The organism is Streptosporangium sp. NPDC020145, assembly GCF_040631275.1.
GTDB lineage: Bacteria > Actinomycetota > Actinomycetes > Streptosporangiales > Streptosporangiaceae > Streptosporangium.
In genome coordinates, this window is sequence record NZ_JBEXZT010000022.1 from 57,054 (window position 1) to 147,207 (window position 90,154).

The 90,154-nt window shown below is 71.3% G+C and carries 87 protein-coding genes and 1 riboswitch; of the genes, 44 read left to right on the forward strand and 43 right to left on the reverse strand.

What is annotated here, in order from left to right:
- Positions 1-48: 48 nt before the first annotated feature.
- Entirely contained in the window at positions 49-942 is an 894-nt protein-coding gene (locus ABZ463_RS30710) for a hypothetical protein (RefSeq protein ID WP_362781359.1), read from the forward strand.
- Positions 943-979: 37 nt separating this feature from the next.
- Here ABZ463_RS30710 and ABZ463_RS30715 read toward each other — a convergent pair whose 3' ends face one another.
- Positions 980-1,966, reverse strand: coding sequence for a sulfotransferase (locus ABZ463_RS30715; protein WP_362781361.1), 987 nt, complete (start codon positions 1,964-1,966; stop codon positions 980-982).
- Positions 1,967-2,074: 108 nt separating this feature from the next.
- Here ABZ463_RS30715 and ABZ463_RS30720 point away from each other — a divergent pair, with 108 nt between their 5' ends.
- From ABZ463_RS30720 to ABZ463_RS30730, 3 genes are all read left to right on the forward strand, one after another.
- On the forward strand, positions 2,075-2,758 hold the full coding sequence (locus ABZ463_RS30720) for a response regulator transcription factor (protein WP_352012531.1): 684 nt from the start codon (positions 2,075-2,077) through the stop codon (positions 2,756-2,758).
- Between the two features lie 62 nt (positions 2,759-2,820).
- Positions 2,821-3,273 (forward strand): MarR family transcriptional regulator, encoded by a 453-nt coding sequence (locus ABZ463_RS30725; RefSeq protein ID WP_352012530.1) that lies wholly within the window; start codon positions 2,821-2,823, stop codon positions 3,271-3,273.
- A 48-nt stretch (positions 3,274-3,321) separates the two neighbouring features.
- On the forward strand, positions 3,322-3,690 hold the full coding sequence (locus ABZ463_RS30730) for a DUF4440 domain-containing protein (protein ID WP_352012529.1): 369 nt from the start codon (positions 3,322-3,324) through the stop codon (positions 3,688-3,690).
- An 11-nt stretch (positions 3,691-3,701) separates the two neighbouring features.
- Here ABZ463_RS30730 and ABZ463_RS30735 read toward each other — a convergent pair whose 3' ends face one another.
- Both ABZ463_RS30735 and ABZ463_RS30740 read right to left on the reverse strand, forming a co-directional pair.
- On the reverse strand, positions 3,702-5,663 hold the full coding sequence (locus ABZ463_RS30735) for a DUF6596 domain-containing protein (RefSeq protein WP_362781364.1): 1,962 nt from the start codon (positions 5,661-5,663) through the stop codon (positions 3,702-3,704).
- Between the two features lie 56 nt (positions 5,664-5,719).
- Positions 5,720-7,396, reverse strand: coding sequence for a penicillin-binding transpeptidase domain-containing protein (locus ABZ463_RS30740; RefSeq protein WP_362781366.1), 1,677 nt, complete (start codon positions 7,394-7,396; stop codon positions 5,720-5,722).
- A 418-nt stretch (positions 7,397-7,814) separates the two neighbouring features.
- Here ABZ463_RS30740 and ABZ463_RS30745 point away from each other — a divergent pair, with 418 nt between their 5' ends.
- Entirely contained in the window at positions 7,815-8,441 is a 627-nt protein-coding gene (locus ABZ463_RS30745) for a YigZ family protein (protein WP_352012526.1), read from the forward strand.
- Positions 8,442-8,456: 15 nt separating this feature from the next.
- Here ABZ463_RS30745 and ABZ463_RS30750 read toward each other — a convergent pair whose 3' ends face one another.
- Positions 8,457-9,686 carry an isochorismate synthase gene (locus tag ABZ463_RS30750; protein ID WP_352012525.1) on the reverse strand — a complete coding sequence of 410 codons (1,230 nt, stop codon included), beginning with the start codon at positions 9,684-9,686 and terminating at the stop codon, positions 8,457-8,459.
- Positions 9,687-9,853: 167 nt separating this feature from the next.
- Between ABZ463_RS30750 and ABZ463_RS30755 the strand changes: the two genes are divergently transcribed.
- The gene (locus ABZ463_RS30755) at positions 9,854-10,741 is read left to right on the forward strand and encodes a GDSL-type esterase/lipase family protein (protein ID WP_362781369.1); all 888 of its coding nucleotides are present in this window, start codon (positions 9,854-9,856) and stop codon (positions 10,739-10,741) included.
- A 106-nt stretch (positions 10,742-10,847) separates the two neighbouring features.
- Here ABZ463_RS30755 and ABZ463_RS30760 read toward each other — a convergent pair whose 3' ends face one another.
- From ABZ463_RS30760 to ABZ463_RS30775, 4 genes are read right to left on the reverse strand one after another with little or no spacing between them, the layout of a single operon-like run.
- A complete protein-coding gene (locus ABZ463_RS30760) occupies positions 10,848-12,056 on the reverse strand; it encodes an MFS transporter (protein ID WP_362781371.1) in 1,209 nt (402 codons plus the stop codon).
- Between the two features lie 29 nt (positions 12,057-12,085).
- Positions 12,086-13,690: a DHA2 family efflux MFS transporter permease subunit gene (locus ABZ463_RS30765; protein ID WP_362781373.1), complete on the reverse strand. Its 1,605-nt coding sequence runs from the start codon at positions 13,688-13,690 to the stop codon at positions 12,086-12,088.
- Positions 13,691-13,707: 17 nt separating this feature from the next.
- Positions 13,708-14,052 (reverse strand): VOC family protein, encoded by a 345-nt coding sequence (locus ABZ463_RS30770; RefSeq protein WP_362781374.1) that lies wholly within the window; start codon positions 14,050-14,052, stop codon positions 13,708-13,710.
- Between the two features lie 2 nt (positions 14,053-14,054).
- The gene (locus tag ABZ463_RS30775; RefSeq protein ID WP_362781376.1) at positions 14,055-14,234 is read right to left on the reverse strand and encodes a CopG family transcriptional regulator; all 180 of its coding nucleotides are present in this window, start codon (positions 14,232-14,234) and stop codon (positions 14,055-14,057) included.
- Between the two features lie 388 nt (positions 14,235-14,622).
- On the opposite strand from ABZ463_RS30775, the gene ABZ463_RS30780 reads away from it, so the two are divergent.
- Positions 14,623-14,904 (forward strand): DUF3040 domain-containing protein, encoded by a 282-nt coding sequence (locus ABZ463_RS30780; RefSeq protein WP_362781378.1) that lies wholly within the window; start codon positions 14,623-14,625, stop codon positions 14,902-14,904.
- A 34-nt stretch (positions 14,905-14,938) separates the two neighbouring features.
- Here the strand turns inward: ABZ463_RS30780 and ABZ463_RS30785 are convergent, their stop codons facing one another.
- Positions 14,939-16,567, reverse strand: coding sequence for a penicillin-binding transpeptidase domain-containing protein (locus ABZ463_RS30785; RefSeq protein WP_352012518.1), 1,629 nt, complete (start codon positions 16,565-16,567; stop codon positions 14,939-14,941).
- A gap of 74 nt (positions 16,568-16,641) precedes the next feature.
- Positions 16,642-17,292: a lysophospholipid acyltransferase family protein gene (locus ABZ463_RS30790; protein ID WP_352012517.1), complete on the reverse strand. Its 651-nt coding sequence runs from the start codon at positions 17,290-17,292 to the stop codon at positions 16,642-16,644.
- Positions 17,293-17,766: 474 nt separating this feature from the next.
- On the opposite strand from ABZ463_RS30790, the gene ABZ463_RS30795 reads away from it, so the two are divergent.
- From ABZ463_RS30795 to ABZ463_RS30805, 3 genes are read left to right on the forward strand one after another with little or no spacing between them, the layout of a single operon-like run.
- Positions 17,767-18,168 carry a GntR family transcriptional regulator gene (locus tag ABZ463_RS30795; RefSeq protein ID WP_352012516.1) on the forward strand — a complete coding sequence of 134 codons (402 nt, stop codon included), beginning with the start codon at positions 17,767-17,769 and terminating at the stop codon, positions 18,166-18,168.
- Positions 18,165-19,010 carry an ABC transporter ATP-binding protein gene (locus ABZ463_RS30800; RefSeq protein ID WP_362781381.1) on the forward strand — a complete coding sequence of 282 codons (846 nt, stop codon included), beginning with the start codon at positions 18,165-18,167 and terminating at the stop codon, positions 19,008-19,010. Before ABZ463_RS30795 ends, ABZ463_RS30800 begins: the two co-directional genes overlap by 4 nt.
- Positions 19,007-19,969: a hypothetical protein gene (locus ABZ463_RS30805; protein WP_362781383.1), complete on the forward strand. Its 963-nt coding sequence runs from the start codon at positions 19,007-19,009 to the stop codon at positions 19,967-19,969. Before ABZ463_RS30800 ends, ABZ463_RS30805 begins: the two co-directional genes overlap by 4 nt.
- Before the next feature lie 18 nt (positions 19,970-19,987).
- Here the strand turns inward: ABZ463_RS30805 and ABZ463_RS30810 are convergent, their stop codons facing one another.
- On the reverse strand, positions 19,988-20,962 hold the full coding sequence (locus ABZ463_RS30810; RefSeq protein ID WP_362781385.1) for a tyrosine-type recombinase/integrase: 975 nt from the start codon (positions 20,960-20,962) through the stop codon (positions 19,988-19,990).
- 165 nt (positions 20,963-21,127) lie between these two features.
- On the opposite strand from ABZ463_RS30810, the gene ABZ463_RS30815 reads away from it, so the two are divergent.
- Positions 21,128-22,105, forward strand: coding sequence for a DUF4037 domain-containing protein (locus tag ABZ463_RS30815; protein WP_362781387.1), 978 nt, complete (start codon positions 21,128-21,130; stop codon positions 22,103-22,105).
- 110 nt (positions 22,106-22,215) lie between these two features.
- Complete coding sequence (locus ABZ463_RS30820) at positions 22,216-23,820, forward strand: ABC-F family ATP-binding cassette domain-containing protein (protein ID WP_362781389.1); 1,605 nt, start codon at positions 22,216-22,218, stop codon at positions 23,818-23,820.
- Between the two features lie 6 nt (positions 23,821-23,826).
- Here ABZ463_RS30820 and ABZ463_RS30825 read toward each other — a convergent pair whose 3' ends face one another.
- Positions 23,827-24,126 carry a DUF3817 domain-containing protein gene (locus ABZ463_RS30825; RefSeq protein WP_352012510.1) on the reverse strand — a complete coding sequence of 100 codons (300 nt, stop codon included), beginning with the start codon at positions 24,124-24,126 and terminating at the stop codon, positions 23,827-23,829.
- Between the two features lie 132 nt (positions 24,127-24,258).
- On the opposite strand from ABZ463_RS30825, the gene ABZ463_RS30830 reads away from it, so the two are divergent.
- Positions 24,259-25,110 carry a MerR family transcriptional regulator gene (locus tag ABZ463_RS30830; RefSeq protein ID WP_362781392.1) on the forward strand — a complete coding sequence of 284 codons (852 nt, stop codon included), beginning with the start codon at positions 24,259-24,261 and terminating at the stop codon, positions 25,108-25,110.
- Here the strand turns inward: ABZ463_RS30830 and map are convergent.
- Complete coding sequence (map, locus tag ABZ463_RS30835) at positions 25,073-25,840, reverse strand: type I methionyl aminopeptidase (protein ID WP_362781394.1); 768 nt, start codon at positions 25,838-25,840, stop codon at positions 25,073-25,075. The two genes, ABZ463_RS30830 and map, sit on opposite strands and share 38 nt — an antisense overlap.
- A 62-nt stretch (positions 25,841-25,902) precedes the next feature.
- Here map and ABZ463_RS30840 point away from each other — a divergent pair, with 62 nt between their 5' ends.
- Positions 25,903-26,157 carry a helix-turn-helix transcriptional regulator gene (locus ABZ463_RS30840; protein WP_352012507.1) on the forward strand — a complete coding sequence of 85 codons (255 nt, stop codon included), beginning with the start codon at positions 25,903-25,905 and terminating at the stop codon, positions 26,155-26,157.
- On the opposite strand, the gene ABZ463_RS30845 is transcribed toward ABZ463_RS30840, so the two are convergent.
- The 3 genes from ABZ463_RS30845 to ABZ463_RS30855 all read right to left on the reverse strand — a co-directional run bounded on the left by ABZ463_RS30845 (position 26,154) and on the right by ABZ463_RS30855 (position 29,701).
- Positions 26,154-27,155 carry a tyrosine-type recombinase/integrase gene (locus ABZ463_RS30845; RefSeq protein WP_352012506.1) on the reverse strand — a complete coding sequence of 334 codons (1,002 nt, stop codon included), beginning with the start codon at positions 27,153-27,155 and terminating at the stop codon, positions 26,154-26,156. The two genes, ABZ463_RS30840 and ABZ463_RS30845, sit on opposite strands and share 4 nt — an antisense overlap.
- A 263-nt stretch (positions 27,156-27,418) precedes the next feature.
- Complete coding sequence (locus ABZ463_RS30850; RefSeq protein WP_362781397.1) at positions 27,419-27,886, reverse strand: hypothetical protein; 468 nt, start codon at positions 27,884-27,886, stop codon at positions 27,419-27,421.
- A 1,167-nt stretch (positions 27,887-29,053) separates the two neighbouring features.
- A complete protein-coding gene (locus ABZ463_RS30855) occupies positions 29,054-29,701 on the reverse strand; it encodes a TetR family transcriptional regulator C-terminal domain-containing protein (protein ID WP_362781399.1) in 648 nt (215 codons plus the stop codon).
- An 82-nt stretch (positions 29,702-29,783) separates the two neighbouring features.
- Here ABZ463_RS30855 and ABZ463_RS30860 point away from each other — a divergent pair, with 82 nt between their 5' ends.
- On the forward strand, positions 29,784-30,704 hold the full coding sequence (locus ABZ463_RS30860) for an alpha/beta fold hydrolase (protein ID WP_352012503.1): 921 nt from the start codon (positions 29,784-29,786) through the stop codon (positions 30,702-30,704).
- An 11-nt stretch (positions 30,705-30,715) separates the two neighbouring features.
- Positions 30,716-31,726 (forward strand): tyrosine-type recombinase/integrase, encoded by a 1,011-nt coding sequence (locus ABZ463_RS30865; protein ID WP_352012709.1) that lies wholly within the window; start codon positions 30,716-30,718, stop codon positions 31,724-31,726.
- Here ABZ463_RS30865 and ABZ463_RS30870 read toward each other — a convergent pair.
- The gene (locus ABZ463_RS30870; protein ID WP_362781402.1) at positions 31,694-31,954 is read right to left on the reverse strand and encodes a hypothetical protein; all 261 of its coding nucleotides are present in this window, start codon (positions 31,952-31,954) and stop codon (positions 31,694-31,696) included. The two genes, ABZ463_RS30865 and ABZ463_RS30870, sit on opposite strands and share 33 nt — an antisense overlap.
- A gap of 231 nt (positions 31,955-32,185) precedes the next feature.
- Here ABZ463_RS30870 and ABZ463_RS30875 point away from each other — a divergent pair, with 231 nt between their 5' ends.
- The 3 genes from ABZ463_RS30875 to ABZ463_RS30885 are packed head-to-tail and all read left to right on the forward strand — an operon-like array spanning position 32,186 to position 34,677.
- Entirely contained in the window at positions 32,186-33,106 is a 921-nt protein-coding gene (locus tag ABZ463_RS30875; protein WP_352012501.1) for an ABC transporter ATP-binding protein, read from the forward strand.
- Positions 33,107-33,122: 16 nt separating this feature from the next.
- Complete coding sequence (locus tag ABZ463_RS30880; RefSeq protein ID WP_362781404.1) at positions 33,123-33,866, forward strand: ABC transporter permease; 744 nt, start codon at positions 33,123-33,125, stop codon at positions 33,864-33,866.
- Positions 33,867-33,873: 7 nt separating this feature from the next.
- On the forward strand, positions 33,874-34,677 hold the full coding sequence (locus ABZ463_RS30885; RefSeq protein WP_352012499.1) for an ABC transporter permease: 804 nt from the start codon (positions 33,874-33,876) through the stop codon (positions 34,675-34,677).
- Between the two features lie 21 nt (positions 34,678-34,698).
- On the opposite strand, the gene ABZ463_RS30890 is transcribed toward ABZ463_RS30885, so the two are convergent.
- Both ABZ463_RS30890 and ABZ463_RS30895 read right to left on the reverse strand, forming a co-directional pair.
- Positions 34,699-35,016, reverse strand: a complete 318-nt coding sequence (locus ABZ463_RS30890) for a DUF952 domain-containing protein (RefSeq protein ID WP_362781406.1) — start codon at positions 35,014-35,016, stop codon at positions 34,699-34,701.
- A gap of 31 nt (positions 35,017-35,047) precedes the next feature.
- A complete protein-coding gene (locus ABZ463_RS30895) occupies positions 35,048-35,374 on the reverse strand; it encodes a multidrug efflux SMR transporter (protein WP_352012497.1) in 327 nt (108 codons plus the stop codon).
- A 117-nt stretch (positions 35,375-35,491) separates the two neighbouring features.
- Here ABZ463_RS30895 and ABZ463_RS30900 point away from each other — a divergent pair, with 117 nt between their 5' ends.
- Complete coding sequence (locus tag ABZ463_RS30900; protein WP_352012496.1) at positions 35,492-36,475, forward strand: radical SAM protein; 984 nt, start codon at positions 35,492-35,494, stop codon at positions 36,473-36,475.
- A gap of 45 nt (positions 36,476-36,520) precedes the next feature.
- Here the strand turns inward: ABZ463_RS30900 and ABZ463_RS30905 are convergent, their stop codons facing one another.
- The 5 genes from ABZ463_RS30905 to ABZ463_RS30925 all read right to left on the reverse strand — a co-directional run bounded on the left by ABZ463_RS30905 (position 36,521) and on the right by ABZ463_RS30925 (position 43,001).
- Entirely contained in the window at positions 36,521-37,711 is a 1,191-nt protein-coding gene (locus ABZ463_RS30905; protein WP_352012708.1) for an Ig-like domain-containing protein, read from the reverse strand.
- 195 nt (positions 37,712-37,906) lie between these two features.
- Positions 37,907-38,884 carry an alpha/beta hydrolase gene (locus ABZ463_RS30910; RefSeq protein ID WP_362781409.1) on the reverse strand — a complete coding sequence of 326 codons (978 nt, stop codon included), beginning with the start codon at positions 38,882-38,884 and terminating at the stop codon, positions 37,907-37,909.
- 154 nt (positions 38,885-39,038) lie between these two features.
- Complete coding sequence (locus ABZ463_RS30915) at positions 39,039-41,258, reverse strand: ATP-dependent RecD-like DNA helicase (protein WP_362781411.1); 2,220 nt, start codon at positions 41,256-41,258, stop codon at positions 39,039-39,041.
- Positions 41,259-41,337: 79 nt separating this feature from the next.
- Entirely contained in the window at positions 41,338-42,060 is a 723-nt protein-coding gene (locus ABZ463_RS30920) for a hypothetical protein (protein WP_362781413.1), read from the reverse strand.
- On the reverse strand, positions 42,057-43,001 hold the full coding sequence (locus tag ABZ463_RS30925; protein ID WP_362781415.1) for a DUF5996 family protein: 945 nt from the start codon (positions 42,999-43,001) through the stop codon (positions 42,057-42,059). Before ABZ463_RS30925 ends, ABZ463_RS30920 begins: the two co-directional genes overlap by 4 nt.
- A gap of 256 nt (positions 43,002-43,257) precedes the next feature.
- Here ABZ463_RS30925 and ABZ463_RS30930 point away from each other — a divergent pair, with 256 nt between their 5' ends.
- The 3 genes from ABZ463_RS30930 (at position 43,258) to ABZ463_RS30940 (ending at position 46,051) form a co-directional block, all read left to right on the forward strand.
- Positions 43,258-44,613, forward strand: a complete 1,356-nt coding sequence (locus ABZ463_RS30930) for a serine hydrolase domain-containing protein (protein ID WP_362781417.1) — start codon at positions 43,258-43,260, stop codon at positions 44,611-44,613.
- 62 nt (positions 44,614-44,675) lie between these two features.
- Complete coding sequence (locus ABZ463_RS30935; protein ID WP_352012490.1) at positions 44,676-45,290, forward strand: helix-turn-helix domain-containing protein; 615 nt, start codon at positions 44,676-44,678, stop codon at positions 45,288-45,290.
- Positions 45,290-46,051 carry an SRPBCC domain-containing protein gene (locus tag ABZ463_RS30940; protein ID WP_352012489.1) on the forward strand — a complete coding sequence of 254 codons (762 nt, stop codon included), beginning with the start codon at positions 45,290-45,292 and terminating at the stop codon, positions 46,049-46,051. The genes ABZ463_RS30935 and ABZ463_RS30940 overlap by 1 nt, the downstream gene beginning before the upstream one ends.
- A 12-nt stretch (positions 46,052-46,063) precedes the next feature.
- Here ABZ463_RS30940 and ABZ463_RS30945 read toward each other — a convergent pair whose 3' ends face one another.
- Positions 46,064-47,239 (reverse strand): erythromycin esterase family protein, encoded by a 1,176-nt coding sequence (locus ABZ463_RS30945; RefSeq protein WP_362781420.1) that lies wholly within the window; start codon positions 47,237-47,239, stop codon positions 46,064-46,066.
- Between the two features lie 90 nt (positions 47,240-47,329).
- On the opposite strand from ABZ463_RS30945, the gene ABZ463_RS30950 reads away from it, so the two are divergent.
- Positions 47,330-48,013 (forward strand): MerR family transcriptional regulator, encoded by a 684-nt coding sequence (locus ABZ463_RS30950; protein ID WP_362781422.1) that lies wholly within the window; start codon positions 47,330-47,332, stop codon positions 48,011-48,013.
- A 19-nt stretch (positions 48,014-48,032) separates the two neighbouring features.
- On the opposite strand, the gene ABZ463_RS30955 is transcribed toward ABZ463_RS30950, so the two are convergent.
- A complete protein-coding gene (locus ABZ463_RS30955; protein WP_352012486.1) occupies positions 48,033-48,422 on the reverse strand; it encodes a MerR family transcriptional regulator in 390 nt (129 codons plus the stop codon).
- A gap of 65 nt (positions 48,423-48,487) precedes the next feature.
- On the opposite strand from ABZ463_RS30955, the gene ABZ463_RS30960 reads away from it, so the two are divergent.
- Positions 48,488-49,705, forward strand: a complete 1,218-nt coding sequence (locus tag ABZ463_RS30960) for an MFS transporter (protein WP_352012485.1) — start codon at positions 48,488-48,490, stop codon at positions 49,703-49,705.
- An 11-nt stretch (positions 49,706-49,716) separates the two neighbouring features.
- On the opposite strand, the gene ABZ463_RS30965 is transcribed toward ABZ463_RS30960, so the two are convergent.
- On the reverse strand, positions 49,717-51,675 hold the full coding sequence (locus ABZ463_RS30965) for a translation factor GTPase family protein (RefSeq protein ID WP_362781425.1): 1,959 nt from the start codon (positions 51,673-51,675) through the stop codon (positions 49,717-49,719).
- A 362-nt stretch (positions 51,676-52,037) separates the two neighbouring features.
- Here ABZ463_RS30965 and abc-f point away from each other — a divergent pair, with 362 nt between their 5' ends.
- The 3 genes from abc-f to ABZ463_RS30980 all read left to right on the forward strand — a co-directional run bounded on the left by abc-f (position 52,038) and on the right by ABZ463_RS30980 (position 55,374).
- Positions 52,038-53,681 carry a ribosomal protection-like ABC-F family protein gene (gene abc-f / locus ABZ463_RS30970; RefSeq protein WP_352012483.1) on the forward strand — a complete coding sequence of 548 codons (1,644 nt, stop codon included), beginning with the start codon at positions 52,038-52,040 and terminating at the stop codon, positions 53,679-53,681.
- Between the two features lie 64 nt (positions 53,682-53,745).
- Positions 53,746-54,699, forward strand: coding sequence for an aminoglycoside phosphotransferase family protein (locus ABZ463_RS30975; RefSeq protein ID WP_362781428.1), 954 nt, complete (start codon positions 53,746-53,748; stop codon positions 54,697-54,699).
- Positions 54,700-54,756: 57 nt separating this feature from the next.
- Positions 54,757-55,374, forward strand: a complete 618-nt coding sequence (locus ABZ463_RS30980; protein ID WP_362781430.1) for a hypothetical protein — start codon at positions 54,757-54,759, stop codon at positions 55,372-55,374.
- A gap of 339 nt (positions 55,375-55,713) precedes the next feature.
- On the opposite strand, the gene ABZ463_RS30985 is transcribed toward ABZ463_RS30980, so the two are convergent.
- The 4 genes from ABZ463_RS30985 to ABZ463_RS31000 all read right to left on the reverse strand — a co-directional run bounded on the left by ABZ463_RS30985 (position 55,714) and on the right by ABZ463_RS31000 (position 57,931).
- Complete coding sequence (locus ABZ463_RS30985) at positions 55,714-56,502, reverse strand: amino acid ABC transporter ATP-binding protein (protein ID WP_362781432.1); 789 nt, start codon at positions 56,500-56,502, stop codon at positions 55,714-55,716.
- Positions 56,499-57,146 (reverse strand): amino acid ABC transporter permease, encoded by a 648-nt coding sequence (locus ABZ463_RS30990; protein WP_362781434.1) that lies wholly within the window; start codon positions 57,144-57,146, stop codon positions 56,499-56,501. Before ABZ463_RS30990 ends, ABZ463_RS30985 begins: the two co-directional genes overlap by 4 nt.
- A gap of 105 nt (positions 57,147-57,251) precedes the next feature.
- Positions 57,252-57,671 carry a metalloregulator ArsR/SmtB family transcription factor gene (locus tag ABZ463_RS30995; protein ID WP_362781436.1) on the reverse strand — a complete coding sequence of 140 codons (420 nt, stop codon included), beginning with the start codon at positions 57,669-57,671 and terminating at the stop codon, positions 57,252-57,254.
- The gene (locus ABZ463_RS31000) at positions 57,668-57,931 is read right to left on the reverse strand and encodes a hypothetical protein (RefSeq protein ID WP_362781438.1); all 264 of its coding nucleotides are present in this window, start codon (positions 57,929-57,931) and stop codon (positions 57,668-57,670) included. The genes ABZ463_RS30995 and ABZ463_RS31000 overlap by 4 nt, the downstream gene beginning before the upstream one ends.
- A 209-nt stretch (positions 57,932-58,140) precedes the next feature.
- Here ABZ463_RS31000 and ABZ463_RS31005 point away from each other — a divergent pair, with 209 nt between their 5' ends.
- Positions 58,141-58,839 carry a hypothetical protein gene (locus tag ABZ463_RS31005; protein WP_362781440.1) on the forward strand — a complete coding sequence of 233 codons (699 nt, stop codon included), beginning with the start codon at positions 58,141-58,143 and terminating at the stop codon, positions 58,837-58,839.
- Positions 58,840-58,845: 6 nt separating this feature from the next.
- Here the strand turns inward: ABZ463_RS31005 and ABZ463_RS31010 are convergent, their stop codons facing one another.
- Positions 58,846-59,550, reverse strand: a complete 705-nt coding sequence (locus ABZ463_RS31010; RefSeq protein ID WP_362781442.1) for a sigma factor — start codon at positions 59,548-59,550, stop codon at positions 58,846-58,848.
- Positions 59,551-59,791: 241 nt separating this feature from the next.
- Positions 59,792-59,868, forward strand: a riboswitch (S-adenosyl-L-homocysteine riboswitch).
- A gap of 16 nt (positions 59,869-59,884) precedes the next feature.
- Here ABZ463_RS31010 and metH point away from each other — a divergent pair.
- Complete coding sequence (gene metH, locus ABZ463_RS31015; RefSeq protein ID WP_352012475.1) at positions 59,885-63,523, forward strand: methionine synthase; 3,639 nt, start codon at positions 59,885-59,887, stop codon at positions 63,521-63,523.
- Positions 63,524-63,569: 46 nt separating this feature from the next.
- Here the strand turns inward: metH and ABZ463_RS31020 are convergent, their stop codons facing one another.
- Positions 63,570-64,901 carry a serine hydrolase domain-containing protein gene (locus ABZ463_RS31020; RefSeq protein ID WP_362781445.1) on the reverse strand — a complete coding sequence of 444 codons (1,332 nt, stop codon included), beginning with the start codon at positions 64,899-64,901 and terminating at the stop codon, positions 63,570-63,572.
- Between the two features lie 160 nt (positions 64,902-65,061).
- On the opposite strand from ABZ463_RS31020, the gene ABZ463_RS31025 reads away from it, so the two are divergent.
- Complete coding sequence (locus ABZ463_RS31025; protein ID WP_362781447.1) at positions 65,062-65,319, forward strand: hypothetical protein; 258 nt, start codon at positions 65,062-65,064, stop codon at positions 65,317-65,319.
- Between the two features lie 71 nt (positions 65,320-65,390).
- On the opposite strand, the gene ABZ463_RS31030 is transcribed toward ABZ463_RS31025, so the two are convergent.
- Both ABZ463_RS31030 and ABZ463_RS31035 read right to left on the reverse strand, forming a co-directional pair.
- On the reverse strand, positions 65,391-66,221 hold the full coding sequence (locus ABZ463_RS31030; RefSeq protein WP_362781449.1) for a peptidylprolyl isomerase: 831 nt from the start codon (positions 66,219-66,221) through the stop codon (positions 65,391-65,393).
- Between the two features lie 68 nt (positions 66,222-66,289).
- Entirely contained in the window at positions 66,290-66,844 is a 555-nt protein-coding gene (locus tag ABZ463_RS31035; protein ID WP_352012471.1) for an RICIN domain-containing protein, read from the reverse strand.
- Between the two features lie 378 nt (positions 66,845-67,222).
- Between ABZ463_RS31035 and ABZ463_RS31040 the strand changes: the two genes are divergently transcribed.
- On the forward strand, positions 67,223-67,705 hold the full coding sequence (locus ABZ463_RS31040) for an ATP-binding protein (protein ID WP_362781452.1): 483 nt from the start codon (positions 67,223-67,225) through the stop codon (positions 67,703-67,705).
- 10 nt (positions 67,706-67,715) lie between these two features.
- On the opposite strand, the gene ABZ463_RS31045 is transcribed toward ABZ463_RS31040, so the two are convergent.
- The gene (locus tag ABZ463_RS31045; RefSeq protein ID WP_352012469.1) at positions 67,716-68,165 is read right to left on the reverse strand and encodes a MerR family transcriptional regulator; all 450 of its coding nucleotides are present in this window, start codon (positions 68,163-68,165) and stop codon (positions 67,716-67,718) included.
- A gap of 24 nt (positions 68,166-68,189) precedes the next feature.
- Here ABZ463_RS31045 and ABZ463_RS31050 point away from each other — a divergent pair, with 24 nt between their 5' ends.
- The gene (locus ABZ463_RS31050; protein WP_362781454.1) at positions 68,190-69,641 is read left to right on the forward strand and encodes an MFS transporter; all 1,452 of its coding nucleotides are present in this window, start codon (positions 68,190-68,192) and stop codon (positions 69,639-69,641) included.
- A 10-nt stretch (positions 69,642-69,651) separates the two neighbouring features.
- Here ABZ463_RS31050 and ABZ463_RS31055 read toward each other — a convergent pair whose 3' ends face one another.
- Genes ABZ463_RS31055 through ABZ463_RS31065 form a run of 3 tightly spaced genes read right to left on the reverse strand, consistent with a single transcriptional unit; the run spans position 69,652 to position 72,562 of the window.
- A complete protein-coding gene (locus ABZ463_RS31055) occupies positions 69,652-70,230 on the reverse strand; it encodes a TetR/AcrR family transcriptional regulator (protein WP_352012466.1) in 579 nt (192 codons plus the stop codon).
- A 51-nt stretch (positions 70,231-70,281) separates the two neighbouring features.
- Positions 70,282-70,776 carry a nuclear transport factor 2 family protein gene (locus ABZ463_RS31060; RefSeq protein ID WP_362781457.1) on the reverse strand — a complete coding sequence of 165 codons (495 nt, stop codon included), beginning with the start codon at positions 70,774-70,776 and terminating at the stop codon, positions 70,282-70,284.
- Between the two features lie 43 nt (positions 70,777-70,819).
- Positions 70,820-72,562 (reverse strand): right-handed parallel beta-helix repeat-containing protein, encoded by a 1,743-nt coding sequence (locus ABZ463_RS31065; RefSeq protein WP_362781459.1) that lies wholly within the window; start codon positions 72,560-72,562, stop codon positions 70,820-70,822.
- Between the two features lie 54 nt (positions 72,563-72,616).
- Between ABZ463_RS31065 and ABZ463_RS31070 the strand changes: the two genes are divergently transcribed.
- Positions 72,617-73,504 (forward strand): TetR/AcrR family transcriptional regulator, encoded by an 888-nt coding sequence (locus tag ABZ463_RS31070; RefSeq protein ID WP_352012463.1) that lies wholly within the window; start codon positions 72,617-72,619, stop codon positions 73,502-73,504.
- Positions 73,505-73,774: 270 nt separating this feature from the next.
- Here the strand turns inward: ABZ463_RS31070 and ABZ463_RS31075 are convergent, their stop codons facing one another.
- Positions 73,775-76,033 carry a PxKF domain-containing protein gene (locus ABZ463_RS31075; protein ID WP_362781462.1) on the reverse strand — a complete coding sequence of 753 codons (2,259 nt, stop codon included), beginning with the start codon at positions 76,031-76,033 and terminating at the stop codon, positions 73,775-73,777.
- A gap of 382 nt (positions 76,034-76,415) precedes the next feature.
- On the opposite strand from ABZ463_RS31075, the gene ABZ463_RS31080 reads away from it, so the two are divergent.
- The 3 genes from ABZ463_RS31080 (at position 76,416) to ABZ463_RS31090 (ending at position 80,181) form a co-directional block, all read left to right on the forward strand.
- Positions 76,416-78,452, forward strand: a complete 2,037-nt coding sequence (locus ABZ463_RS31080) for a catalase (protein WP_362781464.1) — start codon at positions 76,416-76,418, stop codon at positions 78,450-78,452.
- A gap of 154 nt (positions 78,453-78,606) precedes the next feature.
- Positions 78,607-79,149 carry a hypothetical protein gene (locus ABZ463_RS31085; protein WP_352012460.1) on the forward strand — a complete coding sequence of 181 codons (543 nt, stop codon included), beginning with the start codon at positions 78,607-78,609 and terminating at the stop codon, positions 79,147-79,149.
- A gap of 204 nt (positions 79,150-79,353) precedes the next feature.
- Positions 79,354-80,181, forward strand: coding sequence for an alpha/beta hydrolase (locus ABZ463_RS31090; protein ID WP_352012459.1), 828 nt, complete (start codon positions 79,354-79,356; stop codon positions 80,179-80,181).
- 53 nt (positions 80,182-80,234) lie between these two features.
- Here ABZ463_RS31090 and ABZ463_RS31095 read toward each other — a convergent pair whose 3' ends face one another.
- Positions 80,235-80,495: a hypothetical protein gene (locus tag ABZ463_RS31095; RefSeq protein ID WP_362781467.1), complete on the reverse strand. Its 261-nt coding sequence runs from the start codon at positions 80,493-80,495 to the stop codon at positions 80,235-80,237.
- A gap of 233 nt (positions 80,496-80,728) precedes the next feature.
- Between ABZ463_RS31095 and ABZ463_RS31100 the strand changes: the two genes are divergently transcribed.
- The 3 genes from ABZ463_RS31100 (at position 80,729) to ABZ463_RS31110 (ending at position 85,877) form a co-directional block, all read left to right on the forward strand.
- The gene (locus ABZ463_RS31100) at positions 80,729-83,617 is read left to right on the forward strand and encodes a BTAD domain-containing putative transcriptional regulator (protein WP_362781469.1); all 2,889 of its coding nucleotides are present in this window, start codon (positions 80,729-80,731) and stop codon (positions 83,615-83,617) included.
- 309 nt (positions 83,618-83,926) lie between these two features.
- Positions 83,927-84,778: an alpha/beta fold hydrolase gene (locus ABZ463_RS31105; RefSeq protein ID WP_362781471.1), complete on the forward strand. Its 852-nt coding sequence runs from the start codon at positions 83,927-83,929 to the stop codon at positions 84,776-84,778.
- Positions 84,779-84,887: 109 nt separating this feature from the next.
- Positions 84,888-85,877 (forward strand): NADPH:quinone reductase, encoded by a 990-nt coding sequence (locus ABZ463_RS31110; protein ID WP_362781473.1) that lies wholly within the window; start codon positions 84,888-84,890, stop codon positions 85,875-85,877.
- 9 nt (positions 85,878-85,886) lie between these two features.
- On the opposite strand, the gene ABZ463_RS31115 is transcribed toward ABZ463_RS31110, so the two are convergent.
- Positions 85,887-86,912 (reverse strand): hypothetical protein, encoded by a 1,026-nt coding sequence (locus ABZ463_RS31115; RefSeq protein ID WP_362781475.1) that lies wholly within the window; start codon positions 86,910-86,912, stop codon positions 85,887-85,889.
- Between the two features lie 115 nt (positions 86,913-87,027).
- On the opposite strand from ABZ463_RS31115, the gene ABZ463_RS31120 reads away from it, so the two are divergent.
- Positions 87,028-87,645, forward strand: a complete 618-nt coding sequence (locus ABZ463_RS31120; protein WP_362781502.1) for a TetR/AcrR family transcriptional regulator — start codon at positions 87,028-87,030, stop codon at positions 87,643-87,645.
- A 19-nt stretch (positions 87,646-87,664) separates the two neighbouring features.
- Here the strand turns inward: ABZ463_RS31120 and ABZ463_RS31125 are convergent, their stop codons facing one another.
- On the reverse strand, positions 87,665-88,408 hold the full coding sequence (locus ABZ463_RS31125; RefSeq protein ID WP_352012452.1) for a helix-turn-helix domain-containing protein: 744 nt from the start codon (positions 88,406-88,408) through the stop codon (positions 87,665-87,667).
- Positions 88,409-88,525: 117 nt separating this feature from the next.
- Between ABZ463_RS31125 and ABZ463_RS31130 the strand changes: the two genes are divergently transcribed.
- The 3 genes from ABZ463_RS31130 to ABZ463_RS31140 all read left to right on the forward strand — a co-directional run bounded on the left by ABZ463_RS31130 (position 88,526) and on the right by ABZ463_RS31140 (position 90,007).
- A complete protein-coding gene (locus tag ABZ463_RS31130) occupies positions 88,526-89,050 on the forward strand; it encodes a DUF2231 domain-containing protein (protein ID WP_352012451.1) in 525 nt (174 codons plus the stop codon).
- A 57-nt stretch (positions 89,051-89,107) separates the two neighbouring features.
- The gene (locus ABZ463_RS31135) at positions 89,108-89,533 is read left to right on the forward strand and encodes a hypothetical protein (RefSeq protein ID WP_352012450.1); all 426 of its coding nucleotides are present in this window, start codon (positions 89,108-89,110) and stop codon (positions 89,531-89,533) included.
- Positions 89,534-89,650: 117 nt separating this feature from the next.
- Positions 89,651-90,007: an arsenate reductase family protein gene (locus ABZ463_RS31140; RefSeq protein WP_352012449.1), complete on the forward strand. Its 357-nt coding sequence runs from the start codon at positions 89,651-89,653 to the stop codon at positions 90,005-90,007.
- Positions 90,008-90,154: the final 147 nt, after the last annotated feature.

A 90,154-nucleotide genomic window follows, 5' to 3' on the forward strand; every position in this document is an offset into this window, starting at 1 on the left:
TGGTGATTCCCCGTGAGCGCTGCCGAAGCCCTGCCTAGCGTCGATGACGTGCTGACATTCGACGATCTCCTGCCCGACCCCGCCCGCTCCGCCGTGGCCGTCGAACCACCACGGGCGGCACCGGGCCACTGGGCGGGCGCGCCCAGCGCGGTCGCGGCCGACGGGCTGATCTATCTGGCCTACCGGTTGCGCAGACCGGTCGGCGAGGGACGCGGTTACGCGGTCGTCGTCGCCAGGTCCCGCGACGGCGAACGTTTCGAGACCCTGGGCACGGTCACCCAGCAGGAGATGGACACCGAGTCGCTGGAGCGCCCCACACTGGTGCGCACCCCGCAGGGCCGCTGGCGGCTCTACCTCAGCTGCGCCACCCACGGCACCAAGCACTGGCGGGTCGAGGTGCTCGAAGCGGACGACCCCGCCGGGTTCGACCCCGCGGTGCGCCAGGTCGTGCTGCCCGGCGACCCCAAGACCGGCGTCAAGGACCCCGTCATCGTACGGCGCGGCGGCCTGTGGCACCTGTGGGCCTCCTGCCACCCCCTGGCCGACCCCGACGAGGCCGACCGCATGGTGAGCGACTACGCGACCAGCGCGGACGGGATCGAGTGGACCTGGCAGGGCACGGCGCTCAGCGGAAGGCCGGGGATGTGGGACGCCCGCGGAGCCCGGATCTCGGCCGTCCGCTTCGTGGGCGAACAGGTCGTGGCCCTGTACGACGGCCGGTCCTCGGCACTGGAGAACTACGAGGAGCGCACGGGGGTGGCGACCGGCACCGACCCGGCGGAGCTGACCCCCCGGGGGACCGGCCCGGCCGCATTCTCCCCGCACGCCGGCGGCGGCCTGCGCTATGTGAACGTCGTGGACCTGCCGGACGGCGGGCGGCGGCTCTACTACGAGTACACCCGTGCGGACGGTGCCCACGAACTGCGCACCGAACTGCGCTGAGCGCCGGGTTCCCGGGGCTCTCCCGGGAACCCGGCGCTCACACCTGCGGGCGCCCGTTCCTGGCCTGGCGCTGACCGTCGGGACGGGTGCCGACCAGGCCGCCGGAACGCTCCCGGGGCAGCAGCCAGTCGCTGAAGTCCTCCCCGGTCACCCGCTGCAGCAGCGCCACGTCCTCGGCGAAGTGGCCGATCAGCCGCTCGCGCTGCTCCCAGGTCAGCGGACGCCGGGCGCGGGCGCGCTGCTGCAGGCGCCGTTCGAGGGGGTCGGTGAGGGCGCCGCTGATCCGGGGCGGCAGGAACCGGCCGACCGCGGCCCCGGTGCGGAGCACCCTCGACAGCGCCCGGTGGGTGCGGGTCGGCTCGGGGTGGGCGGTCACGTTCTCCCTGGGCACCTCGGTGATCAGCCCGGGTTCGGCCCCCAGGAAACGGCAGATCCGGTCGAGGGTGGCGACGGGCCTGTCGACCAGGTCCCGGTACCGGAAGATCAGCACCTGCTCGCGGGGGAACAGCGTGAACAGGTGCTCGAGCTGCTCGCCGTACCGGCCGAGCGCGAGATAGTGCCAGAACGGCGCCCAGCCCGCCGCGATCCTGCGCTCCTCCTCGGCGCAGGCCTCGACCACGTCGCCGACCGGCTCAAGCCCGGCCGACCACAGGTGCGTCCAGTTGGAGTGTGCCCGCTCGACCGGGTCGCGCAGCGCCGCGATCAGCCGGACGCCGGGGATGGTCTTCCTGATGCGCCGCTGGGCGGCCCGGTCGTAGAGGTAGAACGGGGTCGACTCCCCTCTGGGCACCCCGGCCGGCGCCCGCGCGAACAGTGCCTCGTAGTCCTCACGCCGCCAGAGGTGCTCACGGTAGGTCTGGGCGTCGCCCGGCCCGCCCCTGGTGGGCGGCGGGCCGTCGCTGAGGAAGAACTTCGGTTCCTTCACGGGGGACAGGAAGAGCCCGGGATGACGGGACAGCGCGGCGTGCAGGGCCGTCGTCCCGGACTTGGGGGCGCCGATCGTGAGGAAGTCTGGCAGCGGCATCGTATTACCCCTAATTCCTACTTATTTTATCGCAAATATAGCTCTTCCTGGGGCGAAGACAAGCGCCCGGGTGGCCCGGGGGAGGCCCGGTTGGCTAGCCTGACCGCCATGACCGCCTCGCAGCCCTGGACGGTCGGCGTGCTCATCGCCGACGACGACCCGCTGGTGCGCGCGGGCCTGTCGATGATGCTGCGCGGCGCCCCCGACATCCGGGTGGTCGCCGAGGCCGGTGACGGCGCCGAGGTGCTGCCCCTGGTCTCCCGGCACGCCCCCGACGTCGTCCTGATGGACATCCGGATGCCCGTCATGGACGGCCTGAGCGCGACCGAGGCCCTGCGGGCCAGGGCGGGAGCGCCCGAGGTCGTCGTCCTGACCACCTTCGACGCCGACGAGCACGTGCTGCGCGCGCTGCGTGCCGGAGCCGCGGGCTTCCTGCTGAAGGACACCCCGCCGGAGGAGATCGTGGCCGCGGTGCGTCAGGTGGCCAGGGGCCTGCCCGTACTGTCCCCGGCGGTGACCAGGCGCCTCATCGCCCGGGTCGCCGACACCGGCCGCGACCGGCACCGCGCCCGAGCCCTGGAACGCCTCGCGGCGCTGAACGACCGCGAGCGCGAGGTCGCCCTCGCCCTCGCCGGAGGCAGGTCGAACGCCGAGATCGGGGCGCTGCTGCACCTCAGCGTCCCCACGGTCAAGACCCACGTCTCCGGCGTCCTGGCCAAGCTCGGCCTCAACAACCGGGTCCAGATCGCGTTGCTCGTGCACGACGCGGGACTGCTCGACGACCGGGAGTGAGAGGCGCCGCCGTACGCCCGGCCGTCATGACGGTGAAACGGCCGGGCGGCTAGCATGACCGCATGGAACCCCGGCACATGCGGCTCGTGCTCGGCGGGGGCTCCCTGGTCAGCCAGGTCGGCCGTGATCTGCGCGCGGCGACCGAGGCCCAGCTGACGCCCTTCGACGTCACCACCCAGCAGGCCGCCGTCCTGCTGCACGCCGCGCGGCACGAGAGCAGCCCGAACCAGCTCGCCGCGCAGCTCGGCACCGACACCGCGGGCATGACCAGGCTGCTCGACCGTCTGGAGGCCAAGGGCCTCATCCTGCGGAGCCCCCGTCTGGGCGACCGCAGGTCCGTCGTCATCGAGCTCACCGGGGAGGGGCGGGAGCTGGTTCCCCGCCTGATGCCGGTCTTCCGGCACATCGCCCACAGGCTCCTGGAGGGCTTCTCCGACGATGAGGTCGAGCAACTGCTGGCGCTGCTGCAGCGGATGCTCGGCAACCTCGGCGGCCCGGCCACGGCCAGTCAGTGAATCTACTTTGTAAAGGGCCAAGGCCTGTGCAACGAAAGAGGGGAAGCAGTGGCACACGAGGCCGTCTGGGCGGTCATCACCGCGATGTACGAGGCCTACCTGCGCGGTGACCGGCCGGGGATCGACCGGCTGCTGCATCCCGAGGCGACCATCTGGGACTCGGCGGAGCAGGTGCTGATCACCAGCAGGGAGCAACTGGACAAGGTCCGTGACGCCCGCCCGCAGGACGGTCCCGCCGAGACGGGGCTACGGGCCCACGACGAGGTCGTCGACGTGTGGGGCGACACGGCGCTGGCCAGATACCTGCTGCGCGTGGACTTCGCTCAGGGGGCCCCGGAGATCGTGCGGACCACCGCCGTGCTGCGGCGCTCCGGAGACGAGTGGCGCATCGTGCACCTGCACGAGAACACGCTCTGACTCCGCCCAGGTCACCGGGGCCTGAGCCGGCGCAGCGTGTAGCCCTCGCCCGAGGGGTCGAGTGACCGGGTCGCCCGCTTGAAGAGATACTCGGCCCGTTCGTAGGAAAGCCGCCCGCGCCCCGTCTCCGGGCACAGATCCGCCGGGACGGGCCGCCGGGACGGCCCGGGTCTGCGGTCGGCGAGGAACAGCGGGCCGCGGGCCCGGCCGGCCACCAGGCGGGGCAGCAGCCGAGCCGTCCCCGAGCGCCAGCCGATCCAGACGCCGCCCGAGAGCGCCCGGCGATCCTCCAGGTCCAGGTCCTCGACGTTCAGCGACAGCACGGCCCGCACTCCGGCGGCCGACTCGTGCAGCAGCCGCCACAGGGCCAGCTCCCGCACGGGCAGGTCGTCGCGCTCCCAGAGCGCCGCCAGCAGCGCCGGGTCGATCATCTCGGCGGGCGGGCCGGTCTCGGCGCGCCGGTCGAGGCGGGCGGACAGGTCCTCCAGCGAGGCCCAGGCGCAGAAGGAGCGGACGGCGGAGCGGTGCCGGTTCCACGTCCTGGCGGCGGAACCGCCCCAGGCCGTCTCGAACACCCGCGCCACGTGTTCCGGGGTCATCGAGGTGAGCGGGGCGCGCTCGCCCAGGGCCAGGCACAGCCGCCGCAGTGTCTGCCCGTAGGAGCGCGAGGTTCCCGCGTCCAGGTCCTCACGCGCCAGGAAGCCCCGTACGGCCTGGCCGAGCGTGGGCCCGGCCACGTGGGGGAGCGCGAACCCCTCCGCCCGGCGGAGCAGGAAGTCCCGTTCGGCGGCGTTGCCGGTGAGAAGGGCGGCCCGCTCGAACTCCAGCCGCGCCTCCTCGTACCGTCCCAGCCTGGCCAGCAGATCGCCCCTCACCCCGGGCAGGAGGTGGTAGTCGCGCAGCGCGGGATCCCCGGTGAGCGACTCGACCAGGTCGAGCCCGGCCTGCGGGCCGTGGGCCATCCCCACCGCCACGGCCTGGTTGAGCCGCACGACCGGGGTGGGCAGCAGCAGGGCCAGTGCCTCGTACAGGCTCGCGATCCGCGCCCAGTCGGTCTCCTCGGCGCTCGCCGCCTGCGCGTGGCACACGGCGATCGCGGCCTGCAGCACGTACGGCCCCGGCGTGCCGCCCGCCTGCCTGGCCCGTAGCATCGCGGCGAAGCCACGGTGGATGAGCAACCGGTCCCAGCGCCCCCGGTTCTGCTCGTGCAGCTGGACGGGCTCACCGGAGGGACCGGTACGCGCCGCCTCGCGGGAGGCCTGGATCTCCATCAGCGCGACCAGCCCGTGCACCTCCGCCTCGTACGGCGCCAGCCCGGCCAGCAGCCTGCCCAGGCGCAGCGCCTCAAGGCAGAGCGCGGGACGCGTCAGGTCGTCCCCCGAGGTCGCCGAGTATCCCTCGTTGAAGATCAGGTAGATGACCTCCAGCACCGAGGCCAGCCGCCCGGCCAGCTCGGGGCCCCGCGGCAGCTCGAACGGCACCCGCGCCTCGGCGAGGACACCTTTGGCCTCGGCGACACGGCGGGCGATCGACCGCTCGTCGGTCAGGAAGGCCCGGGCGATCTCCGCGGTCGTCAGGCCGCCGACGAGCCGCAGGGTCAGCGCCACCCGCGCCTCGGTCGCCAGGATCGGGTGGCAGGAGACGAACATCAGCCGCAGCACGTCGTCCTGTCCGGGGTCCCGCTCGGGGTCCGGCGGCTGGTCCGCCTCCCGGGTGAGGCGTTCGTCACCGAGTTCGAGGCGCCGCGCGCGCCGGATGTGGTCGACGGCCCGGCGTTTGGCGACGGCCGTCAGCCAGGCGCCCGGGTTGTCGGGGACACCGGAGTCCGGCCACTGTTCGAGCGCGGAGACGAGCGCGTCCTGGGCCAGTTCCTCGGCCAGGCCGACGTCGTGCACCAGCCTGGTGAGACCGGCGACGATCTTCGCCGATTCGAGTTTCCAGACCGCGCCGACCGTGCGATGGACGTCCGTCACGGCATCGATGACAGCATCCGTCACCTCGGCTCGCAAACCGGCGAAGCGCTGGAGGGCTACCGCAGGGCGTTCAGGAAGCGGGCCGCGACCGGGGCGGCCGTCGCTCCGCCGCTGCCGCCGTTCTGGACGAAGGCCGCGAAGGCCAGGGAGCCGCGGTAGCCGATGAACCAGGCGTGGGAGTGGCCTCCGGCGACCTCGGCGGTGCCGGTCTTGCCCGCGGTGCCGGGGGGCAGGCCCGCCGCCGCGGCGGTGCCCTGGGTGACGACGGCGCCCATCATGTCCCGCAGTTGCGCGGCCACCTCGTCTCCGATCGGCACCTCGGGCGGTGAGTCGGCCGGGGGTCGTTCGGTCATGACCGCCGGTTTCCACACGCCGGTCGCGGCGGCCGCGGCGACCTCGGCCATGCACAGCGGGCTGGCCTGCACCGAGTTCTGCCCGATGGCGTCGGAGCCGAGCTCGTTCAGGTCGGTGTGCGGCCTGATCCGGCAGGAGCTGAGGCCTGGCTTCTCCCTGAAGCCGAACCGGTCGGCGGCCTCGGCCCGCAGGCCGCCGTCCCGCAGCCGTTCGTAGGACTGCTGGACGAAGGTGGTGTTGCAGGACAGCGCGAAGGCCGTGGTGAGGGGGAGGACGCCGCGGTCGGCCGGTTCGGCGTTCGTGAAGCGCCTGGCGTTGGGGATGGTGTAGGCGGCGGGGCAGGGGACCGGGGACCGGGAGGTCAGCCCGGTGCGCAGCAGCGCGGCGGCGGTCACCACCTTGAACGTCGAGCCGGGCGGGTAGAGGCCGTTGAAGGCGCCCTTGCCGCCCAGGGTGTCGGCCACCGCCCGCACCTGGCGGGTGCGCAGGTCGATCGCCACGAGGGCGGCGGGCGCCTGCAGGCCGTCCAGGGCGTGGGCCGCGGCGCTCTGCACGTCCTGGGAGATCGTGGTGCGGGCGGCCTCACCCCCTTTGGAAGGGGAGGCCAGCAGGACCCGTCCCGAGGGGAGCTCCCGCAGCTTCAGCTCGGTCGTGGTGCCCTCCAGCCCGGTGAAGTAGTCACCCGCCCTGCTGCCGGAGGGGAACGGCAGGCCCTCGCGGGTGAGCGTGGCCGGTCGCCTGACCTTGGTCTCGGTGAGCCGCAGGCTCCTTCCCTCGCCGAGCGAGGGGTGCATCGTCTGCGGGGTCCAGCGGACGCGCCACTGGCCGGCGTGCCGTACCAGGTGCAGCACGGAGGAGAACGGCCACGGCCCGAGGCCGGTGATCTGCCGTACCCCCTGGAAGGGCACCTCGGCTTCGAGCGCGCTGCGCCGCCGCGGTGTCTGCGGGGTCAGGGACGGCGGCGCGGTGATCCGCAGTTCGGCGTCGAAGCGGCGGTGCCGTTCGGCGAAGTCGGCGGGGGGAGCCGAGACGAGGCCGGCCATCGCGGCCAGGTCCCCGGCCTGCCAGGCGGCGAGGTACCTCACCGCGACCTCCTGCGGATCCCCTGCCTGAACAGTGGCCTGAACGGTGGCCTGGGTGGTGGCCTGGACGGCGGCAGGGGGCGCGACGGGCGGAGGCGACGACGGAGCGGGGGACACCGGGGGCGACGTTTCGGGCGCGGGGGTCTCGGCCGGCTCGAAGACGAAGGTTCCGGCGGCCCTCGGAGTCGGCGTGGGCGAGGTGGAACCGCCGTCCGTGACGATCAAAGCCCCGTACACGCCGAACCCGGCGATCGCGAGCGCCAGGGCGATCAGGGCGAGAACCAACCGGCCGCGCATGTCCTCCTCCGGAGGTCTCGACGGGGGCACGCGAACGTCCGGAAACGGTCTCGTCCATCGTCCGTACGGCTGCGCGTCCCTGATTGTGCACCATATAGTGTGAAATCCATAATCCTGGGACGTGCTGAATATCGCCGTGGATGAAACAGATGGGATACGCGACCGAATTCCCTTACATCAAGCTTTCTCCAGAAATTCAGACATCTGCTAGTAAGAGATGGGTTTTCCCGGTTCGCGGAAAGACGCGCGAAAATCGGGAACCCGACAAGCAGGGCTCCCGCACCGGGCCCGGGTGGCGCGACCGTCCGTGACGGGGCCGGCACGCTCTCGGGCTTCGAGCCGGCCGTCGGGCCCGTAGCGAGCCGGTCAAGCCCGGGGCGCCGTGAATCTACTTTGTAAAGGCGAGTAGCCTGGAGAAATGGCCCAGCCGTACCTGACCCCGGAGGGCGTCACCGAGCACGAGATCGAGATCAAGCGGTCACGGTTCATCTGCGCTCTCGCCCCCGTCCGCTCGGAGGAGGAGGCGCGCGCCTTCGTCGCGGCCCGTAAGGGGCTGTACGCCGACGCGACCCACAACTGCTCGGCCTACGCGGTCGGGGGAGAGCTGGGCGCCCGCAGGGCCGACGACGACGGCGAGCCCGGCGGCACCGCGGGCACCCCGATGCTGGAGACCCTGCTGCGCAGGGGGATGGGCGACGTGGTCGCGGTGGTCACCCGTTACTTCGGCGGGGTGAAACTGGGGGCGGGCGGCCTGGTCAGGGCGTACGGCTCCGCGGTCGGCAAGACCCTGGACCTGGCGCCGCTGGCCGAGATGGTCCCGGCGAGGGTGATGACGGTGACCGTCGACCACGTCCGCGCCGGGCGCCTGGAGAACGACCTGCGCGCCTCGCCGTACGAGGTCAGGCAGGTCGGTTACGGCGCGGAGGTCTCCTTCCAGGTCGCGGTGCGCGAGCGCGACCTGGCGGCCTTCCCCGACTGGGTCGCCACCCTGACCTCGGGCGGCGCCGAGGTCGAGCGGGGTGAGGCGATCCACCTGCGGGCCTGACCCCGGCCCGGGTGGTCAGCCCTCCAGGGCGTACTGCATCACCCGGAACTTGGCCTGGGCCTCGGCCAGTTCGGCGGCCGGGACGGAGTCGCCCATGATGCCGCAGCCGGCGAACAGGCGGGCGCGGGAGCCGTCGACGCGCGCGCACCGCAGCGCGATGCCCCACTCTCCGTCGCCCCGGGCGTCGATCCAGCCGACCGGGCCCGCGTAACCGCCCCGGTCCATGCCCTCAAGCTCGCGGATGACCTCCAGGGCCGTGCGTGTCGGCGTGCCGCCGACGGCGGCCGTCGGATGCATGGCGGCGACCACGTCCAGCACCGAGGCGCCCGCCGAAAGGCGGCCGGTCACCGGGCTCGCCAGATGCTGGACGTTCGGCAGCACCAGCAGTTCGGGTTCGGCGGGCACGTTCAGCTCCGAGCAGAGCGGGGCCAGGGCGGCCCGGACGGAGTCGACGGCGCAGGCGTGCTCGTGACGGTCCTTGCCCGAGGCGCGCAGCGCGGCGCCGCGCCGTCTGTCGTCGGTCTCGTCGGCACCCCGCGGGGTCGTGCCCGCGAGCACCAGTGACTCGACGGTCTCGCCGGTGCGCCTGACCAGCAGTTCGGGGGTCGCGCCGACCAGCCCGTCGCAGGAGAAGGCGTAGCAGTCCGGGTAGCGGCCGGTCAGGCGGGCCAGCAGCACACGCACGTCGATCGCCCGTTCCGCGACGGCGGTCAGGTCGCGGGCGAGCACGGCTTTCTCCAGACGGCCGGACCTGATCCGCGCCACGGCCCTGGCCACGGCGTGCTCCCACTCGGGGGCGGTCAGGCTGCCGTCGCCGTAGCGGATCCTGCCGGGGTCGCGCGGTGCCGTGACCAGGTCGAGCGGTTGCCCGCCGACGGTGGTCAGCCAGGCGCGGCCCGCACGGCGGGCCAGGACGATCCTGGGGACGACGAGGACGGAGCCGGGGGAGTCCTCGTCGAAGGTGAAGGAGCCGAAGGCGACCGGTCCCGAGCCGGGGACGCCGACGCCGTCGTCCACATGGGCCTCGCCGAGGGTCGCCGCCAGCCAGTCGCGGGCCCAGCCGAACCGTCCGGGACCGGGGGGAATCTCGGCCCGCGCGGCCTCTCCCCAGGCGACCAGGCCTTCGCCGCGCCTGATCCAGGCGTACGGCGCGGCCTCGGGGAGCCGGGAGAGCAGATCGACGGGGTCGTCGACGGGGGTGGTTCTCACCACGAGGGGGCGGGTCAGTCCGAGCGCGACACTCACCCGGAACACTCTATTCCGCGCTCCGGCCGCGTCCGGAGCCCGGTCCCTCGCCCGGCCGGGGCGCCGTGCTCCGTCAAGAAATCCGAAAGCGGCCGGTCGGCGGCGGGCGGCCCGGTGTCCTGCGGTGATACATCCGAAGCACTGGTGATCTCTCAGGCGGAGGTGTCATGCCCGGCAGGACTGTGATGGTGCTCACGGCGGCGGCGGCGTTCACGGCCCCGTGGGCCGTCTGCCCGGCTGAGGCCTCACCCGCGGTCTCGTCTTCGGCCCCTGACGTGCGGGGGCCGTGGCGTCCCGCGGTGATCGCGGCGCTCGGTGACTCGATCAGTGCGGGCTTCAACGCCTGCGGCTGGTACGTCTCCTGCCGTTCCCGGTCCTGGTCGACCGGCGACGACGTGGGTGTCCAGAGTCACTACATGCGCCTGCTCGACCTGAACGCGGGGCCCGCGCTCGGGAGCGAGGTGAACCTCGCCGTGCCGGGAACGACCAGCGCGGGCCTGGCCGCCCAGGTCGGCCAGGCGGTCGCGCGGCGGGCCGACTATGTGACGGTGCTGGTCGGCGCGCAGGACGCCTGCGCCGAGCAGGAGCGGCTGATGACCCCGGTCTCCGTCTACGAGCGGCGGGTGGCCGGGGCGCTGGCCGCTTTCAAGCGGTCCAGGCCCGGCGGCAGGGTGTTCCTGGCGAGCGTGCCCGATCTGAAGCGGTTGTGGCGGGTCGGCAGGGACAACCTGGTGGCGCGTGGTTTCTGGGCGGTCGGCAGGATCTGTCCCACGATGCTGGCCAAGGCGTCCTCCGACGCCCCGGCCGACCGGGCCCGCCGTGACCGGGTGCGTGCCCGGGTGGCCGCCTACAACGCCGCCCTGGCCAGGGTCTGCGCGGCGTACGGCCCGGCCTGCAGGTTCGACGGCAACGCCCTGTTCGACTGCCCGTTCACCCTGAACCAGGTCAGCAGGTGGGACTTCTTCCACCCGAACGCGGCGGGGCAGCGGCTGATCGCGCAGCGGACCTACCCGGTGGTCCGTGACTGGTTCGAGCGGCCGGAGCTTCAGCCTTGATCGGACGAAGGAAAAATCTACATTGTAAAGGCGCCTGGCGGGGGAAAATCACGAACAGAGGCGAGGCCAACCCCCTCGGCGAGGACGTGAAGGGCCTGCCGGGGCCTCATCTGCGAGGCAGCAGTACGGCGGACGCGCACATCACGCCCGCGGCGACGAAGAGTGATGTGCGGGTGCCGGTCCAGGTCGCCGTGAGGCCGCCGAGGAGGATGAACAGGGGCTGGGTGACCGTCGTGGCGAACGACCACAGGGTGGCCACGCGGGCCATCAGGTGGTCAGGGGTCTGCGCCTGCCGGTATCCGGCCATGGTGGAGTTCGCGGTACCGGCGAACAGCAGGACCATGCCGAACCCGAAGCCGCACATCAGCAGTCCGGGTGTGCCGGGGAGCGCCGCCGGGATGAGGAGATACCAGGGGCCGCGCAGCATGCCGGTCCACCACAGGGCGCGTACGGCTCCCAGCCGGGTCACGAGTTTCGGGGCGAGTCTGGCGCCGAGGAACCCGCCCAGTGACGGCACTCCCATCAGCAGTCCGTACTGCCAGGCGTCGAAGCGCAGGTCGCGCAGGTAGAACACGGCGCTCACCGAGGCCGCCATCGAGCTGGCGCCGGCGAAGGTCACCCAGCTGATCAGGATCGGCCGGAGCGTCGGGTGTCCCCAGGCGAAGCGCCATCCGGCGAACAGTTCCGCGCGTCGTGACGAGCGTTCGTCGCGCGTGGGCGGGGCCGGCTCCGGGGCGCGCAGGGTCTTGATCGCTGCCGCGCTGACCAGGAAGGACAGGGCGTCGACGGCCAGGGAGCCGGCCGCGGTGAGGAAGCCGATGAGGGCGCCGCCCAGCGAGGGGCCGGCCGAGACGCCGAGCCAGCGTGTCGACTCAAGGCGGCTGTTGGCCTCGATCAGCTGTTGTGCCGAGACCAGCGCTTTGAGGTGGGCCTGGGCGGCGGCGGTGAACGCGATCTGGCACGCGGCGTTGATCACGGCGATCACGCCCAGTTGCACGAAGGTGAGAAGGCCCGTGACCGCCGCGATCGGGACACTCGCCAGGCAGGCGAATCTGATGACGTCGGCTGTGATCATCACTGGGCGTTTGTTTCTGAACTCGACGTGGTCGCCGAGGGGAAACGCCAGCAGTGCGGTGGTGATCGCGGTCAGTGCCGACAGCAGCGCGACCTGGAAGGTCGAGGCTTCGACGACGGTTACGGCGACGACGGGCAGTGCCACCATGCCGACGGCCGATCCGAGTTGGCTGATGGCCAGGCCCGTCCAGAGCCGTTGGAAGTCGGCGTGGCCTCTGAGGCTTGTCTGGGGGGAAGTCACTCTGCCGCATTATGTCGTGGCGATCGGCTTCAGTTGGCCGTCTGGCCGCCGGTGGTTTCGGGGACGCCGGGCCGGTGGCCGGTTGGGCGGCGGCGTCGCATCAGGACGCAGGAGAGGGCGCCGAGTGCGATCACGGCGATGGGCAGTGCCAGGGTCGGCCGCATCGCGTGGACGAATCCGTGCTCGAACACCGACTCCGCCGTCCGGTGAATGTGTTCGGCGAGGTCCGCCGGTGTTCCCGGGGGTGGCCTCAGTGCGGCGCCGGCTTCCAGGCCGCTTTCTGCGGCGTTGTCGAAGCCGGTCAGGAACCGGTCGCGGATGCCGGCGGGAAGGTCGGCGGCCTGTTTGGCGGCCTCGGTGTGGAGTGAGGCGGCGAGGCGGTTCTGCAGTACGGCGCCGACCGCGGCGCTGCCGCAGATCGTGCCGATCTGCCGGATGGTGTTCAGCACCCCGGAGGCGGCTCCGGCCAGTCCGGGTTCCACGTTGCGCAGGGCGACCGTGACCATCGGGCCGAACACGCAGCCGATGCCGGCCCCGGTCACGATCAGGGCGGGTTGGAACTCCCATCCCGTACGGCCGACGTCGGTGACCCAGGCGAGCCAGGTCAGGCCGGCCGCGAACAGGGTCAGGCCGCCCATCAGGATGTATGTGCCGCCGATCCGGTCCGACATCCGGCCGGCGAGCGGTGACAGGAGTGCCGATACCATCATCGCCGGCGCCATCACCAGGCCGGCCGTGAAGGCGCTGAGGTGCAGCACCGACTGCAGGTAGATCATCACCGGCAGGAACAGGCCGATCATGCCGACCTGGACGGTCGCGGACACGAAGCTCATGACGGCGTAGCCACGGTCGCGGAAGAGCGCGAAGGGCAGCAGTGGTTCGTCGCCCTGCCGGCTGCGCTGGTGGATCAGGAACGCCGCCAGTGACAGCGCGGCGCCGCCCAGTAACGCCTGGATTGCGGTGCCCCAGTCGTATCGTTCGCCTTCGGTGAGGGCGAAGGTCAGGCAGAACAGTGTGGCCGTGGCGAGTGTGACGCCCGGCATGTCCAGTCTGCGGTGGGAGCCGTGCCGGGTGTCGGGAACGAGGGTGAGGGCCATCGCGAGGACGACGGCGCCGATCGGGACGTTCACGAAGAAGATCCAGCGCCAGTCGGTCGTGCTGACGAGGAGTCCGCCGAGCGTGGGGCCTGCGATGGTGGCCACGCCGGCGACCGCGCCCCAGACGCCGAGTGCCGCGCCGCGGCGCTCGGCCGGGAACGTGCCGATGATGATGGTCATCGTCTGCGGCACCAGCGCCGCGGCGCCCAGCCCCTGTACGGCGCGGGCGGTGATGAGCTGGGCCGGGTCCTGGGCGAGTCCGCAGAGTACGGACGCCACGGTGAACAGTGCGACGCCTGCGACGAACATGGTGCGTGGCCCGCGCACGTCGCCCAGGCGCCCGGAGGTGATCAGCAGCGCGGCGAGGACGAGGACGTAGACGTTGATCACCCACAGCATCTCGTCGAGTGACGCGTGCAGTTCGCCGATCATGCTGGGGATGGCGACGTTGACGACGGTGATGTCCAGCAGCGTCATGAAGAATCCGAGGCTGAGGGTCAGCAGTACCGCCCATGGGTCGCCGCGCCATCTGCTCATCCGTGGCTCCTGGGCTGTCAGCTCTTGGCGGGGGCCTGCAGGCTCCACAGCCGCCCGTCGGGGTCGCGGACGGTCATCTCCCGGGTCCCGTAGTGGGTGTCCTCGAACGGGGTGACCACTTCGACGGCCGGGTCGGTGTGGAAGAGGTTCTCGTCGGCCACCTTCAGGGCGAGCTGTACTCGGGGTTCGCGGTTCTCGGGGATTTCGACGGTGACGAGATAGGGGCCTTCGCCGTTGCGGAAGACGCCGGAGCCGTCGCCGGTGGAGATCTCCAGTTCGAAACCCAGTGCCTGGAGGAACCTCGCGGTTCTTCCCCAGTTGTGGGTCTCCAGGAACACCGCCTCGAGTCCTTGGGTCGTCATTGTCATGACTCCTTGTGTGGTGATTGCCGTTGTTGCCCGGGGGCGTCGTCGAGGTAGGCGCGCAGGGCGTCGGCGACCAGCGCGGACAGGGACATGCCCTGCTCGATCGCGTGGTGCTTGACCTGTCTGATCAGCCCTGTCGGGAGGTACACGTTGAACTGCTTGACTTCCGCGTCACCCATGACGCCGATGCTAGCATCCTAGCAAGCTAGATCGCATGGCCGTTTCCGTGGCCCCGCCGCGCGCGCGGGTGGCGCGGGGTTGTGGCCGGTGCGCCGGTCGTGATCGCGGTGGTGAGGCGGGCCGCGAGGATCTGTTCACGGAAAACAGGAGCGTCATACGTCCGTGCGGTCGTCGGCTCCGCCCGGTGGTTTGCCGGGGCCGGCGGAAGGCGGCCGCCGGGTCACGGAAAGAACCGCTGCGGGAGAGCGTTCGCCCACGTCGCAGGCCGCGGGGAACACAGGTGGCGGGGGCGGAAAGAAGCGGTAAATCGCCGCCATGTAAATGGATAACGATCTTCATGATTGGGCAGGAAACCGGCACACGCCTTGCGTCCCGGGGAGGTACGGCATGGCCTGGTCGCAAGACGAGGAGCGAATGCTGCTGCAGATCGAGCGTCACCTCACCGACGAGGACCCACGCTTGGCAGCTCGGCTGGAGTCGTTCAACGAGCGTGTCCAGCGTCAGGAGGGCCGCCGCAGGCGCCGTGTGCGCGGGGAGGGCGGCCCGGCCGGGGGTCCGCGCGGGACGACGGTCGTCATCGTGGTCAGCTGGATGCTGATCGCGATCCTGATCGCCATGCTGCTCGTCCTGGTGTTGCGTCACGAGGCCGCGGCGGCGCTCCCTCTCTGAGGACCCGGCGGGCTCGGGCGGGGAGTGGGGAGCCTCAGCCCAGCGCGCGCAGGAAGGCCGCCGCCACCGGGGCCGCGACCGCTCCGCCTCCGGTGCCCTCCTCGACGATCACCGCGAAGGCCAGGTCGCCGCGGAAGCCCATGAACCAGGCGTGGGTCTTGAGGTCGTCCTGCGGGCCGTACTCGGCGGTTCCGGTCTTGCCGCGGGTGCCCGCGGGCAGGCCGGCGTCCTTGGCCGTTCCCTTGGTGACGACCGCGGACATCATCTTGTGCATGTCCTGCAGGACTCCGGAGGGCAGTTCCCGGGGTTCGGCCTTCTGCTTGAGCGCGGGGACCAGGGTGGGCGGCCGCCAGGTGCCGTCGGCCAGGGCCGCGGCGGCGGAGGCCATCACCAGGGGGCTGGCGGTGATGCGGCCCTGGCCGAAGGACTCGGCGGCGAGTTCGGCGTCGCTCTGCGCCCTGGGGAAGCTTCCCTTGGTCGCGGGGACGCCGATGGTGAGCGGTTTGTTGAAGCCGAACAGCTCCGCGGCCCGCAGCAGTTTGTCGGCGCCGAGCCGTTCCTTGGTGAGGGGGGCGAAGGTGGTGTTGCAGGAGTAGGCGAAGGCGTCGGAGAGGGTGACCGCCCCGTAGCCCGCGTGGTGGGAGTTGCGGATGGGCAGGCCGCCGACGGTGACGTCCTTGGGGCAGGTGACGTCCTCGCCGGGGGTCATTCCCGAGGCGAGCAGTCCGACGGCGGTGACGGCCTTGAAGGTGGAGCCGGGCGGGTAGTTGCCGTCGAGGGCGCGGTTGAAGCCGCCCTGGTTGTTGACCACGGCGAGGATCTCGCCGGAGGAGGGTTTGACCGCCACCAGTGACGCGGTCTGCTTGAGGTCGCGTACGGCGTCGGCCGCGGCGCGCTGGACCCGCAGGTCGAGGCTGGTCTTCACCTCCTGGCCGTCGTGTCCCTCGATCGTGTCGAGGGTCTTGGCGGTCTTGCCGGGTCCGACGATCTGGATCTCGGTGGCGGGGGCGCCCGCCAGGCTCCGCTGGAAGGTCTGCTGCAGCCCGCCCCTGCCGATCGGGTCGCCCGCCTTGTACGGCGCGCCGAGGGTTTTGACGTCCTTGTCGGTCGCCTTGTCGAGGTAGCCGACGAGTTGCTGGACCGAGCCGCCGGCGTCGCCGGTGTCGATGCGTTCGCCGCCCGCGGCGGTGATCTGGGCGCGCTGCGGCCACTTGGTCTTCAGGGCGAAGGCGGAGCCGTCGGCCAGGCGGGGGTGGAAGGCGGCGGGGGACCACTTGACCCGCCAGTTGCGGTCGACGACCGCCAGGGGGAGGGTGCCGGTGTAGTCCCACTGGCCGATGTCGCGCAGGCGCAGGGTCGCGGTGTAGGCGGCCTCCCCGGTGCCGTCGCCGGTCTCGCGGACGGAGCCGAGGCGGATGGAGACCGACTCGACCGCGAGGTTCCTGCGCATGTCCTCGTAGGTCTTGGCGAGCGCCGGGGCGGGGGTGCCCGTCTCGGCGCGCATGGCGGCGAGGTCGCCCGTCTGCCAGGCGGTCACGAATCGCTGAGCGGTCTCCTGGGGGGTGCCTCTGGTGTGCAGGAACCACCAGGCCCCGGCACCCGCCGCCCCCGCGGTGAGTACGACGGCTGCCGACGTGATCGCGATCGTCCTGCCCTTCGGCACTTGGCTACCCCCCAGTTGTCCGTGCCCGAAGGTCGCAGCCTAGCGTGAACGCCCCGAATTGTGACGACAAATAGTCAATTGTCCTTACTGCGGCTGGGGGCGTATCCCGGAGCGCGCTCCTGGCCGGACAGCACGTGGATCGCGTCCATGATCTCATCGGTCACCCGGCGGCGGTCACGGGCGTCGGTGTGCGAACCGGTGAAGGTCAGAGGCGCTCCGATCCGGATGCCGACCCTGCCGAACCTGGGCACGCCGGTGCCGATCGGCAGGACCTTGTCCGTGCCCTTCATCGCCACCGGGATGACCGGGGCGCCGGTGGCCAGGGCGAGCCAGGCGACTCCGATCTTGCCGCGGTAGAGACGGCCGTCGGGGGAACGGGTGCCCTCGGGGTAGATGCCGAAGAGCTCGCCGTCCTTGAGCACCTTGGCGGCGGCGTCCAGCATGTCCTGGGCGGCGGTCGGGCTCTGCCGGTCGATGGGGAGCTGCCCGGTGGCCCGCATCCAGGCGGCGGTGACGGGGTTGCCGGTGAAGTACTCGGCCTTGGCGACGAAACGCACCTGGCGGGGCAGTACCAGCGGCAGGAAGGTGGAGTCCACCACGGACAGGTGGTTGGAGGCCAGAATCGCCGGTCCCGTGTCCGGCACGTGTTCGGCCCCGGTGACCGTGGTCGGCCACATCAGGTGCAGGAAAGGAGCGCTGACGATCTTGGTCAGGCGATAGAGCACGGGCTCTCCTCATCAGATGGGATCACCACACTAGGCGGTGTCCCGGCGTCCCGCTGGTGTGTGCACCCGAACAGGCGGCGTCTTCATGTTTGTAGCCTCCCTCCAAAGCCGGAGGCCTCCCACGAGAGGAAACCGCAAAACGAACGCCCCGTGGGAGCGGACTCCCACGGGGCGCAACGTTTGAGCCGATGTGGCGGTCGCCTCCTCGGCGAGAGGCACAACACGGCTCCAGCCGAACGGTATTCCGTGAAGGCGGTAATTTGCGGCCCGGGGGACACAAACCACATCGGCACGATCACCCTAACGGACGCCGGGCGGTGGTTATTCCGTAACGGGCCCGGTGTGTCAGCTCCGATGCGGCGCGGGCCCGTGCGCGGGGCCCTGCACGGAGCCCTGCACGGAGCGCGCACGCGGGGCCGGGTTGACAGCGGGCGACCGGCTCCAACACCCTTTCACTAACCGAATAGTGAAAGGGTGTTTTCGTTGATCGAGTTCGTCCTGGACAGGGGCTCGGGCGTCGCGACGTACCTGCAGCTCGTTCACCAGGTGAAACAGGCGCTCCGGCTCGGCGTGCTCCGTCCCGGGGACCAGTTGCCGACCGCCCGCGAGGTGGTCGAGAGCCTGGCCATCAATCCCAACACCGTGCTCAAGGCCTACCGGGAGCTGGAGCGCGAGGGCCTGGTCGAGGGGCGGCCGGGGATGGGGACGTTCGTCCGGCAGGGTGTCGCGGGCGCGACGCTCGCCGAGCACACACGGCTGCGGCGCGCCCTGGAGGCGTGGGTGTCCGAGGCCCGCGCGGCGGGACTCGACCAGGAGGATCTCCGGGCGCTGTTCGCCGTGGTCCTGACCGACGCCGCGAAGGAGGGCGTGGCATGAGCCCCGTCCTGGAGGCGACCGGGCTGGGCGTCCGCTATCGCCGTACATGGGCGTTACGCGACTGCTCGCTGTCGTTGCCCGCAGGCCGGGTGGCGGCGCTCGTCGGACCCAACGGGGCGGGCAAGACCACACTCATGCACGCGGCCGTCGGGCTGCTGCGGCCCAGGTCGGGGGGCGTCCGCGTGGCCGGCACGGCCGCGTTCGTGGCGCAGGACAAACCGCTGTACGACGGCTTCAGCGTCGCCGACATGCTCACCTTCGGCCGCCGGACGAACGCCCGCTGGGACCAGGCCTCCGCCGTCGACCGGCTCGCCGGGCTGGGCATACCGCTGGAACGGAAGGTGAGCGGGCTGTCGGGCGGGCAGCGGGCGCAGGTGGCGGTCACGATGGCCCTGGCCGGCCGGCCGGACCTGCTCATCCTGGACGAACCGCTGGCCAACCTCGACCCGCTGGCCCGTCACGACGTGATGCGTTCGATCATGGCGGAAGTGGCCGATCGGGAGCTGACCGTGCTGCTGTCCTCGCACGTCGTCTCCGACCTGGAGGAGACGTGCGACTGGCTGATCGTGCTGAACGGGGGACGGCTGCAGGTCAGCGGTGACATCGAGGAACTGCTCCGGGAGCACCTCGTGCTCACCGGGCCGCGGGAGGCCACGGCGGCGGGGGTACGGGTGGTGAGCGAGAGGCGTACCGGCAGGCAGACCGGCATGCTCGTCAGGGGACCGCTCCCGCCCGACCCGCGCTGGCGGGCACGACACCCCGGGCTGGAGGAACTCGTCATGGGCTACCTGCGCAGCCCCGAGTCGGCGGCCCTGCCGCGACCGGCGGGGGTGGACGCGTGATCTGGGTGACCTGGCGCCAGCACCGGGCGCAGATCCTCGTGACGGCGGGCTTCCTGGCGCTGCTGGGGCTCCTGCTGCTGGGTTCGGCCGTCGAGGCGGGCCGGTACGCGGCCGAGCACGCCCCGCCGGGCTGCCCGGGGCCCGACGTGGCGTGCGGAGAGCTGGAGGTGGCGCTCGGGCGGCGCTACGGCGCGGTCTACACGATCTTCGGATGGATGCCGCTGGTGGCCCCCGCGCTGATCGGGGCGTTCTGGGGCGCGCCGCTGCTCGGCCGCGAGTACGAGCGCGGCACCCACCGGCTGGCCTGGACCCAGTCGGTGTCCGTACGGCGGTGGCTGCTGGTCAAGCTGTCGGTCCTGGGCGCGACGGTCACGGCCGGGGGGCTGCTGCTGTCGCTCATGGTGAGCCTGTGGCGGCCGGTGTTCAGGAAGGGGGCCGACTCCACCTTCGGCAACATCGGCGTGTTCAACATGGTCGGGGTCCAGCCCGGGGTGTGGTGGCTGTACGCGTTCATGCTCGGCGTCGCGGCCGGCGCCCTGTTCCGGCGGACGCTGCCCGCGATGGCGCTGGTCGTGGCGGGGGTGACGGTGACGATGTTCACGCTGTTCCAGCTGAGCGACCACTACGCCGAACCCGTGCGCGCCGAGCTGTCCGGTGACGTGCTGCTCGCCGACCCGGACGCCCGGCTGGTGGGCGCCGCCTGGGTGGAGCCGTCGGGCAGGGAGGTCACCGAGCCGTCGGTCGGCGGCTGCCCGCACCGGGCGGACATGGGACGGAGCGACAGGAACGCCAGAGCGTGGGAGGCGTGCCTGTTCGGCAAGGGGTACCGGCACGCGGTGTACTACCACCCGCCGTCCAAGTTCTGGCGCTTCCAGTGGACCGAGGCGGGCATCCTGACGCTCGCGTCGGCGGCTCTCGCCGGGCTGGCCGTACGCCGCACGCTGCGCAGGCCCGGCTGACGGGCCGGCGCCCGCGGGTCACAGCGGTCTGGCGGGGGGAAGGGTGATCCTGTCGACCGCCTCACGGCGGCGCCGTTCGGGGCGCCGGTCGTAGCGGGCCGTGGTGGCGGGGGAGGAATGACCCACGAGGGCCTGGGCGGTGGCCAGGTCGACGCCCGCGTCGAGCAGCTCCCCGATGAAGGTGCGCCGGAAGTCGTGCGGGGTGCGGGCGGAGGCCCCGGCCTGAGCCAGCCGTCTGGCCAGGATGTCGGCGACCGCCTGCCCCGTCATGGGGGCGGGCCCGGCCCCGGTGGTCCTGAGCGAGCCGTACCGGCCGATGGGGCAGAACAGCGCCCCGGCGGGACGCCCCCGTACGGCCAGCCACCGCTCCAGCCTGCCGACGGCCTCGGACGTCAGGTAGACCAGCCGTTCCTTGTCGCGCTTGCCGCGCACCCGCAGGGAACGGGCCCCGGGGTCGTAGTCGTCCAGGGCCATCGCGGCGATCTCGGCGCGCCTGCAGCCGGTGGAGTACAGCACGGCGAGCAGGGCGGCGTCGCGTGTCCCGGCGGGGGAGGGGTCGTCGTCGCAGGCGGCCAGGGCGGCGCCGACGACCTCGGGCGGAACGTGCCTGCCCGCGGGAAGACGGGTGTGTTCGACGGTGGGCAGGTCGGCGGCGCGCTGGTACTCCTCGGCGGTCATCTGGCCCAGGCGCCACGCCTCGCGCAGCACCCTGCGCAGTGCGACGAGGTGTTTGTTGACATAGGCGGCCGACCAGCCGCGTTCGGTCATCAGGGTGCGCAGGCGCACGGTGTGCTCGTAACGCAGCAGATGCCAGGGCTGGCCCTCACCGCTGGCGGCCTGCCCGCCGGAGACGAGACCGGCCAGGCGGTCCAGGCAGCCGCGCATGGCGCGGCGGGACTCGGAGCTGGTCAGGGAGTCGAGGTACACCCGGTAGGGATCACGGGCGGGTTCGACGACGGGCCCGGAGGGCTCGGGCAGCACGGGCACGCTCACCCGGCGACCTTATCGAACCCTGGAAATCTACATTGTAAAGCCACCGGGTTGGATGCCCTTCCTCACACACCACAAAAACCCCTCACCGAGGAAGGAGGCGGCCTCCTCCGGAGGGGAGAAAACCCGGTGCGCCAGGCGGTTCCGGCAGGCAGAGTGAATGGAGTGATGTCCAGTTTTGTCCCTGGTCTGCAGTTTTCACGTGACTTCTACACGCAGGAGGTACGGCCCGTCATCGCCGGCGTCGCGCACAGCGCGGCGTTGATCGGGCCGGGCTCGGAGGTGCTGGCGTTCGACACCGAGCGTTCGGCCGTCCGTGGCTGGGGGCCGCGGGTGGTGGTGTTCGTTCCCGAGGGGTCGGTGGGTGAGGTCACCGCGTCGCTGGCCGAGGCGTTGCCCCGGGTGTTCGGTGGTTATCCGGTCGTGGTGGGGGAGGGCGGGGTCCGGGTGGTGGAGCCCTCGGTGTGGTTGCCGGGCAGGCTGGGGTTCGATCCGCTGGCCGGGGCCGGGGTGCTGGATTGGTTGTCGGTTCCCTGGCAGCGGTTGGCGGAGGTCACCGGTGGTGAGGTTTTCCACGATGGTCTGGGGGTTCTGGAGCGGGTTCGTTCGGTGTTGCGCTGGTATCCGGCTGATCTGGAGCGTTACGTGCTGGCGTGTCAGTGGCGGCGGGTGGCGCGGTTGGAGTCCTTTCCCCGGAGGTGCGGGGAGACGGGCGACGATCTGGGGTCCGCGGTGTTCACGGCGTCGCTGGTGGGGGAGTTGATGCGGCTGGTGTTGCTGGTGCGGCGCCGGTATCCGCCGTATGCGAAGTGGGTTGGGGGTGCGTTCGCGCGGCTTTCCGGTACGGCGGAGCTGGGTGAGGTGTTGTCGGCGGCGGTGGGGGCGGGGGATTGGCGGGTTCGTGAGCGGTGTTTGGGGGAGGCGGTCGAGCGGGTGTCGGTGTTGCACGGGCGGCTGGGGTTGGGGCCGGCGGTGCGGGGTGGTGGCGCCTGGGGGTTGGCTGAGGCGTTGGCCGGTGGGGTGGTCGATCCGGTGGTCAGGGGGTTTCCGTTGACGGGGTCGGTGGATCAGCTGGGTGGGTGTGCGGAGTTGCTTGAGGATCCGGTGCGGTGCCGGGCGGCGGTGGGGGCCGTATTGGGGTTGTGAGGGGGTGGGGGGTGGCGTCTATGGTGGGGGGATGTTCGCCCGGATTTCTTAGCTGAGGACTCGCTTCCACGTCAGGAGTGTGTCCTTTTCGCTATCCGGAGCGTTTTTTCATGATTACTGTCTGTGGTGTCGGTGTGCGGGTCGGCGCGCGTCTGTTGCTGTCCGATGTCTCCTTCTCGGTGTCTCCCGGTGATCGGGTGGGCCTGGTGGGCCGTAACGGTGCGGGCAAAACGACGTTGTTGTCGGTTCTGGCGGGTCTGTCGGAGCCGGCTGGGGGGACGGTCACCCGTAGGGGGCCGGTGGGGTTCCTCGCGCAGGACTCGCGGGCCGCTGATCAGTCGGTCTCGGTCACCGATCGGATTCTGTCGGCTCGTGGCCTGGATGCGGTTTCGCGTCGTCTCCGGGCGGCTGAGGGGGCGATGGCCGGGGCGGAGGGGCCCGCGTTGGAGCGGGCGATGGCTCGTTACGCGCGGGCGGAGGCGGAGTTCCAGGCGGGCGGCGGGTACGCGGCGGAGGCGGAGGCGGCTCGGGTGGCGGCCGGTCTGGGGTTGCCTGAGCGGGTGTTGGCGGAGCCGTTGGGGGCGTTGTCGGGTGGGCAGCGGCGCCGGGTCGAGCTGGCGCGGATCCTGTTCGCGGGGTACGGCGGGGGCACGTTGTTGCTGGATGAGCCGACGAACCATCTGGATGTCGACGCGCTGGCGTGGCTGCGGTCTTTCCTGCTGGGGTATCGGGGTGGGCTGTTGGTGATCAGTCATGACACGGCGTTGCTGGCCGGGGTGGTCAACCGGGTCTTCCATGTGGACGCCGTGCGGGGTGCGGTCGATGTGCACAACACGGGGTGGGCGGCGTATCTGGCGCAGCGTGAGGCCGATGAGCGGCGGCGGGTGCGGGAGAGGGTGAACGCTGAGCGTAAGGCGGCTTCGTTGCACGCGCAGGCGGATCGGATGAAGGCGCGTTCGGCGACTTCGGTGGTGGCCAGGAGTATGGCGCGGCGGGCGGATCGGATGCTGGCCGGTCTTGAGCCGGTGCGGCGTGCGGAGAAGGTGGCGAGGATTCGGCTGCCGGAGCCTGAGCCGTGTGGACGGGTGCCGTTGGGTGCGGTGGGCCTGTCGAAGTCCTATGGCGGCCGCCGGGTGCTGGACGGGGTTGATCTGGCGGTGGATCGGGGTGCCCGGGTGGTGGTGCTGGGTCTCAACGGTGCGGGCAAGACGACGTTGTTGCGTGTGCTGGCGGGCCGGGAGGAGCCGGATGGTGGCCGGGTGGTGCGGGGGCAGGGGTTGCGGCTGGGGTATTTCGCGCAGGAGCACGACACCGTCCGGGGGGATCGTGCGGTGCGGCAGAACCTGGTGGAGATGGCGCCGCATCTGACGGATGGTGAGGTGCGGGGGGTGTTGGGGGCTTTTCTGTTCCGGGGGGACGATGTCGACAAGCCGGCCGGGGTGTTGTCGGGTGGGGAGCGGACGCGTCTGGTGTTGGCGGGGTTGGTTCACTCGGGGGCGAATGTGTTGTTGCTGGATGAGCCGACGAACAATCTCGATCCGGCGTCGCGGGGTGAGGTGCTGGCGGCGGTGGGTTCCTATCCGGGGGCGATCGTGATGGTCACCCATGATGAGGGGGCCGTGGAGGCGTTGCGGCCGGATCGTGTCCTGTTGTTGCCGGAGGCGGATGAGGATCTGTGGGGTGAGGAGTATCGGGGGTTGGTCGCTTTGTCGTGAGGGGGGTCACACGGTGGCGGTGTGGCGGGTGAGCATGCGTCGTTCGAACCACAGGGAGGTGAAGGGGGGGATGGCGCAGGCCAGGCCGAGTGCCGTGGTGGGGATGCTCCAGCGGGCGGTGCGGGCGGCGGCGATGACTCCGGCGACGTAGAGGACGAACAGTGCGCCGTGGATGGGGCCGAACACTCTGACGCCGAGGTCGCCGGTGGCGGCGATGTATTTGAAGTACATCCCGATGAGGAGTCCGGCCCATGAGCACGCTTCGGCGATGGCGACGTATCGGAACAGGCGGAGCGTGGTGGGCACGGTGGGGGACCTCTCCCTTGGGGACCGGGAACGGGGGGTGGGTTGGTCCTCACCTTAGGGGTGGTGGGTGGCGGTCCTGTTTCCGGGTTGTCGGCGGTGTCTTCGGGCTGGTGGGGGCGGCATGCTGGAGGGGTGGATGTGGATGATGGGCTGCTGCCGATCGGGCAGTTCGCGAGGTTGTGCCGGTTGAGTGTGAAGCAGTTGCGGCATTACGCGGATTTGGGGTTGCTGGTTCCGGCGTGGATCGATCCTGACAGTGGTTACCGGTATTACCGGGTGGCGCAGGCCAGGCAGGCGTTGTCGATCGGGTTGCTGCGGTCGTTGGATGTGCCGTTGAGCGCTGTCGGTGAGGTGTTGTCGGGGGTGGCGGTGGCTGAGGTGCTGGGGCGGGTGCGTGATGAGTTGGAGGCGGAGCTGGCGCGGCGGAGCCGTACGTTGGCGACGTTGGAGCGGTTGTTGGTGTCGGGGGTGCCGCCGGTTGAGGTGACGGTGGAGCGGCAGGGGCCCCGTCAGGTGGTGTTGGTGCGTGATGAGGCGGTTTCGCCGCAGGACATCGCTCGGGCGACGGGGGCGTGTGTGGCGTCGTTGGTGCGTGCTGTCCGGGAGGGCGGGTTGGAGGAGGGGTTGCGGTTGACGGGTTTGTTTCCGGTGGAGATGGGGGAGCCGATTCCGGTGGTGGTCGCGGCGGAGTTCGGGGGGCCTGCTCCGCGGGGGACGCGGCCGTACATTCTGCCGGGTGGGGTGTTCGCGGGGGCGGTGCATGTGGGGCCGTATGACCAGATTGATTTGACCGCGCATGCTGTGTTGGCGTGGTGTGCTGAGCGGGGTCATACGCCGGATGGGCCGATTCGGGAGGTTTATCTGTCGGATCCGGCGCGGACTTCGCCGGATCGGTTGCGTACCCGGGTGATGGTCAGGTTGGGGGAGCAGGGTCTTTCGGAGGGTCTCACGGCAGGGAGAGGATGCGGGGGCCGTCGTCGGTGATGGCGACGGTGTGTTCGACGTGGACGGCTTGGCTGCCGTCGACGCTGGTCAGGGCCCAGCCGTCGGGGGCGGTGAGGTAGGTGTCGTGGCCTCCGGCCATGAACATGGGTTCGATGGCGAGGACGAGGCCGGGGCGGAGGGTCATTCCGCGGCCTGGGCGGCCGTGGTTGGCGACGTGTGGGTCTTCGTGCATGGCGCGGCCGACGCCGTGGCCTCCGAAGTCGGTGGGGATGCCGTATCCGGCGTGGCGGCCGACGGTGGCGACGGCGTGGCCGATGTCGCCCAGTCGGCTGCCGGGTGTGCAGGTGGTGATGGCGTTGGCGAGGGCGGTTTCGGCGTCGTTGATGAGTTTCAGGTCCTGGGGGTCGGCTGGGCCGACGGTGAGGCTGATCGCGGCGTCGGCGGCCCAGCCGTCGAGGTAGGCGCCGCAGTCGATGCTGAGCAGGTCGCCGGGGCGTAGCCGGTAGTGGTCGGGGATGCCGTGGACGAGGACGTCGTTGACGGAGGTGCAGATGACGGCGGGGAAGGGGGTGGGGGCGAAGTGGGGTTTGTAGTGGAGGAAGGCGGGTTTGGCGCCGGCCGCCGAGATGACGGTGGCGGCGGTTTCGTTGAGTTCGAGGAGGGTGGTGCCGGGGGTTGCCTGGTCGCGTGCCGCCTGTAGTGCGTTGGCGACGACGCGTCCGGCCTCGCGCATGGCTTCCAGTTCTGCCGTTGTTTTGATCTCGACCACGTGTCACCTTCCGGTCCAATACTTATACCGGTATTGTTATCACGTTTGCTAAGCTTCCGCACATGGTGCGACCCCCACTGACCGAACTCGACCACGAACGCGGCCACCGCCTGGGCGCCCTGCTACGCCAGGCCCGCGGCACCCGCAGCATGACGGAGGTCGCCGCCGCCGCCGGACTGTCCGCGGAGACCCTCCGCAAGATCGAAACCGGCAGAGTCCCCACCCCCGCCTTCTTCACCATCGCCGCCCTCGCCCAGACCCTGAACATCTCCATGGACGTCCTCGCCGAGGTCTGCACCGCCGAACGCGCCGCCTAAACCCCGCCCCCGCCCGAAACCCCCCGCTCCCGCAACAACGGATGAGCCCGCATCGCCACCTCCAGCTCACCCGGCAACTCATCCCGGTAACGCCCCAGCGTCGCCAGATCACCGTGCCCCAGCACCCGCCGCACCGCGTCCATGTCCACCGCCTCGGCCAGCAGATGCGTCGCCGTCGTATGCCGCAACCCATGCGGCGTCACCGAACGCCGCCGATCCGGATCAACCCGCCGCTGCACCCGGTCGATCACCGCCTGAACATCCCCCCGCGCCAGCCGCCTGCCCCGCCACGACAACAGCAACGCCTTGTCCTGCACCCCCCGCAGAACCTCACCCCGCCACGACAGATACGCCTCAAGCACCCGCGCCACATCACCCGGCAACGGCACATCACGCGTCTTACCGCCCTTACCGAAGATCCGCCAGTAACGCACCCCGTCGTTGGTGTAGAAATCCTCCACATCCGCCCGCACCAACTCCGAAACCCGCGGCCCCATCGTCGACAGCAACAACACGATCAACGCATCCCGCAACTCCGTCCGCTGATCACGCCGCCGCGCCCGCCCCGCCTCCTCAACCGGCCCGTCACCCAACTCCCGCGCCGCCCCGACCAACCCCTGAGCCTGCTCCCGCGTCAACGCCCGCCGCTGCGGCCGCAACCCGCCACGCTCCTTGGCCGAAACCGTCACCAACGCCATCGGATTGACCTGCACCCACCCCGCCAGCGACGCGTGCTTGAACAACGCGGAAACCGACCGCCGAAACCTCGCCTGCGACGAAGCCGACTGCACCCCGCCCCCCTGACCGGGATCGGCCCGCCGCCCATCGGGCTTACGCGCGAACGCCAGCAGAACCGCATCGACGTCCTCACCGGTCAGATCATCGAGAACCGTCTCCTCACCCGCCAACCCCACGAACGTCGCCACATCACGCGCGTAAACCTCCGCCGTCGCCGGAGACAACGCCCCCGTCAACGTCTTGGCCCGCACCAACTCCACATACCGATCGGCCGACTCCCGCACCGTGAGGCGATTCAGACCCGCTGGCCGCATGACTCCCCGGACACCCTTCCTCGACGATCAGCCCGGCCGTACCCGCCCCAGACCACCCCGCCTGGCACACAGACCGCCACCGGACACCACCGCGGGCACCCCACACCCACACGGGGGAGAGGGGGAAACCAGCCGACGACGCGCAGCGAACCGCCGGCCACGCCCACCCGCCCAACGTAGACGATCACACCCGCCCACGGGCGGACAAGTCACATGTAAGGGCGGGCAGCCGCGACCAACCCGGCAACCGCACCGGCCGTACTGACCGCGACCGCCGACGGGGGAGTGCGCTCCCGCACATCCTCAGCCCGGATCGCCATCACCGCCGGAGGACTCCCCAGATCACCGTAACGAGCCGCGACCGCCTCCGTCACCGCCCTGCCCACGTCGGCCACCACGTCCTTGACCCGCCCGCACCCGCCGCTCACCGACAGATGACCCAGCAACGCCGCGAACCGCAACTCCTCGGCCACCGGCCCAGCCCCGGCCTCACGATCCGCCGACATCCTCGGCGGATCAAGCCAGAACACCGCGCCGTGCAGAAAACCCGCATACGACACCGCACCCCGGCCCGGCTCCCGCACCGCGTCGGCGAGCAGCCGCCCGAACTCCGCCAGATCAGCGTCCGGCGGCAAATCCGTGGTCACCAGCAACGGCACAATCAGCGAGTCAAGCATCGGCGAACACCCTTCCTGAGAGTCGGCTCATCGTAGAACCCGGCACCGACAATTCCAGGAGCCCACCGCAACCAAGAGGGCAAAACCCAGCCGCCGGACAACATTTCAGGAAAAACCCTCCAGGACGAAAACCACCAGGATCCGGCCCTGCCCCGCCGGACCGGCCACGAGCCGCACCTGAGTAAGGCACCCTGCCGGGCGGCGACCCCCGGCCCCCGAAGACCCACCCCGCAAAACCGGCGCAGACCGCCGAAAAACCCGGCAGCCGACAAACTCCTCAAACCTTTCCCCGACAGGAACGAAAACACCACCCGCCCTCCACGCACAAAACCACAAAAAAACTCCACGCCCTTCGACCAACGCGTCATCAACGAATTCCACACCAACGGCGGACGCATCAGCGGACCTTTCGATTCGAAAGGACACACCCCCCTTCACCACAACCGAGCGCGAACCGGACCCGTCCCGCCCGCGGCACGGGACGGCCTCCCGTTCGCCACCACCTCGACCGGGGACCGGCTCCACCGCGCCGTCACCGGTCCCGGCTGGGCCGTCCGTCGCGTCCTCGCCCCGGGCCCGGCGGCCCGGCGGGGGAGGCCGGTCGCGGTTCCGGCGGACCCACCGGGCAGGTCCCCGCGGGGGAGCGCCGGACCCGCGTCGTTCCGTGTCGTCTGTGTGGGGAGCGGGACGCCGGGGCTGTGGGGGCGGTGCTCCCGTCCTGGGCCGGGATTTCTTATACCAAACAGAATTGGGTTTCTGTTTGGTATCACGATTTTTCCGGACAAAGCGGGTGAGGCGGTGGAGCCAGGGGACGCCGGAGCCGCGCACCCGGGTTCGGCGTCCCGCCGCCGGCCAGGACCGTCCGGGCAGGCCGGATGCCGTCGGCCGTCCGCGTTCGGCCGTTCGCCGGAACCTCGCCGCGCCTGGAGGCCGCGGGCGTGCCGGGAGCTCCGTTTCCCCGTTTTTCATGATCGATTTACGGGCGGGCGGTGTTCTCCCGGACGGCCGGTGCGCGTTACCCGGTGTCCGGCCGTCGCGGTGTGTTCGCCGTGCCGTGTTCCGGTGTGTTCGCCGTACGGAACTCCGGGGCCGGCGTTCGCCGTGTGGGCGTCGCCGCGGGTTCTCCGGGGCTCTCCGGCGGTTTTGATGCATAATTTTACTTATGCATCACTTGTGACCGCCCTCCTCCGCCGTGGCCTCTCCCTGTTCTCCGGGGCTCGCGGGGTTCGGGAACAGGCGGGCGAGCCCGCTGTGCAGGATCGCGGTGGCCTCCTGCGGGGTGCGTTGCCCGGCGAGGACGGCGACGCCCAGTCCGGCGGCGGTCGCCAGCAGGGTGACGGCCTCGGTGCGCGGGTCGAGGCCGGGTGCGAGGTCTCCGTCGTCGCGGGCCCGGGTCAGCTGGCGGGTGACGAAGGTCTCCATGGCGTCGGGTGCGTTCAGGAAGGGGTGCGCGGCGAGTGTCTCGTCGGTGACGGCCAGGACGGCGTAGGAGGTGTAGGCCAGGTGGAAGGCGCGGCTGCGTTCGTCGGTGGGGACGGCTTCGGCGAGGACGGCCTCCATGACGTCGCGTGGCCGGTGGGCGCCGGTGAGGCGGGTGCGCAGGCGTTGGGTCATCTCTTCGGTGAGCCGGTTCAGGGTGGTGTGCATGAGGTGTTGTTTGGTCTCGAAGTAGTGCTGGACCAGGCGGAGGGAGACGCCGGCCTCCGCGGCGACGGCGCGCATGGTGACGGCGTGCAGTCCTGATCGGGTCATGACGCGCAGGACGGCTTCGGTGATGTCGTGGCGGCGGGTTTCGCGGTTGTCGGTCCGGTTCACGGGTGCTTCCTGGTGGACGTGGCCTCACAATGTTGATACAACCGTACCGTATACGTGTGTATCAATTTTGCCGGGAGGGCGTGTGGACGGTGGGACCCGTGCCGGGATCGGGCGGTTTCGTGATGGGCGGGCCGAGCGGAGGTTCCGGGCCGCGTACGAGGTGGCGATGGGGTTGTGGCCGCCGCACGAGGTGTTCGACGTGGAGACCTCCTTCGGGACGACGCGGGTCTACCGGTGCGGGCCGCGGGACGGGGAGCCGGTGGTGCTGTTGCACGGGCACGGTGCGAACGCCTCCATGTGGTATCTGCAGGCCGCCGGGGTGGGGTGTCACCGTCCGGTGTACGCGGTGGAGACGATCGACGATCCGGGGGGTGGTGTGCAGCGGCGGGTGGTGACGGGGTCCGGGGACTCGGCGGCCTGGCTTGAGGAGGTTCTGGCCGGGCTGGGGCTGGAGCGGGTGCATCTGGTGGGGTTGTCCTACGGTGGCTGGCTGGCGCTGAACCAGGCCGTGTACGGGGCCCGGCGGCTGGCGTCGGTGACGTTGCTCGATCCGGGTGGGCTCGCGCGGGTGCCGCTTCGGTTCATGGTGACGTTGCTGGTGACGTTGTTGGCGATGGCCGCTCCCCCGTCGTGGCGGCGGGCGCTGTACCGGGTGGTGGCGGAGTGGGCGCTGGTGGGGCGGCCGGAGATCATGGCGCCGGTCGTGGCCGGGGCGCGGGGGTTTCGGCCGGATCGCAGTCCGGCGCGGCGGTTCGGTGACGAGGAGCTGGCGCGGGTGGCGGTGCCGGTGCAGTTGATCGTCGGGGGGCGCAGCAGTCTGGTGCGTCCGGCCGAGGTCGTCGAGCGGGCGCGGCGGTTGCTTCCGGTGGTGCACGCGGAGGTGGTGCCGGGTGTGGGGCACGCGGTCGCGCTCGAGGCGCCGGAGTTGGTCAACGATCGTCTTGTGGCGTTCGCGGATCGGTGTCGCGGTGGTGAGGGCCGCTCCCCCGGGCCGGATGCATAATCGCCTGTGTGATGGACGGTTGTGGTCTGCGGGAGGTCGCCGGGGAGTTCCTGCTGTCGTTGCGGGCCAAGAAGCTCTCCCCCAGTACGGTCGCCGGTTACGACAGTGATCTGCGGATCGTGGCGGAGCTGGTGGCGCGGCGTGCGGAGGTTCCGGTTGAGGATCTGCGGGTGGAGGTGTTGACGGCGCGGCTGGTCAGGGGGGCGTTCGCTGATTTCGCCGGGTCGCGTTCTGCGGCCAGTGTGAACCGGGCGTGGAGTGCGTGGAACCGGTTTCTGACGTTCTGTGTGGCGGAGGGGGTGCTGGAGGGTAATCCGATGGCGGCGGTGCCGCGGCCGAAGCAGCCGGCGAAGGCGCCCAAGCCGTTGCTGGGTGACGGGTCGGCGTCGGTGACGTTGCTTGAGCGGGTGGCGGCGGGGGCGCGTAAGGCGCGTGATCCGTGGGTGGAGCGTGATCTGGTGGTGCTGGCGCTGGCGTTGGTCACGGGGATGCGGTCGGCGGAGTTGCTGGGGCTGACGATGGGGTCGTTCGGCGGTCCTTCGGGTGAGCGGCGGGTTCAGGTGGTGGGCAAGGGCGGCAGGACGCGGTCGTTGCCGATCGAGGAGCCGGTCGAGGTGCTGGCCGATCGGTATGTGCGCAGCCGGTTGGAGCGGTTCGGGCTCGGGGGGTTGCCGCCTTCGGCGGTGTTTCTGGTGGACACGCGTAATGAGCCGTTGCGGCGGGGTGGTCTGCAGTATTTGGTGCGGCAGTGTTATCGGTACGCGGGGGTGCACGATCGGGTGCAGCGGGGGACGTTGGTGCACGCGTTGCGGCATGAGTTCGCGACGCGGCTGGCGGAGCGGGGGGCCTCGGCGCATGAGCTGATGGAGTTGCTGGGGCATTCGTCGATCGTGACGGGTCAGGCGTATGTGGCTTCGACGGCGCGTGAGGTGCGCCGGGCGGCGGGGGTGAATCCGGCTTATGGGGTGATCGGCCGGTTGGCGGGGTCGTCAGGGGGTGTGGATCTTCCTGACGAGGCGTGAGGCGGCGCGGTGGCTGAGGCCGGTTTCTCCTCGGACGAGGATGACGGCCTGGTCGAACTGGCCGGTGGCTTTGAGGTGCAGGACCTGTTCGATGAGGGCGGGGCCGAGTCCGCCGCCGATGAGGGTGTTGCGGGGGCGCTGGGTGAGTCGTACGGCGAGCGCGATGAGGCCGATGATCACCAGGGCGGCGAGGGCCGCGAGGAGGATGACGGCGGCCGTGTTGACCATGGGGTGATCCTTGCGGGTGTGGGGGCCGGGTGGTGAAGGCCGTACCCGGTGTGTCGTCTCGTATGCCGTCCGGGCGGGGTGTTCTGTGTTCGTGCCCGTCCCGGCGGAGCCCTGCCGCGGTGCGGGGCCGCCGGTGGGGCCGGGGCGGGTCTCCCCCGGTGTCGTGTGCCGCGGTGCCGTACCCGGTTGGTGGGTTGCGGAAGTGTCGCCGGTCTCTGTTACGTTCCGGGCGTGTCTGCAGAGCCTCTGATCCGCGCGCGCGGGCTTGTCAAACGGTTCGGTGACTTCGTCGCGGTCGACGGGATCGATCTGGAGGTGGAGCCGGGTGAGGCGTTCGGGTTCCTGGGGCCGAACGGGGCGGGTAAGTCCTCGACGATGCGGATGATCGGTTGTGTGTCGATGCCGTCGGCGGGTGAGTTGCGGATTCTGGGGATGGATCCGGTGCGGGACGGGGCGCGGATCAGGGGGCGGCTGGGGGTGTGCCCGCAGCTGGACAATCTTGATCCGGATCTGAGTGTGCGGGAGAACCTGACGACGTACGCGCGGTATTTCGGGATGTCGCGGGCGAGGGCGCGGGAGCGGGCCGAGGAGTTGCTGGATTTCGTGCGGTTGCGGGATCGGGCCTCCAGCAGGGTCGAGCCGTTGTCGGGGGGGATGAAGCGGCGGCTGACGATCGCGCGGGCGATGGTGAACGATCCTGATCTGGTGTTGCTGGACGAGCCGACGACGGGGCTTGATCCGCAGGCGCGGCATCTGTTGTGGGAGCGGTTGTTCCGGTTGAGGCAGCGGGGTACGACGCTGGTGCTGACGACGCATTACATGGATGAGGCCGAGCAGTTGTGTGATCGGCTGGTGGTGATGGACGGGGGGCGGATCGTCGCGGAGGGGTCGCCGCGTTCGCTGATCGGGACGTACTGCGCGCCGGAGGTGGTGGAGTTGCGTTTTCCCGAGGGGGTGGATGTGGCGGGTGGGCTCGCGGGGATCGGGCGGGTGGATCCGTTGCCGGATCGGGTGTTGCTGTACACGGGTGATGGGGACGCGGCGGTGGCGGAGGTGCGGCGGCGGGGGTTGGTGCCGTCGAGTGTGCTGGTGCGGCGTTCTTCGCTTGAGGATGTGTTTCTGCAGTTGACGGGCCGGACGTTGGTGGATTGAGGTGGTTCGTCCGGCGGTGGCGGTGTTTGAGCGGCATCTGTGCCTGTACCGGAGGGTGTGGCGGGCGTCGGTGTTGTCGTCGTTCGTGGTGCCGGTGCTGTTCCTGGTGAGTTTCGGGGTGGGGGTCGGCCGGTATGTGGGTGAGGTCGGCGGGGTGGGGTATCTGGCGTGGATCGCGCCGGGGGTGATGGCTTCGACGGCGTTCCAGATGGCGGTGGGTGATTCGACGTACCCGGTGCTGGGTGACTTCAAGTGGGTGCGGGGATTTCACGCGATGCGGGCCACTCCGGTCGGGGTGCGGGACATGGTGGCGGGCGGCCTGCTGTATGTGGTGTTGCGGGTGGAGAGCGCGGTCGTGGTGTTCCTGGTGGTGGCCGGGGTGTTCGGGGCGTTGCGTTCGCCGTGGGTGGTGGTGACGCCGGTGGTGGCGGCGTTGCTGGCGGTGGCGGTGGCGGCGCCGGTGACGGGGTTCTCGGCGAGCATCGATCACGACAGTTATTTCGCGTTGTTGTTCAGGTTCGTGATGATTCCTTCGGCGTTGTTCGGCGGGGTGTTCTTCCCGGTGGAGCAGTTGCCGCCGGTGGTGCGTCCGCTGGCGTACGCGTCGCCGTTGTGGCACGGGGTGGAGTTGTGCAGGGCGGCGACGCTGGGGGCGGCTCCGCCGTGGCCGGTGGGGTGGCATGTGGGGGTTCTGCTGGTGTTCGCGGGTGCGGGTGCGGTGTGGGCGGTCCGGGCGTTCGGCAGACGGTTGAGGGACTGAGGCGGTCATGGTTTCTGCGGTGCTGGCCGTGCGGGTCTCTCCGGCGCGGGTGGGGGCGGTGGCCGGGCGCAACGTGGGGGCGCTGCGGTCGGGTCCGGCGTATTGGCTGGTGCTGGCCTCGGGGTTCTTCGAACCGGTGCTGTATCTGCTGTCGATCGGTGTGGGGGTCGGGGCGCTGGTCGGTGAGCTGCGGCTGGGCGACGGGCGGACGGTGGGTTACGCGGTGTTCGTGGCGCCGGCGATGCTGGCGGTCTCGGCGATGTCGGGGGCGTTGTCGGAGACGACGTTCAACTTCTTCTTCAAGATGAGGTACGCCAAGACGTTCGAGGCGATTCTGGCGACGCCGGTGCGGCCGTTGGAGGTGGCGCTGGGTGAGCTGGCGTGGGCGCTGGCGCGCAGTGCGCTCTACACGGGGGCGTTCCTGGTGGTGATGACGGCGATGGGGCTGACGCGGGCCGGGTGGGCGCTGGCGGCCTTTCCGGCGGCGTTGCTGGTGGGGCTGGCGTTCGGTGCGGTGGGGATGGCCGTCAGCACGGTGATGCGGGGCTGGCAGGACTTCGATCTGGTGAGTACGGGCCAGTTCGCGTTGTTCCTGTTCTCCGGGACGTTCTCGCCGGTCGGGGACTATCCCCCGGTGTTGCGGGCGGTGGTCGAGGCGGCGCCGTTGTTCCACGCGGTGGAGTTGGTGCGGGGGCTGGCGGCGGGGTTGCCCGGCTGGGGGCTGGCGGGGCACGCGGCGTATCTGCTGGTGATGGCGGCGGTGGGGTTGTGGGTGGCGGCGCGGCGGCTGGAGCGGGTGCTGTGCCGGTGACCGGGGTGTGATCGGGGGTGGTCAGGCGGGGGCGTAGGGGGTGGCGGAGACGACGGCGGTGAGGGGCAGCGGGCCGTAGATGTGGGGGAAGGTCTCGGCTGAGCCTGCGGGGGTCTCCAGGCGGACGTCGAGGCCGGCCGGGTCGATGGTCAGGACGAGCAGGGGCTGGGTGACGTCGCGGTAGAAGCGGCCGGCGACGCCGTCGAGCTGGGTGCGGTCGCAGCAGGCGTGGATGAAGCCCTCCTGTTCGAGGGTGCGGCCCAGGGTGGAGACGCGGTACTCCCCCTGGGGCTGGGCGGCGTCCCAGTCGGCGGCCAGGGCCAGGTGCAGGATGGTCATGGGGCGGGCCTTTCCTTGAGGGGGCGGGTCGTCAGGGGGCGCTGCCGGCGAGGTTGATCAGGACCACTCCCCCGATGATGAGGGCGATGCCGCCGGCTTTGACGAGGGTGAGGCTTTCGCCGAGGAAGAGCATGCCGATGACGGCGATGGCGGCGGTGCCGGCGCCGGACCAGACGGCGTAGGCGGTGCCGATCTCCAGCTGGCGTTTGAGGGCCTGGCCGAGCAGGGCGAACGCGGTGGCGTATCCGGCGACGACGAGCAGTGCCCATCCTTTGTGGGTGAAGCCGTCGCTGAACTTCAGGGCGGTGGTCGCCGTGATCTCGGCGATGATGGCTCCCGCCAGGAGCAGCCACGCCATGGGTCACTCTCCCGAATTCTGCTTACATCCCCTCCGAAACCGGCATGACCGTACCATTTCTGGCGGGGTTGGGGGCCGGAAACCCGGTGCGGCGGTTTCACTTGCGAGGGGTGTCGAATGCGTGTTCCACTGAGCGGCATGCGTTGGGAGGCTCCCGCCCTGTTGCCCGAGCCCGCCAGGGGTGGGCCGCGGATCGCGCGTTCGGCGGTGACCCGGGTGCACGGCGCGGTGACCTGTTACGAGGTGCAGGCCCGTACGGCGCTTGAGCGGACGGGGCAGGGGTGGACGGTGAGTCCCTATCAGGGGTGTGCCGGGGGGTGCCGTTACTGTTCGGCGCGGCACGGTCATCGCCGGCTCGGGCTGGACGGCGGTGCCGGGTTCGACTCGCGGATCGTGGTGCGCACCAACATCGTGCGGCGGTTGCGTGCGGAGCTGGTCTCCCGGTGGGACGGTGAGCATGTCGCCGTGGGGATGGCGGGTGACTGTTATCAGGGGGTCGAGGAGGTCTACCGGCTGATGCCGGGGGTGGTGGCGGCGTTGCGTGAGGCGGGGGCGCCGTTCACGGTGCACACCAAGGGGACGCTGATCCTGCGGGACGCCGATCTGCTGGCGGGGGCGCCGGGGGCGGGGGTGGTGGTCTCGATCGCGTTCGTCGACGACCGGGTGCGGCGTGGGGTGGAGCCGGGGGTGCCGGACGCGCAGCGGCGGCTGGAGCTGGTGGAGGAGCTGAACGGGCGGGGGGTGCCCAGCGGGGTGGAGATGGCGCCGATCCTGCCGTTGCTGACCGACTCCCCCGACCAGATCTCCGCGACGGTGCGGCGGGTGGCGGCGGCGGGGGCGGTCAGCCTGACGCCGCGGGTGCTGCGGCTGCCGCCGGGGGCGCGGGAGTGGTACATGGCGTGGGTGGGTGAGCATCATCCGGGGCTGGTGGCCCGGTACGGGGAGTTGTACGCCGCGGGGGCGGAGGCCGATCCGGTGTACGTGCGGGCGGTGGTGGGGCAGGTGCTGCAGGTGGCCGCCCGTTACGGTCTGAGCCCGACGCGGCCGGAGCAGCCGTTGCCGCTGGCGCTTCCGGCGCCGACGCAGATCAGCCTGTTGTGAGGTGGCCGCGCCGTGGCGGCGCGGCCTCGCCGGAGGGGCGGGTGGTCAGGCCTTGAGGGCGCTGCCCTTGCGCCACTCCTTGAACGGCATCTGCCAAAAGCCCCAGCCGTTGTTCCACTCCAGTTGCCGGGTGGTGCCGGTGATGGTGATCACGTCGCCGCGCTGGACCTGGTCGTAGAACCATTTGGCCTGGTCGGGGCGGGCGTTGACGCAGCCGTGGCTGACGTTCTGGCGGCCCTGGGCCCAGACGTTGTTGAGGGCGTGGACGTATTCGCCGCTGTTGGAGAAGCGCACCGCGTGGTTGATCATCAGGTCGTAGTAGCCGGGGTCGCCCTTCTTGCGGCCCGGGGAGATCATCCGTTCGGGGTTGGCCTTGCCCATGGTGAGGTGGACGCCGCTGGTGGTGGTGTACTCGCGGGTGTCGCCCTTGCCCGCGCTGATCAGCATGGTCTGCACGACCTTGCCGTCGCGTCTGACGATCATCTTGTGCTTGCGGGTGTCGACGACGGAGATCTGGGCGGCGCCGATGCGGATGACCTTGGTGAGGTTCTTGACGCCGTACATGTCCTTGCCACCGCGGACGCCCTTGATGCGGGCGGTGAAGGTGACCTTCTGGTGGGCGGGCCAGTACTTGGCGGTGCGGTAGATCACGGTGGTGTCGTTGATCCACCGCCAGGCGCCGGGGACGGGTTTCTCCGCCTTGACCTCCAGGGCCTTCTCCACGGCGGCCTTGTTGGCGACCTGCTGGTTGAAGGTGACGATGATCGGCGCCCCCACGCCGACCTTCTCGCCCTTGATGGCCGGGGTGACGTCGGCGACGGCCAGTTCCACCTTCGGTTTGAGTGTGGTGAAGGTGCTGGTGGCGGTGGTGCCGTCCACGGTGCGGACGGAGACGTCGTAGGTGCTGGAGGGTTCCATGGGCACGGTGGAGGTCCACTTGGTGCGCTGGGCGTCGAAGTCGCCTTCGAGTTTGTGGCTGCCGCTTTGCACGGTGACCTCCTCCAGGGCGCCGCCGTCGGCGGTGACGACGACCTTGCGGTCGGGCCGTACGGCGGCGCCGCCCTGGGCGGGGCTGATCCTGATGGTGGGGGCGGCGGGTGTGGGGGTGGCCGTCTCGCCGCCGGGGGTGCCTGCGGCGCCGGGTGCCGCCGGGGTGCCGCCGGAGCAGGAGGTGGCCAGCAGGGCGGCGGCCAGGCCCAGTGCGGCCAGCGGTTTCCTCAGGTCACGGCGTTCCATGTTCAGCACAGCTCTCTCCCCCAACCGCAAAGTGCGTCTAAAAACTCTAATAGGTGACGCTGGAGTACTATGCACGGTTCGTGAGAGTTGAATCACATTTAGGTTACTTTCGGTGACGGGGGCGGCCGTTCCGGCCGGTTCGTGCCTCACCCGGGCGGGTGAGGCACGGTGTTCACCGGATGTTCGTGAGAAGGCTCACAGCGCCGTTCCGGGCGCGGTGGGGGCCTTGACCGGGTGGAAGGCGCGGCGCAGGGCGTACATCAGGTCGTCCTGCATCCGGCGGGAGACCTGGGCGTCGGGGACCCAGGAGCAGCCGTGGAAGGTCCCCGGGTACATGTGCAGGCCGACCGGGACCCCGGCCTGCACGAGTCTGGCGGCGTAGGCCAGGCCCTCGTCGCGCAGCGGGTCGAACTCGCACACCACCACGTACGCCGGGGGAAGCCCCGACAGGTCCTCGGCCCTGGCCGGGGCGGCGTAGATCGGGACGTCGTCGCCGCCGGGCCGGTGGGCCCGGCCGAGGTAGTAGTCCCAGCTGATCTCGGCCTTGTCGCGGCTCCAGCCGGGGGTGTCGACGAAGGCGCGCATGGAGGGGGTGTCCAGGCGGTCGTCGAGTTCGGGGATGCCGAGGTACTGCAGGCACAGCGCGGGGCCGCCGCGGTCCCTGGCCAGCAGTGCGACCGCGGCCGACAGGCCGCCGCCCGCGCTCTCCCCGCCCACGGCGATCCGCGCCGGGTCGACGCCGAGTTCCGCGGCGTTCTGCGCGGTCCACACCAGCGCGGCGTAGCAGTCCTCGACGCCGGCGGGGTAGGGGTCCTGCGGGGCGAGGCGGTAGTCGACGGAGACCGACACCACGCCCATGGTCTCGGCCAGGGAGGCCAGCAGCGCGTCGCCCATCTCGATCTGGCCCACGATGAAGCCGCCGCCGTGGATGAAGACCATCGCCGGGGCCGGTTCGGCCGAGCGCTCGCGCGGGGCGTACAGGCGCACCCGTACCGGCCCGCCGGGGCCGGGGATGTGGCGGTCCTCGACCGTCACGGTGTCGGGGAAGCCGCCGGGCATCGAGCTGAAGAACTCCTTGAGGACCTGCCGGGAGGTCACCGTGTCACGAAGGTCGTGCTCGGGCAGCAGGTCGGCGGTGAACGGAGCGAGCTCGGGGTCGAATCCGTAGGGCATCAGGGGGCTCTCCTCAGATCGGGTCGGCCCCATGATGCCCGGCGCCGGCGCGGCCGGGCCGGGCGCGGGCGGTGACTTGGACACGCACGCGCATGAACGGATGCGTGACGTCCAAGTCACCGCCCGCCGGGCCCCGCGGGAGGGCCGCCCGGGGTCAGGGTGAGCGCAGGCGGTGGGTGAGGCTGGTGTGGCGGCGCCCGGCGCCGCGGGTGCGCACCGCCTGGGCCAGTGCGCGGCGGGAGCCGACGATGACGACGAGTCTCTTGGCGCGGGTGATCGCGGTGTAGAGCAGGTTGCGCTGCAGCATCATCCAGGCGCTGGTGGCCAGCGGGATGACCACCGCGGGGTATTCGCTGCCCTGGGAGCGGTGGATGGAGACCGCGTAGGCGTGGGCGAGTTCGTCGAGTTCGTCGAAGGCGTACTCGACGTTCTCCTCCTCGTCGGTCAGCACGGTCAGCCTGTGGTCGTCGGGCCTGATGTCGACCACGGTGCCGACGGTGCCGTTGAACACCCCGGCGGCGCCCTTGTCGTAGTTGTTGCGCAGCTGGGTGACCTTGTCGCCGACCCGGAAGACGCGCCCGCCGTAGCGGCGTTCCGGCATGCCCTCCCTGGAGGGGGTCAGGGCCTCCTGCAGCACGGTGTTGAGGTTGCCCGCCCCGGCGGCGCCCCGGTGCATCGGCGCCAGGACCTGCACGTCGCGGCGCGGGTTGAGGCCGAATCTGCGGGGGATGCGGCTGGCCACCACGTCGACCGTCAGCGCCGCGATCTCCTCGGGTTCCTCGCAGGGGAACAGGAAGAAGTCCTTCATGCCCTCCAGGGCCGGGGGCAGGCCGGTGTTGACGCGGTGGGCGTTGGTGACCACGCCCGACTCCTGGGCCTGGCGGAAGATGTGCGTCAGCCGTACGCGGGGGATCTGCTCCTGGGCGGCCAGCAGGTCGCGCAGGACCTCGCCGGCGCCGACGGAGGGAAGCTGGTCGACGTCGCCGACGAACAGCAGGTGGGTGCCGGGGGCGACGGCCTTGACCAGTTTGTTGGCCAGCAGCAGGTCCAGCATGGAGGACTCGTCGACCACGACGAGGTCGGCGTCCAGGGGGTTGTCGCGGTCGAAGGTGGCCTCGCCGCCGGGGCGCAGCTGCAGCAGCCGGTGCACGGTGGTCGCCTCGTGGCCGGTCAGCTCCGACAGGCGTTTGGCGGCCCTGCCGGTGGGGGCGGCCAGGATGACCTTGGCCTTCTTGGCGCGGGCCAGGGTGACGATGGAGCGGACGGTGAAGCTCTTGCCGCAGCCGGGGCCGCCGGTCAGCACCGCGACCTTCTCGCTCAGCGCCAGCCGTACGGCCTGGGCCTGCTCTTCGGCCAGGTCGGCGCCGGTCTGTTTGCGCAGCCAGGTCAGGGCGGTGTCCCACTCGACGGTCTTGAAGGCCTCCAGCCGGTCGTGGCCGGAGTTCAGCAGGGCGCGCAGCGCGCCGGCCAGGGACAGTTCGGCGCGGTGGAAGGGGACGAGGTAGACGGCGGGGACGACGGTGTCACCGGCCGGGATCTCCTCGCGGACCACGCCCTCCTCGGCGACGAGCTCCTCCAGGCACTGGACGGTCAGCTCCGCGGGGACCTGGAGGATCTTGACGGCGTCGGCGACGAGGTTGGGGGCGGGCAGGTAGCAGTGGCCGTCGTCGGCGGCCTGGGACAGGGTGTAGCGCAGCCCGGCCTTGACGCGTTCGGGGCTGTCGTGCGGGATGCCGACGGCCTGGGCGATGGTGTCGGCGGTCTTGAAGCCGATCCCCCACACGTCGTCGGCCAGCCGGTACGGCTGGCTCCTGACGACGGTGATGGAGGCCTCGCCGTACTGCTTGAAGATCCGCACGGCGATGGAGGTGGTCACCCCGACGCCCTGCAGGAAGATCATCACCTCTTTGATGATCTTCTGTTCCTCCCAGGCGGCGGCGATCATCTTGGTTCGTTTGGGGCCGAGGCCGGGGACCTCGACCAGTCGTTCGGGGACGGTCTCGATGATGTCGAGGGTGTCGGTCCCGAAGTGGGCGACGATCCGCTCGGCCATCTTCGGCCCGATGCCCTTGATCAGGCCGGAGCCCAGGTAGCGCTGGATGCCCTGCACGGTGGCGGGCAGCACGGTGGCGTAGGACCACACCTCGAACTGCCTGCCGTAGCGGGGGTGGGTGCTCCAGCGGCCGGTCAGGCGCAGCGACTCCCCCGGCTGGGCGCCCAGCAGCGGCCCGACGACGGTCAGCAGGTCGTCTCCCGACCGTTCGGTGGCGACCCTGGCGATGGTGTAGCCGGTCTCCTCGTTGGCGTAGGTGATCCGTTCGAGGACTCCGGAGATGCTGGTGCCGGGGGGTGCGGAACCGTCCTCGCGTGCCACCGGTGACCTCCCTGCCGAATGTCGCCCCCAGCGTAGGAGTGAACGCGGTTGATCGGCAATTTCGGTTCCGGGTGGTGCCTCACCGGGGGGTGAGGGTCCTGCCGATCCGGTCGAACAGGGGTTGCAGGCCGTCCTTGTCGGTGCTGAGGGTCAGGATGCAGGTCCTGCCCGAGGAGGAGGAGCGGGTGTAGTACTGGGTGCCTCTGATGTCGATGCCGCGGGAGGGCAGCCGGTAGACCACCCGCACGGCGGTGCCGTCGTCGATCGGGACCTCGCCCGCCTGGGAGATCGTGGCGCCGAGTTGGCCCAGTTGCCGTTTGACGTCGGCGACGATCTGGTCGGCGGGCACGTCCGGGCTCTCCTGGCAGAAGGCGTTGAGGTTGGTGGCGAAGCGGTTGGGGGAGGTCGCGGCGGAGGTGCGGTCGGAGGCCCAGACCGCCTTGTTGGCCACCAGCGGGCGCAGGCTTCGCCTGGCCTGTTCCAGGGCCTCGCCGGACAGGCCGATGGAGGTGAGGCTCTTGTCGAGGTCGTCCCTGGACAGGTCGAGGGCGACCCAGTCCTGCGGGACGGCGACGGTGAGCCCGTTGGCGGGGCCGCCGATGCGTGTGAAGCCCTGCGGCGCGGTGCCGGGCGGTACGGCGGGCCGCGCCGTCGTGGATGTCGCCGTGGGCGTCACGGTGGGTGTCGCCGTGGGTGTCGCCGTGGCCGGGGTGGTGGGGGGTGCCGGGGTCGCGGCGAGCGCGCCGCAGGCCACGGCCCCGGCGGAGGCCCAGAGGGCCACCCGGACGGACGGCCGGGTCACGGCTCCTCCTCCAGGAGGGCGTCGGTGACGCCGGGCGGGCTGATGAGCAGCGCCCCGTTCCAGCCGGCGCGGCGGGCGCCCGCCTGGTAGGCGCTGTCGAGGAAGTCGAGCACGGTGGCCACCGGGTCGTCGTGGGCGCGCGCGTCGTCGTAGCGCAGCACCGCCAGGTGGCTGCCCCGCTGCGGCAGCCAGGCCGCCTGCTCTGGCCGCAGCGGTTCCCCGGCCAGGCCCTCGGGTTCGGGGGCGGTGTAGGAGTAGAAGGCGGGCCAGGGCATCGCCTCGTCGCCGAACCAGAAGCCGCTGCTGATCACCTCGCGGGAGTAGGCCTCCCGGGTGACGGGGTCGGCCTGGGGCTGGGGGCCCGCCGGGCGGCCGGAGAAGCGGGTCACGGCGATGTCGAAGGTGTGCCAGAAGTGGTGGACCGGGCTGACCTTGCCGCAGAAGCCCGCCGCGAAGCGGTCCAGCACCAGGCCGACCTGGGTCAGGACGCGCCAGTAGCGGTTGACCAGCGCCGGGTCGTAGTCGGCGTGCTTGGCGTCCTGGGCGAAGGGGGTGGCGTCGGTGAGGCCGAACGGTTCGGCCTCGATGCGGGTGGTGACGCCCAGGTCCTCCAGCACCTCGAACAGGGTCCGGTAGAAGGAGGCGACCGAGTGGCCGACGAGGCTGAACGTCACGCCGCGTCCGTCCAGGCGGTTGACGGCCAGGGTGTGGGCGACGAAGTCGAAGTCGATCGTGAAGACCGGAGCGCCGCCGAACCCCCCGGAGGGGCGGGTGGTGATGCCCCGCCCGGTCAGGTGGAAGGGCACGTTCCACCAGTGGTTGTGGCGGGTGCTCTCGGCGAGCCGTACCTTGCCGACGATCTGGGTGAACCGGTGCAGGGTCTCCTTGGTGCTCTCCCACTCCTGCAGTGGCATGGCGGGAAACCACTCGGTCGTGTCCATCGCTGCCCCCTCGGCGCGGGGCCGGCCGGTCCCGCATCCCTCTCAGCCATCACACTAAAAGTAGTCATATCATGACTTATAGTGATCACGGGGGTGGGGAGGGGTCCCCGGCCGCCCCGCGGCGGCCGGCGGATGATCCGGGGGACGGCCCACGGGCGGCCCCGGGCGAGCGCCGCGGGCTCGTTCTCGCGGGTGCCGCCGGGGCTCCCGGGCACTAGCCTGAGCACACACGTCGTGTCGGGGAGGTATCAGTCTGATGTCGCCGCTTCTGGAGAGTACGGCTCGGGCGCTGCTGCGCAGGGTCGCGGTCGAGCAGGCCGAGTCGCGGCTGCCGTCCCTGGCGGCGGCCGTGGTGCGCGACGGGAGCCTGGCCTGGTTCGGCTCGCGCGGCCTGGTGGGCGAGGAGGCCCCCTCCCGCGACACCCAGTACCGGATCGGCTCGATCACCAAGAGCATGGTGGCCGTCGTGGTCATGCGGCTGCGCGACGAGGGCCGCGTCGACCTGCTCGACCCGATCGGCAAGCACGTGCCGGGCACGCCCGTCGGGGAGGTGACCGTCGCGCAGCTGCTCTCGCACACCGGCGGGCTGACCGCCGAGCCGCCGGGGCAGTGGTGGGAGCGCACCCCGGGCGTGCCGGTCGAGGAGCTCATCGCCCGGCTTGGCCCGCAGACCTCCCGCCACCGGCCCGGCCGCCGTTTCCACTACTCCAACCTCGGTTTCGCCCTGCTGGGCGAGCTCGTCGCCAGGCAGCGCGGGACGGACTGGGCGCGGGCCGTGCGCGCGGAGGTGCTGCAGCCGCTGGGCATGGACCGCACCACCACCCGGCCGAGCGCCCCGCACGCCCACGGCTACGCCGTCCACCCGTGGGCCGACGTCCTGCTGCCCGAACCCGAGCACGACGCGCTCGCCATGGCCCCGGCGGGGCAGTTCTGGTCCACCGCCGCCGACCTGGCCCGGTGGGCGGCGTTCGTCGCCGGGGACACCGGCGGTGTGCTGGACCCGGCGACGGTCGCCGAGATGCGCGAGCCCGCGATCGTCGACGACGGCGACGCCTGGACCGGCGGGTTCGGGCTGGGCCTGCAGCTGGCCCGCGCGGGCGGGCGGCGCCTGGCCGGGCACACCGGCTCCATGCCGGGCTTCCTGGCCACCGTGTGGGCCGACCCGGGCGACCGCACCGGGGTGCTGTTCCTGACCAACTCCACCTCGGGGATGAGCCGTACGTTCCTGGGCGAGATGCTGGCCGTCCTGGACGAGCACGAGCCGCGCATGCCCGCCGAGTGGCGGCCCTCGGCGGCCGAGGCGGGCCTGCTGGAGCTGACCGGGCCGTGGTACTGGGGGCCGAGCGCCTACGCGCTGCGGCTGCTGCCCGACCGGGGCCTGTCGCTGGCCCCGATCGGCGCCGCGGGGCGGGCCTCGCGCTTCGTCGCCCAGGACGACGGGACCTGGCTCGGCCTGGACGGCTACTACGCCGGGGAGCGGCTCAGCGTGGTGCGCGGCGCCGACGGGTCGGTCAGCCACCTCGACCTCAACACCTTCGTGTTCACCCGCACCCCCTACGACCCGGCGGCCGAGGTGCCCGGCGGGGTCGACGAGGGAGGCTGGCGGGGCTGACGGCCCCGCCGTACGGCCGCCGGCGCTTTGACGGCAAATATTGTCGGTGAGAGGGTTGGGGCATGCTGGAAGTGGCGGTGATCGAGGACCCGGCGGCGGCCGAGGCCTCCCTTGACCCGGTGCGGGGGCGGTTGCTGGCGGAGTTGTCGCAGCCGGCGTCGGCCACGATGCTGGCCGCCCGGCTGGGCCTGCCCCGGCAGAAGGTCAACTACCACCTGCGGGCCCTGGAGCGGCACGGGCTGATCGAGCTGGTCGAGGAGCGCCGCAAGGGCAACATGACCGAGCGGGTGATGCGGGCGACGGCGGCCTCCTACGTCATCTCCCCGCTGGCGCTGGCCGCGGTGCAGCCCGACCCGGACCGCTCCCCCGACGCGTTGTCGGCCCGCTGGCTGCTGGCGGTCGCCGCCCGGCTGGTCCGTGAGGTCGGCGAGCTCATCGGCGGTGCGGCCCAGGCCCGTAAACGGCTGGCGACCCTGACCATCGACGGCCACGTCCGTTTCGCCTCGGCGGCCCAGCGCGCCGCCTTCGCCGAGGAGCTCGCCGCCGCCGTCGGCGCCCTCGTCGGCAAGTATCACGACGAGGACGCCCCCGGCGGGCGTGAGCACCGGCTCATCGTCGCCGTCCACCCCAGTCCCGACTCCCGGGCCCCGGGGGCGCCGGGCCGTAAGGAGCCGTGATGGGCCACGAGTTCGAGGTGCGCAGGCAGGTCGAGCTGGCGGCCGACCCCGAGGAGGTCTGGCAGGCCATCGCCACCGGGCCCGGGGTCGACTCCTGGTTCATGGGGCGCAGCCGGATCGAACCCCGGCAGGGCGGTTCGACGCGGCTGACCGTCGGCGGCGCCGTCGAGGAGGCGACCATCACCTCCTGGGAGCCGCCCGGCCGGTTCGCCTACCGCACCGGCCGGGGCGAGGACGGGACGTTCATGGCGTTCGAGTGGCTCGTCGAGGGCCGCGACAGGGGCTCCACCGTGCTCAGGCTGGTGCACGAGGGCTTCCTGGAGGGCGACTGGGAGAGCGAGTACGAGGCCATGCAGTCCGGCTGGGACATGTACCTGCACACCCTGGCCGCCTACCTGAGGCACTTTCCCGGCCTCAGGGGCACACCGGTCTCGGCGCTCAAGGTGGGGGCCGCGGGTCCCGAGCGGGCGTGGGCCGCCCTGACCGGCGCGCTCGGGCTGCCCGCGACGGCCGCCGTGGGTGAGCCGGTGAGCGTCGCCCCCGAGGGGCTCGCGCCGATCGAGGGCGTGCTCGACTACGCCGACCCGTTCTCCTGCCTGGGGGTGCGCACCGGCGACGCGCTGTACCGGTTCCTCCACTCGGGGGAACGCAGGGGCGACGCGGTGTTCCTGGCCCATCACGTCTACTCCGGCGGCGCAGGTGAGCAGGAGCTGGGGCGGGCCTGGCAGGCCTGGCTGGAGCGGCTGTTTCCGGCATCCTGAGGCGCGGGAGGGTCAGAAGGGAGTGGGGGTGACCCGCCTGAGGAAGACGACGCCGTCGACCGCGCCGAGGCGGGCCGGGTCGAGCGGGAAGTAGGCGAAGTCGCGGGAACGGCGCGGCCCGGAGCCGGCGGCGGTGACGGTTTCGGCCAGGCGGCGGGCGTCCAGGAGGCAGCGTTCCCACGGCAGCGCGGACAGGGCGCCCTCGACGGTGTCCGGGGGCGGGACGTCGTCGCCGACCGTGCCGAAGGCCGAGGCCAGGAAGGCGTACCGGTCGCCCAGGCGCGCCGCGGTGATCGCCCCCGCGCCCCACCACCGCAGCGTCCGCTCGCCGAACGGCATCAGGCTTTCGCCGCGCTGCAGGTGGAGGTTGCTGGCGTAGACCAGGGCCGGGCCGTGTTCGGCGACGGCGCTCAGGTTGGCGGCCATCATCGCGTCCCGCAGCGCCGACAGGCGGCCCCAGCGGTGCGGGGAGTCCTCGGCCATCCCGTGGTGGTAGCGCAGCAGGCCGACGGCGGTGCGCCCGTACAGCTCCGCCCGCCACCTGTCGCGGGGGTTCAGCCGCGGGACCTGCGTCTCCAGCAGCGCCACCAGGTCGTCGGCGATCACGCGCAGCCGCAGGGCCTCGGCGGAGCGGCCGATCGACCGGGAGGGGTCCGTGGCCGTGGCCTCGTCGGACCACCGCTCGTCCGGGCCCAGCAGTTCCTCAAGGGTCTGGCGGGTCACGACCGTACGGGCAGGCGGGTCCTCCAGCAGGTCGTACAGGGCGGTGAGCGCCTGGCGCGGGCTCGCCGCCCAGTACTCCAGGGGGCCGTCGAAGCCGAAGAAGCGAAGCTTGTCGTCGTGCTTGTCGTTGTGGGAGCGCATCCAGCGCACGAGTTCGCGGTTGGCCTCCAGGGCGCCGAAGCCGTGGCTGAAGCCGCGCCGCATGACGTCGTCGAGGGTGCCCTCTCCCCTCGTGACGTAGTCGTCGACCAGCAGGCCCATGAGGCAGTCGCTCTCGATGGCGAAGCAGCGGTAGCCCTCGTGCTCGGCCAGGTGCCGGAAGATCTCGTTGCGTGCGCTGCCCAGGTCCTCCACCAGATGCCTGGCCTCGCCCAGGCCGAGCAGCAGGGGGCGGGCGGGAAGCGAGCGCAGCAGGGCCGACACGCCCGCGCCGTCGAGCGGCCAGGCGGTTTCCTTGATGTCCATTCCCTCAACGGTATCGTTGAACATCCGGTGTAAACTTTCCGCGGAAAATCCGGTGTCCGTCTTGGTGGACCTTCAAACGGTGGTGCGTTCATGAGGCCGGTCGACCTGGCGCGTGAGCACGGCCTGTCCGCCCAGGCGGTCAGGAACTACGAGCAGGACGGGGTGCTGCCGGCCGCCGGGCGCACCGTTCACGGCTACCGCGTCTACACGCCGTTGCACGCGCGGGCGCTGCGTGCCTTCCTGGCCCTGGTGCCCGGGCACGGCCACCGGACGGCGACGTCGGTGATGCGGGCGGTCAACCGGGGCGCGCTCGAGGAGGCGTTGCGGCTGCTCGACGACAGTCACGCCCAGTCGCTTGAGGACCGCCGCACCCTCCAGGCGGTCGAGGTCGCGCTCGGTGACCTGGTGCCCGTGCCGCAGGAGCGCGGCGACGTCTTCATCGGTCCTCTGGCCGGCAGGCTCGGCGTGCGCCCGGCCACGCTGCGCAAGTGGGAGAAGGCCGGGCTGGTGCGGCCGCGCCGCGACCCGAAGACGGGGTACCGGGTGTACGGCGCGGCCGAGGTGCGGGATGTGCGGCTGGCCCACCAGCTCAGGAGGGGCGGCTACCCGCTGGAGCGGATCGCCCCGCTGATCGCCCAGGTCCGTGCCGCCGGGGGTGTCGTCCCGCTGGAGTCGGCCCTGGGTGAGTGGCGGGCGCGGTTGGCGGCCCGGGGCCGCGCCATGCTCGCGGGCGCCGCGGCCCTGGACGCCTACCTCCGCGACCTCGAACCCTGAGGCGCCTTCGCGCCCCGGTTCAGCTCCGCGTGGCGACGCCCGGGTCGTCCTGGGTGAGGCGCACCGTGTCGAGGTAGTCGGCGATGGCGTCCCGGTTACGGGTCAGGGACTGGATGCGCTCGGTCATCCGGTCGCGCTCGTGCTCCAGTGTGGCGATCATCTCCGGGGTCGCGTCGGAGAAGTGGATGATCCTGGGCCTGTCCAGGCAGGGCAGGATCTGCTTGATGATCCGGGTCGGCAGCCCCGCGTCCAGCAGGCCCCTGATCTGCATGACCCGGTCCACCAGGCGCTCGTCGTAGGCGCGGTAGCCGTTGGCGCAGCGCTCGGGCAGGATCAGCCCCTGCTCCTCGTAGTAACGCAGCAGCCTGCGGGGCGTGCCGGTACGCTCGGCCAGCTCTCCGATCCGCATGTGCCCTACCTCACACCCTGTCACGTTGACCTTCACATCAATGTGATGGTTTGAACATACGCAACGTGCGAAACCACACCACACGATCAGCCGGGCCCGTCGCGGGAGCCGGCGATCAGAGACTACCCCTGCCCGCTCTGGCCGCGTTGGCCACGGCCGCCTTCGTCACCGTCCTGACCGAGGCCCTGCCCGCGGGTGTGCTGCCCGCGATGGGCGCCGACCTCGGGGTCGGCGAGTCCGCGATGGGACAGGCGGTGACGATCTACGCGATCGGTACGGCGGTCGCGGCGATCCCCCTCACCGCGGCCACGGCCGGATGGCGGCGCAAACGCCTGCTGCTGACCGGGGTCGCGGGCTTCGCCGTCGCCAACACGGTCACCGCCGCCTCGCCGTACTTCGCGCTGAGCCTGGCGGGCCGGTTCGTCGCCGGAGTGGCCGCGGGCCTGGTGTGGGCGCTGCTGGCGGGCTACGCCGGCCACCTCGCACCCGCCCACCTGCGGGGCAAGGCCATCGCGGTCGTCATGACCGGCATCCCGCTCGCCCTGTCCCTGGGCGTGCCCGCGGGAACCTTCCTGGGCGGCTTCCTCGGCTGGCGGGCCGCCTTCTCCGCGATCACCGTGATCGCCGCCGTCCTGCTGGCGTGGATCGCCGTGGCGGTCCCCGACCGGCCGGGACGGCGGCACCGGGACCGGCACCCGATCCTGCCGACCCTCAGGATCGCCGGCGTGGTGCCGATCCTGTTCGTGACGCTGGTCATGGTGCTGGCCCACACCATCCTCTACACCTACATCGCCACCTTCCTGCGGCGGTCCGGCATGGGCGGCTCCGTCGACCTCGTGCTGCTGGTCTTCGGCGCCGCCTCCATGGTGAGCATCTGGATCGTCGGCGCCCACATCGACCGCAGGCCACGGCTCCTCATCGTCGCGGCCAGCGTCCTGTTCTCCGTGGCGGCGGCCGTCCTGGCCGTGCGGGGGGCCGATCCCGCGCTGGTCTACCCGGCGGTGACGCTGTGGGGGCTCGGCTTCGGCGGCGCCCCGACCCTGCTGCAGACCGCCGTGGCCGTGGCGGCGGGCCAGGCGGCCGACACCGCGCAGGCCATGCTCGTCACCCTGTGGAACGCGGCCATGGCGGCGGGCGGGGTCGCCGGGGCGGTCCTGCTCGGACTGCTGGGCCCCGGCTCCTTCCCGTGGAGCGTCCTGGCCCTGCTGGTCCCGGTGCTGGCCGTCGTGATCGGCGCCCGCACCGGCGGCTTCCCCGCCGCGAGGCGAGGCGCCCCCCGCTGAGGGCGCCCGGCTCACCTGCCCGCCAGATGACGCAGATAGGCCTCCCGGTCGAGCGGGTCGCCGCCGGCGCGCGGACGCGCGGGCGGGCGCCCGCTCACCGGCCGGTCCCCGCCGGGGGCCGACCACCACACCCCCTCACCGTGCGAGAGTCCGGGCAGTTCACGCTGGAACACGTGGACGGCCCCGGCCGGGATCTCCCCCTCCACCGACCAGGCCGCCTCCCGGGCCGCCGACCCGTGCAGCCGCGCCCCCAGCGCGGCCAGCCGGGCGGTGACCGGGCCGAGCGCCTCGGCGGGGATCTCCAGCTCGAAGGAGTGACACGGCTCGTAGACCCGGGTCCCGGCCAGGCGCAGCGCGCCCATGAGGACCAGCGGGGTCAGGCCGCGGAAGTCGGACGCCGTGCTGACCGGCCCGCCGAAGCCGCTGTGGGTCAGCGTGACGGCGCAGTCGGTGACCGGCCAGCCGTACAGGCCCTGCCCCAGGGTCTCGTGCACGCTCTCCTCGATCGCCCGGTCGAAGGCGGCCGGAAGCGCGCCCAGCTCGACCTCGCGCCGGAACCTCACCCCGGAGCCCGGCGCGCCCGGCTCGACCCGCAGCCCGACCGTCGCCCAGAAGTCGGGCACCCCGCGCCGGTGGTTCATCTCCTCCAAGAGCGCGCCGGTCCCCGCGGGCCGCTCGGTGTACACCGGCGTCGAGGGCTCGAAGACGGCCCCGGCCCCGAACTCGCGCTCCAGCCTGGCCGCGATGACCTCCTTCTGCACCTCCCCGTACAGCAGCAGCGAGGTCGCCCCGTCCGGTGTGAGGCGCGCCTGGATCAGCGGGTCCTCATCCGCCAGGCGCACCAGCGCGGCGCGCAGCCGGGCCGCCTGGTTCCGTCGCGGCGGCCGTACGAGCGTCTCCAGGCTCGGCGGCGGGAAGCAGGCGTCGGCGGAGCCGGGCGGCAGCGGGCCGATCAGGTCGCCGACACGGACCCCCGACAGTCCGCGCACCCTGGCGATGTCGCCCGCCCTGGCCGGGTCGCCGCCGGAGGAGGCCGCGCCGGGCGCGACGACCCGCAGGGCGGTGATCTGCTCGGTGCGCTCGGCCGTACCGCCGCCCGGCTCGCGGCGCCGGTAGGTGACGCGCTCGCGGACGCGCAGCTCGCCCGAGCGCAGCCGCAGGTAGGCGACCCGCTCCCCGCAGGGCCCCGGCTCGATCGCGAAGACCGTCCCCCGCGCCTGGCCGCCCGCCGGGGGCGGCACCGGCAGGTAGCGGCGGATTCCCTCGACGAGGCCGCCGACGCCCTGGCCGCCCAGCGCCGACCCGAAGAACACCGGGTACAGCACGGCCGCCGCGCTCTGCCGGGCCACCGCCGCCTCGAGTCGCGCCGCCCCGGGGGTGCGGCCCGCGACGAGGTCTTCGAGCAGTTCCTCGTCGTGCTCGGCGAGGATCTCCGCCGCCCGCGCGTCGTGCGGCGGCGCAGGCCTCACCCGCACGCCCGCCGTACCGGCGCCCTCGACCGACGCCATGGGCAGCAGGTACGGCCACAGCGTGCGGCGCATCCGCTCGAGCAGCTCCTGCGGGCGGGCGCCGGGGCGGTCGACCTTGTTGACGAAGATCAGGGTGGGCAGCTTCAGCCCGCGCAGGACGCGCATCAGGACCCGGGTGTGCGCCTGCACCCCCTCGACGGCCGACAGCAGCAGCACCGCGCCGTCGAGCACGCCGAGCGCGCGCTCGACCTCGGCGACGAAGTCCGCGTGTCCCGGCGTGTCGATCAGGTTGACCTGCAGGTCGCCGACCCGGAAGGGGGCGACCGCGGAACGGATGGTGATGCCTCGGCTGCGCTCGATGTCGCCGCTGTCGGTCTGGGTGCTTCCCTCATCGACGCTGCCCAGGCGCCCGATGGCCCCGGTGTCGAAGAGGAGACGTTCGGTCAGGCTGGTCTTACCGGCGTCCACATGGGCGAGAAGACCGATGTTCACGGTGGGCATGCTGGGAGAAGTCCTCGAAAACTCTCGTCCGGAAAAGGGGCTGAGATGTTCCGAAGACTCGCCGCATTGCTTCTCCCCGATCGGTGTGCCGGACCGCCTCATGATGCCACCCGGGCGTCCGGGACGCGCAACCGGATTTCCGGCCTCCAGCAGACCGGTGCCGTGCGTCCGCGGCGGGCAGGGGCTCTGGCGCGCGTCACCGGCCGGGCGCGGAGCACGTCACGGCACATATGAATTGAGGCGAGGTGATTCGCCTTGTTATGGTGAGGACATGGCTTTCCTCTTCTTCGTCTGAGTCCGGGCACGGCCGACGCCGCCGTCTCTGCCGCCCGTGGACCCTTCGTACGATCAGGGAAAGTCATATGCGCGACCGCGCCCATACCGTCCTGCCCGCTGCCGTGGCGCAGCTGTCCGTCAGGAACGTCACCAAGTGCTACGGCACCCGGACCGTCCTCGACCAGGTCTCCTTCACCGTCCGGCCGGGTGAGAAGGCCGCCGTCGTCGGTGAGAACGGCTCCGGCAAGTCCACCCTGCTGCGGCTGCTCGCCGCGGCGGAGCCGCCGGACGCCGGGCAGGTCACCGTCGCCTTCCCCGGAGGCGTCGGACACCTCGCCCAGACCCTCGGCCTCGACGCGGCCCGCACCGTGCAGGACGCCGTCGACCTCGCCCTGGCCGAACTGCGCGACATGGAGCGAAGGCTCCGCGCCGCGGAGGAGTCGCTCGCCGGCGCCTCGGAGGAGGAACTCGCCGCGTACGGCGAGCTGCTCGTCGCGTACGAGCGACGCGGCGGATACGCGGCGGACGCCCGGGTGGACGCCGCGATGCACGGGCTCGGCCTCGCCCGGATCACCCGGCTGCGCCCGCTCGGCTCGCTGTCCGGCGGCGAACGGTCCCGGCTCGCGCTCGCCTGCGTCCTGGCCGCCGCCCCCGAACTGCTGCTCCTGGACGAACCGACGAACCACCTCGACGCGGCGGCCGTGCACTGGCTGGAGGAGCACCTGCGCGCCCACCGCGGCACCGTCGTCGCGGTCACCCACGACCGTGGCTTCCTGGAGCGCATCGCCACCACGATCCTTGAGGTCGACCGGGACGAGCGCACCGTGCACCGCTACGGCGACGGCTGGGCCGGCTACCGCGCCGCGAAGGCCGCCGCCCGGCGTGGCGCGCAGCAGCGGTACACCGACTGGGCGCAGGAGGTGGCCCGCGCGGAGGAACTGCTCAGGGCCGCGGGCAGGAGGCTGGCCGTCACCGGCCGCGACCCGAAGCAGGGCTTCGGCAAGTACCGCCGCTCCAGCGAGGCGAAGCTCGGCGGGCAGGTGCGCTCGGTGCGGGAGCGCCTGGACCGGCTGCGGCGCGACCCGGTGGCCAGGCCGCCGGCACCGCTTCGTTTCACGACGGCGCCGCCGACGGTGGACGGCGGCCCGGCGCAGGGCCCCCTCGCCGAGCTCGACGGCGTGCGGGTCGGGGAACGCCTGCGCCTGGACGGGCTCCTGACGATCACGCCCGGACAGCGGCTGCTGGTCACGGGAGACAACGGCGCGGGCAAGACGACGCTGCTGCGGGTCCTGGCGGGCGACCTGACGCCGGACGCGGGCACGGTACACCGGCCCGCCCGGATCGCCTACCTCGCCCAGGAACCGCCCGCGCACACCACACGGCTGACGCTGCTCGCCGCGTTCGCCGCGGGACGGCCCGGGCCGCCGGACGAGCACGCCGAACGGCTCCTGTCCCTGGGCCTGTTCCGTGAGGAGGACCTGCACGTCCCGGTCGCCGCCCTGTCGGCGGGGCAGCGGCGGCGGTTGCAGATCGCGACCCTGGTGACCCGGCCCGCGGACCTTCTCGTCCTCGACGAACCGACCAACCACATCGCACTCGACCTGGTCGAGGACCTTCAGTCCGCGCTCGCGGCGTACCCGGGGGCGGTGGTCGCGGTCTCGCACGACCGGGGCTTCCGTGCGCGCTTCGAAGCCGAGCGGCTGGAACTGCACGCCGGCCGCAGGCGCTGACCCGGCCCGGCCTGCTTCCATCCTGAATCGCCTGACATCCGTCAACGCACCGAAACAAGGGATTATGACCACTTTCCTGACACCACAGCAGCGCGCCGACCGCACCGCCGCCGCCGTCGAGGCGGCCGTCACGGCCGGGCGTGATCTCGGCCTGACCGTCACCGGCCCCACGGTGCTCCACGACGTCTTCTCGGTCGTCGTCCACCTGGCGCCCTCGCCGGTCGTGGCCCGGGTTCCCACCGTCCTGCCCCGCCCCGGCGACCTGGCCGCCCTCGCGCGCCGCCAGCGGGACGAGCTGGACGTCACGCGGTGGCTGGCCGACCAGGGGGTCCCCGTGATCGCGCCCAGCCCGCTCGTGCCGCGCGAACCCGTGCGACGCGACGGGTTCTCGATGACGTTCTGGACGTTCGTCGAACAGGCGCGGGACAAGGAACCCGACTACGTGGCGAACGCCGAGAGCGTCGCCGACCTGCACGCGGCGCTGCGCGCCTACCCGGGCCGCCGCCTGGAGTTCCTGTCCGCGGCCGACCCGCGGTTCATCGCCGACGGCCTCGCCCTGCTCGACCGGCATCCCGGCCTGATCGGAGCGGCCGAACTCGACCGGGCCCGCCGCGAATGGCGCCTCCTCGAACCCCTCGTACGCTCACGCGGCGCCTTCGAGGCCCGCTTCCCCGGCGTCGGCCTCCAGCCTGTCCACGGCGACTGCCCGCCCGCGAACATCGTCAACGCGGTCGACGGCGATCTCTACGCCGACTTCGAACTGGTCACACTGGGGCCCGTCGAGTGGGACCTGGCCGCTCTCGGGCCCGAGCACGAGGCCGCCTACAACCGTGGCGCCCGGCGCAACGGCATGAGACCGCTCAACGAGGAGGTCCTCGCCTTCGTCAACGCCCTGGGCATGCTGCGGATCATCGCCGCCCTCACGCTGGTCCCGCAGCTGCCCGAGCTGATGGGCTACCTCGAACCCGCCGTCGACCGTTGGCGGGCGACACCCTTCGCCGGCGGCGTGAACGTCTGACACCGGCCCGGCCGCTGGAAACGCACCGGCCGGCTGCCAGCGGCTAGCCTGTGATCCGTGGCGCAGCATGAGTACGACGCGGCCGAAATCACCGTGCTCGAGTTCGACGAAGTGGTTCTCAAACGGCCCGGTATGTACTTCGGCGTCGGACTGGACGATCCGGGGCTGCCGGTCACGCTCCTGTCCGTTGCGGCTCAGCACGCGCTGCACCCGGCGGCACACGTCGCGGAGGACCATTCGCTGACCTCTGTGATCGAAATCCTTGGCGATCTTCGCTTCGCGGTGACGATCAACCAGCGGCACACCTGGCCGGACTCACCGCCCCTCGGATACCACGGCTCCCTGATCGGTCCGGAGTGGTGGTCCCTGGCGGCCATCGCGGCGCTCTGCGGAACGACGACCGCCGAAATGTGGTGCGACGGCCGGGGCTTCGGCCAGGAACTCGCCGGTCTCCGGCCTCGTACCGCGGTGTGGCGGTTCGAGCCGCCCCCTGGAAGCGGTACCCGGGTCACCTTCACCCTCGACGCGCGGCGCCTTCCGCCCGGCACCGCGTTCCCAGCCGACCTGGGCGGCCTCACCGTTCATGGGCCGTACTGCGACGCGGCGGACGGGCCCGGGACCGTCGCCGTCCACGACAGCAGGAACGGCCCCGGCATCGGCGCCTCGTTCTTCTGACCTTCCCTGCGGGCCCGTCAGGACCGGTGCGGGGCCCGGGGCGTGCAGGCCGCCGGACTCCGACGGGCAGGCGCACCTCCGCCTGGTGAAGGAGGTGACGCGACCGGGAAACCGAACGCCACCGCGATCCCCACCGTCGACAGGGGCACCCCGTTCTCGGCCGCGTTCCGCCGCGCGGATGCTCGTGTTCCCCGGGTTCCCTGCGTCCTTCGCTCATGCCGTGCCTCACCGAGGCTTTCAGGGTTTCGCGGGGGCGCCCCCCGGGATCACCGGTCGTGGTCGTGGAAGGGGCCCCTCGGGCGTCTGCTCCGTGGCCCGTCTCCGATGCGTGTTGTCTTCTCAAGGCCGGGACGGGGGCCCGCCGCCCTTGGGCACGAGACGCAGGAACGATCTCGCGCGGGCGGTCGCGGGGGCATCGAAGAAGACGTTCGGATGCTGCTCCTCAAGGATGTGGCCGGCGTCCATGAACGCCACCCGGTCGGCGACCTCCCTGGCGAAGGGGATCTCGTGGGTGATGACGACCATGGTCGTGCCGCAGGCCGCCAGGCTCCGGATGGTCCGCAGCACCTCCGCGCCCAGCTCCGGGTCCAGGGCGGAGGTCGGCTCGTCGAGGAGGATGACCTCCGGCTCCATGGCCAGCGCCCTGGCGATGGCGACCCGCTGCCGCTGCCCCCCGGACAGCCGCGCGGGATACTCGTCACGCTTGTCGTCCAGGCCGACGTGGGCCAGCAGACGCTCGCCCATCTCGACGGCGTAGGAGCGGGGCAGACGCCGTACCGAGATCGGGCCCTCGATGACGTTCTGCAGGACGGTCATGTGCGGGAAGAGGTTGAGGTGCTGGAACACCATGGCCGTCCGGGCGCGGATGTCACGGACCAGGCGCCTCCTCGAACGGCCCTGCCCCCGCGCCGGATAGCTCAGCGTCGTGCCGTGCACGGTGACGCTGCCCGCGTCGGGCTCGTCGAGCAGGTTCAGGCAGCGGATGAGAGTCGTCTTGCCCGACCCGGACGGCCCCATGATCACCACGACCTCACCGCTGTACACGGTCAGGTCCACGCTCCTGAGCACCTCCAGGTCACCGAAGCGCTTGTGCAGCCCCCGCACGTCGACGGCGACGTTCCCGCTCATGCGTAGGCCCTCCCCAGCCGTCGTTCCAGCGCCCCCTGCCCGGCGAAGAGAACGGTGTTGATCAGCCAGTAGGCGGCGCCCGCGACCGTGAACGCCTCGACGTAGCGGAAGGAGGAGCTGCCCGCGGTCTCGGCGACGCGCGTCAGCTCGACCACCGTGATCACCGAGGCGAGGGAGGTGTCCTTCATCAGCGAGATGAACCGGCCGCCGATGGCGGGGGCGGCCACCCGCAGCGCCTGCGGCAGGACGACCCGGCGCAGGGCCAGGCCGTGGGACATCCCCATCGAACCCGCCGCGTCCCACTGGCCGCCGTCGACGGCCAGGACGCCGCCGCGCAGGTTCTCGCTCAGGTGGGCGCCCGCGTAGAGACTGAAGGTCAGGATCGCCGACGGGACGGGCGGCAGCCGCACGTCGAGCCGGGGAAGTCCGAAGTACACGAGCATGAGCTGGACGAGCGGCGGTGTGCCGCGGAACACCGAGACGTAGACGATCGCGGCCACCCTGAGCGGCCGGCGCCGGGAGAGCCTGGCCAGCATGACGAGGCCGCCCAGCACTAGGCCGAACACGAACGACACCACACCGAGTAACAGCGTGACGGCCACGCCGGAGAGCAGGCCGGGCATCGGCAGGGAGAGCAGGTCCATCGAGCGCGTTCCCTTCTGGGCGTTCAGCCGGTCCGTTCGGCCGGTGTCCCGCGGAGTTCGGGTGGGGGCCGTGCGGATCGGCGCGGTGGTCGTCGTGGCGCGAGGTCATGGGGCCTGCTCCGGAGGCCGGTATCCGCGGGCCGTGTCCGGGGCGTGGCTGACATGGGACAGGCCCAGGCCCAGCAGCATCCGGACGTGGGCGTCGTCGAGGCGGTGGTAGGCCATGCGCCCGGACCGGCGCACCCGCACGACGTGACAGGCGCGCAGCAGGCGCAGCGTGTGGGAGACCGCCGACTCGCTGTGGCCGCACGCCGCGGCGATGTCGCACACGCACATCTCCCCGCCCTTGAGCAGCGCGATGATCACCCGCAACCGCCCCGGGTCGGACAGCAGCGCGAAGACCCCGGCGAGTTCCTCGATCGACTCCGCCCCCGGCATCGCCTCGGCGACCGTGCCGACCCGATCCGGATCGACCATGCGCACCGCGCAGCCCTCGCCCGCGGAAACATATGAAGCTCTGCTCATATGAAGAAGCGTAGATATCGTTTTCGCCCGCCGCCATATTTCATTCCGGATGAATTTCCTGGCGATATGGTCAGGTGAGTGAACAATCGCTTTTTTTGACGATTGCGGGCCCGGCCGAACGGGCCTTGCTCCTCGCTTGAACTGCCGAGATGCCCATTGGTTTCGTGTGGCGAAAAATCCCAAAAACCAACGCCTTTTTGTGTTTTTGTGTTTTTGATCGGTCTTCGACCGGCCGATGTTCCTGTTTCAGGCTTACGCATGAAAAGGCTGGCATATCCCTTCGGGAGGTCGGATGGCGGCCGCCTTCCTGGCCGGAGGCGGTGCCGCGGCGCCGCGTGACCTCCCCTCCGGCTTGGCCGGTCCGGCGCCGGGCTGCCCGGCGCACGGCGGCCTCCGCCGCGCCGTACCCGGTCCGCCGCCCGGCGCACGGCGGGTGGGATGTCGGTGATCCCCGCTAGGGTCACCGTCCATGCCGAGCAGTTACCTGTCCTGGGCCGCCGCGGTCGAGCTGTTCGAGCGGCGCGGCCTTGCCCGGGAGACCTACCGTGACCTCTACGAGGAGGAGTACATCCTGCACCCCGGCGCCGCCCTGGTCACCGGGGAGCTCTCCCTCGACGACCACGACGGCTCCCCGTGGTGCGCCGACACCCCGGACCAGGCGACGGGCTACGTGATCGACGGCGACCTGACCGTCGAGGGCAACATCGTCAACGTCGACGACGGGGCCGCCGCGCTGGTCGTCCTGGGAAACCTGCGCGCCGCCAACGTCCTGCTGGAGGGGGACGTCAAGCTCGTCGTGCTGGGCGACGTCGAGGTCGAGACCTTCGTGGGCAACTGGACCGACAAACTCGTGAAGGTCCACGGCGACCTGCGCACGGCGGTGACGATCCTCTGGAACGAGTTCTGTCCCGATCTGGTCGCCGGCACCCTGCGGGGCAGGGTGCTCGCCCCCCGCTACATGGATCTCACGGACCTGGGAGCGGGCGGCCTCGAAGACCCCGACGTTCCGCTGTCGGCTCTCATGGTCCCCGAGGTCCTGGTGGACGGTGAGCCGGGGCCGGACGACTTCGCCGAGATCGGCGTGCGCTCCGGGGCGCTGCGTGAGCGCCTGAGCGCGGGCCTTCCCCTGATCCGGGGAGGGCGCGCCGTACCGGCCGCGTCCTCCTGAGCGGGGTCAGCCCGCCTGGTCGGTGACCGTCTGGGACATGACGGCGCTGGAGCTCATGAGGGTTCCCGCCCTGCCCCGGCTGGAGTCGGCGATCAGGTAGTCGCGTGTGCCGAGGAAGGCCAGGGAGTCGGCGTCGAAGATCCACTCGGTGCGCTCGCCGTCGGCGTCGAACGCCACCGCGATGCCCTGACGGTTCATCGCGTCCGCCGACCTGGCCACCAGGCGCACGCCGGGGATGAGCGCCGTCGCCCGGTACAGCGCGGCCCGGGTGGCGGGGGGCACGATCCGTTCGCTCATCAGGCCCTGGATCTGGTCGAAGGCGCGAAAGGGATCCCCGTCGCCCTGCCAGGTGTACAGCTGTTCGAGCAGGACGGTGACGGCCGCGGCGATCCGCTCGGCCTCCTCGGCGGGGTCGCGGACCGGCATCCGGGACATCGCGGCGCGGTGCCTGCGGGCGGCGCGGGCGGTGTTGCGCATGACGTTGGCGGCGATGCCGAACAGCCACGGCCCGACGCCGCCGCCGTCGGGCTTCAGCCGTCCGCGGAGCCGCCAGGCCTCCAGGAAGGTCAGCGACACCGCATCCTCCGCCGCCGTCCGGTCCCCCGTGGTCCGGGCGGCGTAGCGGTAGATCGTCTGCGCGTGTTCGCCGAACAGCTCGCTGAAAGCCGCCGGGTCACCGGCTCTGAGCCGGGTACGCATTGTTCGTTCCACACCCGTACCTGTCCGCCGCCCCCGCCGGGTTCCTGTGATCCGCGTCACCCTTCACCCGGCCGTCCGGGCGGGAGCCGTTCCCTCGGGTGCCGGAGGGTTCAAGATTGTTCCCTTACCGCCACGTCACCGGCCCTCGGCCACGATCAACCTGCGGTGAGACGTACGGCGGTCGCTTTCCGGGGATTCGTCCCGCGGCCCATCGGATCACAGAACGTCTTGGGGCGTGAGTAAGATTGGTTCTCAGGTCGAGAGGCGCTGCAACGGGCTCACGCCCGCCACGCTCGGCCCGCACCATTCGAACAAGGGCGCCTCCCAGCTGAAGGGAGGCCTCGAAGTGGAGAAGACAGCGCCGGTCGAGACGCGTGCGGAGCGTACGCGGCGGCTGAGGGACATCCTCGACCAGCGGATCGCGGTGCTCGACGGCGCGTGGGGCACGATGCTCCAGGGCGCGAAGCTCACCCCGCAGGACTACCGGGGCGACCGGTTCACCGACCACGAGATGGACGTCACCGGCGACCCCGACCTGCTGAACATCACCCGGCCCGACCTCATTCTCGACGTGCACCGGCAGTACCTCGCGGCCGGGGCCGACATCACCACGACCAACACCTTCACCGCCACGAGCATCGCCCAGGCCGACTACGGCCTGCAGGAGCACGTGCGGGAGATGAACCTGCAGGGCGCGCGGCTGGCGCGTCAGGCCGCCGACGAGGCGGGCGGGAAGTTCGTCGCCGGATCGGTCGGGCCGCTGAACGTCACGCTGTCGCTGTCGCCCCGGGTGGACGACCCGTCCTACAGGGCCGTCACGTTCGACCAGGTCAAGGCGTCCTACGCCGAGCAGATCGCGGCGCTGGCCGACGGCGGCGTCGACCTGCTCCTCGTTGAGACGATCTTCGACACGCTCAACGCCAAGGCGGCGATCACCGCCGCCCAGGAGGTCGCGCCCGACCTGCCGCTGTGGATCTCGGTGACGATCGTCGACCTGTCGGGGCGCACCCTGTCCGGTCAGACGGTCGAGGCGTTCTGGAACTCGGTCAAGCACGCCAAGCCGCTGGTCGTCGGTGTGAACTGCTCGCTGGGCGCCGTGGAGATGCGCCCGCACGTGGAGGAGCTGGCCAAGCTCTCCGGCACCTACACCGCCTCGCACCCCAACGCCGGCCTGCCCAACGCGTTCGGCGGCTACGACCAGACGCCGGAGGAGACCGCGCACCTGCTCGGCGAGTTCGCGGCCGAGGGGCTGGTCAACCTCGTGGGCGGCTGCTGCGGCACCTCCCCCGCGCACATCAAGCAGATCGCGGGCATCGTCGCCGGGCGGGCGCCGCGCCAGGTCGCCACCCCGCCCAGGCGCAGCCGTTTCTCCGGCCTGGAGACCTTCGAGATCGGCCCGGACACCGGCTTCGTCATGATCGGTGAGCGCACCAACGTCACCGGCTCCGCGCGGTTCCGCCGCCTCATCGAGGCCGGGAACTTCCACGCCGCCGCCGACGTGGCGCTGGAGCAGGTCCGGGGCGGGGCCAACCTGCTGGACGTCAACATGGACGCCGACCTGCTCGAAAGCGAGCAGGTCATGACCTCCTTCCTCAACCTCATCGCGACCGAGCCGGAGATCGCCAAGATCCCGGTGATGATCGACAGTTCGCGGTGGAGCGTGCTGGAGGCCGGGCTCAAGTGCGTCCAGGGCAACGGGGTGGTCAACTCCATCAGCCTCAAGGAGGGCGAGGAGCCCTTCCTCGAACAGGCTCGCAGGGTCAAGAGCTTCGGCGCGGGCGTCGTCGTCATGGCCTTCGACGAGCAGGGGCAGGCCGAGACGGCCGACCGCAAGGTCGAGATCTGCGGGCGCGCCTACGACCTGCTGACGCAGCAGGTCGGTTTCGCCCCCGAGGACATCATCTTCGACCCGAACGTGCTGGCCGTCGCCACCGGCATGAGCGAGCACAACGGCTACGCCAAGGAGTTCATCGAGGCGCTGCCGCGCATCAAGGAGCGCTGCCCCGGCGCGCTCACCTCCGGCGGCATCTCCAACCTGTCGTTCTCCTTCCGCGGCAACGACGTGGTGCGTGAGGCGATGCACTCGGCGTTCCTGCTGCACGCCGTACGGGCCGGGCTGGACATGGGCATCGTCAACGCCGGGCAGCTCGCCGTCTACGCCGACATCCCCGCCGACCTGCTCGAACACGTCGAGGACGTCCTGTTCGACCGCCGGGAGGACGCCACCGACCGGCTCATCGAGTTCGCGCGGACGGTCTCCGGGAGCGGCACCGAGCGCAAGGTCGACCTGTCGTGGCGGGAGCAGCCCGTCGCCGAGCGCCTCGCGCACGCGCTGGTGCACGGCATCACCGACTTCGTCGAGGAGGACACCGAGGAGGCCCGCAAGATCGCCGCGAGCCCCCTTGAGGTCATCGAGGGCCCGCTCATGGACGGCATGAAGATCGTCGGTGACCTGTTCGGCTCGGGCAAGATGTTCCTGCCGCAGGTCGTCAAGAGCGCCCGGGTGATGAAGCGCTCGGTGGCCTACCTCGAACCGTTCATGGAGGCCGAGAAGGAGCGCGCCCGGCTGGCCGGGCAGGTGGAGACCCGCAAGGGCCAGGGCAAGGTCGTGCTGGCCACGGTCAAGGGCGACGTCCACGACATCGGCAAGAACATCGTCGGGGTGGTCCTGGGCTGCAACAACTACGAGGTCGTGGACCTGGGCGTCATGGTGCCCGCCGCGAAGATCCTCGACACGGCCGTGGCGGAGGGCGCCGACGCCGTGGGCCTGTCCGGGCTGATCACCCCCTCGCTGGACGAGATGGTCTCGGTCGCCGCCGAGATGGAGCGGCGTGGCCTGAAGCTGCCGCTGCTCATCGGGGGCGCGACCACCTCAAGGCAGCACACGGCCGTACGGATCGCCCCCGCCTACACCAACACGGTCGTGCACGTCCTGGACGCCTCCCGGGTCGTCGGGGTGGTCTCCGACCTGCTGGACGCCGAGCGGGCGGAGGCGCTCGACGCCGCCAACCGTGAGGAGCAGCAGGCGCTGCGCGAGGCGCACGAGAACCGCAGGCGCCAGCCGATGCTCACCCTGGAGGAGGCCCGCGCGAACGCCGAACGCCCGGTGTTCGACGAGCTGCCCGTCCCCGAGTTCACCGGCCTGAAGGTCGTCAGGCCGAGCCTGACCGAGCTGCGCGAGATGATCGACTGGCGCTTCTTCTTCCTGGCGTGGGAGCTCAAGGGCACCTTCCCGGCGATCCTTGAGCAGCCCGCCGCCCGTGACCTGTACGACGACGGGCAGCGGCTGCTCGACCAGATCATCGCCGACGGCTCGCTGCGGCCGGAGGGCGTCTACGGCTTCTGGCCGGCGCACTCCGAGGGCGACGACCTGGTGCTGGAGAACGGCATCAGGATCCCGATGCTGCGTCAGCAGACGCTCAAGCCCGAGGGGCGGCCCAACCGCAGCCTCGCCGACTACGTGGCGCCCTCCGGGGACCACATCGGCGGGTTCGCGGTGGCCGTGCACGGCGCGGAGGAGCTGGCCGCCCGTTACGAGGAGAGCCACGACGACTACCAGGCGATCATGGTCAAGGCGCTCGCCGACCGTCTGGCCGAGGCGTTCGCCGAGCAGATCCACCTGCAGGCGCGTCGTTCCTGGTTCGAGCCGGACTCCCAGCCCGTCCTTGAGGACCTGCACGCCGAACGGTACCGGGGCATCCGGCCCGCGCTGGGATACCCGGCCTGCCCCGACCACACCCGCAAGCGGACGCTGTTCGACCTGCTCGGCGCGGAGTCGCACGGCATGGTCCTGACCGAGTCGTACGCCACGACCCCGGCGGCGAGCGTCAGCGGGCTGCTCTTCGCCCACCCCGACGCCCGCTACTTCACCGTCGGACGGCTCGGCCGCGACCAGATCGAGGACTACGCGCGTCGTACGGGGATGAGCCAGGAGGAGACCGAGCGCTGGCTGCGCCCGAACCTCGCCTACGAGCCCGAGTCCTGATCCGCCTGCTTCGCGCGGTCCGTGCCCCGATCGTTCGGGGCACGGATCAGCGGACGCGCCTGGCCGCCCTGCCGCCCAGGTGCAGGAAGGCGATCTCGCCCGCGTCGTCCCGCAGGAAACGGCCGATGACCTGCTTGGGGTCGGCGGCGATCGTCAGGTCGTCGGAGCCCTCGACCAGCGCGAGCGGCATGTCGGGCATGCCCTCGACCCCCGCGGCCACCAGCTCGGGCCGCAGCACGAACCGCGCCGTCAGTTTCTCGTCCACCTCGAAGATCCACTGCCCGGCGTCGTAGCTGCCCGCGTACTCCGGTCCGGGCTCACCCAGCGGCAGCAGTACGGCCTGCGACGGCACGCCGAGCAGGTGCTCCAGGCACCAGTCGGTCACCAGCGTGCCCAGAACCCTGCCCGGCGCCGAGTTGGTGAGCGTGGTGACGGCGAAACCGTGCTCGGGGGCCAGCACGAACGACGACAGCTGCAGGTTGCCGATGTTGCCGCCGTGGGTGACCAGCCGCAGGCCCGGCCGTTCCTCAAGCAGCCACGGCAGGCCGATGCCGCTCCACGGCGCGCCGAGGTGCACGTGCTCCCGCTGCATCAGCTCCCTGGTCGTGGCTCCGACCGGCCCCTGGCCGTCCACGGCGCCCGTGCCCAGGTGGAAGGCGGCGTAGCGGAGCTGGTCGCGCACCGAGGAGACCAGTCCCCCTTCGGGCATGCCCTCGCGGAACAGCCCCCAGGTGTGCGCGACGTGCGGGCCGTCCGGCCGGACGACGTGGCCGACGGCGTGCGGCCGGGTCGCGACCTCCCAGGGGAAGAAGGAACTGGAGTCCATCCCCAGGGGCGTGAGCACGATCTCGCCGACCGCCGTCTCGTACGGCTTGCCGCACACGACCTCGACGATCCTGCCGAGCAGCCTGAACCCGGCGTTGCTGTAGGAGGCGAGCCGCCCCGGTGCGAAGAGCTGGGGCAGTTGGTCGTAGGTGGTGATCGAGGCCGCCAGGGCGTCGGCGCCCCAGCTGTCGCCGTCGTCGACGTCGCCGAGGAAGCCGCCGGTGTGGGTGAGCAGGTGCCTGACGGTCAGTTCCTCGGCGGCCTCCTCGTCGGCGAGCCGCAGGTCGGGCAGGTAACGCCGTACCCGTCCGTCCAGGTCGAGCAGGCCTTGCTCGACGAGGTGCATGATCGCCGTCGCGGTGACCGTCTTGGTGGTCGAACCGATCTGGAACAGCGTGTCGCCCGTCACGGGGGCCGGGGCGTCGACGCTGGCGACGCCGGTGGTGAGGACGTGTTCGGTGCCGTCGACGATCACGCCGACGGCTGCGCCGGGAACCTGGAGGGCTTTCGCCTGACTGTCGAGCAGGTCCCGCAGGTGGGTGAGGTCAGCCATTCACCCATCCTGCTGACGACCGGATCGCGAGGGCTTCGTCGGCCTCCACCATTTCCCGCGCCTGGTTCGTCCGGCAGCCAGAGCGGGATGCATGATCTTCCGGGGTCCGCACGCCGGAGACGCTCGGCCGGTTTCCCGGGCCTGGGAAGGGAGGAGACAGGTGAATCGATCGAAGGCCAGAGCCATAGCCGTGGAAAAGCTCGGATACTGGGCCGGTGAGGCCGCGTCCGAGGTCGGGGAGAGGCTTCTCGACGGGAGCGTCCGCGAAAGGTACGTGGACGAACAGGGGAAGACCTGGACGATCGCCTCAAAGGCATTCTGGGATGGCGAGGATATTCGCGTCGTTGTCTCCGTGGACGACGGCGGTCTCCTCTCGTCACTGTTCCCGGAGTCTCAGAGTGACGTCATCAGGGTTTGAGACCGTGTGCCGGGGTCCGCCGGTGACTCCCGCATGGAGGGGGCACCCGCGGACCACGCGGACAACGGAGACTAGCGCCAGACCTGGGCGTGGCGGATCTTCACCGGAAGGACGGGCTTACCGTCGACCGGCGGGGTGGGGCCGTCCGGCGTCGGCTGGATGCCGCCCGCGGCGACACGGTCGAGGGCGGCCAGACCCGCCGCGTCGACCGTGCCGAAGACCGTGTAGTTGGGCGGCAGGCCGGAGTCTCCGTAGACCAGGAAGAACTGGCTGCCGTTGGTGTCAGGCCCGGCGTTGGCCATGGCCAGCACCCCGCGGGCGTAGGTCTTGCGCGTGCCGGTGGTGTCACCGGGCCACGGCGGCAGGTCGGTGGGCAGCTCGTCCTTGTACTTGTAGCCCGGACCGCCCTCACCGGTGAAGCCGGGGTCGCCGCACTGCAGAACCTTGAGGCGGTCGTAGGCGGTCAGCCGGTGGCAGCCGGTGAAGTCGTAGAAGCCGTGCCTGGCCAGGTGCACGAAGCTCTGCACCGTGCAGGGCGCCTTGGCGGCGTTGAGGGTCAGGCCGATCCGGCCGTGGTTGGTGCTGAGGGTCGTGGTGACCGTCCTGGTGGGGGTGCGACGCGGGTCCGGCGGCAGCGGCACACGCCGTACGGCGGGGTCGTCCGGCGTCGGGGTGTAGTGGCACGGCCCGTTCGTCGGCCTCGGCGGCCTGCCCCCGGCCTGGTTCGCGGCCGAGTCAGTGGCCGAGTCAGTGGCCGAGGACGCGGCCGGGTCCGTGGCCGCGGAGGCGGGCAGGGAGCTGAGCGCGACCAGGGAGCCGGCCGTCGCGGCGGCCAGTGCGGCGCGGGCCGCGAATCGTAACAACGCGCTGTCGGACATGGTGCCCTCCTGGGGGGTGATCAACAGAACCCCTGAGGTCTAATCGATCTGACCGGCGCCGTCAAGGGTGCCGCCGCTCGCCGGCCGGGCGGTCACCAGGTCTCGTCCTCACGCAGGAACCGCCACAGCCGGTCGGTGGAGTTCTGGTCGCGGGCGAGGTGGAGGGTGTCCCAGCTGCCGGGCCCCTGGTAGGAGTCCAGGGTCAGCGCGAGTGTGGTGTTGAGCCGGGGACGGTAGGCGGCCCAGCCGGTGCGCTGGTCGGAGTCACCCTGCTCGGGGCGGCGCGACCAGTCCTGCAGGGGCGAGCCGTTGCACGTTCGCACGACCACCTTGTCGGCCTCCCTGGGAAGACCCGTCACCGGTTGCAGGCACTTGTTGGCCGCCTCGTTCTTTATCACGTAGTAGCCGTCGTCCTTGACGGTGTAGGTCCATTTGACCGTCCGGTATCTCCACCGGGGGTGACGCAGGGCGATCGCCTCGGCGCCGTCGGCGAGGCTGTCGCCGAGGACGGCGAGACGGCCGCCGTCCATCCGGTTGATGAGCTCCCGGTTGGTCTGCGGGGGGTCGGCGTGCGCGGCGGGCGCGCAGATCAGCACGGCCGCGACGAGCATGGCCGCCACGCACACGATCTGGCTGGCGCTGGGCATGGGGAATCACCTCCGTGATGCCACACAAAGTAGCCACTCGGCTACTTTTCGTGCGCTCTCCCGGGAGGGGCTTCTTCGTCCCGCCGGGTCACACAGTCCTCACGGGCGGCACCGTTTGACTCGTCATGGGCCGGCGTGGGTTGTCCTCCTGGTGGCCGGCACACGTGCTGACGCGTCACCTTTTGACCGGCCGGCCGGTTGCGGCGCGTGGACGCATCCGGCCACAGTGGGCGAGCCGGGCACGAGGCCGGATTCGCTCAGGACGTCGGCCGCCGTCGTGGTCGCACGAAGGCGGCCGGTACGGTCACGCGGACGATCCACCGGAAGGGTGGCCGTGACGGCGCGGCGGCCGGAGTACCGGAGCGATGGAGGATTCCGATGGGCGACGCGGGCTCCGAGCCGAGACTGATCCTGCTGTGCGGACCGCCCGGCTCTGGGAAGACGACGCCGGCCAAGCGGCTGGCGGGAGAGATTCCGGCGGTGCGGCTGTGCCCGGACGAATGGACGGCCGATCTCGGCGTCGACCTGTTCGACGCGGACGTGCGCGACCGGCTTGAGCGGCGGTTCTGGGAGCATGCCCAGGAGTTGCCGGCACTGGGGCAGAACGTGATCCTGGAGTTCGGCTTCTGGGGGCGTTCCGAACGCGACGAGAAGCGTTTGCGGGCGCGCGCTCGGTTTTCCTGTCGAGCTGCGCTATCTGGCCACACCGGTCGACGAATTGTGCCGTCGCCTGGAGGTCCGCAACAGACAGGGGCGCCTGGGACGGCTCCGGTCGGCCGTGAGCTGCTTGAGGAGTATCTGAGGCTCTTCCAGGCTCCCGGCGATGACGAGCTCGCCCTTTTCGACGAACCGCTGTCGTGAGGGGGCCGCCTCAGTCGTGGCCGGGGTCGGGGGCCCACAGCCGGTCGGCGTCTCCCGCGGCGAGCCGCCCCCGGTAGACGTCGATCTTGTGGCTGATGAGGTCGAGACTTTCCCGCACCTCGGCGAGCCTGGCGGTCACCTCGCCGCGGTGCGCCTCCAGGAGGGCGAGCCGTTCCCGTTCGTTGCCCGGCCCGGCCGCCACGAGCTCGGCGTAGTGCCGGATGGTCCTGATGGGCATGCCGGTGGCCCGCAGCTTGGTGCAGACGACGATCCAGTCGAGGTCGATCTTCCGGTATCTCCGCCACCCGCCCACGGTGCGGTCGACGGTGGTGACGACCAGCCCGGCACGCTCGTAGTAGCGCAGCGTGTGCACGCTGACCCCGGTACGGCGGGCGGCCTCGGCGATGCTCAGCCCCTCCTGGGCGTCGGGGAGGGCCGTCTGCGGATTGACTTCGAGCACACTCTAAATCTTAGCCTCGCGGTCGTGCTTCATCCGACACGATTCCGGACCACGGCCGACGAGCCCGGTCGCCGGCTCCTGGTACTCGCGATCTGCTGCGTCAGCGCGGCCGTCGTGGTCATGGACATCTCCATCGTCAACGTCGCGCTTCCCTCGATCCGCCGTGACCTGCACGCCTCGGTCTCAGGCCTGCAGTGGACGGTGGACGCCTACACCCTGGTGCTCGCCGCCTTCCTGGTGCCGGCGGGCTCAACCGCCGACCGGGTGGGCCGCAGACGCGTCTTCCAGATCGGCCTGGCGGCCTTCGGGATCGGCTCGCTGCTGTGCGGGCTGGCGCCGAGCGTCGGCTGGCTGGTCGCGGCACGGGTCGTCCAGGCCGTCGGCGGCACGATGCTCAACCCGGTGGCCATGGCGATCGTCGCCACCGCCTTCCCCGAGCCCGCGGACCGGGCCAGGGCCATCGGCGTGTTCGGCGCGACGACCGGCCTGGCGCTGGCACTCGGCCCGGTTCTCGGCGGCCTCCTGGTCGACGCTTTCGGCTGGCACGCCGTCTTCTGGGTCAACGTGCCGGTCGTGGCCGCCGCGATCGGGTGCGCCGCGCTGTTCGTCCCCGAGTCCCGTGCCCCTCGCCCGCGCCGCTTCGACCCGGCCGGTCAGGCCCTGGTGGTCGTGGTGCTGGGCTGCGTCGTCTACGCGGTGATCGAGTCCCGGCGGCTCGGCTGGACCTCACCGGTGATCCTGGGGCTGCTCGTGGTCGCCGCGCTCGGCGTGCTGGGCGTTCTGCGCCACGAGCCACGCCGTACCGATCCGCTGCTCGAACTGCGGCTCTTCCGGAGTGTGCCGTTCGGGTCGGCGATCCTGATGACCTTCTTCGCGCTGTGCGGGTTCGGCGCCTTCCTGTTCGTGACCACCCTGTACCTGCAGGAGGTGCGCGGCATGTCCGCGCCGGCGGCCGGGCTGTGCCTGCTGCCGGTCGGGGCGCTGACCGTGGTGCTCTCCCCCCTCACCGGAAGGCTGGTCGGCGCGCGCGGCCCCCGGCTGCCGCTGGTGGTCGCCGGGAGCGCCCTGGCCCTGGGCGCTCTGGCCTCGCTCCGGCTCGGCCCCGCGACCCCGTTGCCGGCCGTGCTCGTGACGTTCCTGCTGTTCGGCGTCTTCCTGGGGGCCGTCAACCCGCCGATCACCAACACGGCGGTCTCCGGGATGCCCCGTTCGATGGCCGGGGTGGCCGCCTCACTGGCCTCGGCGGGACGGCAGAGCGGCACCACGCTGGGCGTCGCGATCGCCGGAATGATCATGGGGCCGGCCCTCACCCGCGGCGGTACGGCGTTCACCGCGGCCGAGCGGGGGGTGTGGTGGCTGGTGGCAGGGCTCGGTGTCTGCGTCGTGGCCTTGGGGTTGCTCGCCACCGGGCGCCGGGCCCTGGAGAGCGCGGACCGGACGGCCGCGCTGTTCGATGACCTGGACGGCAGGCCGTGACGGTGTGCCGTCACGGCCTGCCGGCGAACCTGTCGACCAGGAGGTCGAGCCGCTGTGCCGACCCCTCCGCGGGCAGGCGGCCCGAGCGGGTGAGCGCGACCAGGCCGTGCATGGCCGCCCAGAAGACCTCGACGAACAGACCCGGGTCGGCGTCCCCCGCCACGTCGCGAAGCGTGTCGAGCAGCGCGCCGAACCCCTCGCGCAGCGGCGCGGGGGTCGCCGCGTCGGCGAAGGGCAGGCCGGTGTCGAGAAGGAACATCGCGTCGTACAGCGCGGGGTTGCGTTCGGCGAAGCCGACGTACGTCTCCGCGAGCGCGGACACCGCGGCCCGCCCCCCGGAGGAGTCCGCGACCGCGCGACGCATCGCCGCCGCCAGTTCGGCGAACCCCTCCAGGGCGACGGCCCCGACGATCTCACGCTTGCCGCGGAAGTGGCTGTAGAGCACGGGCTGGCTGTACTCGATGCGTTCGGCCAGGCGGCGTGTGGTGACCGCCTCCCACCCCTGCTCCTCGGCGAGCTCCCGAGCCGTCGTGACGATCAGTTGGTGGCGGTGCGCCCGCTCGCGCTCCTTGCGTTCCCGTACCGACATCCCCCGATTCTAGCATCGCTAGACATCCGAGCGTCGATCGAAACGATCTGTTCAGCGGATCGGAAGCGGGACGCCACGCTGGTCGGCCGGACGGGGACCGTGGATGCGCCGGTCGTCCTCGAAGATCGGCGTGTCGTTGATGCTGGCCTCCCTCCGGCTCATGAGCCCCTCCGGGGAGAACTCCCACAGCTCGTTTCCGTAGCTGCGCCACCACTGACCGGAGGAGTCCCGGCACTCGTACTGGAAGCGCACCGCGATCCGGTCACCGTGGAACCCCCACAGCTCCTTGCGGAGCGCGTAGTCAAGCTCCCGGTCCCACTTCTCCCGCAGGAACGCCACGATCTCCGCCCGGCCCGTGACGAAACGGTCGCGGTTACGCCACACGGAGTCCTCGGTGTAGGCCGACGCGACCCGTTCCGGATCACGGGTGTTCCAGGCGTCCTCGGCGGCCTGGACCTTCTCCAGCGCGGTTTCCAGGGTGAAGGGCGGCAGGGGCGGTCGTGTCGTCACGACGGTCTCCTCGGCGTTGTCCGGCAGTCCCTCCATTAGAGCCGTACGGCGGGCGGGAAGGCGTCAACGGGACCCCGGATCAGGACGGCGCCGGGGCCTTCCGCAGGAGACCGGCCCGGGCCCGGATCGCGGCGGCGGCCTCCGGCTCCGGCCCGCCCGTGAAGGTGACGTTGTCCTCGTAGAGAACCCCCGGCGGCGGCGCGTCGGCGCCGACCGGGTCGGCGTCCCACAGGTTGCCCCGGTAGACGACGTTGTCCAGCGGCGGCGACACGTGCAGGACAGCCGTGCTGTCGGCCCTGACGACCAGGTTCTCCTCGACCGTCACCCACGCCGCGCCGTAGTCGGTGTAGAGGCCGAAGTTGTACGGCGTGCGCGTGTCCTCGATGACGTTGCCCCGGATGACCGCCCCCGAGTCGTGGGAGCCGCCCTGCGGACCGGCGAGATAGACGCCTCCCCCGTCGGCCAGCACCTGCATCGTGCCGCTCGTGAGGTTGTTCAGGACGCGGGTGCCCGTGCCGGGCCCGGCGACGATGCCGCAGTGGGGCACGTCGGCGATGTGGTTGTGCGCGACCGTGCATCCGGTCGTGCCGTTCAGCGCGACGCCGGGCGAGCCGGAGAACTCCAGGCCGACGCGGTGGACCCGGTTGTCCTCGACGAGGACCGAACGACTGCCGCCGACCACGATCCCCCCGGCGGAGAGCGTGTCGAAGTCGCACCCGCGCACCGTGACGTCCTCCGACGCGGAGACACCGAGTCCGGTGGCGCCGAGCCGGGTGAAGCGGCACCCTTCGAACCGCACGCCGGAGGCGTTCTCGACCACCACGCAGGCCGGGATCGTGACGGGCTCCCGGGGCACCGTGACTGAGGAGCCAGCGTCGTCGATCGGGACCGTGTCGATCGGGCCGCCGACGTGGAAGCCGCTGCCGTGGTAGTGCAGGAAGCCCTCGGGCCCGCTCGGCCGCAGCCAGGTGGCCTCGGCGAACGTCACCCCGAGGAAGGTCACACCGCGCCCGCCGGTGACACGCACCAGTGTCTCCAGGACCGGCGCGACCACCCGGGTGCGTTCCGGGTGCTCACCGGGCAGGGGCAGGTAACGCAGGACGTGCCGCCCGGGGCGTGAGCGGTCCAGGACGAACGTGCCGGGCTCGGTGAGGAAGGAGGCGTCGTTCTCCACCCTGGTCGGCAGGCCGGGTCCCCGTGAGGTCTGGCCCTGCCAGGTGGAGTTGTACAGCTCCAGGGCGCGTCCGAACGCGGGCTGCGCCATGGTGATCACCGTGCCGTCGCCGCCGGTCGTGACCGAGGCGACACCGATGCGGGCCTCGGTCCACGGGTAGACGCCCCGGTGGACGAACTCCACGTCGCCCGGATTGCGCCAGGCCGACGGCGCCGTGCTGTCGGTGGTGTAGCCGGTCTCGGTCAGGGTGATCTCGCCGGGCAGGGCCTCGACACCCGCCCGTTCGGCCCGCCGGCCGTCCACGTAGAGCTGGCGGGTTTCCAGGTCGCCGACGTCGGCCAGCCACACGCCGTCCAGTTCCCGCCAGCCGGTGACGGTACGGCCGCCGCTGACGACGACCTCCTCCTGTTCGGCGGTGCCGTACCCGTGGGCCCGGTAGGTGACGTGGCCGTCACGGCCGTCACGGCCGGGGGCGGCGGTGAGTTCGAGCGGCTCGGTCAGCGCGTACGCGCCCGCCCTGAGCCGCACGACGACCTCGCCGGTCAGGGCGCGGGCCGCCAGCCCGGCACGGCCGAGGGTGGCGAACGGGCGTTCCCGCGTCCCCGGGGCGGTGTCGTCCCCGTCGGGGGCGACGAACAGTTCGATCATGGATGTGTCCCCTCGAAACATGTTTATGGTGTGCACATGGTGTATACCATAAACATGAGGGATGACAAGGTGAACGATCCTGAGCGCACGGTCGAACTGCTGTGGCGGCGGGACGGCGCGGAGGCGAGGCGGGGGCTGAGCCTGGGCCGGATCGTGCGCGCGGGCATCGAGCTGGCCGACGCCGAGGGGCTGGCCGGGCTGTCCATGCGCAAGGTCGCCGAGCGGCTCGGCTTCACCACCATGTCGCTCTACCGGCACGTGTCCGGCCGCGAGCAGCTCATCGACCTCATGCGCGACGCGGTGACGGGCGAGAGCCCGGGCACCGTGGATGCGGACGTGGACGCGGACGTGGACGCGACGGGGAGGGACGGCTGGCGGGCGCGGCTTGAGGCGTGCGCCAGGCAGGGGTGGGAGCTGCGCCGCCGTCATCCCTGGCTGTCGGAGATACGAGGCGGGCGCCACGTGCCCGGCCCCAACGTCATCGCGCATTACGAGCAGATGCTCGGCGTGGTCGCCGAGACCGGCCTGCCCCCCTCCGAGGTGATCGCGGTGGCCGGTCTCGTCGGCAGGTTCGTCGACTCGGAGGCGCTGCTGCTGGTCGAGGCGGCCGAGGCCGAACGGCACAGCGGCCTCAGTGAGGAGGAGTGGTGGGGAAGCCGTGACACGCTGTTCGAGCAGCTGAACGGCTACCCCGTGATCGCTCGCCTGTGGGAGGAGGGGGGCTACGACCGGCCGGAGGACCCCTTCGAGTTCGGCCTCGCCCGGCTGCTGGACGGCATCGAACTGCTGGTCAAAAAACGTTACGAAACAAGTGACGAAACAGGGGTGTGTGTCGTGTGCGGCACGCCGGTCGAACAACCCTCCTCGGGACGCCCCAGGGCGTACTGCTCCCCCTCCTGCCGCCAGCGGGCCTACCGCAGACGCAAGTCCGACGCCACGTGACGGCGAACCGTACTCACGTCACCTCCCTGAGCGAGAGACCCAGGCCCCGGGCGGACACCACGGCGGAGGTCTCGACGGCCGGGCCGGCGGGCGGGGGCCGCGTTCTACGCCACGACCACCAGATTCTGCGTCAGCAACCTGAATCCGGTCCCCGGCTAAGAGCCGAGCCGGTACGGACCGGCCGGAAGCGGGCCGGCGCCGATGGAAACCCGGCCGGGGAACGGGGCTGATCCCGTCTCCCGGCCGGGCGGTCGTGTCGCGGCTACGCCGCTACCTCAACGTGATCACGGCGAAATGGCCGGTGCCGTCGTCGAGCTTCAGCTGGAGCTGACGGCAGGTGTCGGACCAGCTCTTGTCGGTCTTCCAGACGTAGTTGTACTGGCCGCCTCCGTAGCTGATCTTCGAGTTGCCCGGGTTACGGGTCGGTTCGGCCGGGCCGATCGGTTTCCCGGTGTCACAGGCCACCTGCTGAGAAGCCGGGTAGCCGGGGGCGAAGACGTCGGGGCCGCGGTCACCGCCGAGACTGAACTTGATCGGTACGGCGCTGCCCGCCTTGCCCGACATCGTCTCCGGGAAGTAGGCCTGCCAGGGGTAGACGACCTGGTAGGTCACCTTCCGGCTCGCGGTGTTGCCCGCGTTGTCGACGGCCTTGACGGTGAAGTCGTGGAAGCCGACGGAGGAGGTGTCGAGCGGGCCGCCGTCGGGCACCGTGCCGGTGCAGCCGGCGATCCCGGACAGGTTGTCCTCGCACCGGTACGACGCGGTCGTGGCCGTCCCGAGCGTGTAGACCGCGCCGTCGGCGGGCCTGGTGAGGGAGATCGTCGGCTTGGTGAGGTCGACGGTCACCTTCACCGCGCGGTCACCGGAGATCGCCACTCCGCGCTCGGTGGCCGTCGCGCCCTCGGCGGTCACGGAGAAGTCGCACGTGATGTGCGGGAAGACAGCCTTGAGCCTGCCGTCGGCTCCGGTGGTGCCCAGGGCACGCGGGCCGTCGCCGCAGTCGGCGCGTACCTGCGCCCCGGCCAGCGGCTGACCGGCGTCCGAGAGCGCGGACACCGTCACCGCGTTCAGCGCGTTGTGCGCCACCGCGCCGCCCACGACGTCCAGGGTGGTCTGCAGCCTTTCGGGGCTGATGTTGTCCATCGTGTCCGTCGGCCTGTGGTACTGCGGCTCGGTGACGTACGTCCCGCCCGTGGGACCGCAGACGGCCGGCGGGGCCGGCGGCCGGTAGTCGAGCCAGATGAACAGCGAGGACGGGATGCCCACGTCGTAGAACGCCTGGTGGTCGCTCTGCCCGAGCCTGCAGTTGCGCAGCCCGTCGAACCCGACGCGGGCGGCCGACTCGTAGGCCTCCTGGACCACGTAGTTCGACTGACCGTTCGGGGTCAGCGCCCACAGCCGGGCCGGCTCGTACGGCGTGCCGACCATGTCCATCTGCCACTCGCCGACGAACCGCGCCTTCTCCGCCGCGGTCAGCGTGTTCACGTACGCGCGGGCACCGAGGAGACCGCCCTCCTCACCGCCGAAGCCGCCGATCCGCAGTTCCTTGTCCAGCGGGTACTGGCTGAGGACCCGGGCGACCTCCAGGGAGACGCCGTTGCCCGAGGCGTCGTCGTGGGCGCCGGGCGCGCCCAGCACCGAGTCGATGTGCGCGCCGACCATGACGATGGGCGCGGTGGTGCCGTCCGGGTCGCCGACCGCGGGCCGGATGCCGATGACGTTGGTGCCCATCGGGTTCGCGTACTCGTTCGTCGCGATCGTCAGCGTCAGCGGCCCCTTGGCCAGGAGTCCCCTGAGCCAGGCGCTGTGCGCGCTGCCGCCGCCGACCACCGGAATCCCCGGCTGGGGAGTGGCGAGGGTGAACGACGGTGGTGCGGAGTTGCCGGTCGGGTAGGCCAGGACGACCGCGAGCGCGCCGCGGCTCACCGCGTTGGCCACGGCGGTGTTGCGGACCGTGGCGTTGGTGCTGTAGTCCATCAGCACGATCTTGCCCTCGGTGTCGGCCGGGAACTCGGTGGCGGACTGGCCCGTCCCGGCGTCGACCACCTGGCCCTTCACGCCGGTGTCGCCGGTGAACTTCCCGCTGGCCGAGGCTGCCATCTGCCAGTTCGGCCCGCCGGGCAGGTCGGCGTCCGAGGACGTGACCTTCGCGACGCGTTTGGTCGAGACCGGGCCCCACTGCTGGAGGGTCACCTTGAAGCCGTAGGACTTCAGGATCCCGCCGATGTACTCCGCGCCCTCCCGCTCCTGCGGGGTGCCGTTCAGGCGTGGGCCGATGTCCACGGCGAGGTGCCGGATGTGGTTGACGGAGTTGGCCGAGTCGAACCGGCCGACGATCTCTTTGTCGTAGTCCGGCAGTGGCGCGTCCGCCGTCGCGGACGCCGCGGCCGTCAGGTTGGAGCCTGGCAGCGCCTGAAGCTGTACGCCACCGGCGGACGCCGGAACGGTCCCGAGGGACAACGCGGTCGCCAGGCCACCGATGACGGTCAGTCGCTCAAGTCGCCGAGGTCGTCTGAGTGAACTCCTCACGGAGAACCTCCTGGTCATGGCGGACGTGAAAGTCCGCATGGCGTCCCCACCCTCTGGACCCTCCGGGGTGCGGAGGGTGAGGACAAGGTTGGCGATTAGTACCAGGCGGGCAAACCAAGGGTCAAGGGTCGCCTCGCCCGCACCCCGGAGGAGACGCGCCTCGCGGACGGGACCGTTCCACGCGGCTGGGACGAGGACGACGCCCGGAGTACCGGCCGTCCTCGCGGAAACGGCGGATGAGTCTTCCTAGGGGTCCGGCGACGCGCCGGATCCGCCGGGAATCCCACGGTGCTCACGACTGACCGGGGTGACCGGGTGGGTGATGGGGGTATAAGCGCGATTGGCCCCCCGGCTTCGATCTCATCTCGACCGTGGGGGACCTGTGGCAGACGACGGCAACCGGAAACAGCAGCAGCTCGACCAGTATCGGGTGGACTCGGCGGACACCCGGTACACCACCGACCAGGGCGTCCGTGTCGACGACACCGACAACTCACTGTCGATCGGTGAGCGCGGCCCGACCATCCTGGAGGACTTCCACTTCCGGGAGAAGGTGATGCGCTTCGACCACGAGCGCATCCCGGAGCGGGTGGTGCACGCCCGCGGTTCGGGCGCGCACGGCGTCTTCCAGGTGTACGAGTCCCTGGCCGAGTACACCTGCGCCGACTTCCTGTGCGACCCTTCGCTGGTCACCCCGGTCTTCGTGCGCTTCTCCACCGTCGCGGGCTCGCGCGGATCGGCCGACACGGTGCGCGACGTGCGCGGGTTCGCCACCAAGTTCTTCACCAGGCAGGGCAACTACGACCTGGTCGGCAACAACTTCCCGGTGTTCTTCGTCCAGGACGCGATCAAGTTCTCCGACTTCGTGCACTCGGTCAAGCCCGAACCGCACAACGAGATCCCGCAGGCCCAGTCGGCGCACGACACCCTGTGGGACTTCGTGCAGCTGCAGCCGGAGACCATGCACACGATCATGTGGCTGATGTCGGACCGGGCGATCCCGCGCAGCTACCGGATGATGCAGGGCTTCGGTGTGCACACCTTCCGGCTGGTCAACGCCGAGGGGAGGGGCACCTTCTGCAAGTTCCACTGGCGGCCCAAGCTCGGCACCCACTCGCTGGTGTGGGACGAGGTGCTGCGCATCCAGGGCAACGACCCCGACTTCAACCGCCGTGACCTGTGGGACGCCATCGAGAACGGCGACTACCCCGAGTGGGAGCTGGGCCTCCAGCTCGTGCCGGAAGAGGACGAGCACAAGTTCGGCTTCGACCTCCTCGACGCCACGAAGATCATTCCGGAGGAGGAGGTGCCGTTGCGGGCGGTCGGCAAGCTGACCCTCAACCGCAACCCGGATAACTTCTTCGCCGAGACCGAGCAGGTCGCCTTCTGCACCGCCAACGTGGTGCCGGGCATCGACTTCACCAACGACCCGCTGCTGCAGGGCCGTAACTTCTCCTACCTCGACACCCAGCTGCTCCGCCTCGGCGGCCCGAACTTCCAGCAGATCCCGATCAACAGGGCGGTCGCGCCGGTGCACAACGACAACCGCGACGGCTTCCACCAGCACATGATCCACACCAGCCGGACGAGCTACTCCAAGAACTCCATCAGCGGGGGCTGCCCGGCGACCGGCGTGCTCAGCGGTGACATGACCGGGGTCTTCCGGCACTACACCGAACGGGTCGAGGGCGAGAAGATCCGCAAGCGCAGCCCCAGCTTCGGCGACCACTACAGCCAGGCCACGCTGTTCTGGAACAGCATGGCCCCCTGGGAGAAGGACCACATCGTCAAGGCGTTCCTGTTCGAACTCGGGCACGTCGAGCGCCGCTACATCAAGGAGCAGGTGGTCGAGCGGCTGACCAACGTCGACACCGGGCTGGCCGCGCACGTGGCCGCGGGGCTCGGCCTGCCCGCGCCGACGGCCAGGGGCGTCAACCACGGCAGGTCCTCCCCCGCGCTCAGCCAGGCCGACCAGCCCTCGTCCCTGGCCACCCGCAAGATCGCGGTCCTGGTGAGCGACCACACCGACGCCGAGGCGCTCTACCCCGTGATCCAGGAGCTGGAGAACGGGAAGGCGATCTGCGACGTGGTCGCCCCGCACGAGGGCATGGCCGGGCCGCTGTCGGTCGACAAGCAGGTCAGCGCGGCCTCGTCGGTACTGTATGACGCGGTGCTGTGCACCGGCGGTGAGGGGCAGGCGGACGACGGCTACGCCGTACAGTTCGTCCGCGAGGCCTTCAAGCACGGCAAGGCCATCGGTGTGCTGCCGGACGGTGAGGCCCTGTTGCGGGCCGCCGCGCTGCCCGGCCGCCAGGGGGTCGTCGAGGCCTCAGCGGGAGACGACTTCGTCCAGCGGTTCGTCGACGCCGTCGTCCGGCACCGGCACTACGACCGCGACGTGGCGTCCTTCCCCGCCTGAGCGCTCCGGCCTTCGGGCCGGAGGCCGCCAGGACATCCGAGCCGTTCGCCGGCGCGGGAACACGGCGGACCTCTCGGCGTCGATGACGACGCCGAGAGGTCCCCCGATCCGTGCCGTACGGAGCTTCTGTCGGTCCTGCATGCCAAAGTGGCCCATGACGACTTTCGCCCAGCTTCGCAAGACCGCGCTCTCCCTCCCCGGGACCGCCGAGCAGGGTGACCGCCCCGGCGTGATCGCGTTCACCGTGCACGGCAGCCTGTTCGCCTCGACGGGAGACAACGACCACGTGCACCTTCACCTCCCCGCAACGGAGGCGGAGAAGGTTCTCGCGGCGTACCCGACCGCGGAGCCGCTGCCCCACGACGGGACGTCGGCCGGCGTACGTGTCCCGCTCGTGGACATCGACGGTCAGCAGCTCAACCACTGGGTGCGCCGCGCCTGGTTCTCCCACGCGCCGCGACAGCTCGCGCGGCAGGCCGCCGCCGGAGAGACGGCGGTCGCCGGTGAGACCGGGGACCTGCCCAAGGCCATCGGAGGGCCCGCCACCCGGGCGCTCGCCGGCGTCGGCATCACCACTCTCGCCCAGGTCGCCGAACTGACCGAGGCCGAACTGATGGCGATGCACGGAGTCGGGCCGAAGGCGGTTCGCGTTCTCGGCGAGGCGCTCAGGGCGGCCGGGCACGAACGCGGGAACTGACCTCACCGGGACACGTCGAGAGGTCCCCGGCCGGAATCCGTCCGCCCAGGACCGGCGGAGCGATTCCGGCCGACGGGCAAAAATCCGCAGACCTCGCTTTGGCCTTATTTCTGCCCCTCCGGCGGTATCGCCTCCGTGACGACACCGGAGCCACCGGCCATCCATGGCCAATCCGCGTCCCGGGAGACCTTCGGAGGGTACGGCATGCCTTACGTGACCACGCGCGACGGCACAGAGATCTTCTTCTACGACTGGGGCAGCGGGCCGCCGGTCGTCTTCATCCACGGCTGGCCGCTGAACGCGGACGCCTGGCAGGACCAGCTGAAACTGGTCAAGGACCACGGCTTCCGGGCCATCGCGCACGACCGCCGGGGGCACGGCCGCTCAAGTCACCCCCACGACGGCTACGACTTCGACACCTTCGCCGACGATCTCAACGACCTCATCACCAAGCTCGACCTGCGTGACGTCACGCTGGTCGCGCACTCCATGGGAGGCGGGGAGCTGGCCCGCTACATCGGCCGGCACGGCACCGACCGCATCAGTAAGGCCGTGCTGCTGTCGGCGGTCCCGCCGCTGATGCTCAAGACGGACGACAACCCCGAGGGCACCCCCCAGGAGGTGTTCGACAAGATCAAGGCCGGTATCCTCGCCGAGCGCTCGCAGTTCTGGAAGGACTCCGCGGAGGGCTTCTTCGGCGCCAACCGGCCCGGTAACAAGGTGACGCAGGGCAACAAGGACGCCTTCTGGCTGATGGCCATGGCCGAGAACATCGAGGCCGGGGTGGTCTGCGTGGACGCCTTCTCCGCCACCGACTTCACCCAGGACCTGAAGAGGTTCGACATTCCCACCCTGATCATCCACGGTGACGACGACCAGGTCGTGCCGATCGCGGCCTCGGCGGACAAGTCCTCGAAGCTCATCCCGAACTCGACCTACAAGGTGTACAAGGGCGGCTCACACGGCATCGCGCTGGTGCCCGGCGACAAGGAGAAGTTCAACGCCGACCTGCTGGAATTCCTGAACTCATGACCCGCGGGTGGTGCCCGTCCGCACGACGGGCACCACCCTCACGGCGGGCCGGCTCAGCGGTCGGTCCACAGGTGCCAGAACACGTCGCCTTCGGAGCAGGTGTAGTGCCCCCAGTGCCCCCGGTCGATCCCGCCCTGGCCCGCGGTCACGCACCTGGCGTGGCTCGTGAACCAGTCACGGTAGACGTCGTCGCCGAGCGCCTGCACGGCGGTGCCCTCGGTCGCGACGGTGGCGTGTGCCGGGCCCGCGGTCAGCAGGCAGGCGGAGCTCAGCACGGCGGCGGCCAGCGCCACCGGACGGAACCTGGTCGTCATGTCGTCTCCTTCGCTTGTCTTCGCACGCCGTACGGCGGTGCCCGTTCCGGCGGACCGGGGCGGCGCGACCCGGGATCCCGCGTCCAGTGCCGTGGGGTCGCGCGCCCCGGTCACTCGTAGCGTGGTGGAGGCCGCCGACACGCCGGTCACCCGCCGGTCACGCGCACCGCTCCGTCGTGGGCCCGTACGTGACGCGTTGCGAGCTGAGGGTAATGATGTGATTACAATTCGCTGTGAAAGGGTTGGGTTTCGAGTTCAGGATTCTGGGGCCGGTCGAGGTCCTGCACCACGGCAACCGCCTGACCATCCGAGCGGCCAAGCTGCGCACCCTGCTCGCGGCGCTGCTCCTGGACGCCAATCGCGTGGTCACCGTCGAGACGCTGATCGAACGCGTATGGGGGGACGACGCCCCCAACGGCGCCCGCAACACGCTGCAGAACTACGTGCTGCGGCTGCGTCGTCTGCTGAACGGGGCGGGGTGGGAGTGCCCGCTGACGACGCACCCGAGGGGGTATGCGATCGAGCTGCCCGCCGACACGCTGGACCTGCACCGTTTCGACGCACTGGTGCGCCGCGCACGGGCGGCGGCCGCCGTCGAGGAGACGGAGCAGGCCGCCACGCTGCTTCGGGAGGCGTTGCGCCTGTGGCGCGGAGAGGCGCTCGCGGACATCGGATCAGAGGTCATACGCCGTGACGTCGTCCCCGTGCTCGACGAACGCAGGCTCGACGCCCTTGAGCTTCGCATCGAGGCGGACCTGGCGCTGGGACGGCACGAGGACGTGCTGGCCGAGCTGCACGGGCTGACCACCGCGCACCCGCTCAGGGAGCGACTGTGGAGACAGCGGATGCTCGCGCTGTACCGGTCGGGACGCCGGGGCGAGAGCCTACGCTGCTATCACAACGCCAGGGACGCGCTGGTCGAGCAACTCGGCGTCGATCCCGGCGACGAGCTGCGTGAACTGCACCGGCGGTTGCTCACCGCCAGCCCCGCGCTGGCCTACGTCAGCCCACCGCGGGTGCGCGGCAACCTGCCCGCCGAGGTGACGACGTTCATCGGCCGGGCACGTCAGCTCGCCGACATCGGGCGCCTGGTGAGAGGAAACCGGCTGGTCACCCTGACCGGCGCGGGCGGGGTGGGCAAGACCCGGCTGGCCCTGCGGGCGGCGGCCGAGCTGTCCGGGGACTTCCCCGACGGGGTGTGGCTGGCCGACCTGACCGCGTTGCCGGAAGGACGGCCACTTGAGCACCTCGTGGTCCAGGCGCTGAGAATCCGCGACCAGTCCGCGCGTCCGCCCGCCGACGTCCTGGCCGACTTCCTGCGTGACAGGCGGCTGCTGCTGGTGCTGGACAACTGTGAGCACGTGGCCGCGGCGGTCGGCGCTCTGGCCGACACCCTGCTCAGGGCCGCCCCGGGCCTGCGGATGCTGACGACCAGCAGGCACCGGCTCGGCCTGCGCCACGAGCACGTGCTGGTCGTGCCCCCGCTCACCCTGCCGCCCGTGGCCGCCGCCGCGTCCCGGGAGCGTCCGCTGACCGGCTACGACGCGGTGGCGTTGCTGGTGGCGCGGGCCGCGGCGGCGGCACCGGACTTCCGTGTCACCCACGACAACCACGATCTCGTCGTCCAGCTGTGCAGGCGCCTGGACGGCATCCCGCTGGCCATCGAACTGGCCGCCGTACGGCTGGGCACGCTGTCCATCGCGGAGATCCTGGAGCGCCTCGATGACTGCTTCCGTCCGCTGGGCGGCGACATCCGGGCCATGCCCCGCTACCACCGGACGTTGTGGGACGTCATCGACTGGAGCCACGAGCTGTGCACCGAGCCGGAACGCCTGCTCTGGGCGCGCCTTTCGGTCTTCTCCAGCGGTTTCGACCTGGAGGCGGCCGAAGCCGTGTGCTCCGGCTCGGGCATCGCCCGCCGGGACGTCGTGGATCTGCTGGCGAGCCTGTGCCACAAGTCGGTCCTGCTGGCGCGGACCCAGGGTCTCCGTACGCGTTACCGCCTTCTGGAGACCATCCGTCAGTACGGCGGGCGGAGACTGGCCGACATGGGCGCGGAAGCCCGGCTGCGGCGGCTCCACCGCGACCACTACCAGAGACTGGTCGCCACCGCCGCGGCCGAGTGGTGCGGCGTCCGCGAGGTCGAGTGGCTGTCCCGGCTGCGGAGGGAGCTGCCCAACCTGCGGACGGCGCTGGACTTCTGCGTCACCGAGCCGGGGCAGGCGGACAACGGCCTGGAGATCGCCGTCAACCTCACCCGTGTCCGGTCCTGGTTCTTCACCAGCACCATCGGTGAGGGCCGCCACTGGCTGGAGCGCACCTGCGCGTTGTCCGCGCCCGGCCCCCGGCGCACCGACGCGCTGGCGATGCTGAGCTGGGTGGCCCTCCTGCAGGGCGACCACCGGCTCGCCGAGAGGTATCTCGCCGAACACCGCGCTCCGGCCTCGCCCGTCGCCACCTATCTGGAGGGCGCCCATGCGATGCTCACCCATTCCGACGCCGGGGCGATCCCCGTGCTGGCACGGGCCAGGGACATGTTCCGGCGGGCGGGTGCCCGGGGAGACGCCCACATGGCCACCATGCTCTGGGCGATGGCCTGCGCCTTCCTCGGCGTCCCGGACGTCGCGCGCGCCGCGGGAGACGCCTACCTGGAGGAGGCCGAGGCGAACGGCGCGGCCTGGGCCCAATCATGGGCACTGTGGACGCTCGGGCTGACCAGGCTGCGGCTCGGCGACACCGTCGCGGCCATCGAGCTGCTGCGCGACTCCCTGGTCCGCCAGCGCGACATCGACGACCGCTGGGGTCCCGTCTGGGGAGCGGAGGCGCTGGCCTGGGCCGTCGCCGCCGCCGGGCAGTACCACCGGGCCGCCGAGCTCCTCGGCGCCGCCCGTCATCTGCGCCAGGCCGTGGGCGTCGGCCTCATCACCCTGCGCCCCTTCCACGAGATGCACATCGAGGCCGTACGGCTGGTGCGCGGCAACCTCGACGCCCGCTCCTACGCCGCGGCCCTCGAACGGGGGGCCAGGACCGAGGACGCCTCCCCGTGGCCGTCCTGCCTGGTCGAGGCCCTGGAGAGGCATGGGGTGGTTCACACCTCCTCGGAGAGCGGGGCGACCCGGTGACGGTCGTCCCGTCTCGGGCCCGGAGGCCCCGCGGGGTCTTGAGACGGTGGCCGTCGAGACTTCCGGCCTCCCTTGCCTCCTGCTTCCTGGGCGGCGACCGGCCTGCTCGACTCCCTAATATTCCCTATTCTTCCCTCAAAGAGGGGTGTTAAGGTAATTTTAGGGAATCGCGATTCCCCTCTTCGTTCGGATGCGCGAGCACCCGGCGGGGCGGGGACGGCACATCGACGAAGGAGAGGGTCACATGAAGGTCATCGTCGCGGGCGGCGGCGGGCGGACTCCGAGGCGCGCCGGCGCGGTGGTCGGGCCATGACCGCCATCTACCGGACCGAGGACGGGGGCCGGCGCATCCGCGAGCGGTACGTCCAGACCCTGCGTACCTGGCCCGTTCCTTACGAGCACCGGAGGGTCCCGACCCGCGAGGGAGAGACCTTCGTCGTGGTCTCCGGCCCCGAGGACGCGCCGCCGCTGGTGCTGTTGCACGGCTCGGGCACCAACGCGGCGATGTGGGTCGCGGAGGTGGCCTCCTGGGCCGGACACTTCCGCGTCCACGCCGTCGACATGATCGGTGAGCCCGGCCTGAGCGCCCCCTCCCGCCCTCCGCTTGACTCCGAGGCGTACGCCCTCTGGCTGGACGACGTCCTGCGGGAACTCGGGGTGTCGAGGGCGTCCGTGGTCGGTGCCTCGCTCGGTGGCTGGCTGGCGCTGGACTACGCCACCCGCCGCCCGGACCGGGTGGAGTGCCTGGCTCTGCTGTGCCCCGCCGGAATCGGCAGGCAGAAGTGGGGCTGGCTGCCGAAGGCCGTACTGCTGAACCGGTTCGGTCTGTGGGGACAGCGCAAAACGCTTGAGACGGTCGCGGGGCTCGACATGAAGGGTTCCGAGGAGTTCCTTGAGGGGATGGCCCTCACCTTCCGGCAGTTCCTCCCCCGTAAGCGGTTGCCGGTCTTCTCCGACGACACGCTGCGGAAGCTGACCATGCCCGTGCTGGCCGTCGTCGGTGACCGTGACGCCATGCTCGACTCGCAGGACACCGTCCGGCGCCTGAACGAGACCGTCCCGCACGCGACGGTTCGCCTGCTGCCGGGAGTCGGGCACTCCGTCGTCGGCCAGAGCGAGGTCGTCCTCGCCCATCTGCGGCGGACGTCCGCCGCACAGTGAGCTCCTCACGGTGAGATCGAGGCGACGGGCGTGTCGGTCCTTCTGTACGGCCGTGCCGCTCGGGAGCGTTTACGGCACCCGAGGACCACGAACACGACGGAGCGCACCGATGTCCCTGCCCGCGCACATGTACGCCGCCCACGTCACGGGCCCCGGTCCCGCCGAGGCCATCCGCTACGGCCGGATACCGGTACCGGGCATCGGCCCCACCGACGTCCTGGTGCGGGTGCGCATGGTCGCCGCCGACCCGGTGGACGTCTTCGTGCGCTCGGGCGCCTACCCCACGCCCATGCCGTCGCCGTTCGTGATCGGCCGGGACCTGGTCGGCGAGGTGGCCGCCGTGGGACCCGGCGCGACCGGCTTCTCCCCGGGGCTGCCGGTGTGGTGCAACAGCCTGGGGCACGACGGCAGGCAGGGCTCCTTCGCCGAGTACGCCGTGGTCCCCGCCGACCGGCTGTACCCGGTTCCGCCGGGCGTCGACGAGGCCGATCTGGTCGCGGCCGCCCACCCGGCGGCGACCGCGTGGCTGGCCCTGTTCCGGCACGGGCGGCTGCGGGCCGGGGAGAACGTCCACGTCGGCGGCGGGGCGGGCAACGTCGGGTCCGCCGCGGTCGCCCTGGCCGTGGCGGCGGGGGCGCGCGTGGTCGCCACCGCGCGTCCGGAGGACTTCGCCTCCGTCCGCGCGCTGGGCGCCGCCGAGGTCCTCGACTACCGCGACCCCGACCTGACCGACGGCCTGCGTACGGCCGCGCCCGGCGGCTACCGCGTGTGGGTGGACACCTCGGGGCGCGGGGACCTGGCCGCCGGGGTCGGTCTTCTCGCCCACGGCGGGCGGCTGGTGGTGATGGCCGGGCTGCACGCCACCCCGGCGCTGCCGCTCGGCTCCCTCTACACCCGGGACGCCTCCGTCGTGGGGTTCGCGATCAGCAACGCCTCCGTCGCCGATCTCGCCGACGCGGCCGACGGCGTCGCCTTCCTGCTGCGCGAGACCCGGTGGCGTCCCCGCGTCGCCGGGCGGCTCCCGCTGTCGCAGGCCGCCCAGGCACACCGCAGGCTGGAGACGGGAGACGTCAACGGCAGGCTCGTGCTCTCCCCGTAGAGGCGGTGGTCACCGGGCCGCGGGTTCCGGCGAGGAGCGGTAGTAAGCGGCGATGGAGTGGAAGGCGGCCTTGGGCTCCCACGGTCTCTCCGGGTCCTCGTGGACCTTGACGACGCCGTAGCTGGCCAGGTCCAGGTCGTCGCGGGGGTCGCCGCCGGGGCGGTACGGGTGGTCGTAGAGCGCGAAGGTGAACACGAAGGCGCTGTCGACGCCTCCGGCGTCGAAGACCTCAAGCAGTTCACGCACGTACGCGGCCTGTCCGGCCTCGTCACGTTCGTACTCGCCGTTCAACCGGACGGGCGCGCGGGTGGCCGGGTCGTACTCGACGACCTCCAGGCCGAGGGCTCCCCTGTCCCCCGCCCCCCGGTAGCTCGCCGCGCCGAACTCGGTGATCGCGACCGGCTTGCCCTGCGCGACGAGTCCGTGGACACCGGCGGCGAACCGGTCGGCGATCTCAGCCGACCGGTAGAGGTCCACGGACATGATGTCGAAGGGCTCCCAGTCGACGCGTTCGAGCGGCACGGAGGCGTAGGTCACCTTTCCGCCGAAGCGTTCGCGGACGAGCGTCACCGCTTCGGCGAGGAAGTCGTTGACCCGTGCGCCGACCGTGCCGATCTGTTCACGCACCTGGTCCGGCCTGCTCAGCAGCCCGACTCGCTCGTCGATGCTGTCACCGGGCAGGAATCCCTTGTTCATCAGGCAGAGTTCGGCGCCGGTGACGAACACGACCTCGGCTCCCCTCAGCCGGAGCCGCTCCGCGCGTTCGGCGCAGTCGGCGAACAGCGACAACATCTCGTCGACGGTCAGTTCGAGCGGGTACGGGGAGAACCAGACTTCGAGGCCGAGGTCGGCGGCGCACTCCGCGGCGAGTTCGATCCGTTCGGGGTCGCCGCCCATGACGCGGACCGCGGTGCAGTTCAGGTCGTCGCGGATGGCGCGCATGTCACGCCTGACGTTCTCCGCGGCGAACCGCCGGTGACCGATCGTTCCGTTGACGACGAAGCCGGTGTCATAGCTGATGCCCTTGGCGCGCACGTGCTGTGCCTTTCTCTGGAGGGAGTTTTAAGGTACTCCAAGTACCCTATTTGTGCGAGGGGGGGACGGCAACAAGGATGGGAGGGCACGGCCGGTATCGACTACGGGAAGAGCCATGACAGAGGACGCGGCAGGCAGTCCGGCGGGACGTACCAGGAGGCGTGGGGCCGCCCTGGAGGAGGCGATCCTGAGCGCCGCGGCCGACGAACTGGCCGAGGCCGGATACGCCGGGCTGACCATGGACAGGGTCGCCGCGCGAGCCGGGACCAACAAGAACGCCATCTACCGTCGCTGGCCGAACCGCCTCGCGCTCGGCGTCGCCGCCTACCGGCGGCTGACCACGACGATCTCCCCCGACGACACCGGCGACCTGCGGGGCGACGTCCTGGCACTGCTCCGCCAGGCCAACCGCTACTGGAGCTCCCCGCAGGGCGCGATCCTGCGCGAGCTGTTCGCCGCGGCCGGAGGGGCCTCGGAACTCCTGGAACAGTTGCAGGACCGGTCCGGTGACGACGCCGCGGCCCCGTGGCTGACCGTCCTGGAACGCGCGCTCGCGCGCGGCGAGGTGGCCCCCGAGGCGCTCACTCCACGGGTCGCCACCGTGGCCATGGTCCTGCTGCGCAACGAGTTCGTCGTGCGCGGGGTCCCCACCGCTCCCGACGACGTCCTCGTCGAGATCGTCGACGAGGTCTACCTCCCCCTGGTACGGCGGCGCGCCCCGGCCCGGAACTGACCTCGCGCACGCCCGGGTGTCAGCCGGCCTTGGGCGGGTCCTGCGGCTGCGCGTGCTGCAGCTGGACACAGCATTCGCCGGAGCGCGGAGCGAGAACCGCCTGAACGGCTCCGGCCTGCAGTCCTTGCAGATATCCGGTGAGGAAGGCGTGGTTCATGCCGCAGACGAGGTCGGGGGCCTGGGCGGCGAGGGGGTGGAAGGGGCAGTTGCGCAGCCGCAGCCGGTCGGGGGCCTCGCGGGCGGGCTCGAAGCCGTGCTGGTTGAGCATCTGCTCGCACAGGGTCAGGCCGCGTTCGGCGCCGAGCCTGCCAGGCCGCAGGCGCGCGCGGTCCTGGCCGCCGAGTTCGTCGCCGTGCTGCCTGGCGGTGCGTATGGCGGCGTTCGCGGCGGTCTCGTTCTCGCCTTCGGCCAGGACGGCCCGGAGGAGGAGAGCGGCCAGCAGTTCGTGGCGGCGGTCGGGAATGCTGACCTGGATGGGGCTGTCGGTCGGCTCGTAGAGCTTGGGCTGCCGTCCGACCTTGCGCAGGCCGGTCGGCGACGCATGCCGGGTGCGGAGCAGTCCGGCGTCGACCAGCTTGTCCAGGTGGAACGCGGCGAGCTTGCGGGAGATGCCGACGTCGGCGGCGGTCTCCTCGCGTGTGACGGGCCGGCGGGCACGGCGGATGAAGGCGAAGATCTGCCGCCGGGTGCCTTCGCCGAGCACGCTGAGGGAGTCGAGCGCGGCGTCCGCCGGAGAGGCCGGCTGGCTCATGTCAGAGGTCACACCTTCACGATAACGCCAGCATGCGCTGTCGGACGATGGGTGGAGGCCTTTCTCATCGGCATCGCTTGACCGCCACCCCTAATAAGACCAAAATCCATTGGTGAAAAGGAGGTGGTCATGACAACCCGGCCACACCAGGCCAAGCAGCCGGTCAGCGCCGCGCTCGCCGGCCCGTACGGACACCCGTTCCACCCCATGCTGGTCACGATCCCGATCGGTGCCTGGGCGGCCGGCCTGGCCTTCGACATCGCCTCACGGTTCGTGGCGGATCCGCGCTTCCTGTCCCAGGGAGCGATGTGGCTGATCGCGATCGGGGTGGTCGGCGCCCTGGGCGCGGCCATGGCCGGATTCCTGGACCTGTTCGCCATCCCCACGGGCACCCGCGCGTTCCGGCTGGCGCTGATCCACATGACGCTGAACCTGCTGGCAACCGTCGCCTACCTCGGCAATTTCCTGTGGCGGTACTCCGAGGCCGTCACCGGCGGCGTCCCCGCCGGGCCGCTGGCCCTCAACGCCGCCTCCTTCCTGACCTTGGCGGTGGCGGGATGGCTGGGCGGCAGGCTCTCCTACCGCTACGGCGTCCGGGTGGCCGACGAGGCGACACAGGCCGAGGGGTTCGCACCCGCGGGCCGTACCCACTGACAGCATCGGTCGCCGCACGGTCCCCGGGGCGGCCACCATGAGCAATCTGGAGTTTTCATGAACATCGCCGCACTGGTCACCTGGGTGGTCACCGCGCTCGGCGGCTTCCACATGCTCGGCACCTGGCTCTCACGCGGCGGTGCCCGCGGCGGTAGCCACCTGCCGGTCCCGGTGATCTTCGGCCATTTCGCGCTGGCCGCCGTCGGCCTGGTCGTCTGGGTCGTCTACCTCATCGCCGACCTGAACGCGCTGGCCTGGATCGCCTTCGTCCTGCTGGTACCCGTCGCCCTGCTCGGGTTCGTCATGCTGGCCCGGTGGATCCCGGTGTACCGGGCCCGTGCCACCACCGTCCCGTCGGCGGGTGAGCGCACCGCCCCCGCCGAGCGGCACTTCCCGGTCGTCGTGGTCGCCGCGCACGGGTTGTTCGCCGTCGTGACCGTGCTTCTCGTCCTGCTCTCCGCCCTGGGCGTCGGCGGCGGCTGACGGAGGCCTCGCCCTCCTCGGCGCCCCGCGCGCCGAGGCCCGCTCGCGTCGCCGGTTCCCCGCCCTGACCGCCCTGCCCGGATGGCCGGCACGCCCGCAGCTGGAAGGATCACCATCGTGGAAATCTGGATCAACCCCGCGTGCAGCAAATGCGCCTCCGCTCTTTCACTGCTCGACGAGGCGGGCGCCGCCTACACCGTGCGGCGCTACCTGGAGGAGCCGCCCACCGCCCAGGAGATCGAAGACGTGCTGCGACGTCTCGGCATGCAGCCCTGGGACATCGCCCGTCTCGCCGAACCCGCGGCGGCCGAACTGGGCCTCACCACGTGGCCACGCGACGAGAGCCACCGCCCCCGGTGGATCGCGGCGCTGGCCGCTCACCCGATCCTGATCCAGCGGCCCATCATCACCGCGGACGACGGAACGGCGGTGGTCGGCCGCACACCCGAATCCGTACGGTCCCTCCTGCCGTGACGGCCGGGCCCGCACCACGGCGTTCAGGGGTGGGGCCTTCGCCGACGTCGGCGAAGGCCCCACCCCTGTAGCCCCCGGGAACCCGGGGGGGGCCCCCTGCGGGAGCGCCCAAACCGGGCCCGGCTCCACCGGGGGCGCCCCGGGGCC

What these genes read in the sequence shown, in the direction of transcription:
- ABZ463_RS31060 (WP_362781457.1), bottom strand. Translation starts at nt 70,776, where the DNA reads ATGGAGGGACTGCCGGACAACGCCGAGGAGACCGTCGTGACGACACGA.
- ABZ463_RS30945 (WP_362781420.1), bottom strand. Translation starts at nt 47,239, where the DNA reads ATGGACATCAAGGAAACCGCCTGGCCGCTCGACGGCGCGGGCGTGTCG.
- ABZ463_RS30820 (WP_362781389.1), top strand. Translation starts at nt 22,216, where the DNA reads ATGATTACTGTCTGTGGTGTCGGTGTGCGGGTCGGCGCGCGTCTGTTG.
- ABZ463_RS31005 (WP_362781440.1), top strand. Translation starts at nt 58,141, where the DNA reads ATGCCGAGCAGTTACCTGTCCTGGGCCGCCGCGGTCGAGCTGTTCGAG.
- ABZ463_RS30850 (WP_362781397.1), bottom strand. Translation starts at nt 27,886, where the DNA reads ATGCTTGACTCGCTGATTGTGCCGTTGCTGGTGACCACGGATTTGCCG.
- ABZ463_RS30815 (WP_362781387.1), top strand. Translation starts at nt 21,128, where the DNA reads ATGTCCAGTTTTGTCCCTGGTCTGCAGTTTTCACGTGACTTCTACACG.
- ABZ463_RS30745 (WP_352012526.1), top strand. Translation starts at nt 7,815, where the DNA reads ATGGCCCAGCCGTACCTGACCCCGGAGGGCGTCACCGAGCACGAGATC.
- ABZ463_RS31065 (WP_362781459.1), bottom strand. Translation starts at nt 72,562, where the DNA reads ATGATCGAACTGTTCGTCGCCCCCGACGGGGACGACACCGCCCCGGGG.
- ABZ463_RS31120 (WP_362781502.1), top strand. Translation starts at nt 87,028, where the DNA reads ATGACAGAGGACGCGGCAGGCAGTCCGGCGGGACGTACCAGGAGGCGT.
- ABZ463_RS30865 (WP_352012709.1), top strand. Translation starts at nt 30,716, where the DNA reads ATGGACGGTTGTGGTCTGCGGGAGGTCGCCGGGGAGTTCCTGCTGTCG.
- ABZ463_RS31035 (WP_352012471.1), bottom strand. Translation starts at nt 66,844, where the DNA reads ATGCCCAGCGCCAGCCAGATCGTGTGCGTGGCGGCCATGCTCGTCGCG.
- ABZ463_RS31055 (WP_352012466.1), bottom strand. Translation starts at nt 70,230, where the DNA reads ATGTCGGTACGGGAACGCAAGGAGCGCGAGCGGGCGCACCGCCACCAA.
- ABZ463_RS30965 (WP_362781425.1), bottom strand. Translation starts at nt 51,675, where the DNA reads ATGCCCACCGTGAACATCGGTCTTCTCGCCCATGTGGACGCCGGTAAG.
- ABZ463_RS30950 (WP_362781422.1), top strand. Translation starts at nt 47,330, where the DNA reads ATGAGGCCGGTCGACCTGGCGCGTGAGCACGGCCTGTCCGCCCAGGCG.
- ABZ463_RS30935 (WP_352012490.1), top strand. Translation starts at nt 44,676, where the DNA reads ATGCTGGAAGTGGCGGTGATCGAGGACCCGGCGGCGGCCGAGGCCTCC.
- ABZ463_RS30895 (WP_352012497.1), bottom strand. Translation starts at nt 35,374, where the DNA reads ATGGCGTGGCTGCTCCTGGCGGGAGCCATCATCGCCGAGATCACGGCG.
- ABZ463_RS30725 (WP_352012530.1), top strand. Translation starts at nt 2,821, where the DNA reads ATGGAACCCCGGCACATGCGGCTCGTGCTCGGCGGGGGCTCCCTGGTC.
- ABZ463_RS30995 (WP_362781436.1), bottom strand. Translation starts at nt 57,671, where the DNA reads ATGAGCAGAGCTTCATATGTTTCCGCGGGCGAGGGCTGCGCGGTGCGC.
- ABZ463_RS30770 (WP_362781374.1), bottom strand. Translation starts at nt 14,052, where the DNA reads ATGACGACCCAAGGACTCGAGGCGGTGTTCCTGGAGACCCACAACTGG.
- ABZ463_RS31000 (WP_362781438.1), bottom strand. Translation starts at nt 57,931, where the DNA reads ATGCGTAAGCCTGAAACAGGAACATCGGCCGGTCGAAGACCGATCAAA.
- ABZ463_RS31070 (WP_352012463.1), top strand. Translation starts at nt 72,617, where the DNA reads ATGAGGGATGACAAGGTGAACGATCCTGAGCGCACGGTCGAACTGCTG.
- ABZ463_RS30740 (WP_362781366.1), bottom strand. Translation starts at nt 7,396, where the DNA reads ATGCGCGGCCGGTTGGTTCTCGCCCTGATCGCCCTGGCGCTCGCGATC.
- ABZ463_RS31105 (WP_362781471.1), top strand. Translation starts at nt 83,927, where the DNA reads ATGACCGCCATCTACCGGACCGAGGACGGGGGCCGGCGCATCCGCGAG.
- ABZ463_RS31085 (WP_352012460.1), top strand. Translation starts at nt 78,607, where the DNA reads ATGACGACTTTCGCCCAGCTTCGCAAGACCGCGCTCTCCCTCCCCGGG.
- ABZ463_RS30990 (WP_362781434.1), bottom strand. Translation starts at nt 57,146, where the DNA reads ATGGACCTGCTCTCCCTGCCGATGCCCGGCCTGCTCTCCGGCGTGGCC.
- ABZ463_RS30930 (WP_362781417.1), top strand. Translation starts at nt 43,258, where the DNA reads ATGTCGCCGCTTCTGGAGAGTACGGCTCGGGCGCTGCTGCGCAGGGTC.
- ABZ463_RS30800 (WP_362781381.1), top strand. Translation starts at nt 18,165, where the DNA reads ATGAGCCCCGTCCTGGAGGCGACCGGGCTGGGCGTCCGCTATCGCCGT.
- ABZ463_RS30910 (WP_362781409.1), bottom strand. Translation starts at nt 38,884, where the DNA reads ATGCCCTACGGATTCGACCCCGAGCTCGCTCCGTTCACCGCCGACCTG.
- ABZ463_RS30925 (WP_362781415.1), bottom strand. Translation starts at nt 43,001, where the DNA reads ATGGACACGACCGAGTGGTTTCCCGCCATGCCACTGCAGGAGTGGGAG.
- ABZ463_RS31040 (WP_362781452.1), top strand. Translation starts at nt 67,223, where the DNA reads ATGGGCGACGCGGGCTCCGAGCCGAGACTGATCCTGCTGTGCGGACCG.
- ABZ463_RS30715 (WP_362781361.1), bottom strand. Translation starts at nt 1,966, where the DNA reads ATGCCGCTGCCAGACTTCCTCACGATCGGCGCCCCCAAGTCCGGGACG.
- ABZ463_RS30720 (WP_352012531.1), top strand. Translation starts at nt 2,075, where the DNA reads ATGACCGCCTCGCAGCCCTGGACGGTCGGCGTGCTCATCGCCGACGAC.
- ABZ463_RS31020 (WP_362781445.1), bottom strand. Translation starts at nt 64,901, where the DNA reads ATGGCTGACCTCACCCACCTGCGGGACCTGCTCGACAGTCAGGCGAAA.
- ABZ463_RS30780 (WP_362781378.1), top strand. Translation starts at nt 14,623, where the DNA reads ATGGCCTGGTCGCAAGACGAGGAGCGAATGCTGCTGCAGATCGAGCGT.
- abc-f (WP_352012483.1), top strand. Translation starts at nt 52,038, where the DNA reads ATGCGCGACCGCGCCCATACCGTCCTGCCCGCTGCCGTGGCGCAGCTG.
- ABZ463_RS31110 (WP_362781473.1), top strand. Translation starts at nt 84,888, where the DNA reads ATGTCCCTGCCCGCGCACATGTACGCCGCCCACGTCACGGGCCCCGGT.
- ABZ463_RS30840 (WP_352012507.1), top strand. Translation starts at nt 25,903, where the DNA reads ATGGTGCGACCCCCACTGACCGAACTCGACCACGAACGCGGCCACCGC.
- ABZ463_RS31095 (WP_362781467.1), bottom strand. Translation starts at nt 80,495, where the DNA reads ATGACGACCAGGTTCCGTCCGGTGGCGCTGGCCGCCGCCGTGCTGAGC.
- ABZ463_RS30765 (WP_362781373.1), bottom strand. Translation starts at nt 13,690, where the DNA reads ATGAGCAGATGGCGCGGCGACCCATGGGCGGTACTGCTGACCCTCAGC.
- ABZ463_RS31130 (WP_352012451.1), top strand. Translation starts at nt 88,526, where the DNA reads ATGACAACCCGGCCACACCAGGCCAAGCAGCCGGTCAGCGCCGCGCTC.
- ABZ463_RS30890 (WP_362781406.1), bottom strand. Translation starts at nt 35,016, where the DNA reads ATGACCATCCTGCACCTGGCCCTGGCCGCCGACTGGGACGCCGCCCAG.
- ABZ463_RS31090 (WP_352012459.1), top strand. Translation starts at nt 79,354, where the DNA reads ATGCCTTACGTGACCACGCGCGACGGCACAGAGATCTTCTTCTACGAC.
- ABZ463_RS30775 (WP_362781376.1), bottom strand. Translation starts at nt 14,234, where the DNA reads ATGGGTGACGCGGAAGTCAAGCAGTTCAACGTGTACCTCCCGACAGGG.
- ABZ463_RS30755 (WP_362781369.1), top strand. Translation starts at nt 9,854, where the DNA reads ATGCCCGGCAGGACTGTGATGGTGCTCACGGCGGCGGCGGCGTTCACG.
- ABZ463_RS30870 (WP_362781402.1), bottom strand. Translation starts at nt 31,954, where the DNA reads ATGGTCAACACGGCCGCCGTCATCCTCCTCGCGGCCCTCGCCGCCCTG.
- ABZ463_RS30985 (WP_362781432.1), bottom strand. Translation starts at nt 56,502, where the DNA reads ATGAGCGGGAACGTCGCCGTCGACGTGCGGGGGCTGCACAAGCGCTTC.
- ABZ463_RS30975 (WP_362781428.1), top strand. Translation starts at nt 53,746, where the DNA reads ATGACCACTTTCCTGACACCACAGCAGCGCGCCGACCGCACCGCCGCC.
- ABZ463_RS30905 (WP_352012708.1), bottom strand. Translation starts at nt 37,711, where the DNA reads ATGGAACGCCGTGACCTGAGGAAACCGCTGGCCGCACTGGGCCTGGCC.
- ABZ463_RS30940 (WP_352012489.1), top strand. Translation starts at nt 45,290, where the DNA reads ATGGGCCACGAGTTCGAGGTGCGCAGGCAGGTCGAGCTGGCGGCCGAC.
- ABZ463_RS31135 (WP_352012450.1), top strand. Translation starts at nt 89,108, where the DNA reads ATGAACATCGCCGCACTGGTCACCTGGGTGGTCACCGCGCTCGGCGGC.
- ABZ463_RS30900 (WP_352012496.1), top strand. Translation starts at nt 35,492, where the DNA reads ATGCGTGTTCCACTGAGCGGCATGCGTTGGGAGGCTCCCGCCCTGTTG.
- ABZ463_RS30885 (WP_352012499.1), top strand. Translation starts at nt 33,874, where the DNA reads ATGGTTTCTGCGGTGCTGGCCGTGCGGGTCTCTCCGGCGCGGGTGGGG.
- ABZ463_RS30955 (WP_352012486.1), bottom strand. Translation starts at nt 48,422, where the DNA reads ATGCGGATCGGAGAGCTGGCCGAGCGTACCGGCACGCCCCGCAGGCTG.